Raw genomic sequence first — 113,230 nt, forward strand, 5'->3', positions numbered from 1 at the left:
CGGCGGCCTGACCGGCGCGCTTGGCGGCCTCGGTGGCGGCAGCGGCGATGGCGGCCTCGGCGGTTCGCTCGGCGGCGTCGTCGGCGGCCTGACCGGCGCGCTCGGCGGTCTCGGCGGGGCGGTCGGTGGCATTGGTGGTGGAGCCGGCGGCCTCGGCGGCTCGCTCGGTGGCATCGTCGGTGGTGTGACCGGCGCGCTTGGCGGTCTCGGTGGCGGCAGCGGCGATGGCGGCCTCGGCGGCTCGCTCGGTGGCGTCGTCGGTGGTGTGACCGGCGCGCTCGGCGGTCTCGGTGGCGGCGACGGCGATGGCGGCCTCGGCGGCTCGCTCGGTGGCGTGGTCGGTGGTGTGACCGGCGCGCTTGGCGGTCTCGGTGGCGGCGATGGCGATGGCGGCCTCGGCGGTTCGCTCGGCGGCGTCGTCGGCGGCCTGACCGGCGCGCTCGGCGGTCTCGGTGGCGGCAGCGGTGATGGCGGCCTCGGCGGCTCGCTCGGTGGCGTCGTCGGTGGTGTGACCGGCGCGCTCGGCGGTCTCGGTGGCGGCAGCGGCGACGGCGGCCTCGGCGGCTCGCTCGGTGGCGTCGTCGGCGGCCTGACCGGCACGCTTGGCGGTCTCGGTGGCGGCAGCGGCGATGGCGGCCTCGGCGGTTCGCTCGGCGGCGTCGTCGGCGGCCTGACCGGCGCGCTTGGCGGTCTCGGTGGCGGCGATGGCGACGGCGGCCTCGGCGGAGCGCTCGGCGGCCTCGGTGGCGTGGTTGGCAGTCTGGCAGGTGCAGTAGGTGGCATAGTCGACGGCCTGACCGGCGCGATCGGTAGCATCGGCGGTGGAAACACCGGTGGTGGCAACACTGGTGGCGATAACAATGGCGGCGGTGGCGGCAACACCGGTGGCGGTAACACTGGCGGCGGTGGCAACACCGGTGGCGGTAACAATGGCGGTGGCGGCAACACCGGTGGCGGCAATACCGGTGGCGGTAACAATGCCGGCGGTGGCAACACTGGTGGCGGTAACAATGCCGGCGGTGGCAACACTGGTGGCGGCAATGCCGGCGGTGGCAACACCGGTGGCGGCAACACTGGTGGCGGCAACACCGGTGGCGGTAACACCGGTGGCGGTAACAATACCGGCGGTGGCAACACTGGTGGCGGCAATGCCGGCGGTGGCATAGCTATCACGGACGGTTCAGCCGTCGATGGTATCGACTGCAACGTAGCTGGCGATAGCTGCGGCGGCTCGCTTGACCGTTTGATTATCCCGGCGAACTGGATACCAGGATCTGGTGGGCTTTCCGCTAACACGGTCGCAGCTAATGCGGCAGACGATGTTCCTAACGGCACGACCGGTGGTAACGGTGCAGGCTTGAATGACCTGGCCGCCAATATGGTCGGCAACCCGGTCAATGGTGCTCCGAACGGCGCCGTCGGTAGCAGCAACGCTGGATCGGCTGGTTTGCCTGCCAACCTGGTCGGAAATCCGGCTGGCAGCGTTCCCAGCAGCATGGCCGGTGGCAACGGTTCAAACGGGCTGCTCCCTGACACGTCCGGTGGCGTTCCTGATGGGACGGCCGGCGTATCGGAAAGCCGTCTGAGTGGCCTGCTTGCCTATCTGAACGGCATGCAGGCTGGAGATGATCCCAACTGGGCTGCTAACACCGCGAATCCGACCGCTGGTGTTTCTAACGGGACGGCTGCTGGTAACGGCGCGAGCCCGAATAGCTTGCCCGCCAACCAGACTGGCAACTCGGTCGGTATTGCTCCCAACGGCGCTGTCGGTGGCGGCAATGTCGGATCAGGCAGTGCGCCCGCGAGCGTGGCCGGGAATCCGGCCGGCATCGCCTCCAGCGGCACGGCCGATGGCAACGGTTCGAACGGGCAGCCAGCCCGCACGGCCGGTAATGTCCCTAATGGGACGAACGGCAGCAGTGACGTCGGCGGAAACGGACTGTCCGCCGGCATGACGGGCAGCCCGGTCGACGGTGCTCAGAACCCCACCGTCGGTGGCGGCAACGCCGGATCAGGCAGTGCGCCCGCGAGCGTGGCCGGGAATCCGGTCGGCATCGCCCCCAGCGGCACGGCCGATGGCAACGGTTCGAACGGGCAGCCCGCCCGCACAGCCGGTAATGTCCCTAATGGGACGAACGGCAGCAGTGACGCCGGCGGAAACGGACTGTCCGCCGGCATGACGGGCAGCCCGGTCGACGGTGCTCAGAACCCCACCGTCGGTGGCGGCAACGCCGGATCAGGCAGTGCGCCCGCGAGCGTGGCCGGGAATCCGGCCGGCATCGCCCCCAGCGGCACGGCCGGTGGCAACGGTTCGAACGGGCAGCCCGCCCGCACGGCCGGTAATGCCCCTAATGGGACGAACGGCAGCAGTGACGTCGGCGGAAACGGACTGTCCGCCGGCATGATGGGCAGCCCGGTCGACGGTGCTCCGAACGGCGCCGTCGGTAGCAGCAACGCCGGATCGGCTGGTATGCCGGCCAATGTGGCCGGGAATCCGGCCGGCATCGCCCCCAACGGGACGGCAGGCGCACCGGAAACCGGCCTGAGTGGCCTGCTTGCCTATCTGAACGGCATGCAAGCTGGTGATGATCCCAACTGGGGTGTTAACACCGCCGTTAATCCGGCCGCCGGTGTCCCTAACGGGACAGCTGCTGGTAACGGCGCGAGTCCGAATAGCTTGCCCGCCAACCAGGCTGGCAACTCGGTCGGTGTTGCTCCCAACGGTGCTGTCAGTAGCGGCGGCGCCGGATCGGCTGGTACGCCTGCCCACGTGGCCGAGAATCCGGCTGACGGCGCGCTCGGCGGCACGGCCGATGGCATCGGTTCGAACGGACTGCCCGCTCGCACGGCCGGTAATGTCCCCAATGGGACAATCAATTACGGCAAAGCTGAATCCGGCACCGCGCCCGCCAACACGGTCGGCGAGGTTCCCAATGGCACGGCCGGTGGCAACGGTGCCGTTTCGGCGGCCCAGCCCGCCGAAACGGCTGGCAATTCGGTCGAAAGTGCCCCCGACGGGCGGGCTAGCGGCAGTAGCTTGAGCCGCTTCTTTTCCTACCTGACCGGCAATAGCGTTGATGATTCTCGCTACGGGGTCGACAGTGACAACGCACAGTCGCGCGATGCACTCGCCAAGAATGCTGCCGATCCGGCTGGTAAGGACCCCAATAGCACGACCGGCAGCAAAGGTGTCAGATCGAATAGCAACACTGCCGACGCGACCGGCAACCCGACTGGCGGTGCCGTCAGCAGGGCAACTGACAGCGGCAACGCCGGATCGGGTGGTGCACCTGTCAACATGGCCGGAAATCCTGGCAGCAACGTCCCCAGCGGCACGGCTGGCGGCACCGGTTCGAACGGGCTGCCGGCCGGCATGACGGGCAACCCGGTCGATGGCGCTCCGAACGGCGCCGTAGGTAGCGGCAACGCCGGATCCGCTGGCGCACCAGCCAACATGGCCGGAAATCCTGGCAGCAACGTCCCCGGCGGCAAGGATGGCGGCACCGGTTCGAACGGGCTGCCGGCCGGCATGACGGGCAACCCGGTCGATGGCGCTCCGAACGGCGCCGTAGGTAGCGGCAACGCCGGATCGGCTGGCGCACCTGTCAACATGGCCGGAAATCCTGGCAGCAACGCCCTCAATGGCACGGCTGGCGGCACCGGCTCGAACGGGCTGTCCGCTGGCACGTCCGGTAACCCGGTTGATGGTGCTGCCAACGGGACATCGGGTCTCGTCGGATCGAGCGGAGTTCTTACCTATCTACCCGCCACTCCCAACGGCAATGTTCCCGGCCGGGCCGCCGGCAATGCCGCCGGTTCGGATAGTGCGCTTACTGGCATGGTTTGCGTTCCTGCTGGCAACGCCAACATCGGCACAACCGGCAGCGGCTCGCTCGCCTACGCAGCCAGCAATGCACATGGCGGTTCCTCCAATAGCGTAGCTCCCAACAATGGTACCAACATGAGCCAGCTGAACGCAGAAGCCATTCCCTCGATCGAGATCAAGGACCTTGCCAAGATCAAGGTGATACGTCCGGTCTACGACGTGTCGGAATCGGAAATCAATGAGCGGGTCAAGCATGTCGCTGAAGCGGCCCGCTCCTATACGCCAAAGGAAGGCAAGGCGGCCGCGGGCGACCGCGTCACCATCGAATATGCCGGTAATATCAGCGAGGCCATTCCCGGCGGCGCTGGCGCCAACCAATCACTGGTGCTCGGCTCCAAGGATTCCATCCCCGGCTTCAATGACCAGTTGATCGGCGTTAAGGCGGGTGATGAGAAGCTGGTCACCTTGACTTTCCCGAAGAACTACCAAGTCGCGCATCTTGCCGGCAAGGAAGCGACCTTCGACGTCACGGTTAAAGAAGTGGCCAAGCCCGGCAAGCTGGTGCTCGACGACAAGACTGCAAAGAGCCTCGGCCTGGACTCAATGGCTCGCCTGCGGGAAGTCGTCCGCAGCCAGATTGAGAACCAGTTCGGTTCGATGACGCGCCAGAAGGAGAAGCGGCAACTGCTCGAGCAACTCGAGGCTTCCTACCAGTTCAAGGTGCCCTCGATCCTGGTAGGGGCTGAGTTCAACAATATCTGGGCGCAGGTCAATCGTGATCTCCAGATAGCAGGCCGCACCTTTGCTGACTTCGGTACAACCGAGGAGAAAGCGCGTGTCGAATATACTCGCTTGGGAGAGCAACGCATACGTCTTGGCTTGATCCTCGTCGAGATCGGAAAGAAGGCCAAAATTTCCGTTTCGGACGAGGAACTGCAGCGCGGCCTGCTCCTGCAGATAGGCCGTTTCCCGGCCAAGCAGCAACAGCGGGTGCTGAGTTTCTACCGGTCCAATCCGCAGGCGCTGAACACGCTCCGCGCGCAGCTGTTCGAGGACAAGGTCGTAGACTATCTTCTCGACCAGGTTTCCGTCACGGAGAAGAAAGTGAGCAAGGAAGAGCTGATGGCGATCGACACGGCGGCCGATGCTACCGCCAGGGTAAAGCCGGCTACAAAGGCGATCGTGAAAAAGAAAGCCAAGTAGCATAGCTTGTTCGACTGTTCGCGAAGGCCGCCTGCGGGCGGCCTTCGTCGTGTGCGATAGCCGCCCTTATAGGGGATACGGCTATGCCGCCTCGCGATCTGTGGCGCTATAGATCCCATAGCCAACCTTAACGAGGAGCCCCTCGTCGCACATGCGAGTCAAATAGTGGCGGGGAATTCCGATCTCAGTTATTCGTGCGCTCGTACTTCACCCTTTTCCCGGGCAAATGCGACAGCGCGCTCTCGGAGGGATGGCTTAGTGCATGTCTCCCGAAAGTGGGAACCGGTTTCGGGATAAAGACATGCGTAAAATCAAAACCTAAAGCGCATGGAGCGAATCTGAAAGATCGCGACGCGCTTTAGGCCGGCAGGCCAATCGGATGCGCTCCGCGCGCTCGCGGTCACGCTTGCGCATCTTGACGGAAGGCTCTGGCGTAGTTTCGAGGGAGATCGGCAGCTCGTAGTTCGCGGTTTCATCCGGCCCGGGGAGCCAACATTTCCAAGACAGAGTTTTCAGGAACGGTCGAAGGATCGGCTGATCTGTGGCATGCCCACACAACTCGACTTCGCCAGGCGTCGATCCGTGGCCACCGCTACCCTACGCCGCCCTCACGCGCACCCTGCTGCCGGCCGGGCCCCTCCCTCGCTAAGAGCAAGTCGTCTCGCGCTTACACCTGGTCGGCGCCCGTTCCTTTGGTGGTTTCAAAGAGCGACCCGCAGTCGATGACGTCATGAAATTCGGCGTCCAGGTCAAGCGCCAGCCAGGCACCAGAGCGAAGTTGCTTCAGCCTGACCATCTTTTCCAACCTTGACCGGCGCTCCTGGTCGCCTCTCGAGAAAGTCGAAGTGTTGGTCACCTCAAGGGGTTGCAATTTCCTACCTCGCGCTTCGCGTGCGCCCCCACTGATGATGTGGTAGTCACAGCTGGCCTGCTTGCCATCATTCATTCGGATGTTCGTCGCCCGGAGGACAAGTGTGATCATTTGGCCGGGAGATGCGTTGCATGGCTTTTGCGGACAGCTACGTCGGACAATTGCGCGCGCTGGTCGGAAATCGCTTGGTGTTGATGCCGGGCGCGCGCATCGTGATCGAGCGCGCCGATGGCCGAATTCTGTTACAGAAGCGAACCGATTTTGGCCTGTGGGCTGTGCCTGGTGGGAACGCCGAGGAAGGCGAGGACCTGGAGACGCTGATAGCAAGAGAGGTCGTTGAGGAAACTGGGTTGATCGTTACAGAGATTGAGCCCTTTGGGTTCGCCTGCAATCCGCAATATGAGACAGTCCAGTTTCAGAACGGCGATCGTTCACAGTATTTTTCGCTGATGTTCTACAGCCGATCCTTCGAAGGCGAGCCGGCGGTAACAGATGAAGAGAGCAGCGCTGTTGGCTGGTTCGCACCGGATGGCTTGCCAGACGTCCTGCCCAACACGGCGCGTAGCGTCAAAGCCTATCTGCGGTTCAAGGCCACAGGGATATTCCAGATGATCTGAGAGGTGGTCGTCATTTTACGGTTACCTACCCGCAACTTTCTGGATCGCTGACTCGTATCCTGAAGGTCGTTCCCCATCCCTTTACGGGAAGCGGCTGGCTCGCCGGGCGGGGCGGCTCGGCGAGCTCTCGTCGCGGCCGGCGGCTTTGCACTCACCACAATAGATGATCTTGAGCAAATCCAGTGCCGGCAGCGCTGATCCGGTCCGGACCGTTTTGGTCAGCGCCGCAGCGTCCGGGACCGCTTTCCGACTGGATGTCATGCGGTCCACGGACAAAGCCTGTGCCGGCGCAAAGCACGGGTAAGGACGTTAGGCCCACGGGAATCGGGCACTCAGTCCAAATTGCCGGTTTTCATCACGCCAAATAATTTCGTGCTGAGGGGAAAGGCAGAGGCACATGGCGGGGAAAAGGGCAATTGCGGTCAACGACTGGTCTTGCGCAATGAGTGAAGAGATTGGACGCGTGGTCTTGGCCATAAACTCGACCGAAGGCGATACGACCTACGTCCTTATGACAATCTTTCAAGCAGCGAAAATGGCGCAGGAACTGCGGTCGCCGAAGATGGTCCCCCGATACGACATGTAGCCAGGCCAGCCGCAAGGTTGCTAACGCATGATTGTTGAATTCGTAGGTCCGGCTGGGTCAGGCAAAACGACATTTGCGCATGCGCTCTATGAGCAATTGCGGGCTCACGGGCACCCTGCGAGGATTGTTCTCACTGACCGGCGAGCTGTGCACCGATCCATGCTGGATCCTGGCGGCATTGTCACGGCGATGGGTCGAGTCGCCCGCGCGGCTGCACGCCCGATTGCCATGGCCTGTCGCCCATCCGCAAATGCCGTCGACTTCAGAATTCGCGCAAACCTGCTTCACACGCTGCCTCCTAGAAACGTGATCTGGCGCATCAGGCTAAGTCAATACGTTCTCCGCCTTGCCCGCGCATGGCGCCAATCTGTCGCCAGCGAGGAAATTCTTATTTTCGACGAAGCCTTCGTTCAGGCGGTTTCGATGCTCGCCTGCTTCAATGGGACAGCAGATGAGACGTGCCTTGCTCACGCGCTAGACTTCATACCCGAGTCGGACGTGGTGGTTAGGATCGACGCCTGTGAGCAGCTTCTCATCGAGCGCCTTGATCGCAGACAGAAGAGCCATACCTTTGCCGAGCGTTTGTTCGAGACCGGCCTGGACATAAGACTTCGGTCGGCCGCTGTAGTGGCGCGCGTGTGCGGCTTGCTGACGGTGCGCGGGCGGTCGATCATTGACGTCGACGCCAACAGTCAACTTCCACTAACGCTGGCGATCGATGAAATCGAAGAGGAAATCCTGGCGAGATACAAACGCAGCGTGCACTGTGTCGCCAAGCCGCCAATGCCATTGCATTGAGGTCAATCGAAATCTTGGCATTCGCAGCGATGGCTTACCCGCATGGGCCAAATTCCCATAGCCATTGTGCCGGCGAATTTTGCTTTGCGGCTTGTTCGCCCTGCCTTAGCCTCGCTGCGAAAACCTGCCGACAAGCCGATAGCCGGACCCTTATGCCGTGCCCCTGAAAGCCACCGCCCATATCAAGGCCATGTCCGCTTTCGCGCTGGCGAATTTCGGCGGTTTTGACCGGCCTACGCTGGCCCAGAACGAGAGCGCTTTCCCGCCCAGCCCCAAGGCGATCGAGGCCGGCCGGGACGCCGTCGAGCGCAGCCACCTTTATCCGGACCCGGACTGGACCTTGCTGCGCAATGCGATCGCAAAAACCCTTGGGGTCGAGCGCGACCTTATCCTGTGCGGTGCGGGCTCGATGGAGCTGATCGCTTGCACCATTGCGGCCTTCGCCGGCCCCGGCGCGGACGTGCTCAGCACGGACTATGCCTATAATTTCGCCGCCTCGGCGGCCGCGCGCGTGGGGGCGACCTATGTCAAGGCCGCGGAGCACGGCTTTGAGGTCTCGATCGACGCGATCCTGGCGGCGCTCACGCCGGCGACGCGCATCGTCTTCGTCTGCAATCCGGGCAATCCGACCGGCACGCGCATCCATAACGCGGAGCTGCTGCGCCTGCGCGCCGCGCTTCCCGGCGACGTTCTCCTGATGATCGACCAGGCCTATGGCGAATTCGACGACCAGGATCCGCAAGCCGTCTTCGCGCTGGCCGGGCGCGGCGACACCATCGTCCTGCGCAGTCTGTCCAAGGCCTACGGGCTGGCCGGCGCGCGCATCGGCTGGGGGTTGTTCGCGCCCCCGATCGCCGCCGAAGTGCGCAAGATGCAGAATTCCAACCAGGTCTCGACCGTGAGCCTCGCCATGGCCGTCGCGGCCATCGAGGACCAGGCCTATACGCGCGCAACGGTGGCGCGCACGTCAGACATTCGCGACCGCTTCGCGCAAGGCTTGAGGGCCGCCGGATACGAGGTTGCCGAGAGCCGGACGAATTTCGTTCTGGTGCGTTTTGCCGACGCGGCGGCAGCGGCCGCCGCCGACAACGCTTTGCGCGGCGCCGACATCATCGTGCGCGGCCTCTCCGGCTACGGCCTCACCGACTGCTTGCGCATCACGGTCGGGCCGCAGGGCGTCATGGACCGCGCGCTGCGCGTTCTGGCCGCCATGCGCGGCCGGCAATCCTGGTAAGAGCTTCATCCAAGGGGATTTCATGACGTCAGACGCGCCCTATCTGCCTGCCCGCGATTTCATCGGCTACGGTGAGAAGCCTCCGCGGGCTGAGTGGCCCGGCGGTGCGAAACTGGCGCTCAACATCGTCGTCAACTACGAGGAAGGTGCTGAATACTCGATCGGCGAAGGCGACGGCGTCTCCGAAGCGATCCTGTCCGACCTTGCCGTGTCGCCCGCCGTGCCCGGTTTGCGCAACCGGAACATGGAATCGCTTTACGAATACGGTTCGCGCGTCGGTGTCTGGCGGCTGCTGTCGCTCTTCAAGGACAAGGGCGTCATCCCGACCTTCTACATCGTCGGACGCGCGCTGGAGCTTAATCCAGCCGCCGGCAAGGCGATCGCAGCAATTGGCAGCGACGTCGTCTGCCACGGCTGGCGCTGGATCGACTATGCGCCACTCAGCGAAGAGGAAGAGCGCCAGCATATCGCCATGACCGTGGACACGGTCCGCAAGATCACCGGCATCGATCCCGCAGGCTGGTATACCGGCCGGCCGAGCCTCAACACGCGCAGGCTGGTAGTCGAACATGGCGGCTTCCTGTTCGACTGCGACGACTACAATGACGACCTGCCCTATTTCGTCGAAGTCGGCGCTAGGCGGCACCTTGTCGTGCCGCACAGCTTCGACAACAACGACAGCCGTTTTTCGCGTGGTTCAGGCCTGGAGACGGGCAGCCAGTTCCTCGAATATGTCAGCGACGGCGTCGACTGGCTGCTGAAGGAAGGCCAGAAGACCCCGCGCATGATGACGGTGTCGCTGCATTGCCGGCTGGCGGCGCGTCCCGGCCGCATGATTGGGCTCGAGCGCTTCCTCGACAAGGTCACGTCCAATCCCGACATCTGGGTCTGCCGACGTTCAGACCTTGCACGTCACTGGCTGGACCGGTTCGGCGGCTGACGCGTTGGCGGCACGATCGCCGCCGAACAATTCTCAACCAAAATAGCGGCCACTACGACCGCAGCCGCTTGCCTTCCGGATCGAACGGCGGGTGCGGGAGCAGCACGGCGTCGTGCGGCCGGCCCAGTATGGCGACGGTCACCTTGTCGCCAGCCTTGGCGGTTCCGGCCTTGACGTAGCCCATCGCCAGCGACTGATCGACGAAATAGCCATAGGCGCCTGACGACACCTGGCCGATCGGCGTGCCGTCCGGCAGGAAGATCGGCTCGCCGCCGGTGGCGTCTGCATCCTTGGCCGAGACGGAAAGCATGATCAGCTCGTCCCGCGCCGGCTTGTCGGCAACGGCGAGATAGGCGTCGCGGTTGAGGAATTCCTTGTCCGTCTTGATCAGCCGGTCGAGCTTGACCTCCTGCGGCCAGTATTCGGGCGAGTACTCGCGGCTCCAGCTGCCATAGCCCTTTTCGACGCGCAGCGACATCAGCGCCCGCGAGCCGACCGGTCCGGCGCCGACTTCCGCGCCTGCCTTGAGCAGCGCGCGGTAGAGCTCGACCTGGTCGGCAGCCTGGCAGTGCAGTTCCCAGCCGAGGTCGCCGGTGAAGGAGACTCTCAGCGCCACGACATCGACGCCGGCGACGGTGATCTGACGCGAGCGCATGAACGGGAAAGCCTCGTTCGACAGATCGTCATTGGTGAGCCGCTGCAGGAGCTCGCGCGATTTCGGCCCGGCGACGTTGAAGCCGCCAAGCTCCTCGGTGCGCGAGCGGAAGGTCGTGCCTGCCGGCAGCGGCACGGATTTGAAGAAGCGCTGATGAAAACGCTCGGCCATGCCCGAGCCGATCACCATGAACTCGTCTTCCGCCAGCCTGGTCACGGTGAAGTCGCCGGCAATGCCGCCGCGCTTGCCGATCAGCGGCGTGAGACAAGAATTGCCGACCTTGGTCGGCATGCGGTTGGCGAAGAGAGCGTTCAGCCAGGCTTCCGCGTCCGGCCCCTTCACCTGGTATTTGGCGAAGTTGGAGATGTCGATGATGCCGGCATTTTCGCGCAGCATGCGGGCTTCGCGGCCGACCGGCCCCCACCAGTTCTGGCGCGTGAAGCCGACCGTCTCCTCGCGCGGTTCGCCTTCCGCGGCGAACCATAGCGGGTGCTCCCAGCCGAAATTGAGACCGAACACGGCGCCCATTTCGTTCTGCATTTGATAGACCGGCCGAGTCCGCACCGGTCGGCCGGCGGCGCGCTCCTCATTCGGGAAATGGATCTTGAAACGGTGGCTGTACTGGTCCTGCACGCGGGCCTTGGTGAAGGCCTTGCCGGCCCAATGGCCGAAGCGCGCCATGTCCCAGCCGAACATATCGAGCGTGGGCTCGCCTTCGATCATCCATTCGGCCGCGAGCTTGCCCATGCCGCCCGACTGCGAGAAGCCTGGAATGATGCCGTTGCAGCAGAAATAATTGCTGAGCTCCGGCGCCGGTCCGAACAGCACGGCGCTGTCCGGCGACCAAATCATCGGGCCGTTGATCACCTTCTTGACGCCGGCGGCGGCGACCGCCGGAACGCGCTGGATGGCGCGCATCATGTTTTCCTCGATGCGGTCGAGATCGTCGGGAAACAGCTCATGGCCGAAATCCATCGGCGTCCCGTCCTCGGCCCAGAACTTCATGTTGCGCTCATAGGCACCGATCAGCAGCCCAAGACCTTCCTGGCGAAGATAATATTCGCCGTCGCGGTCGGCGACCGACGGCAGGCGTCGGCCCATCGAGGCGATTTCGGGAATGGTCTCCGTGACGAAATACTGGTGCTCGGTCGGGATCAGCGGCAGTTGCAGCCCCGCCATCGCGGCGACCTCCCTGCCCCACAGGCCGGCGGTGTTGACCACCCATTGCGTGCGGATGTCGCCCTTCGGCGTGCGCACGATCCAGCTGCCGTCGGCCTGCGCCTCCGTCGCCGTGACCGGGGTGAAGCGGTGGATCTCGGCGCCGCGTTGCCGCGCGCCCGCGGCATAGGCCGCCGTCACGCCCGACGGATCGACATTGCCACCCTCCGGCTCATACATGATGCAGCGTATGCCGTCGAAATCGACCAGCGGATGCAGCCGCTCCGCCTCGTCGCGGCCGACCTCGTAGAAATTCATCTTGTAGCGCCGCGCCTTGGCCTCCTGCAGCCGCAGCTGGTGCTCGCGCGCTTCCGTCTGGGCGAGATAAAGCGAGCCCGGCTGGAAGATGCCGCAGCCCTGGCCGGTCTCGGCCTCCAACTCCTTGTAGAGCGCCATCGTGTAATGCTGCAGCCGGCTGATGTTGGTGGAATCATGCAGGCCGTGGATGTTGGCCGCCGCGTGCCATGTCGAGCCCGAGGTCAGCTCGCTGCGCTCCAGAAGGACGACGTCCGTCCAGCCGAACTTGGCGAGATGATAGAGGATCGAGCAGCCGATCAGACCGCCGCCAATGACAACGGCTTGTGCATGAGTACGCATATCGAGGTTTCTTCCCTTTGTTCGGCGGCTTGTCCGCGCTCTCTGGCAGCGCTTTGGGATTTCATTTAGCTGACTGATCGATCCCAGTCGCCGGTGAATTCAGGGGCGCAATATTGCGCCCCTGAATATTGCTTCGATCCGTCCGGTCTAGGCCTTGTCCAGCCAGACCTTGTCCAGCTGCAGCTCGAATGTCTGGTGCATGCCGAGATTCTTCACATAAGTGGCGTGGTGGCGGTAAAGCGAGCGCCAGAACGCCTGAACGAGAATGCCGGAGTCCTGCAGGGTGAACTCGACGTCCTTCATCAGTTCCTTGCGCTTCTCGGGGTCGGCAATGGCCATCGCCGCGTTGAGTTTCTTGTCGAAATCCGGATTGGCGTAGCCGGACTCGTTCCATGCTTCGCCGCTGCGATAGGCGATCGCCAGCACCTGGACGCCCAGTGGCCGCATGCCCCAGTCGGTGGTCGACCACGGATATTTCGTCCAGTCGTTCCAGAACGACGAGCCCGGGATGATGGTGCGCTTGACCTTGAATCCGGCATCGCGCATCTGCGCGGCGACGACGTCGGCCGGGTCCTTCACATAGTCGGCGTCGTAGGAGATGAGCTCGAACTCGTGGTCGCTCTGGCCGGCCTCGGCCATCAGTGCTTTTGCCTTGGCCAGGTCGCGCGGAACCTTCGGCAGCTCGTAATATTCCGGATGGATCGGGCAGACATGATGGTTTTCGGCGACCTGGCCGAGGCCGCTATAGCCGAGCTTCAGCACGGTCTCATTGTCGACCGCGAGTTGGATGGCGTTGCGCACGCGCTTGTCGTCATAGGGCTTGTTGGTCACGTTGGTGCGCAGCACGATCGTGCCGGCGGTGACCACCTGCTCCTTGACCAGGCCCATGCTGTCATAGAGATCGACCGTGCCGCCAACCGTCTGATAGTTGCAGTCGATCTCGCCGGCCTCGAAAGCGCTGCCGATGGCGGGGTTGGATGCGTCCGAGCCGTAGTCGACCCAGTCGACGCCGTCGAGATAGGGCTCGCCGCCGAACCAGGTGAAATCCTTGCGTCGCCGCACCGAGGCCGACTCCCCGACCTTGTAGGAGATCAGCTCATACGGGCCGGTGCCGGGCGTCTTCAGCATATTGGCGCCGTTCTTGTCGAAGTCGCGATGGACGATGACCGCCGGGTAGTCGGAAAAGCCCGGGATGATGGTGACGTCGGACTGGTTGCACTTCAGCTTCACCGTATGGTCGTCGACCTTGGTGACCGCGCCTTTGGCTGCCTTTTTCGTGGCGGCGTCGATCAGCGAGCCCATGCGCCCGGCCATCGAATTGCCCTCGGCCGCCTTATCGCACCAGCGCTCGATGTTGTAGACGATGTCGTCGGCGTTGAAGTCGTCGCCGTTCGACCATTTCACGCCCTTGCGCAGATGCAGCGTGTATTCGGTGGCGTCGTCGCTCACCTCCCAGCTCTCGACCAGATGGCCCTCGAAGGTGAAGTCGGTGGTGTAGCGGATCATGTAGTCGTTGCACTGGCGCATGACATTGGCGATTTCCGACCAGTCCCAGGCGCGCGGATCCTTCATGTCCTTGATGATCATCTGCATCTTCAGGATGCCGCCCTTCTTGCCCGGCACGGGCGCGGCGGCCTTGGCCGGCTCCATCCCTGCCATCGAATAGGCGAGCGCTGTCGAAGCGCCCATCACGCTCGCCATGGCCAGGAATTCGCGGCGGTCCATCCGGCCGCTTTTGACTTCGGCCGCGTAGCTATCGATGACCGCCGGGACGCGGTCACCGTTGCTCTTGAACATTGTCATCGTTGTTCTCCGGTTCAGGGCTTTCCGCCCGTTACATTCCCCTTGCGGTTGCGCATGTTAGGGGCGATGCAAAAATCCCGGAAGGGCTCAACCCTTCACAAACCGCAGAAAACCGGCCTTAAAGGCCTAAAAAAACAATGCCATTGTCCTGTCAAATTTTTGAGGCTGAAACGAGCACTATGGCCGCGCGGCATCTTCCCTGGCCCTGGACAATATCCATTCCCTGACCGTGCGGGCGATGTTTCCCTTCGAAAGCTGGCTCTCGGTGAGATAGTAATTCCAGGGGCTTGGCGGCCGGACGGGAAACGGCTCGACGAGCAGCCCGCGATGCAAATAGGCATGGGACAGGGAGCGCTGCGTGGCGACCAGACCAGCCCCCATCGCGGCGAGCTCGAGCGCGATGTTGGAGGCGTTGGTCGACAGGCCTTTGTCGTGATCCTCCATGTCTACGCCAAGCGCCTCGGTCACCACCTGCCAGTATTCCTGGCGACCGTGCACGAAGATCCAGTCCACCTTGAGCATGTCCTGCGGCGTCCTCAGCGCATGCTCGCCCTCGAGCATGCCGGGAGCGCAGAGCAGCACCAGCTCGTCATTCCACAGCGGGATCGCCGAAGGCGGCCTGTCGTCGAAGCGCCGCGTAGAGATGGTGATGTCGGCGATCTGCTCGCTCAAGTCCTCCCAGATCGTGCCGTGCAGCACGATCTCGATCTCGGGGTGCTTCTTGCGGAAGGCAGCCATGCAGCCCGCCAGCCAGTTCTCCGCAAGGCTCATCGGACAGGACACGACCACCGTCCGGTTCCGCGAGGAAGCGACGATCGCCTCGGTCGCCTGGTCGATCTGGTCGAGCGCCTGGCGCAAGGTTGGCAGGAACGCCTCCCCCATCTCGGTCAGCTTCAGGCTGCGCGGATAGCGGATGAACAGCTGCCGGCCGATATAGTGCTCGAGCGCACGCACATGCGTGCTGACGGCGGCTTGCGTGTAGCCCAGTTCCTTGGCCGCTGTCGTGAAGCTTAAATGGCGGGCCGAGCTCTCGAACGAGCGGATATAGTTCAAGGGGGGCGGCGGCTTCATCCCGGTCTCCTGCTGCGCTTTCCTACAGCTATCGCATGGGCAATCGTCCATTCAATCGCAGACATGCGACATGGCATCAATATTTTTGGCCAAAGCCGCCAAACTAATCGCGTGCCTGCGCGATGAACCCAATTTATTGATGTTGTGAAGAGACAGGGGAGAGAAACGCGTGGCTGTGCCGTCCTACCGGCGTGAGGGGCCTGTCGTCAGTTCCGATACGTTCACGCGCCTCGCCGATTTCGCGCTGCGGCGCCCCGCTTCCGTCTTCCCCCAGCCGGTGCTGGAACAAGCGCGCTACCTCTTGCTCGACACGCTCGGCATCGCCATCGCCGCCGGGCCGATGGAAGCGGGCCGCATAGCGCGCGATGCCGCCGTCCTGCTCTATGGTTCCAACGATCCGCAATATTCGGCCCGCATGCTGTTCGACGGGCGCCGCGCCAGCATCGCCGGCGCGGCCTATGCCGTCGCTACCCAGACCGACAATCTCGACGGCCATGACGGCTACAGCCCTACAAAAGGCCATATCGGCGTCGCGGTCGTGCCAGCGCTTGCCGCGCTGGCGGAAGCGCGTCCTGACCTTAGCGGGCCGGAGGCGCTGGCGTCCCTGGTGGTCGGCTATGAAGTCGCCGGCCGGGCCGGCATCGCCCTGCACGCGACGGTGAGCGACTATCATACGTCGGGCGCCTGGAACGCCCTCGGCGTGGCGGCGGTGGCCGCGCGCCTGCGGCGGCTCGACGAAACGCAATTGCGCGAGGCGCTCGGCATTGCCGAGTATCACGGCCCGCGCAGCCAGATGATGCGCGAGATCGCCACGCCGACGATGCTGCATGACGGCTCCGGCCTCGGCGCTCTCGTAGGTTTGTCAGCGGCGGTGCTCGCCGAGCGTGGTTTCACCGGCGCGCCGGCGATCACCGTCGAGGCGCCGGACGTGGCTGCGCACTGGCAGGATCTCGGCGTCTTCTGGCAGTCCCTGCATCAATATGTGAAGCCCTACCCGATCTGCCGCTGGGCGCATGCGGCGATCGACGCCGTGCGCCAACTCTGCCTAGCGCGCAATCTCGGCCCGTCCGACATCGCGAACATCCAGGTCAACAGCTTCCATTATGCGGCCACGCTGTTCGGCGGCATGCCGGACACGACCTCGAAGGCGCAGTACAGCCTGCGCTTCGCCGTCGCGACCTTCATCCTTCACGGGCGTATCGGACTGGAGCATATCTCCGGCGCTGGCCTCGCAGACGCCGCGGTCGCCGACATGCTCAACCGCATCACGGTGACCGAAACCGAGCGCCACAGCGCCCGCTTCCCGGCCGGCCGCTGGGCCGATGTGGTCATCACGACGACCGACGGACGCGTGTTGGCATCGGGCGACGTGCATGCCCGCGGCGGCCCGGAAGCGCCGATGTCACAGCAGGATGTCGAGGCCAAATACATGGAGTTCGCCGCGCCCGTGCTCGGTTCCGATCGCGCGGCGGCGATCCGCGACGCGGTGCTCTCGCTCGACGATCGCGACAGCCGCTTCTCCGATTTCTCGACGCTGCTCTACGATCCTCCCAAGGCGTCGAGCTGAGCACACAATGCCCCTCAGGCTTCTGAAATACGGTCTCAGCAGGGACTATCCGGTCAGCGTCGACATTCCCGCCACGCCTGAGCTGAAACCGTCTTACGACGTCGTCATCATCGGCGGCGGCGGGCATGGACTCTCCTGCGCGCATCATCTTGCCAAATACCACGGCATAAAGAGCGTGGCGGTGCTGGAGAAAGGCTACCTCGCCGGCGGCAACACGGCGCGCAACACCACCACCATCCGCTCCAACTACATCACGCCGGAAGGCATCGCCTTCTACAAGGAAGGCGTCGAGCTGTTCGAGCGCCTGTCGCAGGAGCTCGATTTCAACGTCATGTTCTCGCAGCGCGGCCAGCTCACGCTGGCGCACACCGAGGCGACGATGCGCAGCTTCCACATGCGCGCCGAAATGGGCAAGCACATGGGCACGCGCACCGAGGTCGTCGACCAGAAGGGCGTCGAGGAGCTTTGCCCTCTCCTCAACATGGACTATGGCGGCCCGCTCGAAATCCTCGGCGGGCTTTGGCACGCCGACGGCGGAACGGCGCGCCACGATGCCGTCGCCTGGGGCTATGCCGCCCAGGCTTCGCGGCGCGGCGTCGAGATCCACCAGCGCACCGAGGTGCAGGGCTTCGAGGTGGTCGGCGACCGGGTCCAGGCGGTCAAGACGAACCGGGGCCGCGTCGCCTGCGGCCAGGTGCTGATCGCCACCGGCGGCATGAACTACGACGTGGCGCTGATGGCCGGCGTCGAGCTCCCGATCCGCTGCTATCCGCTGCAGGCGATGGTGACCCAGCCCTTGAAACCCTGGCTCGACACGCTGGTCTCGTCGGTGTCGCTGCACACCTATCTCGTGCAGTCCTCGCGCGGCGAGGTCGTCATCGGCGGCGGCTCCGATCCCTATCAGCTCTATTCGACGCGTTCGACGCTCGACATGAAGGAGCACCTTGCCGAAGGCGCTGTCCACCTGTTCCCCTTCCTGCAGGGCGTGCGCCTGCTGAGGCAATGGGCCGGCATCACCGACATGACGCCGGACTACAGCCCGATCATGGGCGCAAGCCCGCTCGCCAACCTCTGGCTCGATTGCGGCTGGGGCACCTGGGGCTTCAAGGCGACGCCCGTCGCGGGCAAGCGCATGGCGCAGACAATAGCCGACGGCCGCGTGCCCGATATCCTGAAACCCTTTGCATTGGAGCGGTTCGAGACCTTCCGGCTGCTCAATGAAATGGGCGCGACCGCCGCGAGCCATTAGACCATGAAACTGCTCACCTGCCCCATGAACGGCCCGCGCAACATCGACGAGTTCCAGTCCTTCGGCCCGGTGCGCGCCAGGCCCGATCCGAACGCGACCGCCGACGCGGAATGGTCGCGGCATCTGTTCCGCGCCGAGAACCGCAAAGGCATCGTCATCGAATGGTGGCGGCACGTGCCGAGCAATTACTTCTTCCTGGCCGAGCGCGATCTCGTCAGCAACGAGATCATCCGCACCTTCGACGCGTCCGAACCGAGGGAGCGCGCATGAACCGGCTGCGCGCACCTTTCGGAAGCCGGATCGATCGAAGCCGCCCTATCCGCTTCACCTTCGAGAGCAGGCCATTCGAAGGCTATGACGGCGACAGCATCGCAAGCGCGCTGGCCGCTTGCGGCCAATGGGTCCTGTCGCGCTCGTTCAAATATCATCGTCCGCGCGGCATCCTGTCGATGACCGGGGCCGACGCCAACGCTCTGGTGCAACTGCCGTCCGAACCGAACGCCGCCGCCGAGCGCACGCCGATCAGCGAAGGGCTGCGGGTCAGCGCCCAGAACGTCAACGGCTCGCTCGAGCGCGACCGCGACGCCATCATGGACAGGTTCGGCCGCTTCCTGCCGGTCGGCTTCTACTACCGCACCTTCATGGGGCCGCGCCGCGACAGCTGGCTGAAATTCTGGGAGCCGATGATCCGCCGCAAGGCGGGCCTGGGCGTGGTCGACACCAAGGCACCGCACCGGCATTTCGACAAGACGCACCAGCATTGCGACGTGCTCGTCGTCGGCGCCGGCCCGGCCGGACTGAACGCCGCGATCGCCGCCGCCGAAGCCGGTGCCGATGTGGTGCTGTGCGACGAGAATCCCGAGATTGGCGGCGCGCTGAGCTATGGCCGCTACGATCCGGCCGTGCTCTCCGGCCTGGCGTCGCGGCTGGAGGCGCTGCCCAATCTCAAGGTACTGACCGGCACCGTCTGCAATGGCTGGTACGAAGACAATTGGCTGCCGCTGATCGAGGGCGACCGCCTCCACCGGACACGCGCCCACGAGGTGATCCTGGCGACCGGCGCAATCGAGCAGCCGGCCGTCTTCCGCAACAACGACCTGCCGGGGATCATGCTGGGCGGTGCAGCCCGGCGCCTGATCCGCCATTACGGCGTGCGGCCCGGTCAGAGTGCCGTGGTGCTCGCCGCCAATGACGAGGGCTATCGGACGGCGCTCGATCTGCTGGATGCAGGCGTATCGGTCGTCGAGCTTGTCGATCCGAGACCGGCCGGCGATGCCGGCCCGTTGGAAGCCGAACTCCGCGGCAAGGGCGTCGCCATCCGCAAAGGTGCGACCGTCGAGGCGGCGGAAGGCACGGCCGGAAATCGCCATCTCGCCCGCGTCCATGTCGGCGGGAGCTGGATTGCTTGCGACCTGCTCGCCGTTTCGATCGGCCAGGCGCCGGCGTGGCAGCTGCCGTGCCAGGCCGGCGGCAAGGTCGGCTACGATGCCACCGCGGAGACGATGGCGATCACGCTCCCGGAGGGCTCTGTCCATCTCGCAGGCGCCGTTGCCGGAGCGGACGAGTTGCAGGACGCCATCGCCAGCGGCCGGCGGGCGGCTGCAACCGCGCTTTCGCGACTCGGTCATGCAGTGGCGGTAGAACCTCCCGTCGCGCCGAAGAACGTTCGGCCGCGCTACGTGCAGCCGATCGTCGCCGCCCCTAAGGGACGCGACTTCGTCGATTTCGACGAGGACCTGCAGGTCAAGGATCTGCAGAACGCGACCAAGGACGGCTATCGCGAGATCGAGCTGGTCAAGCGCTTCACCACCGTCGGGATGGGGCCAAGCCAGGGGCGTCATTCCGCCCTGGCCACCGCCCGGATCGTCGCCGAGGCGACCGGCCGGTCGGTCGGCGAGATCGGCATCACCACGGCGCGGCCTCCGGTCGGGCCGGAAACGCTCGGCGTGCTCGCCGGTCACCACGAGGTGCTGGAGCGCCGCACCGCGTTGCATGCGCGCCACATCGCGCTGAACGCCGCGATGAAGCCGGTCGGCGCATGGTGGCGGCCCTATTACTACGGCCACGCAAGCAGCGCTGAGGAAGCCGTCCGCGAGGAGATCCTTGCCGTGCGCGAAGGCGTCGGCCTGCTCGACGTCTCGACGCTCGGCAAGCTGGAAATCCGGGGGCCTGACGCCGGCGAGTTTCTCGACCGCCTCTACACGATGGCGCATGGCAACCAGCCTGTCGGTCGCGTGCGTTACTGCCTGATGCTCAACGAGATGGGCTCACTGATCGACGACGGCGTCGCCTACCGCATGGCTGAGGATCGGTTCTATGTGACGGCGACCACCGGCGCCGTCGCGCGTGTCTATGCCGACATGCTGTTCTGGAATGCCGAATGGCGCCTGAAGGTGGACGTGCTCAACCTCACCGGCGCGTTCTCGGGCCTCAACGTCACCGGACCCAAGGCGCGCCAGGTGCTCGAGGCGCTGGACAGCGACATCGATTTCAGCCGCGACGCCTTCCCCTATCTCAGCGGCCGCGAAGGCGTGGTTGCGGGTGTCCCGGTGCGGGTGATGCGCATCGGCTTCACGGGCGAGCTCAGCTACGAATTGCATTGCCCATCGAGCCTGGCGCCCAGCCTGTGGGACGCGGTGATGGCGGCGGGCCGGCCGCACGGCCTGCGGCCTTACGGGTTGGAGGCATCGCGCATCTTGCGCCTGGAGAAAGGCCACATCCTGATCGGCCAGGACACGGATGCGATCACCACGCCGGACGAGCTAGGCTTCGGCTGGGCGGTCTCGAAGAAGAAGCCGTTCTTCGTGGGCAAGCGCTCCATCGAGATGCGCGCGAGGCTCGGCCAGACTCGCAAGCTGGTCGGGTTGCAATTCGCCGCCGGCGCCCGCAACATCCCCGGCGAAAGCTGCCTCGTGCTGCGCGGCGGCGCCCCTGTCGGCCAGATCACGTCGGTTGGGTACTCGCCGTCGCTCGGGCATCACATCGCGCTCGCCTATGTCCATGTCGACGACCAGACGGAAGGCAGCCGCGTGACGGTGAAGTGCCGCGACGGTGAACTGGTCGAGGCCCCGGTCGTGGCCCACGCCTTCTTCGACCCGACCAACGCGCGGCAGGAGATCTAGATGGCCGCCGGCACCGCTGCCCGCATCTATCCCTTCATGCCCGGCGGCGCAGCCGACGGCACGAAGCTGGTTTCCGGCACGGTCGTGCTAAACGACCTTACGGACAAGCCGCGTTTCGGCCTGAAAGGCGGCGGCAGCGCCGCTTGGCTTGCCGCGCAGGGCGTCAAGCTGCCCGCCGTCAACCGCATCGGCAACCACCGCGGCATGCGGGTCCTGCGCCTCGGCAACGAGGACATCCTGCTTCTCGCGGAGGGCGCGGAGGCGACTCTCACCGAAATCAAGAACGCCTGGCTGACCGCAGTGGCGCCGAAAGGCTACTCGTCATGGCGCGAGGAAGGTTGGGCATGGATGCGGCTTTCCGGTCCCCGCCTTGCCGAAGCGATGAGCAGTCTTTGCGCGCTGGACCTGAGACCCCAAAAATTCGCCACCGACGACATCGCGCAGACGCGCGTCGGCCATACCGAAGCCGTGACGTTTCGTTCGCCGACGGGTTTCGACATACTCTTCGACATCACCGCTTCGGCCTACTTCGCCCGCGCCGTCGCGGCGGTGGCCGGCCACACAGACCAGCACAGAGGACATTCATGACCCGCCCGCAAGGAACCATCGCCCCCATCCTGACGCCGTTCGAAGACGACGGCCGCATCGCGCGCGACCTCTGGATTTCCCATGCCAAATGGGTGCTCGGCCAGGGCGCGCATTTCCTCTCGCCCTTCGGCACGACGGGCGAAGCGCTGTCGGTGTCCCTGCGCGAGCGCATGCAGGCGCTGGAGTGGCTGGTCGAGGCCGGCATCGCGCCGGACCGGCTGATGCCCGGCACTGGCGTCACCGCCCTGCCTGAAACGGTCGAGTTGTCGGCGCGTGCCGTCGGCCTCGGCTGCGCCGCGGTCATGGTGCTGCCGTCCTTCTTCTACACCGGCGTCGGCGACAACGGTCAGGCGCGCTATTACAGCGAGCTGATCGAGAAGGTGGCAAGGCCTTCGATGCGTGTGATCCTCTACCACATCCCGCAGAACTCGGGCGTGCCGGTTAGCCCTGCCCTGACGGCGCGGTTGAGCAAGGCGTTTCCGGACACCGTCGTCGCCTACAAGGACAGCGCCAGCGACTGGAACAACACCGCCGCCGTCATCGCCGCTGCGCCCGGTATCTCCGTCTTCCCAAGCTCGGAGGCGCAGCTCACCAAGGGTCTGGCGAGCGGAGCGGCAGGCTGCATTTCGGCAACCGTCAATCTGAACGCCGCCGCCATCCGCCGCCTCTACGACGCGGCCCGCAAGGGCGAGGACGTCACCGAGGCGGATGCAGCCATCAAGGCGTTCCGGAAGGTGATCCAGGATGCCGGGCTGATCCCGGCGATGAAGGCGGTGCTTGCCGTCAAGTCCGGCGACCGGCGCTGGCTGAACCTGCGCGCGCCGCATGAGAATGCGACGCTGGAAAACGGCCGGACGCTGCTTGCCGCTCTCGGCAGCGCCGCTGATCATATCGGCCGTAGCTGAGGTCGCGATGTCGGCGCGCCCAACAATCATCCTGCACACCGACAAGCCAGCGGGCGCGCTTGCCGTGCTCGCGGAGACGCATCCAGACCTCGATGTCCATGCCTGCGACACCTATGCCGGACTCCCCGCTTTGATCGAAAGGACCGCCGCGGAAGTGGTCTATTCGATCCGCTTCGACGGCACGCCGCGCTATCCGCGCCAGGCTCTGGTCGAGAGCCCGACGGTGAAATGGGTGTCGATCGGCGGCTCCGGCACCGACCATCTCGGGCGCTGGGATCCCGCGCATGTCACGGTGACGAACTCGGCCGGCGTCGCCGCCGGCATGCTGGCCGAATATGCGCTCGGCGCCATGCTCTCCTTCTCGCTCGATCTGCGCGGCTTCGAACGCCAGCAGCAGGCGCGCCAATGGGGCGGTGGCCGCGTCGAGCCGATCGAGGGCAAGACCGTCCTCATCCTCGGCCTCGGCAAGACCGGCGAGGCCGTGGCCCGCCGCGCGCAGGCGATGGGCATGCGCACGCTCGGCATACGCGCGCGCCCGAAAGCGATGCCGTCGCTCGACGAAGTGCACGGCCCCGACGCGCTGCTGACGTTGATCGAGCGCGCCGACTTCATCGTCTGCTGCGTGCCTTTGCTGCCCACCACGCGCGGCCTGCTTGGCGAGGCCGCCTTCGCCGCCATGAAGCCGACCGCCGTGCTGATCGACATTTCGCGCGGCGGTGTCGTCGAGGAGGCCCCGCTGCTCAGCGCGCTCGACAGCGGGCGGATCAAGGGCGCAGCGCTCGACGTCTTCGCGACCGAGCCGCTGCCGGCCGAGCATCCGCTCTGGAGCTACGACAACGTCGCCGTCACGCCGCATTGCGCGGCGGTCTATGACGGCTGGGACATCAAGTCGGTGCGCATGTTCGCCGACAATCTGGCGCGCTATCGCAAAGGCGAGCCGCTGGAGAATGTGGTCAATCCGGAACGCGGCTATTGAAGGCCGGGAGGGAGTAGTCCGATGTCACAGGACAGGCGCGGCGGCGGCCGCAGATCGAAGCTCGGACGCAGCGGCGGCGGCATCGCGCAACTGCCGTGGCAGAGCGTCAGGAAGCCCTACCCGCCCATGCAATTGCTCGATGAAGAGCGCATGGAGCAGTTGCACAAGACGTCGATGCGCATCCTGTCGGAGCTCGGCATCCGCGTCATGAGCGAGAAGGTCATGGACCTCTTCGCCAAGGCCGGGGCTCTCGTCGACCGCGAAGAGCGGACCATCCGCATCGACGAGAGCATCGTCACCGAGGCCCTGTGCAACGTGCCGTCGTCCTTCACGCTGACCAGCCGCAATCCGGACAAGCAGGTTGAGTTCGGCGGCAATTCGCTGGTCTTCGGGCTGGTCGCCGGCCCGCCCAACGTGCATGACCGCATCAATGGCCGCAGGCCGGGCAATCTCCCCGACTACCAGAACTTCATCCGGCTGGCGCACCACTTCAACGCCATCCACATCATCGGCAACCAGGTGGTGGCGCCGATCGAATTGCCGGCCAATTCGCGCCATCTCGACACCTACCACGCCAATCTGACGCTGAGCGACCTTTCCTTCCATTGCACCGCCATCGGCCGCGCCAGGGCGATGGACGGCATCAACATGATGGCGATCGCGCGCGGCATCAGCGTCGAGGAGATGCGGGCTTCGCCCGGCGTGACGACGATCATCTCGATCAACTCGCCGCGCCTGTTCGACGACGCGATGGCGGAAGGCCTGATCGCCATGGCAGAGCACGGCCAGCCGGTGACCGTCACACCCTTCACGCTGATGGGCGCAATGACGCCGGTGACGCTCGCCGCCGCGCTCTGCCAGCAGAATGCCGAGGCGCTGTTCGGCATCGTGCTGACGCAGCTCGTCAATCCCGGCACGCCGGTGATGTACGGCGCCTTCACCTCCAATGTCGACATGAAGTCGGGCGCGCCCGCCTTCGGCACGCCGGAAAACGCCAAGGCCAACATTATCGCCGGGCAATTGGCGCGGCGCTACAACCTGCCCTACCGCACCTCCAACGCGAATGCCTCCAATGTGGTCGACCTGCAGGCCGCCTATGAGACGGAGATGGCGACATGGGGCGCTGTGCTCGGCGGCGCGAACCTGATCTATCACGCCGCCGGCTGGCTGGAGGGCGGGCTGACGGCGTCCTATGAAAAACTCGTCCTCGACGTCGAGATCCTGCAGAACATGATGGAGTTCCTGCGGCCGCTGCCGTTCCAGGAGGACGACCTCGGCTTCGAGGCGATCAAGTCGGTGCCGGCCGGCGGCCATTTCTTCGGCGCCGAACACACCATGTCGCGCTACACCACCGCCTTCTATCAGCCGATGCTTTCCAACTGGCAGAACTATGGCGCCTGGCAGGAAGCCGGCGGCAAGGACGCCTTGGAGCGGGCGACCGAGCTCTGGCAGCAGGCGCTGCACGATTACGAGGAGCCGGTGATGGATCCCGCGATCCGCGAGGAGCTCGACGCCTATGTCGCGCGCCGCCGCCAGGAGATCGCCGCCAATCCGGAAGCTTAGAGCATGATCCCGAAAAGTGGGAACCGGTTTTCGGAAAAGATCATACTCTATCAAAAGAGTTGGAAAGCCGCCTGATGCCCTATGATCTCCTCATCCGTCACGCGACGCTGATTTCCGGAGACGGTTCTGACCGATTCGAGGCCGACATTGCCGTCACGATGGGCCGGATCGCCGCCATCGGCCAGTTGGACGATGCGTGGGGCATCGAGGAGATCGATGCAAAGGGCAAGGTGGTCGCGCCAGGCTTCATCGACGTGCATACCCATGACGACGGCGCGCTGCTTTCACCGCGCGGCATGGACCCGAAGATCAGCCAGGGCGTGACGACGGTGATCGCCGGCAATTGCGGCGTCAGCCTCGCGCCGCTGCTGCTCGACAAAACCCCTCCACCGCCCTTCACGCTGGTCGGCGGCCGCGAGAATTTCCGCTTCGACCGCTTTGCCGACTATGTCGCCGAGCTGAAGCGGCGCGGCATCGCCACGAATGCGGCCCTGCTCGTCGGCCACACCACCTTGCGCCAGCGCTGCATGCCGGTGACCGACCGTCCAGCCAATGAAGCGGAAACGGCGGCGATGCAGGAAGCGGTCGCCGAGGCCATGGCCGAAGGCGCGTTCGGCCTTAGCACCGGGCTCGACTATCCGCCGGCCGTCAACTCATCGACGGAAGAGGTCAAGGCGCTGGCCGCCACCGCTGCGCAACTCGGCGGTCCTTATGTGACCCATACGCGCAACTATTTCGAGACGATGGACGAGGCGATCGAGGAAGCGATCGACATTGCCGACCATGCCGGTGGCAAACTGTTCATCTCGCACCACCAGTGCACCGGCCGCGCCAATTTCGGCAAGAGCCGGCCCTCGCTGCAAAGGATCGACCGGGCGCGCGAGACGATGGACATCGGCATGGACGTCTACCCCTATGCCGCAAGCTCCACGGTGCTCCGCCTGGAACGCTGCGACACCGGGCTGAAGATCCTCATCACCTGGTCCGATCCGCATCCGGAGATGGCCAGGCGCGAGATCGCCGACATCGCCCGCGAATGGAACTGCACCGAGCGCGAGGCCGGTGAGCGGCTGTTGCCGGCGGGCGCGGTCTATTTCCAGCTCGATGAGGACGACGTCCGCAACATCATCGCGCATCCCCAAACCATGATCGGCTCTGACGGCCTGCCGCACGACATCCACCCGCATCCACGCCTCTGGGGCACCTTTCCACGCGTGCTCGGGCATTACGCGCGTGATGTCGGGTTATTCAGCCTGGAGGAAGCCGTGTTCCGCATGACCGGGCTGCCCGCGCGCGAGTTCGGCATCCAGGAGCGCGGCATTCTGGCCGAAGGCAATCTCGCCGATCTCGTCGTCTTCGATCCCAAGACGATCATCGACACCGCCACCTTCGAGGAGCCGCGCCGCCCCGCCGCCGGCATCGACCATGTCTTTGTCAACGGCGTCTCGGTCTGGCGCGGCGGCAGGGCGACCGGAGCGCTGCCCGGCGCGGTTCTCAAGCCTTCGGCTTCAAAGACGGTATCCAGGGGCGCATGCAACTGCGGCGCCGATCACAGCGCCTCGTAAATCCGGTCGACGCTCTCCAGCGTATAAGCGAACTCCACCGGCCGTGTGCAGCGCCAGCCGTCGAAGGGCTGGCCGGCAAGCGCTTTCAATGCCTGGGGCAGACGCAATATGCCGCCGCCATAGAGCCGGTTCGCCATGTCGAGCATGCCGGTGCGATGCATGGCTTCCGTCATGCTGCCGCACGCTTCCTTGACCAGCCAGACGCGAAAGCCCTGATAGACCGCATCGAACACGCTCTCCGTCACGCAGCTGTCGGTCAGCACGCCGGTGACGATCAGGTTCTCGATGCCGAGCGCGGCGAGCCGTTGTGACAGATCGGTGCGGCGGAAGGCGCTCGGCCAGTGTTTGTGGATGACGATGTCACCGGGTGTCGCTGCCACCTCGGCACAGATATCCGCGCCTTCGCTGCCTGCGACAGCGGAGCGGAATTCCTCGGAGAGGATTTCCTCCTGCCGCGCATAGCCATCGCGTTCCTCCGGCTTGACCCAGGCCTGCGCGTGGATGACCGGCACACCCGCCTTGCGGGCGGCCTCGATCAGCGCGGCTGCATTGGCGAGCACGTCGTCATAGCTGACGACCGGCCATGCCGCGCCCGGGCGGTATTCATTCTGCAGATCGATGACGAGCAAGGCAGTCTTGGCGAGGTTCATGTCTGGTCCCGGGAATTGTCGAAATCGGTGACGAAACGCAGGAGCAGCCGGATCGCCTGATCGAGGTCGGCGATCTCCATCGCTTCATGCGGATTGTGGCTGCCGTTCTCGTTGCGCACGAAGAGCATCGCGGTCGGAATGCCGGCGCCGGCGAATGTGGCTGCATCGTGCCCCGCCCCGCTCGGCACATGCGGCGCCCGCATTTGCAGCTCGGTGGCGGCGTGGTCGAGCCTGCCGATCAGGGCAGCCGACATCGTCGCCGGCTCCCAGGTGAAGCGCGGCCCAAGCTCGAAGGTGACGCTGCGTTTGGTACCGACTTCGGCAAGAATCTCCTGAAGTCGATTTTCGATGCGGTCTAGGATAGCAGCTTCGGCGCTGCGCACATCGAGCGTGAAACCGAGCTCGCCCAGAACCCGGCTGCCGCCATGCTGCGTCGGATCGGACTGCACGCGGCCGAAAGTGATGGTCGCTTCATGTCCTTCGCGTTCGAGCGCGTCCCATTCAGCCTCGAGGCCCGCGATCAGGTCGGCAAAGCCAAGCACGCTGTCATGCCGGGCGAAGCGCGGCTCGGCGCCGGAATGGGCATAGGCGCCGAAGCACTTGGCATCGACATAGCGGAAGCCGCCGGCGATTCCGGTGACGATGCCGACCGGCGCTTCGGCGGCGACCAGACGCGGTCCTTGCTCGATATGGGCTTCGACGAAGGCCGCAATCCGGCCGGCATCGATACCCGGCACGCCGCGCCGCACGGCATCGGGGTCAAAGCCTTCCTCGCGCATGTGCTCGGCCAGCGTGCGGCCGCTGTCGGAGCGCCTGGCTTCGAGCGCCTGCGGCTCCAGCAAACCGAGTGCAGCCTGGCTGCCAGGGTAAGATAGCGGAAACCAGACCGCTTCCTCGGCGCGTGTCGCCAGCACGACGAGGTCGCGCTTCAGCTGGATACCCTCCCCGACCAGTTCGGCCATGACCGCCAGACCCGCCACGACGCCGGCGGCACCGTCGAAATTGCCGCCATGCGCCACGCTGTCGAGATGCGAGCCGATGACGATCGCAGGCAGGTCAGGATTGCTGCCGCTGAGCGTCAGATAGAGATTGCCGGCCGCATCGACGCGTGCGCCCGCGCCGAGTTTTTCCCCCTCATTGCGCACGAGATCATGGGCGAAGCGCTCGCCGGGGCCGTAAGCGACGCGCGTGATGCCCGGCGCGTCCGTCGTAGCTTCGGCGAGGGCGTCGAGGATGCGTTCCGCAAGTCTGCCACCGGCTGTCAGTGAGTTCACGACGCGACCTGCCGAGCTTCGCCGTCTGAGCGCAGCCGGTGCGGCGTCAGATCGTCCAAGGAAACGCCTTGCCTTGCGACATCGTCCGGCAGGCCGCCCCCGGCGATCAGGCTGGCGCAGACCCGCGACAACGCCGGCGACGTCTTGATGCCGTAGCCGCCCTGCCCGACCAGCCAGACGAAATCCGGAAATTCGTCATCCGGCCCGACCACCGGCGACCCGTCCGCGACGAAGGTCCGCAAGCCAGCCCAGGAACGCGACACGCGTTGCACTTCGATCGTCGTCGCCCGTTCGAGACGCTCGGCGCCGATCGCGACATCGATGTCTTCGGCAAAGGCGTCCATCGGCGCCGATGGCGTCGCATCTGCCGGCGAGACGAAGAGCTGCCCGGCATCCGGCTTGAAATAGAATTCCGCTCCGACATCGTCGACGAGCGGCCAGTCGGTGACGTCGAATCCGGCCGGCGCTGGTATGTTGAAAGCGGTGCGGCGCTTGGGCTGCAGCCCGACCGGACGCACGCCCGCCATCAGCGCGATCTCGTCACCCCAGGCGCCGGCCGCGTTGACGACCAGCGGGGCAAGGAATGCTCCCGCTTCCGTCTCGACCCTCCATTGGCCGCCCTGCCTGCCGATGGCTCTCACCCCCGCATTGGTGACGATGCGCGCGCCGCGCGAACGCGCCCCGCGCAAATAGCCCTGATGCAGGCCGTTGACGTCGATGTCCATCGAATGCGGTTCGAAATAGGCGCCGGCGAGATAATCCTGGCGCAGCACCGGCACGCGCGCGATCGCCTCGGCCGGCGTCATCGCGACGATCGAGGGCACCAGCGCCCGCGCGGCCTGCAAGCTCTCCCGCAAGAGGTCGAGCTGGTCCGCGCGCCCCACGGTGATCATGCCGCGCTTGCTGAGCAGCGGATAATCCGAAAAACCCGTCGGCGGCTCGGTCAGAAACATCCGGCTTGCCAGCACGATCCTGCGGATGACCCCGTTGCCGTAGTTTTCGGTGAAACTTGCCGCCGAGCGGCCGGTGGTGTGATAGCCGCAATGGCTCTCCCGCTCGAGCAGCACGACCTTCTTGTCGCGCGAAATCTCGAAGGCAGCGCCGGCGCCCGCCATGCCACCGCCGATGATGATGATTTCGGTCTGCTCGCTCATGGATCCCTCAAAACTGTTCCGCGCGGCGCGGCAGGCGGCTCGCCCAGGCGGCCGCGGCGCGCGCGGTCGCGAGCGCCGCGCGCTTCAGCCAGATTCTCGGCCGGCGAGTTCTGCAAGGCGCAGCCCCGCAGTGCGAGGTCGGTGACAAAAGGCACCGGCTTGCCGGCGATTGCCATGCCTGTCAGCCGCGCCCAGACGGCGCGCCGCTTGCGCACCTGATGCGACTGCAATTCGCCGATCTCGGCGATCCCGCTCTCCCGCGTGATCCGCAGCACGCCGGCCTCGACGGCCGCGTCGAACAGCTCCAGCCCACGCTTTGTCCTCACGATGATGCCGTTGAGCGCTTCGTCCTCGACGGCCGGCCCGCCATTCAGCCAGGAATCCGACACCGCGATATCCGCCACCTGCCCGATCGCGTCGGGACAGATCTTGCAGCGCGGCTGGATCATCCATTTGTCCTCGTCTTCCCAGAGCTGCCGATAGCTGATCTCGAAGGTGCGGCCGTCTTTGGTTTCGATCCGGTTAAGGCCGGGGTTGCCGTATCCCCGGTAGCGGAAAAGAGACAACTCGTCCTCGCTGAGGCCAAAACGCTGCAAAACCTGTTCCGACTTGGTCAGGTCCGAGGCGCCGCCGCAGACGAAGGCAAGCGCATAGCGCATGTGCTGGTCGACGCGCGGATCGAGCCGCGCCAGATTGCGCACGGCGGTGATGTCGCAAGGCTTGGCGATCAGCGCGAACGGCTCGCCGCGATCGAGGATGTCGTTGAAATCCACCAGGGTCGCCCCCGGGCCGTAGCGCGAGCCGGCGCCTTCCAGCACCGAGGCGGCGTCGAAGCTCAGCCGGCGTTCCGTGCGCATCGGCATGGAACGCGAGGCTGCGACATGCAGCACGAACTTGACCCGCCCGGAGTCCAGCAGGAACTGGCCGAGCGCCGTCAGCGTCCCGCCCCCGGAACCGACAAACCGGACGGTGGGATCTCCAGCGGAGCCGAGCACGAGCCGTTCGACCGGTCCCCAGACTGTGTCCGCCAACGCGGCTTCGTCCATCAGGGCGGCTGGCGGACCGGCGATGCGCGTTCCCGGGCAGACGGCGTTGATCTTCGCCAGTGTCGGCTTGTCCAATGCGCGCCTCGCCACCGGCCGCTCTCGCCCTTCCGGCGTCATCACCATGTCGATGCTGCCGGGACCGGCGATTGAGCGGCAGAGACCGCAGCCGATGCAAAGGCCATTCTCGACGATCTCGCCGAGCGTCAGCGGATCGGCCGAGCGTAGCGGTATGCCTTGGCTCTGGCTGGTTTCGATCATGCCCATCGCGATCTCAGACCGGTTCGGAGATGCGCTGGTACTGGTCGGGGCGGCGGTAGAGCGCGAAGTTGAAATTCACTTTACGGCAGACCTCGATCAGATCGAGGTCGGCGCGGTGCACGATCATCTCGTCGTCGAGCGACATCGCCTGCGCGGCGATCTCGCCGGTCGGCGCGATGATGCAGGAACCGCCGATCAGCGCCTGCCCGTCTTCCAGCCCGGCCTTGGCGGCGGCGGCGACCCAGAGCGTGTTCTGGTAGGCGCCGGCCTGCATCGGCAGATGGTTGTGGAACATCCTCAGATGCGCCAGCGCTGGCGCTTCGTCGAGCAGCAGCGGCGTGTTGTAGCCGAGCAGCGCCACCTCGGCGCCGTTGAGGCAGAGCATTCGATAGGTTTCCGGCCAGCGGCGGTCGTTGCAGATCGCGAGCCCGACGCGAACGCCGCGATAGTCGAAAACCGGGAAGCCGAGATTGCCGGGTTCGAAGTAACGGCGCTCTAGATGCGTTGTCGTGCCGGCCTCCGGCTCGCTCGACCCCGGCACATGCATCTTGCGGTAGCGGCCGATGAAAGCGCCATCCGGCCCAATCAGGTCCATCGTGTTGAAATGGCGCGTGCGACCGTCTTCCTGCGCAAGCTCGCAATAGCCCAGCGCGAAGCCGACCTTTAGCCGCGTGGCGGCATCGTAGAGCCGTTGCGTCTCAGGTCCAGGCATCGAGGCTTCGAAGAAGGTGTCGATCTCGGCCTGGTCGTCGATGCGCCAGCGCGGGAAGAAAGTGGTGAGCGCCATCTCCGGGAACACCGCGATCTCGGCGCCGGAAGCCGCAGCTTTCTCGAGCAGATGCACCAGCCGCCCGACCGTCTCGGTGCGCGTGGCGCTGCGCTGGATCGGCCCGGTCTGGCAAACGGCGATCGTCAGGCATCGAGCCATGGTGTCCAATCCTCGACTGGTTTTTTGGAAAGCGCCGGATCGGCCGCGGCGCGCGCCACAAATTGCCCGAAGCCCGGTTCGGCGTGCAGCTTGCCGTCGGCTACGACAGGCACGCCGCGCACCAGGACGGTGGTCGGCCGGCCTGTGACAACCCTGCCCTCATAGGGCGTGAAATCGACACGCGAATGCAGCGCCTTGTGCCCGAGTGTCCAGCGCGCCGTCGGATCCCACAGCGCCAGGTCCGCGTCGAGCCCGACGGCGATGCTGCCCTTGCGATCGGCAAAGCCATAGACCGAGGCGGCATTGCGCGCGGTGAGGTCGAGATAGCGCTCGAGCGTCAGGCGGCCGGTGAGCAGCCCTTCCGAGAACAGCAGCGGCAGGCGCGTCTCGATACCGGGAATGCCGCTCAGCGTCGTAGTGAAACCGGGCGTCTCGGAGTGCCCTATCTTGTCCGCGAAATAATATGGCGAATGGTCCGACGACCAGAGATCGATGCCGCCATTGATCAGTTCCTGCCACAGATGATCATGGCTGCGCGGCGAGCGCGGCGGCGGCGAAAAGACGAACCGTGCCGCATCGATTGCCGAGCGGTCGAGATCTGCGGCGCCCAGGAAGAGGTATTGCGGACAGGTTTCCGCGACAGCGTCGACGCCGCGCGTCTTCGCCCGCGCCACTTCTTCCGCCGATTGCCAGGACGAGACATGCACGATGGTCATCCGCGCGCCGGTCATCTCGGCGAAGGCCAAAGCGCGATGCGTCGCCTCGCGCTCCATCGTCTCGCTATGGGCGACGACATGGTAGCGGATATCGGTGCGGCCGAGATCGATGAGCCGCTGCCGCGTGCGCCGGATCGCGGCGTCGTTCTCGGCATGGACCATGACGATCCAGCCCAGATGCCTTGCCGTATCGAGGACCTTGAAGAACAGGTCGTCGTCGACGGCAAAACCCTGATAGGTCATGAACAATTTGACCGAGGCGATGCCGCGCTGGGCGAGCTGGTTGAGCTGGGCCTCGACATCGGCGCCGGTGCCCATGGTGACCACGGCATGCAGCCCGTAATCGATGACCGCGCGTCCCGCCGCGCGCTCCAGCGCGCGGTCGACGGCGCCGACGGTCGTCATGTCCTGCCCAGGCATGCCGAACGGGACGATGCAGGTCGTGCCGCCAAACGCTGCTGAGACTGTGCCGGACTCGAAATCGTCAGCATTGCCCGCCCCGCCCCAGACCGGCTGGTCAAGATGGCAATGCGCGTCGATGCCGCCGGGCATCACCCAGCGGCCGCCGGCATCGATCACCTTCTCGCCGGTGAGATCCTTGCCGATGGCGGCGATCCGGCCGTCGTCGATGCCGATGTCGCACTCGGCCCAGCCGTCGTCGAGCGCCACGCGCCCGCCTTTGATCACCAGCTCATGCATTGGCGTACCCCCGTCGGCCGGCTCAGCCGACCGCCGCCGTCACCATGATCTCGACGCGATACTGGTCGCCGGCAAGCCGCGCTTCCACGGTGGCGCGCACCGGCATGGCGCTCCTGTCGATCCAGGCGTCCCAGGCCGAGTTCATCATCTCGAAATCGGCGATGTCGCGGAGCCAGATCTGCGCGCTGAGCAGCTTCGACTTGTCGCTGCCAGCCTTGGCGAGAAGCGCGTCGATCTTGGCCAGGATCTGCCTGGTCTGGCTGGTGGTGTCGCCGGAAAGATCATCCGCGGTCAGGCCGGCCACATAGACGGTGCCGTTGTAGCGGAGCACCCGGCAGAAACGCTGGCCGTTTTCGAGGCGTTCGATCGTCATGATGTTCCCTTCCGCTGGTTTCCAGATCTGGTTTTTGCCTATGGTAAGGAGGGTGCAAAACCGCTGTAAAGCCCACGACGCGCCGAGATGCAGCTTTCCTTTGCCGGCATGGCCAAAAAAATTTAAGCCATAGCCGCGTCAATCTTCGTTTGTGGCAGTCACCATAAAGTGTAGCTTCTGCTCGGGCTGCCGTCGGTCAACGGTGCCGCCAGGGAGCCGCTGCAGCCGCATTCATGAGGTCGATCGCTCAATCCGCGATGAGGCTTTGGCACAATGCAGAGCGCTCCCGCGCCATGCTGCCGATCATGGTCGGCATCTGCCTCGCTTGCATCGGCAGCGCCATGCTGACCACCGCCGTGTCGCTGCATCTCGGCGAGCCCGGCATTTCTCCCCAAGTCGTGCAGATCGTGCTGACCGCCTATCCTGTCGGCTTCCTCGTCGGATGCCTGGTCACGCGCCCGGCGGTCGCCCAATACGGCCACGAGCGCACCTTCGTGGCGGTGCTGGCGCTGGCGCTGCTGGCCGCTTCAGGCTTCGTCTTCACCGACTTCCTGCCGAGCTGGATCTGCTTCCGCCTGCTCGGCGGCCTGGCGATGGCATCGCTGTTCGTCGTCTGCGAAAGCTGGATCAACCTCTATGCCGGGCACCACAATCGTGGCGCGCTGTTTTCGATCTACATGCTGACGACGGCAATCGCGGTGCTGCTCGGGCAGCTCCTTGTCGGCCTGGTCGGCCCGCAATCGCCGCACCTGTTTCCGGTTGCAGCCGCGACCGTGCTGCTGGCGCTGATCTCGAAATTCGCCGGTGGACGCTGGCCGGCGCTGCCTGCCGTCGATCCGGAGCACGCGAGTCCGGCAAGGCCAGTCAAGCGTCTTGGCCCGCTGGCGCTCTTTCGCCTGGCGCCTGTGACCGTCGTCGCCATCTTCCAGGGCGGCATCACCAACATGAACATCTTCGTGCTGACACCGATCTACGGCACCCAGATCGGCCTGTCGGCGGCAACGACGGTCGGGCTGGTCACGACAATCAGCATCGCCGGCATGCTGGCGCAGACGCCCGTCGGCTGGCTGTCGGACAGGTTTGAGCGGCGCATCATCCTGCTCGTCCAGGGCGTCCTGTCCGTCACACTCTGCGCCGCGATCGCCTGGCTCGGCAATTTTTCGGTGCCGCTGCTCTTCGTGCTGTTCTTCCTCTATGGCTGCACGGCGCTCACCGTCTATCCGGTCGCGATGGCGTTCGGCGCCTCGCAATTGCACAGCCGGCACATGGTCGGCGCCTCCGGCACGCTGCTCCTGCTTTATTCGATCGGCAATGTCGCGACGCCCGGTATCTCGGCCGGCCTGATGGAGCATATGGGCGCGCCGGCCATGTTCCTGCTGCTTGGCGGCGGCGCCGTGCTGGTAACGATAGCTGCCTGCTACAACCTACTGCGCCGGCCTGTCGGCGCCACGCCCATGCAGGCGATCGAGGAGCAGGTCTGATGACGGATGCCGCAATGAACCGCCTGAAGGGTAGCGTCATCCTGATCGCCGGCGCGGCCAGCGGCATCGGCGCGGCGATCGCCCGCCGCTGTATTGCCGAAGGCGCAACCATCGTCTGCGCGGATTACGATCTCGAGCCCGCGACGAAGCTTGCCGAAGCGCTCGGGCCTGCCGCCGCCGCTTGCCAGTGCGACGTGACGAACATCGAGTCCGCCAAGGCGACCGTCGCGTTCGCCCGGCAGAAATTCGGTCGGCTCGACGGACTGGTGCACAATGCGGCCGCGCCCTCGACCAGCGCCACCGTCGTCGATCTCGACGAGAGCGCATGGCGACACGAGATCGATGTCGGCCTGACCGGCGCTTTCCTGATGAGCAAATTCGCTGTGCCGCTTATCGCTGCGAGTGGCGGCGGTTCGGTCGTCTTCATCGGCTCGCAATTCGGGCGCGTCGCCACGACCAGGGCCGTTGCCTATTGCGCTGCCAAGGCCGGCCTGATCCACCTCGCGAAGGCGATGGCGGTCGATCACGCCGCCGAAAAAATCCGCGTCAACAGCCTCTCCCCCGGCGCCGTGGCGACGACGCGCCTGCTGCGTCGGTTCGCCGATTTCGAGGCAGCCAATGCCGGCCTCGGGCCTGCCCATCTGCTCGGCCGCATCGCCGAGCCCGACGAGATCGCCGCGGCGGCGGCCTTCCTGCTTTCCTCCGACGCGTCCTTCGTCACCGGAACCGACATGCTCGTGGACGGCGGCTATGCGACGCGCTGAGCCCGCAACCCCTTCAAAGGAGTTTCCATGACCCTCCTCGTCACCGGCGGCACCGGCTTTGTCATGAGCGTGGTCGCACGCGCATGGCTGGACCGCGACCCTCTGGCCCGGGCCGTGATCCTCGACCGCTCCGGCCTCGACGCGGCAGCCGAAAAGCATTTCGCGCCGGTGCGCGACCGGCTGACGGTGATTTCCGCCGACATTCTCGACCCGAAGGCCTGGTCCGAAACGCTCGACAAGCAAGGCATCACGGCAATCGTCCACGGCGCGACGATCACGCCGATCTCGCGCGGCAGCGCCTCGGAGGCAAAACGCCAGCCGGAGGCCGAAGACCCGGCCCGCATCGTCGACGTCAATCTGATGGGCACCGTGCGCATGCTGGACTGGGCGCGCGCGAGACCCGGCCTCAAGCGCTTCATCTATGTCAGTTCCGGCTCCGTCTACCGTCACAATGGGCCTGACTGGAGCGGTGAGCCGCTGCCGGAAGACGGCTATGTCGCGCCGCTGACGCTCTATGGCATTTCGAAATTCGCCTCCGAAATGGTCACCAACCGCTATGCCGACCTGTTTAACCTGTCGGCGGCCTCGGTGCGGCTTGCTTCGGTCTATGGTCCGATGGACCGCGCGACCGAGAGCCGCAACTTCCGCCATGTCCCGAACCGCGTCGCGCATATGGCCTTGGCCGGCGAGACGATCAGGCCGAACAGCCTGGAACCCGTTGGTGATTATGTCGCTTCCACCGACGTCGCCGCCGCCATTCTCGCGCTGATCGACGCGCCGCGCCTCAACTACCGCCACTACAATATCGGCTCGGGGTCGAGCCAGACCATCGGCGAGATCATCGGCTGGGCAAAAGAACGCGTGCCGGGACTGAAGGCCGTGGTGACGCCGGGCGAAGACGCCAATATCGTCCAGGATGTGGCGCTGAAAGGCGGCATGTGGGGCGCCTATGACATCGCCCGCATTATGCGCGACACCGCATGGCGGCCGCGCCCGGGCAAGGAAGCCTTCCACGCCTACATGGACTGGATTGCCGCCAACGAGAATTGAGCCGACGAGATCAAAGGAGACCAGCCGATGCCGACCGATCCGCAGCAAGCGCAGCAGCCGCGTGACTTTGTCGGCTATGGCCCGCATCCGCCCTTCGTCACCTGGCCGGGCGGCGTCAAGCTCGCCGTCAACCTCGTGCTCAACTACGAGGAAGGGTCGGAATACAACTGGCTGGAAGACGGCCGCAACGACAATTGGGGCGAGTATAATCTCACCTCCAGCCCGCCGGTGCGCGATCTCGGCACCGAGACGCATTTCGAATATGGCAGCCGCGCCGGCGTCTGGCGCCTTGCCCGGCTGTTCGACCGCTACGACATTCCGGTCACCTTTTCCGCCTGCGCCGTGGCGCTCGAACGCAACCCGCCCTTGGTCGAGTGGATGAAGAGCCGCCGGCACGACCTGATGGGCCATGGCCTGCGCTGGATCGACTACACGGTGATGGAGCGCGGCGAGGAAGAACGCCATCTGCATGAAGCGATCGCGCTTTACGAGAAGCTACTCGGCAAGCGGCCGCTAGGCTGGAACTGCCGTTCGCTGCCCAGCGTCAACACGCGCGACCTTCTGGTCGAGGAAGGCGGCTTCCTCTACCACTCCGATCCCTGCAGTGACGACCTGCCCTATTTCCTCGATCACCGGGGCACGGAGATCCTCGTCGTCCCCTACTCCAAGACGCTGAACGACAGCCGCTATCTGGTGGCACCCGGCTACGGCAATCCGCGCGACTTCGCCGAGGACTGCCGTACGGCCGTCGACTATATGCTCTCCGAAGCCGACGAGACCGGCGGCCGCATGCTGACCATCGGCATCCACGCCCGCTGGACGGGCCAGCCCAACCGGGCCTCGGGCCTGCGCGAAGTGATCGAGCATGTCCAGCAAAGCGACGGCGCCGCCTTCATGCGCCGCGAGGACATCGCCCGCTTCTGGCATGCCAACCATGCCCGCTTCGAGCAGCGCGGCTGAGCGATGTTCGACACGCTGATCCGTGGTGGAACGCTGGTGAACGCCGACGGCCTAAGCCGGGGCGATATCGGCATTGCCGCGGGCAAGGTCGCCGCACTCATAGCGCCTGGCGAAGCCGCCGAAGCCGGAGCGGTCGTCGACGCCTCCGGCAGATTCATTCTGCCCGGCCTCGTCGATGCGCATGCACATCTGCGCGACCCCGGCCTGACCCATAGGGAGGATTTTTCCTCCGGCACCCATGCGGCAGCGCTCGGCGGCGTGACGACGGTGCTCGACATGCCGACCGACGAACCTTGGACCGCGACGGCTGAGCAGCTCGCCGACAAGATGGCCTTGGCCGAAGGCCGCATTCATGTCGATGTCGGGCTCCAGGCCGTTGTCAGCCGCGACCTGTCGCCCATCTCTCGCCTGCTCGACCGCGCGCCGGTTTCGTTCGAATTGTTCACCGCGGACGTGCCGGATGCCTTCTTGTTCGACACGCTCGACGCGGTCGCAGAAGCGCTGAAGGCATTCGCTGGCGCCGATACGCTGATCGGCGTCTCACCAGGTGACCAGTCGATCCTGGCCGGCAGCATGGCGCGCGATCGCACCGGCACCATCGCCGCCTTCCAGAACAGCCGGCCGCCGCTGGCGGAAGCCAATGGCATTGCCCGCGCGCTGGTCGCCGCCGCGTCGGCCGAGGCGAGGATCCATGTGCGCCAGATCAATTCCGAATTGGGGGTCGAGACCTGGAGCCGGCTGCGCGGCATCGCCGACGCCAGCGTCGAGACGACGCCGCAGAACCTGTTCTTCACGGCGCAGGATTACGAAGCGCAAGGCGCCAACCTGAAAGCCTCGCCGCCGTTGCGGTCGCCGCACGACGTTGACGCGCTGCGCGCCGCGCTCGGCGCGGGACTGATCGACATCGTCGCGACTGACCACGCTCCGCACACGCCGGCCGAGAAGGCGGCGACCTATACGGCCTTTGCCGACATCCCGGGCGGCATGCCGGGATTGCAGACGCTGCTTCCCACCATGCTGAGGCTGGTCGATGAAGGGCTCATCGCCCTGCCCGATCTGGTGCGCATGTGCTCTAAGAACCCGGCCGAGCGCTTCGGCCTCGGCCGGCGCAAAGGCCGCATTGCCGCCGGTTACGATGCCGATCTGCTGATCCTCGACCCGCGCCAATCCAGCACCATAGCCAGCGCCGATCAGGTGTCGCGAGCGGGCTATACGCCCTTTGACGGCTGGACCGTGAAATCGCGGCTGACCAGCGTCTTCCTGCGCGGCCGCGAGATCGTGCGCAACGGGCGGCTGGTCGGCTCGGCGCAGGGAAAGATCGTCACCCGGGAGAGCTGAACACCATGGCCATGCTCGCCAACAAGACCGCCATCGTCACCGGAGCAAGCTCGGGCATCGGCCGCGCCATCGCACTGAAATTCGCAGCCGAAGGCGCCAGCATCGTCGTCGCCGACATGGTCGAGCGGCCAATCGAGGGCGGCCAAGGCACGGTCGACATGATCCGCGCGGCCGGCGGTACCGCCATCTATGTCAGAACCGACATCTCCGACTGGAATGCCGTCGACGCGCTTGTCGGCACGACGATCGCGCAATTCGGACGGCTCGACGTGATGGTGAACAATGCCGCGATCTACACCAGCACCAATCTGATCGAGACGACGCCGGAACAATGGAACCGCGTCATCGGCGTCAATTTGACGGGCTTCTTCTATTGCAACAAACGCGCCGTCACGCAGATGCTGACCCAGGCGCCTGTCAATGACGTGCGCGGACGCATCATCAACATCTCCTCGCAGCATGGCATGGTCGCCTGCCCGGGCGATTTTCCCTATTCGGTGAGCAAGGGCGGCATCGTGCAGATGACGCGCCAGATCGCGGTCGACCATGCCGACGACCTGATCGTCTGCAACGCCATCGCGCCTGGCAAGATCATCACCGGCAAGCCGGGAGTCGCCAACGACCCTGATGCGCTCGACTATTCGCGCCGCCGCACGCCCTGGCCGCGGCTCGGGCAGCCGAACGACGTGGCGGGCGCGGCGCTCTTTCTCGCCAGCGACATGGCGAGCTACGTCACCGGCATAAACCTGATGGTGGATGGCGGCTGGATGGCAGGCTGACAGCCGCCAGCCGGGCCGCCGCACGGCATTCGGGGACAGGAACCTTTGCGGAAACCACCCGTTGACCCTGCTGCGAGGGGGTCGGCGATTCTGGGATCCGTTTGCCTTGGACGCAAAAACTGACAGAAAAGAGCGCGAAACCGCTCCCGCCGAGGAAACGCGGGCTCGGCCCCGGTCCGATCGGCAGCGACGGCCGCCGGACGACAAAAAGCGCGTGGAAAACGAGCGCGACGACAAGCAAGCGCAAGACACGCAGCCGAATGACAGCGCTCCCGACGGCAACAAGCCGGGCCTCATCAGGCGCCATCCCTATATAGCGGCGATCATCGCGATCCTCATCCTGCTGATCATAGCGGCCGTGGTCATCTGGTGGGTCAACGCACGGCAGTATGAGTGGACCGACGACGCCTTCATCGACGCCCGCACCGTGACGATCGGCGCGGAAATTGCCGGGCGCATCACCGATGTCGCCGTCACCGACAACCAACCGGTCGAGGCCGGCGCCGTGCTTTTGCGCATCGACGACAGCGATTATCAGGCCTCGCTCAAGCAGGCGGAAGCCGGCGTGGTGGCGGCGCAAGCCGATATTGCCAATGTGCAGGCCCAGACCCAGGCGCAGAACGCCAAGATCGATGCCGCCGAAAAGCAGGTGGCGCAGGCGCAGGCGGCGCTCGAATTCGCCAAATCCGAGGACCAGCGCAACCGTGAGCTCCTGGCCAAGGGCACGGCGACGCAACAGCAGGCGCAGCAGGCTGCTTCGACCCTGCGCCAGGATCAGGCGGCGCTGGACACGGCCAACGCCAATGCCGAGGCGGCGAAAAGTCAGGTGGCCGTTCTGCAGGCTCAAGGCAAGAGCGCCGAAGCCAAGCTTCGCCAGGCCGAGGCCACCGAGAACCAGGCCAGGATCACCCTCACCCGCACGACCATCACGGCGCCCGTCGCCGGCCATGCCACCAACATCACGGCGGCAAAAGGCACCTATGCGCAACCCGGCCAGGTGCTGATGATGTTCGTGCCCGACAATGTCTGGGTGAAAGCCAATTTCAAGGAAACGCAGCTCGACCTGATGCGACCGGGCCAGCCCGTCGACATCGCCATCGACGCCTATCCGGAAAAGACCTTCCACGGCCGTGTCGATAGCGTCCAGGCCGGCAGCGGCACGGCGTTCAGCCTGCTCCCGGCGGAGAACGCCACGGGCAATTTCGTCAAGGTGGTGCAGCGCGTGCCGGTCAAGATCGTGTTCGACCAACCGCCCGGCGTCTATCTCGGCCCCGGCATGTCGGTGGTGCCGACGGTCAAGGTACGATGAGCGATGCCGCGACAGCCCAGGGCAGCGAAAGCCGATCGGCGGCCGGTGGGCGCAATCCCTGGCTGATCGCGATCGTCGTCTCGATCGCGACCTTCATGCTGGTGCTCGACACCTCGATCGCCAATGTCGCGCTGCGCAACATCGCCGGCAGCCTGGCCGCCGGCATGGACGAGAGCACATGGGTGATCACCACCTATCTCGTCGCCAACTCCGTCATCATCCCGGTCAGCGGCTGGCTGACCAGCGTCATCGGCCGCAAGCGCTATTACATGATCTGTGTGGCGACCTTCACGCTGGCGTCGCTGCTGTGCGGGCTGGCGCCCAATCTGCCGATGCTGATTGCCTTCCGCATCCTGCAGGGGCTCGGCGGCGGCGGCATGGCGCCGAGCGAGCAGTCGATCCTCGCCGACACTTTTCCGCCTGAGAAACGCTCCCAGGCCTTTGCGCTTTACGGCATTGCCGTGATCGTCGCGCCGACGGTGGGGCCGACCGTCGGCGGCTGGCTGACCGACAATTTCTCCTGGCACTGGATCTTCTTCATCAATGTGCCGTTCGGCATCATGTCGTTGGCGCTCGTGCAATGGCTGGTGATCGAGCCCGGCATTCTCGAACGCGAGCGTCGCGAGCGGTTGAGCAAGGGGCTGAAGGTCGACTGGATCGGCTTCATCCTGGTGGCGATGGCGCTCGGCTGCCTCGAGGTCTTCCTCGACGAGGGCCAGCGCAACGACTGGTTCGCCTCGACCTTCATCACCACTTTCGCTGTCATCTCGGCGGTGTCGTTCCTGCTGCTTGTCCCCTGGGAGTGGACGAGGCGCGATCCGATCGTCGACATCCGCCTGCTTTTCAGCCGGCAGTTCGGCATGTCGTTCCTCGTCATGATGGCGGTGGGCGCCGCGCTCTTCAGCACCACGCAGCTTATGCCGCAGTTGCAGCAAACGACCTTCGACTACACCGCCACCCTTTCCGGCCTGTCGATGATGCCGGGCGGCATCGTCATGCTCTTGCTGATGCCGGTATCGGGCTTTGCCGCCGGTGTCGTTCAGCCGCGCTATCTCATCATGATGGGCATGTCGGTGGTCGCGGTCGCGCTCTGGCACATGACCTCGCTGACGCCCGACGCGAGCTTCAGTTTCTTCGCCTATGCGCGCATCTTCATGATGATCGGCCTGCCGTTCCTGTTCATCCCGATCTCGACCGCGGCCTATGTCGGCCTGCCGCCGCAGAAGACCGATCAGGCATCCTCACTGATCAATGTCGCCCGCAACCTCGGCGGCAGCATCGGCGTGTCGCTGTCCAACACGGTGATTGCCCAGAACACCCAGTTCCACCAGTCGGTGCTGGTCGGCCACACCGCGCAATCGAGCGACACCTATCAGCAGACGCTTCGCCAAGTGACGGATCATTTCGTCGCCGAGGGCTCACCGCTGGTCGAAGCCAGGCAGCAGGCCGTCGGCTGGATCGGCCAAGAGATTGGCCGCCAGGCCTCGCTGCTCGCCTATGTCGATGTCTTCTTCTATTGCGCGATAGCCACGGCGGCGCTGGTGCCGCTCGCCCTGCTGCTCAGGTCGCCGAAGCCCGGGCCTGCCAAAGGGCGGGACAGCCCCGCCGTGTAGCCGAACAGCTTGGCTTTCACTGCAACACGATGGCGTCCGAATCCATGATCACATCCCGGTAACGACAAAGTGTCCACCCCGCGATGCGGCCCGGCACGGTGGAGCCCCAGTCCGATGCTAGCCCCCGTTGGGGGGGAAACTCGAAACAACAATGGAGATCGCAATGAAAATCGCAGCACGTCTTCTTGCCTCTTTCGCTCTCGCCGGTTTTGTTGCCACCGGAGCCATGGCGGCGACGTCGACCACGACAACCGCGCCCGCGGCCACCACGACAACGACCACGGCGCCCACGACGAAGAAGCCGAAATCGACCATGACGCCTGAAAAGACCGCGATCTCGAAGCAATGCTCGGCCCTGGCGGACCAGAAGGGTCTCCATGGCAAGGATCGCGAGAAGTTCCGCTCGGCCTGCAAGAAGAACGGCGGCAAGGCGCCGAGCTGATCCGTCCGATCACCTTGTCGGCACAACCCTGATTTCCATCGCACAGCGAAACAGCCGGCCGATCGGCTGAGGCGATGATAGAGTGCTCAGGCCCCGGCATGTCCGGGGCCTTTCACGTCTTCCCGAGCAGCTTAGACCGCATCGTCCGAAAAATCCGACGCATGCAAAAGGATGCTTGCGCGTCAATTTTCGACGGGCGATGGTGCGGCAAACTTGGAGGGGACCATGCGCAACATCACGATATCGGCACTGCTGGCGATAGCCACCGTCTATGCGACCGCGGCCAACGCGTTGGACAGCAGCAATACGCCGGTCGTGGTGACGCCGCTGGCCTCGAAGACGACCACCGCGTCCGGCCAGCCGATCACGCTGCCGCAAAAGAACGTCGAGGTTCAAGTCTCGTCCTACCAGATCGCGCCGGGCGCGACCTTGCCGGTGCACAAGCACCCCTTCCCGCGCTATGCCTTTGTCGAGCAAGGCACGCTCAAGGTCACCAATGTCGAGACCGGCGCCGCCAACACCTATAAGACCGGCGACTTCATCATCGAGATGATCGGCCAATGGCACCAGGCCACCAATATAGGCGCCGATCCGGTGAAGCTTTTGGTGATCGACCAAGTCGAGCAAGGGGCCAAGAACACGATCCTGAAACAGTAGCCGGCAACGCGCCCGCTTCGAAGCGGGCCTCTCGACTCACCCCCAGGCGCCCACCGGTTGCCTGGTCGTGGCGTTCAGGCGGTTGAAGGCGTTGATCAGCGCGATCTGGATCACCAAAGCGGCGAGCGCCTTGTCATCATAGTGGCGTGCGGCCTCGTCCCAAACGTCGTCCGGCACGGCGTCGGAGCGGTCGGCCAAGCGGGTCGCGGCTTCGGTAAGCGCGAGAGCAGCGCGCTCTGCGTCGTTGAAGTAAGGCGTTTCGCGCCATGCGGACACGGCGAAGATCCGCTCGTCCTTCTCGCCGGCCTTCTTCAGCTCACGCGCATGCATGTCGACGCAGACGGCGCAGGCGTTGATCTGGCTGGCGCGCAGGTGAACGAGCTTGCGCGTCACATAGGGCACGTCGCCGGCTTCGGTCGACTTGTCGAGCGCGAGCAGCGCCTGCAGCGCGCCGGGAATGAGCATCACCGGGTTCTTCAATCTTGCTTCCATCATCCGTCTCCTCGGCTTCGCGCGGCCGATAAGGTTCGCGCCAATCAATAACTTTTCAGTTATGAATTATCCATAACTTTGCAGTTATGTGTTGTCAAGCGCCTTCCAGGCTGGACCGATCGTTGCGGCTTTCGCGGTGGCGCGCCCGGTGCTAGGGCTGCCCCATCTTCTCGAAATCATGGATGGGACCGGTGGCGGACACGCAAAGACCCCTGATCGAAATCTGCGTCGAAGGTATTGACGGGCTGCTTGCCGCGCAGGCCGCAGGCGCCGACCGGGTCGAGCTGTGCGCCAGCCTGGTCGAGGGCGGCATCACACCGAGCATGGGCACGGTGCGCGCCGCGCTCGAAAGCGCGACCATTCCTTTCCATGTCATCGTGCGCCCGCGCGGCGGCGACTTCCTCTACAGCCAGGCCGAGTACCGCTCGATGCTCGCCGACGTCGAAGCGCTCCGCGAGCTCGGCGTCGCCGGCGTGGTTGTCGGCTGCCTGACCGCCGACGGCGCCATCGACGAAGCGCGCATGAGCGCGCTGGTCGAGGCCGCCGGACCGCTCAACGTCACCTGCCACCGCGCCTTCGACATGACCCGCGATCCGGCCGAGGCGCTCGAAGCCCTGATCCGCTGCAAGGTTGGCCGCGTGCTGACCAGCGGCCAGCGCGACACGGCGGTCGAAGGCATCGAGCTTCTGGCGCAGCTCGTTCGCCAGGCGGGCAAGCGCATCGTCATCCTCGGCTGCGGCGCGCTCGCGCCCGACACGATCGGCGAGGTGCGCAGGCGGACCGGATTGACCGAGATGCATTTCGCAGCGCTCGCGGACGTGCCGAGCGCCATGCGTTACCGCAACCCGAATGTCGGCATGGGTGGCACCGACCTCGATCGCGAATACCGCAACACGGTGACCGACCAAGCCCTCGTAGCGGCGACGATCGCGGCCGCGAGAGGCTGATGGCCAAGACGATGACCAAGGAAACGCTGCCGATCGAACGCATTTCGCCCGCCGACGAGGCCGCCATCCTCGCGCTCAACAACGAGCATGCGGCCGAGCTGTCCTGGCTGGAGCCGGATCGGTTGTCCTACCTGCTCGGCCAGGCTTTCTACACGCGCCGTATCGGCGCGCTCGAAGCCTTCATCATGACCTTCGACCAGGATGCGCGCTACGACAGCCCGAACTTCCTCTGGTTCCGCCAGCGCTACCCGCGCTTCGTCTATGTCGACCGTGTGGTGGTCGCCGCCGAAGCGCGCGGCCGCGGCCATGCCCGCCGGCTTTATGAGGATCTGTTCGAGCAGGCGCGGCGCGCCGGCCACACGATCGTGACTTGCGAGGTGAATGCCGATCCGCCCAACCCGGCCTCCGATGCCTTCCACGCCGCGCTTGGCTTCACCGAGGTCGGCGATGCGGTGATCCACGGCGGCAAGAAGTCGGTGCGCTATTGGGCAAAGCCCATCACCGCTTGAGCGACCCAGCGACGCTGGCCAGGAAAACAAGCCGCAGCTAATATGGCTGCTCCGCTGGCTGGGGCGACATCATGGCGAGCAATGTCTTCCGCTTCGACGAGAGCTGGGACATCCCTGAAGGCACACCGCAGGACGTGTGGGACGTGCTGTCGGACGCTGAGCTTCTGCCGCTCTGGTGGGGCGATGCCTACAAGGAGGTCGAGCCGCTCGACAAGAAGGGCAAGGGCGTCGTCGGCGCCCGTGCCAGGGCGAGAGCGCGCGGCGCCCTGCCCTATGAGCTGAACTTCATCATCGAGGCCGCCGAGCTCGACCCCGGCCGGTTGGTGGTGGTGAAGACCTTCGGCGATTTCGACGGGCTGTGGCGGGCCGAGCTGTCGCCGTCCGGAGGAGGTACCCATGTCGATCTGGTCTGGCGGCTCACGGTCGAGCGGCCGATCCTCAAGCTTCTGGCGCCGCTGCTGAGGCCAGCCTTCGCCTGGAACCACCGCTGGACCACGCCGCGCGGAGAAGCCGGGCTTCGTCGCTATCTCGCCGCGCGGAAGGCTGGCCGAACCGGCCTCCCCGGTTGATGCCCCAATCTACTGGAACAGATTTACCGGAACAACGGGACGGCGCTGACCACCGTAGTCCAGAAGCCCCAGACCAGCGGTATGCCGACCAGCAGCCAGGCGAGCGTAAGCTTGATGGTATTGTCGTTGTCCTGTGCCATCTCGATCTCCTTATACCGTCGCCGCTTCCGGCTTCATGTGGAAGCGCTCGGCCACGGGCCGCATCATCAGGTTGAGCAGGAAGCCGACGACGAGCAGGCCGGCCATGATGTACATGGTCACCGTATAGGCGTCTGCTTTCGCCACTCCACTGTCGATCTGGTACTGGCGGATGTAGTTGACCAGGACCGGGCCAAGCACGCCGGCAACCGACCAGGCCGTCAGCAACCGGCCATGAATGGCGCCGACATAGCGCACGCCGAAGACATCGCGCAGATAGGCCGGAACGGTGGAGAAACCGCCGCCATACATGCTGAGGATGATGCCGTAGAACAGCACGAACAGGAACACGTTGCCGGATTTGCCCGTCCATGGCACGGCTGCATACAAGAGCACGCCCAGCACGAAAAAGACCGCGTAGGTCATCTTGCGCCCGATATAATCGCTGGCCGAGGCCCAGAAGAAGCGGCCAAGCATGTTGAAGATCGAAAGCAGGCCGACAAAGCCCGCGGCCGCCGCCGCCGTGATGCGCCCCGGAAACATCTCCTGGCTCATCGCCGAAGCCTGGCCGAGCACACCGATGCCGGCCGTCACGTTGAGGCAAAGCACACCCCATAGCAGCCAGAACTGCGGCGTCTTCAGCGCATCGTCAAGATGGACGTTGCCGCTGGTGACCATCGCGGCTTGCGTTGCGGGCGGCGTCCATCCGGCGGGTCGCCAGCCTTCCGGAGGCACTCTTACGATGATGGCGCCGATCATCATGAAGATGAAATAGACGATGCCGAGCACGATGAAGGTTTCGGCGACGCCGATATGCTCGGGCGTCGAGAACAGGTTCATCAGATAGACCGATAGCGGCGAGGCAATGAAGGCGCCGCCGCCGAAGCCCATGATCGCCATGCCGGTGGCCATCCCTGGCCGATCTGGAAACCAGGTGATCAGCGTCTTCACCGGCGAAATATAACCGAGGCCGAGGCCGATGCCGCCAAGCACGCCATAACCGAGATAGATGATCCAGAGCTGGTGCAGGTAGACGCCGAGCGCCGAGATGATGAAGCCGCCGCCGAAACAGCAGGCGGCGGCCACCATCGCCTTGCGCGGCCCGACACGGTCGAGCCAACCGCCGCCGAAAGCGGCGGCAATGCCAAGGAACAGAATTGCGATCGAGAATATCCAGCCCAGTCCTGTCAGCTTCCAGTCGTCAGGCGCCGACTCGGTTATGCCGATCAGCTTCGACATCGGCAGGTTGAACACGCTGAACGCGTAAGCCTGACCGATGCACAGATGAATGCAAAGCGCCGCCGGCGGCACCATCCATCGGCTGAACCCCCGCTCGGCGATCGTGTGAGAGCGATCGAGCCAACCGCCCGCTCCTTCGACAGTGGTCGTTGTCATTTCTTCCTCCCGTTATCCTGTCTGGAAACCTAGAAGGAGAAACGAGAGCGGCAATAAAGAATTCCTGCCCTAGTACCATTGTATAATGGCCATCGTCGCAGCGATCGCCAAGCAGATATGGGCGTTTTCTCAAATTAAATTACAGATAGCTAATTTATATATATCTTAAACATGTGAAACCCGACCGGCACGATCAGAGCCGATACTCACCAATTGCGGTTGAGCCAGCCACGAGCCGGTTTCTCGATCACGTAATAACTGCAGAGCGCGCAGGCGAACACGGCCGCCAGCATCGGGATCGGCGCGCTGCCGCGCTCATCGACGAATTTGTAGAAAGGCTGCTGCCACAGATAAAGCGAATAGGACCACAGCCCGAGCATCACCATGGGCCGCGAGGACAACGGCCCTTTCAGAGCGCTGCCGGCGAAGTCGAGCGTGTTGACCGCCAGCGCCAACAGCGGCACGGCGAGGGTGTAATGCAGAGGCGTCGGCACCGGGTCGCTGAACAGCAGAACGCCAGTGGCCGCAGCCACCAGCGCCACATGTTGGCTCTTCAGGAAAGCCGGCAGGCGCCCATCGGCTTTGAGCAGGCAGATTGCGGCGGACAGCAGGATCGAGGCGATGTGCACGTCGGTGCGCCAGTAGGTGGTCTCGTAGCCCATGCCGAGAACCCCGTACGAAATGGCGCCGTTGGCCATTGCCAGCAGCGCCAGCACGACCAGCAGCCGCACGACGTTCGTTCTCCCGGTAACCATCACGCTGATCAGCGCCAAAAGGATATAGGAGTGCTCCTCGACGCAGAGCGACCAGATGTGGTCGAGCGCGCCGGCGCGATTGATGAAGATTCCCGCGTAATTGTAGGTGAAGGTCAGCGCTGTCAGCGCCGCCTTCCACTTGAACGCGATGTAGGTGCCGGCAAGGCCGACCATCGCGGCGATCACGAACACAAGCAGCGCGGGATAGATGCGCGAGAAGCGCCGCTTGAAGAATTTCTTCAGCGGAAAACGCTCGATGAACAGGATCTCGCCCATCAGCCGGCCGCTCAGCACGAAGAAGAACTCGACGCCGAGGACGCCGAGATTGATTCCCGGGACCGGAAAGAAATGGCCGATCAGCACCAGGGCGATCGACAGGCCGCGCCAGCCGTCGAGATAGGCAAGTCTTGCCCTGGCTTCCTTGTCGGCTGCGGCCCGCGGCAGAACAACGGACGCTGCGGAGATGTCGGTCATACCTTGCCTTCGCAACTCGAGGTCCGCATGCGAAGCGTTGCCCGCGTCTCGAACCGTCTGGTATTCCCGCCAGTTTCATTTTGCAGTGCGGGATAACTTTGTGCAAGTGCGAAGCGGCAATTTGGCCGGCGTTTCCGGTCAACCCTTTGTTATGGCAAAGAAAAAGGGGCCGTGGCGGCCCCTTCTTTGATCCGCGGCGTCGCTGTTCAGGCGTTGGCTGCGGCCACCGCGCGCTTGGCCATCACGGCGATCAGATTGGCGCGGTAGTCGGCGGAGGCATGGATATCGCTCATCAGCCCCTTTGCCGGCACCTTGAGGCCGCCGAGCGCCGCGGCATCGAAATTCTTCGCCAGCGCTGCCTCGATTTCCTTGGAGCGGAAAACGCCGTCCTCGCCGGCGCCGGTCACCGCCGCCCTCACCCCGTCCTTGCCCTTGGTCACGAACACGCCGACGATGGCATAGCGCGAAGCCGGGTTGCGGAATTTCTGGTAGGCCGCCTTGGCCGGAGCGGTGAAGCTCACCGCGGTGACGATCTCGCCTTCCTTCAGCGCCGTCTCGAACAGGCCCTTGAAGAATTTGTCCGCCGCGATCTCGCGCTTGTTGGTGATGATCGTCGCACCCAGCGCCAGCAATGCCGCCGGATAGTCGGCCGCCGGATCGTTGTTGGCGATCGAGCCACCGATCGTGCCCTTGTGGCGCACCGCCGGGTCGCCGATCAGCGATGCCATATGCGCAAGCGCCGGGCAGGCCTTCTTCAGCTTCTCGTCTGTGGAGACGTCGTAATGCGTTGTCGCGGCACCGATGGTGACCGTCTTGCCGGACACCTTGACGCCCTGCAGGTCCTTCAATCGCGAGACATCGACGAGGTCCGAAGGTGACGCAAGCCGCGTCTTCATGGCGGGGATCAGCGTCATGCCGCCGGAGAGCAGCTTGGCGTCGCCGTTCTTCAGCAGCTTGGCGGCGTCGGCGACGGAGGAAGCGCGATGGTAATTGACCGAATACATGCTCGTTCCTCCTCAGTGCTTCGTCGCGCGGATGGTTGCCCACACCGTGGCGGGCGACGCCGGCATGGCGATGTCGACGACGCCGAGCGCATCGGTGATGGCGTTGATGACCGCCGGCGGCGAACCGATGGCGCCGGCCTCGCCGCAGCCTTTGACGCCGAGCGGATTGCCCGGGCATGGCGTGTTCGAGGTCGAGACCTTGAAGGACGGCAGGTCGCCCGCGCGCGGCATGGTGTAATCCATGTAGCTCGCCGTCAAAAGCTGGCCACTGGCGTCATAATGCGCGCCTTCCAGCAACGCCTGCCCCACGCCTTGGGCGATGCCGCCATGCACCTGGCCTTCGACGATCATCGGATTGATGATGTTGCCGAAATCGTCGGCCGCGACGAACTGGATGATCTCCGTCAGGCCGGTCTCCGGGTCGATCTCGACCTCGCAGATGTAGCAGCCGGCCGGGAAGGTGAAGTTGGACGGATCGTAGAAGGCCGTCTCCTTCAGCCCGGGCTCCATGCCCGCCGGCAAATTGTGCGCGGTGTAGGAGGCAAGCGCCACCTGGAACCAGGGCAGGCTCTTGTCGGTGCCCGCGACCTTGACCTCGCCATTCTCGATGACGATGTCGCCCTCGTCCGCTTCCAAAAGGTGCGCGGCGATCTTCTTGGCCTTGGCCTCGACCTTGTCGAGGGCCTTGACGATGGCCGACATGCCGACGGCGCCGGAACGCGAGCCGTAAGTGCCCATGCCCATCTGCACCTTGTCGGTGTCGCCATGCACGATCGAGACGGAGTCGATCGGCACGCCGAAGCGCTGGGTGACCAGCTGCGCGAACGTCGTTTCATGGCCCTGGCCATGGCTGTGCGAGCCGGTGAGCACCTCGATCGTGCCGACGGCATTGACGCGCACCTCGGCTGATTCCCACAGGCCGACGCCGGCGCCGAGCGAGCCGACCGCCGATGACGGCGCCAGGCCGCAGGCCTCGATGTAGCAGCTCATGCCGATGCCGCGCAGCTTGCCCTGCTTGGCGGCGTCGGCGCGGCGCTTGGTGAAGCCGGCATAGTCGGCGGCCTTCATCGCCGCATCGAGCGATGCGTTATAGTCGCCCGCGTCATAGGCCATGATCACCGGCGTCTGGTGCGGGAAGGACGTGATGAAGTTCCGGCGTCTGAGCTCGGCCGGCGACACGCCAAGCTCGCGCGCCGCGGTTTCCATCATCCGCTCGAGCACGTAGGTGGCCTCCGGCCGCCCTGCCCCGCGATAGGCATCGACCGGCGCGGTATTGGTATAGACGGTGCGCACATTGGCGTGGATCGCCGGGATATTGTACTGGCCGGACAAGAGCGTGGCGTAGAGGTAGGTCGGCACGCAGGACGAGAACAGCGACATGTAGGCGCCAAGATTGGCTATCGTGTCGACCTTGAGCCCGGTGATCCGGTTGTCCTTGTCGAAGGCCATCTCCACCGTCGAGACATGGTCGCGGCCATGCGCGTCCGACAGGAAGCTCTCGGTGCGGTCGGCGACCCATTTGACGGGAACGCCGGTATTCTTCGATGCCCAAAGGCAGACGATCTCTTCCGGATAGATGTAGATCTTGGAGCCGAAGCCGCCGCCGACATCGGGCGCGATCACGCGCAGCTTGTTTTCCGGCGCGACATTGTAGAACGCGCTCATCACCAGTCGCGCGACATGCGGGTTCTGCGACGTCGTCCAGCAGGTATAGTGGTCCTCAGCCTTGTCGTAGTGCCCGAGAGCCGCGCGCGGCTCCATTGCATTCGGCACCAGCCGGTTGTTGACGATCTTCATGCGCGTGACATGGGCCGCCGACTTGAGCGCCGCGTCGGTCGCCTTGCCGTCGCCGAGCTCCCAGTCGAAGATCAGATTGTTCTCTGCCTCGGCATGGATCTGCGGCGCGCCGGGTTGGATGGCCTTCGTGGCATCGACCACGGCCTTCAGTTCCTTGTAGGTGATCTCGACCGCCTCTGCCGCGTCGCGCGCCTGGCCCTTGGTATCGGCGACGACGACGACGACCGCATCGCCGACATAGCGCACCTTGTCGACCGCGAGCGGCGACCACGCGCCCATCTTCATCGGCGTGCCGTCCTTGGAGTGGATCATCCAGCCGCAGATCAGATTGCCAATCCCGTCTGCCTTGAGCTCCTTGCCGGTCAAGACACCAACGACACCCGGCATCGCTTGCGCCTTTTTCACATCGATCTTCTTGATCTGCGCATGCGCGTGCGGGCTGCGCACGAACACGGCATGCTTCATGCCGGGGACCACCATGTCGTCGACATAGCGACCGCCGCCGGTGATGAACCTCTTGTCTTCCTTACGCGCCACGCGGGCGCCGACGCCTTCGATACCCATTGCGGAAATTTCCTCCCGAAAATAGTGAGTAGGAAAGTAGTGAGTAGTGATATGGGCCGCCCCTTCAGGCCGACTACTCACTACTGACTACTCACTCGTCCCTTAGGCTGCCTGTTTCGCCTTGCCCTTGGCGCCCTTCGCGATCGTCTCCGATGCGGCGAGGATCGCCTTCACGATGTTGTGGTAGCCCGTGCAGCGGCAGATGTTGCCTTCGAGCTCGACGCGCACCGTCGCCTCGTCCAGGCCTTCAGGATGGCGCGCGATCATGTCGGTCGCCGTCATGATCATGCCCGGCGTGCAGAAGCCGCATTGCAGCCCGTGATGCTCCTTGAACGCAGCCTGCACCGGATGCAGCTCTGCACCGTCCGCCAGTCCCTCGATGGTGACGATGGTCGAGCCGGACGCCTGCGCCGCGAGCATCGTGCAGGACTTCACCGCCTTGCCGTCGACATGCACGACGCAGGCGCCGCATTGCGATGTATCGCAACCGACATGCGTTCCGGTGAGGCCCAGGTGCTCTCGCAGGAAATGCACCAGCAACGTTCGGTCCTCGGCGCTCCCGCTGACCCGTTTCCCGTTCACAGTCAACGACACGTCCGACATACAGCCCCTCCCTGGGTATTAACCTTGGTCCTTGCCTTGCCGATGCCGCGCTTGTGCTTCGGCAATACGTTATTCGTGCAGCGTACAACGGCCAAAACAGCGCTGCCAGCGCCGGCCCCATTGTACTTTCGATCATGGCAAAAGCTATGTGCAGCGCAGCAACCGCCCATTGCCAAAACCGAGATTGAAGGCAAAGATGCCATCGACGCGAAGCGTGGCCGATACGCACAAGAAAAGACACGCATAAATCGGCGTTGGAGGAAATTGCGGAGGAGCAACTGGCCAGTTCGAGCACCCGCTATGCATCGGGCCTTTCGGCGCTCACCACGGATGAGCCCGACCCGGACGCCTTTGCCCGGGCCATCGCGGCCGAAGCGGCGATCGTCGATGCCGGCTTCGCGCTTCTGTTCTTCTCCCGAAGCCTGGTCGACGCGACGGCGCTCGCGCAGGCGTTGAATATCCATGCGCCGTCGCTTGCCTATGCCGGCTGCTCGACCGCCGGCGAAATAACGCCGCAGGGGCTGGAGGAAGGGCATGCCCTTGCCCTGCTTTTGCCGTCGGCGTCGTTCTCGACCGTCAGCACCACGGTCGAGAACCTCTCTTCCTCCAGCATGGACGGGATCACCGGCGAGGTCGTGGAACTGCGCCGCCTGCTGCACTGCCGCGCCGGCCGGGAGCCGGCGAAGAGCGTCTTTGCCCTCTGCTTCATCGACGGGCTTTCCTATGCCGAGGAAGCGGTGACCTCGGCCATCCACTGGGGGCTGGATGACATCCCGCTGATCGGCGGCTCGGCGGGCGACGACCTGAAATTCGAGACGACCTGCCTGATCTCGGACGGCAAGGTCACCTCCGACAGCGCCATCATCGTGCTGGTCGCGACCGAGATCCCTTTCCACGTCTTCAAGACCGATAATTTCATTCCGACCGACGAGAAGCTGGTGGTTACGTCGTCCGACCCCGATCATCGCATCGTCCACGAATTCAACGCCACCAACGCGGCCGAGGAATATGCGGCCTCCGTCGGCACGGTGGCCCAGGCGCTGACGCCGCTAAGCTTCGCCTCCCATCCCGTCGTGGTGAAGGTGGCCGGCGAGTATTACTGCCGTTCTATCCAGCGCATGCATGTCGACGGCTCGCTGTCGTTCTTCTGCGCCATCGACGACGGTGTCGTCCTGTCCATAGCCCAGCCGATGAACATGGTGGAAGCGACGCGCGCCGCGTTGCAGGACGCAGAACGCAAGCTCGGCGGCGTCGACATGATCCTGGGCTTCGACTGCGTGCTGCGCCGGCTCGATGCGCGCAACCGCCAGGTCTACCGCGAGATTTCGGAACTCTACCGGACCAAGAAGGTCATCGGCTTCGGCACCTATGGCGAGCAGTATCGCTCGATGCACCTCAACCAGACCTTTACCGGCATTGCCTTCGGCGAGCGCCGGGCAGCCGAGTGAGCGAGATGCCACTTCGCGACATCAACGACCTCGAAAGGCTGAAGAAGATCAACGCGGCCCTTCTCAGCCGGGTCGAGCGTTCGATGGACCAGCAGGGCAACGCTTTTTCGCTGTTCCAGACCGCCATCTCGCTGGAAAACCGGGTGCGCAACCGCACCGAGGAACTGCACGCCACGCTGCGCAGGCTCGAGCAGTCGAACGTCGACCTCGTCGCCGCCAAGGAAACGGCCGAACTCGCGAACCTTTCCAAGACCAGGTTCCTCGCCGCCGCCAGCCACGACGTGCTGCAGCCGCTCAACGCCGCCCATCTGTCGGTCTCGGCGCTGGCCGAGGTTCAGACCAGCGAAGAAGGCCGCAAGCTGGTGCGCCAGGTCGAGCGCTCGCTGGAGACGATGGAAGACCTCTTGCGCACCCTGCTCGACATCTCCAAGCTCGACGCCGGTGTGGTGCAACCGGAAATCGTCGACATCAGCCTGGAGACGCTGTTTTCCTCGCTGCGCTCCGACTTTCTGCCTGAGGCGGAAAAGAAAGGCCTGTCGCTGAAATTCCGCCCGGTCAATGTCGTCGTGCGGACCGACCGCACGCTGCTCAGGCGCATCCTGCAGAACATTCTCTCCAACGCCCTGCGCTACACCCGCTCCGGCGGTGTGCTGGTCGGCACCAGGCATCGCGGCGATACCATCCGTATCGACGTCGCCGACACCGGCTGCGGTATTGCCGAGGACCAGCGCGAAGCGGTGTTCGAGGAGTTCCACCGCGGCACCGCGACGCTTGCCGATGCCGGGCTCGCCGGCGGGCTTGGCCTCGGCCTCGCCATCGTGCGCCGCATGGCCGCCGCGCTCGGCCATCCCGTGACTTTTTCCTCGAAGGTCGGGCGCGGCACCATCTTCCACATCGACGTGCCGGTCGGCATGGCAGCCGAACCGGTGGCGGCCATCACCGACATGGACCGCCCGCGCGGCTACGGCCTGTTCGGCACCAAGGTGCTTTTGGTCGAAAACGACGTCGACGTGCTCTCAGCCATGACCTCGCTGCTGGAGCGCTGGCAATGCCAGGTGCGCGCCGCCACCTCGACCGACGATGCGCTCGACCTGCTCGGCGACACCGCCTGGGTGCCCGACATCGTCATCGCCGACCAGCATCTCGACGGCGGTGATCTCGGCACCGCGACGATCGCCGACGTGCGCGACTATCTCGGCCGCCCCGTGCCGGCGCTGATCGTCACCGCCGACGGCTCCGAGCTCGTCGCCAAGGCCGCCCGCTCGGCCGGCATCGAGCTGATGCGCAAGCCGCTGAAGCCGGCGCAATTGCGCGCGCTGCTGGCGCATCTTCTGGCTTAGAAATACCGCCTCAAAATCCCGCCTGATCGCGGAACAACTCGGCATTGTCGAGCTTCGACACTTCGATCACCGCTTGCGTGCGGCTGTAGACGTTGAGCTTGCGCAATATCTCCGAGACATGCGCTTTCACGGTGGTCTCGCCCACCTGCAGCTCATAGGCGATCTGCTTGTTGAGCATGCCCTGGCGCAGCATCTGCAGGACCCTGAGCTGCTGCGGCGTCAGCCTCGCCAGGCGCTGCACCATGTCGGCGCGGTCGGTGCTGTCGGGGTCCGGCGGCTGGCCCTCGTAGTTTTCCGGTACATAGACCGCGCCGTCCATCACCGAGCGGATGGCGGCTGCGAGGTCGCTCTTCCTGGCCGATTTCGGGATGAAGCCGGCCGCGCCGTAGGACAGCGCCTCGGAGATGATCTTCGGCTCCTCATAGCCCGACACGATCACCACCGGCAGCCGCGGGTAGCGGGTCCTCAGCTGCAACAGCCCTTCGAAGCCATGCACGTCAGGCATGCTCAGATCGAGCAGCGCGAGGTCGAACGGCTTGGCATCGGCGAGAAGCTCGATCGCCTCGGCGATCGAGCGCGCCTCGACCGTGTCGACGTCAGGATAGGCCATCTGCACGGCGCTGTGCAGCGCCTCGCGGAACAGCGGGTGGTCGTCGATGATCAGGAAGCGGGCGCGATCGCTGGCGGGGGTCATTGCACGGGTTCAGGTATCGGTTCGGTTTCAGCGGGCACAGGATAGTCCCGTGACCATGACCAGATTATTGGCAAATAGTATACGCCCAATGGTAGAGCACATTGTCACTGAAACGACAGGCCGATGTGCCGGGACGTCGAGTCTTGCTCGTCCGGCAAAATCGGCGGAAGGTGGGCAAGATTCACCTCAACACAGAGAAAAACCATGCCAGAATTCGTCCTTCCGCCGCCGGCGATTGCTTCGGTTGCCGTCGCAGGCTCGGCGGAGCGGTTTGCCGTGCGCCGTATCTTCTGCGTCGGCCGCAATTACGCGGCGCATGCGCGCGAGCTCGGCAATGACGAGCGCGACCCGCCCTTTTTCTTCACCAAGCCCGCCGACGCGGTTGTCGACAACGGCGCCGAAATCCCCTACCCGCCTTTGACCTCGAACCTGCACCACGAGATCGAGCTGGTCGTCGCTATCGGCAAGGGAGGCTTTCAGGTTCCCCGCGCGGATGCGCTCGCCCATGTCTGGGGCTATGGCGTCGGCGTCGACCTGACCCGCCGCGACCTGCAGGATCAAGCCAAGAAAGCGGCGCGTCCGTGGGATTGGTCGAAGGCCTTCGACCAATCCGCGCCTTGCGGCGCCCTGGTCCCGGCCACGAAATCAGGTCATCCGGAGAAAGGCCGCATCTGGCTTGCCGTCAACGGCGCGGTGAAGCAGGACGGCGACCTCGCCGAGCTGATCTGGCCGATCGCCGACATCGTCTCGATCTGCAGCGAGGCGGTGGAACTCAAGCCTGGCGACCTGATCTTCACCGGCACGCCGGCCGGCGTCGGCGCGGTCCAGGCGGGCGACAGGATCACCGGCGGCGTCGACGGCATCGGCACGGTCGAGGTGACCATCGGGCAGCCGAGGCGATGAGCGATCTCGTCCTCCACAATTACCACCGCTCCTCCACCTCCTACCGGGTGCGGATCGCTCTGGCGATGAAGGGTCTGGATTACACCTATGTGCCGCATCATCTGCGCCACGGCGAACATCTCGAGCCCGCCTATCTCGCGGTCAATCCGCAAGGCCTGGTGCCGGCGCTGGTTCTCGAAAACGGCGGGCTTCTGACCCAGTCGCTGGCGATCATCGAATATCTCGATGAGATCCAGCCCGAGCCGCCGCTGCTGCCGAAGGATGCGCTGGGGCGTGCCCGCGTCAGAATGCTGGCGCAGATGATCGCCTGCGACATCCATCCCGTGAACAATCTGCGCGTGCTGACCTCGCTGCGCACTTTGTTCGGCGCCGGCGACGAGGATGTCGTCAACTGGTTCAGGCATTGGGTGAACGAAGGTTTCCAGCCGCTTGAGAAGATTCTGGCTTCGTCGCCCGAGACCGGCACGTTCTGCCACGGCGACACGCCCGGCATTGCCGACATCTGCCTTGCCGCCCAGGTCACCAACAACGCCCGTTTCGGCGTCGACATGGCGCCCTACCCGGTGATCGCGCGCATCAATGCCGCCTGCATGGCGCTGCCGGCGTTCCAGAAGGCTGCGCCGCAGAACCAGATCGATGCCGAATAGCCCGGCTTAACACCCTACCCGCGCCGTCGCGGCCCAGAACGCCAGCGCCGCCAGGCCGATGCCGGCGCCAAGCAGGCACACGCCAGTCCAACCCCAGGCGCCATAGATCATGGTCGAGGCGATCGAGCCCAGCGCGCTGCCCAGCGAATAGAAGATCATATAACCGCCGACCAGCCGGCTGCGGGCGTCCGGCCGTCGGGCGAAGATCAGGCTTTGATTGGTGACGTGCACCGACTGGATGGCGAGATCGAGCATGACGATGCCCAGCACCAGCAGCCACAACGATGTGCCCATGAAGGCGATCGGCAGCCAGGCCGCGGCCATCAGCGCGAGGCTTAGACCGGTGACCAGTTGGCCCTGTCCGCGATCGACCAACACTCCGGTCCAGCGGGCGCCAAGCGCGCCGGCGACGCCCACCAGGCCGAACAGGCCGATCTCGGTATGCGACAGCGAAAAGGGCGGCGCTGCGAGCGGCAGCACCAGCGGCGCCCACAGCGCGTTGAAGCTGGCGAAAATCAGCATGGCGAGCACCGCGCGCACGCGCAGCAGCGGCTCCTCGACGAACAGGCGCAGCACCGAGCCGAGAAGCCGTATGTAGGACGTGCGCGGCCGCACGGCCTCCTGGCGAGGCAGGACGCGGAACAGGATCGCCGCCATCGCGAGCGTGAGGACGGCCGAAACGAGATAGACCGAGCGCCAGCCGGCGAAATCGGCGACCAGCCCCGAAACGAAGCGCGCGAGCAAAATGCCGAGGATGACCCCACTGGTGACAGTGCCCACCGCCCTGCCCCGCTCCGCGGGTGCCGCGAGGTCGGCGGCATAGGCGACCAGGACTTGGACGACGACGGCCAGCAAGCCGACTGCGGCAAGGCTCGCGAGCAGGACCGCAGCACTTGGCGACAGGCCGACAAGGACAAGCGCCAGAGCCGAAAGCACGGCCTGGCTGGCAACCAGCTTGCGGCGGTCGAAAAGATCGCCGAGCGGCACGATGAAGAACAGGCCGAGTGCGTAGCCGATCTGCGTCACCGTCACCACGATGCCGACCGAGGCGGGGTCGATCGAAAAGTCGCGCGCGATGGCGTCGAGCAGTGGGTGCGCGAAATAGACATTGGCGACGCTCAAGCCGCAGGCGGCCGCAAAGATCAGCGCGGTGAGGCGCGGCAATCCCGCCTTGCCCTTCGCCGCCCTGCTTTCTTCGACCTGCCGCAGATCGGCGCCTTGCAGTTGCAGGTTCATCGTTCCGGCTCCATTCGGTTTCAATTTGAAACCATTGCCGGATAAAGAAGAAGGTTTTAACTTGCAACCACAAATCGGAGATCTGGACGAATTGCATGGTTAAACGGACGAGCCATCAAAGCGCCGACTGCCTTATCGCCCGGCCGCTCGACGCGATCGGCGACTGGTGGTCACTGCTCATCGTGCGCGACGCTTTCGACGGCATGCGGCGCTTCGGCGAGTTCCAGAAAAGCCTGGGCGTGGCAAAGAACATCCTGTCGGCGCGCCTGCGCAATCTGGTCGCGCATGGCATCCTCGAAATCGTTCCGGCGTCGGACGGCGGCGCGCATCATGAATATGTGCTGACCGAAAAAGGCCGAGGGCTGTTCTATGTGCTCGTAGCGCTGCGCCAGTGGGGCGAGACCTATTTCTCCGGGCCGGGCGAGCCCTACACTTTCATGGTCGACACCCGGACCGGCAGGCCGATCCGGCGCTTGGAAGTGCATGCGGAAGACGGGCGCCTGCTCACGCCCGGCGAAACGCGGCTGGCCGATTTCCGCCGGGCGCCGGAATAAGGATCGGTCCGCCAGTCCGCGCGCTGGCAGAATCGATTTCCGGTCGGCCGGCAGCGGAATCGGCTATCGTCACTTCAAATACGCAACGTGGGAGTTTGCCGATGAAAGCGGTCGTGTTCGAGAAATTCGGTGAGGCGCCGACAATCCAGACCGTTCCCGATCCGAAACCGGCGGCCGACGGCGTGGTCATCAAGGTCGAGGCTACGGGCCTTTGCCGCAGCGACTGGCATGGCTGGATGGGCCATGACGACGGCATCACGTTGCCGCATGTTCCTGGACATGAGTTGGCCGGCGTCGTCGTCGCGGCCGGAAAGCAGGTCAGCCGCTGGAAGGCCAGCGACCGCGTCACCGTGCCCTTCGCGGTCGGCTGCGGCCGCTGCTTCGAATGCACTTCCGGCAACCATCAGGTCTGCGAGCACCAGACACAGCCTGGCTTCACCGGCTGGGGCTCCTTCGCCGAATATGTCGGCATCGAGCATGCCGACACCAATCTCGTGCGCCTGCCCGAAGAGATGGAATTCGCCACCGCCGCCAGCCTCGGCTGCCGCTTCGTCACCTCCTTCCGCGCCATCGTCGACCAGGGCCGGGTTACGCCCGGCGAGTGGGTGGCGGTGCATGGCTGCGGCGGCGTCGGCCTGTCGGCGATCATGATCGCCAGCGCCATGGGCGCCAATGTCATTGCCATCGACCTCACCGACGAGAAGCTGGAGTTTGCCAGGAAGATCGGCGCGGTGGCGACGATCAACGCTTCGACGACGCCGAATGTGGTGAAGGCCGTCAAGCAGATCACCAATGGCGGCGCGCATATGTCGATGGACGCGCTCGGACACCCCACCACCTCGTTCAACTCGATCGCCAACCTGCGCCGGCGCGGCCGCCACGTTCAGGTCGGGCTGATGCTGGGCGAGCATGCGCGACCGCAGGTGCCGATGGACAAGGTCATCGCCTTCGAGCTCGAAATCCTCGGCAGCCACGGCATGCAGGCCTACCGCTATACCGCGATGATGGACATGATCCGCACCGGCAAGCTGAAGCCCGAATTGCTGGTGGGCAAGAAGATCAGTCTCGAGGAGGCACCCGCGGCCCTTATGGCTATGGGCGGTTTCGAGGGGATCGGGATCGGGGTGGTGACGAAGTTTCAGTAGGCGCTGCTACCGCGCAAACTTCTTCGCCCCGAAAACACACGCCACCACGCCTAGCGTGACGACCACCATCATCGGGCTGACCTTTTCATGCAGCAGGCTCGCCGCCAGCGCCAGACCGAAGAAGGGCTGCAGCAATTGCAGTTGTCCGACGGCGGCGATGCCGCCTTGCGCCAGGCCGCGATACCAGAAGATGAAGCCGATCAGCATGCTGAACAGCGAGACATAGGCAAGCCCGATCCATGCGCTGGAGGCGATGCCGGCGAAGGACGGCGGCAGCGTCAAAAAGCTCAGCGCCAGCATGACCGGGAGCGACAGCGCCAGCGCCCAGCAGATCACCTGCCAGCCGCCGAGCTTGCGCGATAGCTTGGCCCCTTCGGCGTAGCCCAGCCCGCAGACGATGATGGCGCCGAGCATCAGGCCGTCGCCGACCGGCGAGGCGGTCACGCCTTGCGCCAGGGCAAAGCCGGCGACCAAAGCGCTCCCCAGACACGAGAACAGCCAGAAAGCCGGGCGCGGACGGTCGCCGCCGCGCAGCACGCCGAAGATCGCGGTCGCCAGCGGCAACAGGCCGACGAAGATGATGGAATGCGCCGAGGTGACATGCTTCAGCGCCAGCGCCGTCAGCAACGGGAAGCCGACCACGACACCCAGCGCAACGACGACGAGCGAGATCAGGTCGCTGCGCTCTGGACGCTTTTCGCGGAACAGCAGCAGCATCGCAATCCCGAGCAGACCGGCGATCGCCGCCCTGGCCGCCGTCAGGAAGGTCGGGTCGAAATCCATCACCGCCACCCGTGTCGCCGGCAGCGAGCCGCTGAAGATCAGCACGCCGATGAAGCCGCTGAGCCAGCCGTCAAAACTCTTTTCCATCATCTGCTCCGTTTGCACTTCCGTACCGGCGCGGGCCATGGTGTTACCAGATACAATAAGGTACAATTCTACAAAACTGTAATGGTCCGCAGGGAAGTACAGATGGACGTATCAGGCCCAAATGCCAGTGGCGCCACCCTCGTCGAAACAGTCATGGCGGCAATCCGCCAGCGGATCGCGGCGCGCACGCTGACGCCCGGAGCCCGCCTGCCGTCGATCCGGGCCATGGCCAAATCCATGCAGGTTTCGAAATCAACCGTGGTCGAGGCCTATGAGCGGCTCGCGGCGGAAGGCACGATCCGCTCGCGCCCGGGCTCGGGTTTCTACGCCGCCGGCCAGCTTGCGCCACTGTCGCTGGCCGAAATCGGCCCTCGGCTTGACCGCGCCGTCGACCCGCTCTGGGTCTCGCGGCAATCGCTCGAAGCGGGCGAGGACATACTGAAGCCCGGCTGCGGCTGGCTGCCGGCGTCCTGGATGCCGCAGGCCGCCTTGCGGCGGGCGCTGCGCACCGCTGCCCGTGCCGACGACGTGGCGCTGGCCGATTACGGCACGCCGCTTGGCCTGCCGCCGCTGCGCCAATTGCTGGCAAGGCGCATGGCCGAGCACGGTGTCGAGGTCTCGCCCGACCAGATCATGCTGACCGATTGCGGCACTCAGGCCATCGACCTTTTGTGCCGCTTCCTGATCGAGCCCGGCGACGCGGTACTGGTCGACGACCCCTGCTATTTCAATTTTCACGCGCTGCTGCGCGCCCATCAGGCCAAGGTGGTCGGTGTCCCTTACACGCCTTCAGGGCCGGATATCGAGCTCTTTGCCGAGGCGCTCGCCGAGCACCGGCCGCGCCTCTACATCACCAATTCCGGCATCCACAACCCGACCGGCGCGATCCTGTCGCCGGTCACCGCGCACCGGCTGCTGAAGCTCGCCGACCAGGCGGACCTCACCATCGTCGAGGACGATATCTTCGCCGACTTCGAGCACAGCCCTGCCCCGAGGCTAGCGGCCTTCGACGGGCTGCAGCGCGTCATCCAGATCGGCTCCTTCTCCAAGACGCTGTCGGCGTCCATGCGCTGCGGCTTCATCGCGGCACCAGCCGACTGGATGGAAGGCCTGACCGACCTCAAGATCGCCACCACATTCGGCGGCGCCCGGCTGTCCGCCGAACTGGTGCTGACCCTGCTGAAGGACGGCAGCTATCGCAAACATGTCGAGCAGTTGCGCACGCGCCTGTCGCGCGCCATGGCCGAGACCGCCGGCAGGCTGAAGGCGATGGGCATCGTGCCCTGGATCGACCAGCCGGCCGGCATGTTCCTCTGGTGCCGCCTGCCCGACGGCATCGACGCCGCCGATATCGCCCGCCACGCGCTTTCGGACAATGTTGTCCTTGCGCCCGGCAACGCCTTCAGCCTGTCGCATACCGCCGCCCGCTTCATGCGCTTCAACGTGGCCCAGTGCGGCGACGAACGTATCTTCGCTGTCGTGGAAAAAGCGCTCACGGCCTCTCGCCGCAAGGCGGCGTAGGTTCGACCAGCGGTTGCCCAAGCGGTCTTTGACTGCTAGTTGAACCGCGAACAGGCATGCTGGCGGGCATGCGCATCGTCACCGGGACCGACAGCCATGGGATCCAGCAAGTCAGCAGACAAGTAAGCCGCAACAGCGCTTCGTTGTTGCGGCAGTCTGTCCCGTTTCTCCCAGAGCATTCCGAGTTTGAAGCGGCCGGGCGCGGCACCCTCGCCGTAGCCTTTCCGCCTGGAATTGCGTCAAGAGAGCCAGCCTGAGGCAGGTCGCCGCCAAATCTCACCATTTGAGCGGATTTTTCCTCATGTCTTCTCCGAACCAGCCGACATGGACCTTGTCCATGCCCGCGGCCTTGCTGCTGATGTCTCCCTTCGACGTTCTGGCCTCCCTCGCCATGGATATCTACTTGCCCGTCGTGCCGATCATGCCGGGCGCGCTCGCGACGTCGCCAGCCGCGATCCAACTGACGCTCAGCCTTTACATGATCTGTCTGGGGCTCGGGCAACTTGCCTTCGGACCGATCTCTGACAGGATTGGCCGCCGCCCGGTGCTGGTCGGCGGCGCGCTGGCGTTCATGGCGGCCTCCTTCGTGCTCGCCGCCACGTCGCTTGCACCCGTCTTCCTTGCGCTTCGTGTCGTGCAGGCCCTGGGCGCTTCGGCCATGCTCATTGCCGTCTTCGCCACCGTCCGCGACGTCTATGCACAAAGGCCGGAAGGCGCCGTCATCTACGCCATGCTCGGCTCGCTGCTGTCCTTCGTGCCGGCGCTGGGGCCGATCGCAGGCGCTTTGATCGCCAATAGCTTCGGCTGGCGGGCGATCTTCGTCGCGCTCGGCATCCTTGCCGTTGTCGCCACGCTCAACGCGTGGCCCCGATGGCGCGAAACGCGCCCGCTGACCCATGGCCGTGCCCGGGGTGGTTTCGGGCCGATCCTGCGCAGCTTCGTCTTCTGGACCTACACGCTGGCCTTCGCCACCGCCATGGGCTCGTTCTTCGTGTTCTTTTCGACGGCGCCCAGGGTGCTGATCGGCAAGGCCGGCTTCTCGCTGCTAGGCTTCAGCCTGGCCTTTGCCAGCGCGGCCCTGGTGATGATCCTCACCACGCGCTTCGCCAAGAGCTTCGTCGCGCGCTGGGGCATCGCAGGCAGCGTCAGGCGCGGCATGGCGATGCTGCTCCTGGGCGCAGGATTGCTTGCCATGGGCCAGTCATTGGCCGAGCCGTCCTTCGTGAGCTTCGTCATACCGATGTGGGTCATCGCCATCGGCATCGTCTTCACGGCTTCGGTGACCGCCAATGGCGCGCTGGCGCCGTTCGGCGAGACGGCGGGCACGGCCGTCGCGCTCTATTTCTGCCTGCAGAGCGTGATCGTTTCGGCAGCCGGCACGCTGTTCATCTTCTTGCTGGATGGCGATACGGCATGGCCGCTGGCCGGTTTTGCCGCGAGCTTCGCTATCGTGACAATCTGGGCTCTAGGGCGACTGAGAACCGAGGATTCTAAGCTCTAGCGCCAGAGATTGAGCGGGGCGACGCCGAAAGTCTGTCGAGATTCAGGTCAGGCCGAGTCGAAAATCATGGGTTCCGAGAACCGGCCTTCGCCGGCCGTAGCCGTCATAGAGCGTAGACACGTACGAGGGCTTCTGCCGGCGAAGGCCGGAGCGGAGCGTACTATTCGTAGGTGAGCACCGGAAGCGCAGGAAGCCACCATTTGCAGGCCGGCCTCACCTGAATATCGGCGGACCTAACTGGCCCGCTTGCGGCGCTCGTACATCATCACCAGCGTCTCGGCCGTCAGCGCCGGCTTCTGCTCGCCTTCGATCTCGACGGTATTGGCGGCCTTCATCAGATACTGGCCGGGACCGCGATCCTCCATGGAAAGCAGCGTCGTGCGCAGCCGGATGCGCGCGCCGGCCTTGACCGGCGCAAGGAAGCGCACCTTGTCAAAGCCGTAGTTGAAGGCGGCCTGCGTGTTTTCCGGCACGATGCCCATCTCCAGCGCCAGCGCGCCGATGATCGACAAGGTCAGATAGCCATGCGCGATCGTGGTGCGGAACGGGCTCTGGCGTTTTGCCCTTTCGGGATCGACATGGATCCACTGATGGTCGCCTGTGCACTCGGCGAACTGGTCGATGCGCTGCTGGTCGACCGTCGTCCAGTCGGACACGCCGAGCTCCTGCCCGGACATCATGCGCAACTGTTCGAAGGTCGGCGGCGTTCTCGGCCGTGTTTCCGTCATTCCGGCTTTCCCATCATTCTTGCCTGTCTCCCGACCATGAAGCGGCGGCTTCTGTCAATTCGCCGCCCCGCAATTTTCGCCGGTAGAGTTGATGCTTTTACGGCAAGCCGAAAACGTTCAGGCGCCTGCGCCGGTTGCATCGCTTGCCGGTCTGTGATGGGGCCGAAACCGCCGGATAGTCTATTTCTTTTCGTAGCCGGCGCGGATCTCCGCCATCGCATCCCTGATCCGGTCGCGCAGGATCTCGACCGATTCGGTGCTGGATTTCCGCACAAGGTCAGCCACTTCGCTGGCATTCTTCAGCGTCGTCTCGAACGACCTGCGGGCAAATTCCGCCTGTTTGCTCATCAGTTCCTGCGGATTGCCGGGCGTCTGGTAGTTCTGCGCCATCCGTGTGATCTCATGCATGGCATTCTGCACCATCTCATGCTGCCTCGCCAGCACCGAGGATGCGCTGGCAGCGCTTGCCCTCGCCGATTTTTCCAAGGCTTCGAGGTTCTTGCGGTGGTGATCGAGGATCGCCTGGACATCGACATTCGGCAGCTTGAGGTCGCGGCCGAACCTGCTGAACATATCGAGGAAAGAGTCGGATTCCGGTTGTTTTGCCATGCCCTGCCTCCCGTTTGCCACGCTCTGAGGAGAATAGTGCGCGCCGGGCCGGCGTCAATTGACGAGAAACAGCCGCTCCGCCGTATAGAGCGCCAGGCCGGCAAGCCCGCCGATGATCATGCCGTTGAAGCGGATATATTGCAGGTCCCTGCCGATATTCGTCTCGATCAGCCGCGTGAGCTGCGCGAGGTCCCAGCGCTTGACCTGGTCGGCGATGAATGTCGACACGCCGCTCTTCTGGCTTTCCACGAACGAAGACAGCGCGACGACAAAGCCCTGGTTCATGTCGGCCCTGATCTGCGCATCGTCGGCCAGATGCCTGCCGACCTCGACGAACATGTTGGCGAGGTGCTCGCGGATCGTCGAATTCGGCGCATTGGCGTCGTGCTCGATGAACATGCGCAGGCTCGTCCAGGCGTCGCCGGCCAGAGCCCTCACCTCCGGGCGGCCGAGAAAATCGCGCTTCAGCTTCTCGGCGCGCCTTGCATATTGCTTCGAGGTCCTGAGCCGCTCGATGAAGCCGAGCGCAAAGCGGTCGAATTCGGCGCGCATCGGGTGGTCGGGATCGGCCCTCACCTCATCGAGCAGCGAGCCGGCCGAAGCGACGATCTTCTTCAAGAGATAGGCATCGGCACGAAACAGGTTGAACAGCGACGGCAATTCCTCGCGGATCTTTTCGCGCATCGCCGCCAGCGCCTGCTCGTCATTGAGGAAGCGCCCGACGACCCTGGTGAACTCGTCGAACAGCTTTTGATGGCGGCGGTCGTCGGTCAGCGCCGACAAAAGATCCGCTGCCAGCGGCGCCAGCGGCACCTTTTCGATCTGCTCCAGCATGCGGCTGGTGACGAAATCGCGCAAGCCGGACTGCTCCACTGCCGTCAAGGCCTGCGGCACCAAGCGCGCGACGAATCGCGACAGGCCGGCGGCGCGCTCGGCATCGGCCAACCAGTCGGCAACCAGGGCGGCGAAGTCGACCTCTGCGAGCTTCTCGCGCACCGGCTCCGGCGCCAGGAAATTGGCCTCGATGACGCGGCCGAGATTGTCGGCGATGCGGTGCTGGTTCTCCGGAATGATGGCCGTGTGCGGGATCGGCAGCCCAAGCGGGCGCCTGAACAGCGCCACCACGGCATACCAGTCGGCGATGCCGCCAATGGTCGCCGCCTCGGCGAAAGCCGCGACGAAACCGAGCCATGGGTAGCTGCCCTCGAAAGACTTGGCGAGCGCAAAGACGAGGATGCAGAGCGCGAGCGCCGCGGCGGCGATGAACTTGGTCCGCCGCAAGGCCGAGAGTTTCGCCTTCGCATCGGCATCGAATCGAACCGGCGTGAGAACCGGAGCTGACTGTGACATGGAAAGGCCGTTTCCTGTTTGCACCCGCATCTATCTAGTGGCTGCGCCGGCAAAACGCTCGCTCGAAGCGCAGGAGCCATATCGGGCCGCTATCCGCGCCGGCATGCACAAAAAGCTGACACGATTATTCAGCTATGTACCGGTCCAGTCTGGAATTGTTCCAAACTATGGGCCATATTCGGCCCAAGCTAATATTTCGCGAGGATACCATGCGGCTCACGCGCCAGACCAACTATGCGATGCGCATCCTGATGTATTGCGCCGCAAATACCGACAGGCTGAGTCGCATCCCCGAGATCGCCGCCGCCTATTCGGTGTCGGAGCTGTTCCTGTTCAAGATCCTGCAGCCGCTGGTCGAGGCCGGTCTGGTCGAAACCGTGCGCGGCCGCAATGGCGGCGTGCGTCTCGGCCGTCCGGCCGAGCAGATCAATCTGTTCGATGTTGTGCGCGTCACCGAAGAGAGCTTCGCCATGGCCGAGTGCTTCGAGAACGACGCCGCGGAATGCCCGCTGGTCGACAGCTGCGCCCTGAATTCGGCGCTGCGCGAGGCGCTCAACGCGTTCTTCGCCGTGCTTTCCCGCTATACGATCGCCGATCTGATCGCGGCGCGCCCGAATGTGCGAAGCCTGCTCGGCATCGACCTTCTGGAGCAGCGCGCGCCGGCGGCCTAGGCGGCAGACTGCGGCAACACGAACGGCACGCTACCCGTTGGCAGGACCCCGACCCTCAGCCGACAGTCGAACACCTTCTCGATCAGCTCATCCTTCAGCACATCCGTTGGCGCCCCGGCGGCGGCCAATTGGCCGCGAGAGAGCACAAAAATCCGGTCGGCATACATGGCCGTCAGATTGAGGTCGTGCAGGATCGCCACCACACCGCCGCCACGCCGGGCGAAATCGCGCGCGATGTTCATGATGATGAGCTGGTGCTTGACGTCGAGGCTGGAGACAGGTTCGTCGAGGAACAGGTAGCGCGGCCGTCCTTCGAGCACCGGCGCCCACACCTGGCAAAGCACGCGGGCAAGCTGCACGCGCTGTTGCTCGCCGCCGGAAAGCTCCTGGTAGAATCGCCCCGCGAAGCCATCGAGATCGACGCGCGCCAGCGCCCGTTCGGGCAAACGCGCATCCTCGCCGGACAGCGCGCCGGAGCGCCCGCCGACCAGGCCGAGGCGCACGATCTCGCGCACGGTGAACGGGAAGGACAGCGCCGTCGATTGCGGCAGCACCGCGCGCAGCGTGGCCGCCTCCACCGGCTTCATCGCCGACAGGTCGCGGCCATTGAGCGTGACAGTGCCGGTATAGGAAAGCTCGCCCGTCAATGCCTTGAGCAAAGTCGTCTTGCCGGATCCGTTCGGTCCGACGATGGTCGAGACCTCGCCCGGCCGGGCCGTGAAGTCGACATGCGAGACGATGCGCTTGCCGCCGATCGCCACCGAAATGTCGCGCGCTTCGATCATGGCGAACTCACAGATCAACGACGCCGCGCTTGCGCAGCAGGATCCACAGGAAGAACGGCGCGCCGGCGACCGCGGTGACGATGCCGATCGGCAGTTCGGCCGGCGCGACGATGGTGCGGGTGACCGCGTCGGCGATGAGAAGCAGCGAGGCGCCGAGCAGGGCCGAGGCCGGCAGCAGATAGCGGTTGTCCGGGCCGATCGCCAGCCGCAGCACATGCGGTACCACGACGCCGATGAAGCCGATGCCGCCGCTGACCGCGACCGAAGCGCCGACCGCCGCCGACACGCCGACGATGGCCGTGTATTTCAGCCGCTGCACCGGAATGCCGAGATGGCCTGCGGTCGCCTCGCCCAGCGCCAGCGCGTTGAGGCCGCGCGACAGGAACGGCATCGCCGTCAGCGCCAGCACGATCACCGGCCCCACGGTGCCGATCTTCGGCCATGTCGCGCCGGCAAGCGAGCCGAGCTGCCAGAAAGTCAGGTCGCGCAGCTGCCGGTCGTCGGCCATGAAGATGAGGACGCCCGTGAGCGCCATGGCCAGCGCGCTGATGGCGATGCCGGCAAGCAGCATCGTGGCGACCGACGTCCGCCCTTGGCGCGTGGCGATGGCATAAAGCAGCAACGTCACCGCGAGCCCGCCGAGGAATGCCGCGAGCGGCAAGGCGAGCGTACCGAGCGCAAGCGTGACGGGCGCCAGCCATGTGGTGCCGAGCACGATGATCGCCACCGCGCCGAGGCTCGAGCCGGCGGAAACGCCGATCAGGCCGGGATCGGCAAGCGGATTGCGGAACAGCCCCTGCATCACCGCGCCGCAGACGGCGAGCGCGGCGCCGATCAGCACGCCGAGCAGCACGCGCGGCATGCGGATGTCATAGACGATCAGCTGGTCGCGCGCCGCGAGCGCGCCATCGGCCGGCACGGCGCCGGTGAACCAGTCACGGATGACGCGGACGGCCGATGCGTCGGAAGCGCCGGCCGTCAGCGACAGGAATATGGAAAGGGCCAGCGCCAGGCACAAAAGCGCGATGACGAACCTTGCGCGCGCCGAGCGGTCGCCATCGGCAGCCATCGCCCGGCCCGGCGCGCCTGCTATAGACTGTTCGGCCATCGCCACTCAGTCCGCGACCTGGTTGCCATAGAGCTCGACCGCAAGATCATGGATGGCCTCGGCGGTGCGCGGCCCGAAGCCGAGCAGATAGCCGCCCCACATGCTGATCATCTTGCGGTTCTTGCCCGCCGGGGTCGAAGCGACGGCCGGGTTGGCAAACAACTCCTCTTCCGAGATCGGCGGTCCGCCGCCCTTCATCGTCAGGATCACATCCGGCTTGGCGCTGACGATCGCCTCGTCGGTCATCCTTTTGTAGCCGGAAAAACCCTCGACCGCGTTGACCGCGCCCGCAAGCTTGATGATGCCGTCGGCGGCGGTGTCGCTGCCCGCGGCAAGGATCTTGCCGCCCTGCGTCGACAGCACGAACAGCACGCGCTTGCGCTGCTTGATCGACGCCGTCTGCCTCTCGGCCGCCGTCAGCTTCGCGTCCGTCTCCACGGCGAGCTTCTCGGCCTTGGCCTCGACCCCCAGCGCCTTGCCGACGATGCGGATCTTCTCGAGGATGCCCTGATGATTGTAGCGGTCCGGCACCTCGATGAAAGACACGCTCGACTTCTTCAGCACGTCGACCGCTTCTTTCGGACCGCTGCCCTGCAGCGCCAAGATCCCGGTCGGATTGACCGACAGGACGCCTTCGGGCGAGAGCGCGCGCATGTAGCCGACATCCGGCAGCTTCGCCGCCGCCTCGGGATAGTTGCTGGTCGAGTCGCGGGCCACGAGACGGCCTTCCTCGCCGAGCGCATAGACGATCTCGGTGATCGAGCCGCCTATGGAGGCGATCCGCGAGGTATCGGCAAAGACAGACTTGCCTTCTTCCGCTTTGGCTGGCTGCATGGCGACGGCAAGCAGGACGCCGAGCATCGGCGCAAGCGCCGCGCGGAAACTCAGAACAAAGCGCATTGGGTGCTACCTCATGCAGCGGTCGGATTGGCAATGCGCGGCAGGTTCTCGGCAAGAAAACGCCAGTCTTCCCGCTCGCCTTCGCCTTCATGGCGCTTGCCGAAGAACTGGATGATCATGTCGCCATTGGCGTCATAGGCCTCCAGCGAGGTGACATGACCGTCCTTGGTGGGCTTCCGCACCGCCCAGACCTCGTGGATGTGGTCGGTCCTCAGATGCAGGTGGAAGGTCTCGTCGAGCACGTTGATCCACGGCCCCATCGGCTTGACCGACTTGATCGGGCCGGAATGGATCTGGATGCAGCCGCGGTTGCCCACGAAGCACATGATGGGCATCTCGCCTGCCGCCGCGTGGTGGAACATGGCGCTCACCGCATCATTGTCGAGCAGCCAGGCATAGTCCTGGCCGACCATGCGCGTCGCCTCGCGACGGCTGAGCTTCAGCGTCTTCAGCATGCCGAAGAACTGGTGCACGTCGGTGAGCCTGCTCCAGCGGTCGCGCAGATCGTCGATCGACGCGACCGAGCCCTGCCCATCACCCTCTCCTTCCGCGGCGCTTGGGAGGATCGCGACGGTCGGTTCCTGGTTCGACGATTCGAGGCTCGCCACCAGTTTCTGGTAGGCATAGAGGTTGGAAGCCGGCTTCAGATGCACCTTGTGCACCGCCTCGCCCGCTGCGTCGAAGAACTGCAGGCTGCGGCGGATTTCGCCGCCGTCGCGCTTCTTGACCGCGAAGCCATGCGCCCAGACTTTCGGAAAGATGCGCAGGTCGATGTTCTCGCCAAGCACCATCGCGTTGTGGTTGCCGGTCACGACCTTGTCGTAGACGCCGATCTTCTCGTGCACGGCGCTTTCGTTGCGCGTCAGCGCCATCACCTCGCCGACCGCCTCGAGGCCGGTCAGCACATCGTTGACGCGCGGCTCGACGCGGACGGTGTCGAAACCGCAATGCGCCGCGACCAGTTCCGCTTCCGAAATGCCCAGTTGCGCCGAGAGTTCGCGCTCCCGCAGTTTCGGATTGTCCTGCCTTGCCCGCCGGATTTCCTCCGGCGACGGCTTAACGCGCTGATCCATATCGTTCACCTGTATTGCCCGATGTTCGTCTATCGCCCGCCGATTGCGGTCACTTGTTGAGGATCAGCTTGCCCTGGCGGGTGATCTTCAGGCGGTAGAGCGCGCCGTGATGCTCGATGCCGATCTCGTGCTCACCCTGGAAGAGTGTGTTGCTGGAGAGCGTCCTCACCGCCAACGGCACCCGTTCGTAACGCATCTGCGTGTCCTCCGGACGGCGAACGCGATAGCGGAAATCGTTGGGATTGTGCGTGTTCATCGGGTCGGTCCCTTTCCTCTGACGGCTACCTTGGCCGCAGCCTCATAAAATGCCGATTCAATTCTTGACTAGAATAATCATGTTTACTAGTCAGTGCATTACCGGACTAAATGAGTCAACATTTAAGACGCCGGACGTGATCAAAAATGCGAGCGAGCCACTGGCCAGCCAGCTACGAGCCTGAAAATTTGGAGTTGGGGCATGGGGTTGGTGACTTGGGGACGAACGGGCCTGGCTGTCGATAGCGCGGGACCGGGCTTCCGATCGATTACAAAGGCAATCGCCGCATTGATGGCCGGAGCGGCGGCGATCGCGCTCGGCGCGCCCGCCGCGCAAGCGCAGCAAGCCGCGCAGCAGGCGGCCAACCAGCAGCAGGCCGATCAGAAAAAGAAGGCTGACGAGAAGGCCACCGCTGAAGGAACCCTGCTCGACAAGATCCTCGTCATCAGCCGCACCGGTGAAACCGCGATCCAGTCGCTGGCCTCGGCCAGCCATGTCGACCAGGAGCAGCTCGACCGCCGCATGGCGACGACGCCGAACGAGATGCTGCTCGGCGTGCCCGGCGTCACCGTGCAAGCCGACGCACGCCGCGTCTCTTCGAGCATCAACATCCGCGGCCTGCAGGATTTTGGCCGCGTGGCGGTGATCATCGACGGCGCAAGGCAGGATTTCCAGCGTTCGGACCACGGCACGCAGTCGACCTTCTATGTCGATCCCGAGCTCATCAAATCCGTCGACGTCATCCGCGGCCCGACCGCCAACACCTATGGCTCCGGCGCCATCGGCGGCGTCGTCTTCTTCGACACCAAGGACGCAGCCGATTTCCTCAAGCCGGAGGAGACATGGGCCGGCTCGCTGACCGGACGCTATGAGAGCAACGGCAAGGGTTGGACCACCAGCGCCACCGGCGCCTACAAGATCAACGACAACTGGGATGTTCTCGGCAACATCGTCTACCGCGACTACGGTGACTACAAGAACGGCGGCGGCGACACCGTTGCCGGCACCGGTTTCGACGTGCTGAGCGGCCTGCTCAAGACCACGATCCGCCCGACCGAGAACAGCGAATTGAAGCTCGGCTGGGTCGGCTCGAAGGACGGCTGGACCGAGACCAGCGGCAGCGTGCCGGCCAACGACGTCGATCTCAAGTCGAACACTTTCACAGCCCGCTACGACATCACCGACGATGCCAGAAGCTGGCTCGACCTCCACATCAACGCCTCCTACAACAAGACCCTTCTCGACCTGACCACGCTCACCGCGCAGAACCGCTTCGATCCGACCACCGGCCTGCCCGTGCTGCTGCCGGCCGGCTCGCTGTCCACCTTCGATGTCGGTACGACCGGCATCGACATCTGGAACACGTCGCGCTTCGAGACGGCAAGCGTCGCCCACGAACTGACCTATGGCGGCGACTGGGTCGGCGATAATGTCGATACCGGCGGCAGCGCCGGCGGCGACAGCTTCTATACGCCCGGCGGCAAGCGCAACGTCTCCGGCGCCTACATCCAGGACAAGCTGACCTGGGAGTGGCTCGAGGTCATTGGCGGCCTGCGCTACGACAATTACAGCCTGAAGGACGACGCGAATGGGACCTCAGGCGACCGCGTGTCGCCGCGCATCACCGTCGGTATTTCGCCTTTCGAAAGCGCCGGCCTGGCCGGCCTGCAATTCTACGGCACCTACGCGGAAGGCTACCGCTCGCCCTCGCTGACCGAGACGCTGATCAGCGGCAATCATCCGGCCGGCGTCAGTTTCCCGTTCCTGCCCAACCCGAACCTGAAGCCCGAAACCGGCAAGACCGTCGAGTTCGGCGTCAACTACAAGCAGAACGACATCATCGAGGGCGGCGACGCGCTACGGCTCAAGGCTGCCTACTTCAACAACAATGTCGACGACTACATCGACGGCGTGACGCTTTCGCCCTTCGACCCGACCAGCGGCTGCCCGTTCGGCCCGGGCATTCCGATCTGCTTCCAGTACCAGAACTTCGCCAAGGCCAAGATCAACGGCTTCGAGCTGGAAAGCGTCTACGACGCCGGCTGGGGCTATGCCGGGCTGTCGGCCTCGATCGTCAACGGTCACACCATCTCGTATGAGGGCGAGCGCGCGGACCTCGCCACCGTCCCCTCCTCGCAGGTGACGGCCCAGCTCGGCCTGCGCTTCTTCGAGGACAAGCTGACCGTCGGCGGCGAGGTGCAGTACAACGGCAAGCCGAAGGGCAACCCGGTGGCCAAGGACTTCACGCTGGTCAACGCCTTCGCCAGCTACCAGGCGACGGACAATCTCAAGCTCGACTTCCGCGCCGACAATCTGTTCGACGTCAAATACACCAACCCGCTCAACGGAAGCACGACCGCCGTCCTCTACGAACCCGGCGTGACGCTGAAGCTCGCGGCAACCATGCGCTTCGGAGGCTGAAATAGACATGAAACGCTTGATGACATCTCTTCGTCCGCTGACCTCGACGTTTGCGATGTCGCTTGCGATGGTGCCGGCGTGGGCCCAGTCCGCGCCGGCTCCGGCCCTCAGTCTCGAGCTCAACGCGGCGCAACCCTCCGACAGGGGCTGCCGGCTGACCTTCGTCGTCAACAACGCGCTCGGCGCCGATTTGTCGAAGGCGGCTTTCGAGATCGCGCTGTTCAACGAGGCAGGCGTCGTCGACCGCCTCACCGTGCTCGATTTCAAGGACCTGCCGGCCGGCAAGACCAAGGTCACGCGCTTCGACCTTGCCGGCGCCGACTGCGGCAAGCTCAGCCGCGTGCTGATCAACAGCGCGACCGAATGCGCCGGCACCGGCGTCGAGCCGGCGGCCTGCATGCGCGGGTTGAAGATCTCGACCAAGACCGCCATCGCTTTCGGGGTCTAGAGGTGGGATTGCATCCAGCCTTCCCGCGAGACGCCATGGCGTGGCCTGCCCCCGGCCCGCCGCCATGGCCGGCAACCGATCTTGATTTGACAAATCCCCACCGCGCGCGGCAGGTCTCGCCGCCAGATATGCAAGACATCAATCACCCCTTCGACGCGGTCACGGAACCGTCGATCACGCCGGCCGAGCCGCTCATGCAGCCGCGGCAGCCGGCAGAAGGCCGCCGATGGCCGGTGGCGATCATCGCGTCCGGCCTGCTCCATGGCGCCGCGGCCGCGGCGTTTCTGATCTCACCCGCAGGGACATTCGACTCCTTGGACGCGATACGGGCCGAGGGCGCCGACCAGTCCGGCGCCAACGTCATCGGCAGCGCCCTGGACGACCAGTCGTCCGGCGCGGTGGAGGTCACCCTGGTGCCTGATCCGCAGCCGGTGAGACGCCAGGCCGCGCAACCGGCTCCGCCAGTCGAGGCGCGGCAACCGGCAAGCGAGCCACCGACGCCTCAGCCTCCGCCGCAAGTCATCAAGGAAGCCGCTGCCGCGCCGGATATCCTGGCGGCCGCCAGCCCGCGCCAGGATGACCAGAGTGTCCCGGCCGAAAGCAAACCTGTGCCCGCGATCGAACCGCAAAGTGCCCAAGCGCCGCCTGCCGAGCCTGAACGGCCACCAGTCCCCAGTGCGACATCGAGCGCCCCCGCCGCATCGGCAGGGCCAAGCCAAGCCATTGAAACCGGCGGCACGGCGGATGGCGATACGCGCGACGCGCCTGCCGTCGCCAGCAAGGGCAAGAAACAGGCCGCAGGCAATGCGCTGGAATCCCGCTACAGCGGTGAAATCCAGAAGAAGCTTGCGCGCGCCAATCGTCGCGTTTCGAAATCGGTCCAGGCCAAGGCCCGCAACAATGCCAGGGTGGTTTTCGTCGTCGCGGCCGACGGCAGCATCAGCGACCTGCAGCTCGCCGAAAGTTCTGGGTCCGCCGAGCTCGATCAATTCGCTTTGACGCTGGTGCGCAAGCAGGCGCCGTTCCCGCCCATTCCACCCGAGACCGGACGGTCAAGTTGGGTGTTCAAAGCGCGAATCGGCCCGTTTTGAACCTCAGCTATGAATCCCGGAATTCGTTCATTTCGAAAGGAAACCAATGTACATCGCCATGAACCGCTTCAAGGTCCAGAACGGCTCCGAGGAAGCCTTCGAAAATGTCTGGAAGAACCGCGATTCCAGCCTCTCCGAAATGCAGGGTTTCAAGGACTTCCACCTGTTGCGCGGCTCGGTCAATGAGACCGAGGGCTATACTCTGTTTGCCTCACACACCGTCTGGGCAAGCCAGCAGGATTTCGTCGCCTGGACGAAATCGGAAAACTTCCGCGCCGCCCATCGCAATGCCGGCGGGTCGAAAGTGCACTATCTCGGCCACCCGCAGTTCGAGGGCTTTTCGGTCGTCGAAGGCGCCTGAAACGCGCCTCCGCCAAGCTTATGCCGCAGCGAGCAGGCTGGCGTTCCCGCCCGCCGCCGTCGTGTCGACGCAGACCGCGCGCTCATGCGCGTAAGCCACAGGGTTCAGCACTTCGCTGACCAGCGGCACGATCGGCCCTGTGCGCTCGGCAATCACCTTGCGCACGATGCGCGCCGCCTCCGGCGTGCCGGAGAAGGCGACCACGTCGACGCGCAGCGACCGCGCCTCGACCGGGTCGGGCCGGCCATCGATGGCTGCCAGCGGCAGACCCTTGCCGGTCAGCGCCGAAAGCGCGGCCGGCGCGCCCGGCGCCACCGCCAGCACGGCGTTGCCGGCCGCGAGCGCCTGGATCGTCTGGGCAAGCAGCGTCTCGGCATCGGGGCCGAGGCACAGCACCCGGCCGCGCGGCGACAGCGACAGCGTGTTGGCCTCGCCGGTCGGTCCTGGAAGGTCGACCTGGCCGAAATCGAGGCTTGCCGCAGCGGCGATCGCCACCGCGCCCTTGCCGCGCAGATGCTTGCGCAGAATTGCGACGCGGTCCGGCCGCGTCGACCAGCCGCCGAGTGTCGGATCCGGCAGATTGTCGGCAAGCTCGGTCGCCGTCACCTTGTGGCCTTCGCCTACTTCGGTGCCCGCCTCCGGCCCCTTGCGGAACCGGCGCAGATAATGCGGTCCGCCGGCCTTCGGCCCGGTGCCCGACAGCCCCTCGCCACCAAAGGGCTGCGAGCCGACAACGGCGCCGATCTGGTTGCGGTTGACATAGATGTTGCCGGCATGGATGCCGTCGACGAAGTGCTGCACGCGGCCTTCGATGCGGGTGTGCAGGCCGAAGGTCAGGCCGTAGCCCTTGCGGTTGATGGCGGCGATCACGGCGTCGATCTCATCGGCATCGAAGGTCGCGACATGCAGCACCGGGCCAAACACCTCGCGCTCCATCTCCTCGATGCCCTTGACGCGGAAGACATGCGGCGCGACGAAACGCCCGGTGGCCGGCGCCTCCAATTTCGCGATCAGCCGTCCTTCCAGCCCCTTCTTCTTGCAGTATTCGCTGATCGAAGCCTGCGCCTCGTCGTCGATGACCGGACCGACATCGGTCGAGATCGCCCAGGGATTGCCGACTTTGAGCGCTTCCATCGCGCCCTTCAGCATCTCCAGCATCTTCTTCTCGACGTCCTTCTGGACATAGAGCACGCGCAGGGCCGAGCAGCGCTGGCCGGCGCTCTGGAAGGCGGAAGCGAGGATATCGCGCACCGCCTGTTCCGGCAGCGCGGTGGAATCGACGATCATCGCGTTCAAGCCGCCGGTCTCGGCGATCAGCATCGCATCGGGCGCTGCCGTCTCGGCCAGTTGCTTCTCGATCAGCTTAGCGACCTCGGTCGAGCCGGTGAAGCAGACACCGGCAATGCGCGGGTCGGCGGTGAGCGGCGCGCCGACCGACGGCCCATCGCCCGGCAAAAGCTGGATGACATCTTCCGGCACACCGGCCTCGCGCAGCATCTCGACGGCGCGGAAGGCGATCAGCGGCGTCTGCTCCGCCGGCTTGGCGATGACCGAATTGCCGGTGACCAAAGCCGCGGCGATCTGGCCGGTGAAGATGGCCAGCGGGAAATTCCACGGCGAGATGCAGACGATCGCGCCGCGCGCCTCGGTGCCGGCCTCGGCATTGGCCGCCTCAGCCGCGTAGTAACGCAGGAAGTCGACCGCTTCGCGCACCTCGGCCACTCCGTCGGCCAGCGACTTGCCGGCCTCGCGGGTGGCGAGAGCGAAGAACTCAGCGGCATTGGCCTCGTAGAGATCGGCGGCGCGGTTGAGGATCGCAGCACGCTCGGCCACGGGGCGCTTCGCCCAGGCGGGTTGCGCGTCGACGGCGATGCGCACGGCGGTCGCCACCTGCTTGGCCGCGGCCTCATGCAGGGTGCCGACGATCTCGTCGGGCTTGGCCGGATTGACGATCTGGCGCTGCTTGCCGTAGCCGGCGGCGCGCGTGACCGGCTTGGCATGCCAGCGGTCCGCTCCGACGAATTCCGCCCTCGCCTTGTCGATTGCCGCGAGCGTCACGGTGTCGGTGATGTCGAAGCCTCTGGAATTGCGGCGTCCGGCGCCGAAGATCGCGGCGGGGCGCGCGATCGCCGGATTGGCGGCGGGACCCTGCATCTCAACGGCCGTGAGCGGATCGCGGGCGATCTCCTCCGGCTCGACCTCCTCGTCGGTCAACTGGTGGACGAAGGAGGAGTTGGCGCCGTTCTCCAGGAGACGCCGCACCAGATAGGCGAGCAGGTCGGAATGCGCGCCGACCGGCGCATAGATGCGGCAGCGCGTGCCTTCCGACTTACGCACCGTCTCGTGCAGGGATTCGCCCATGCCGTGCAGGCGCTGGAACTCGAAGGAATCGCGATCCTTCGCCATCGACAAAATCGCCGCCACGGTGTGCGCGTTATGCGTGGCGAACTGCGGATAGATGCGGTCGGTCATCGACAAAAGCTTCTTCGCGCAGGCCAGATAAGAAACGTCGGTGTTGGCCTTGCGGGTGAAGACCGGATAGCCGGACAGGCCAAGTGTCTGCGCCCGCTTGATCTCGGTGTCCCAATAGGCGCCCTTCACCAGCCGCACCATGATCCGGCGATCGTATTTCTTCGCCAGCGCATAGAGCCAGTCGATGGCGAAGGCCGCGCGCGGGCCGTAAGCCTGGACGACGACGCCGAAACCGTCCCAGCCGGCGAGCTCCGGCTCGGCCAGCACGCGCTCGATGACGTCGAGCGACAGGTCGAGGCGATCGGCCTCCTCGGCGTCGATGTTGAGGCCCATGCGCGAATGCCGGGCGGCAAGCGCCAACGACAGGAGCCGTTCGGCCATCACCGGCAGCATGGTCTCGCGCTGCGCCACCTCGTAGCGCGGATGCAACGCGGAAAGCTTGACCGAAATGCCGTGGTTGTAGCGGATATCGGGGCCGTTCGCCCCGGAATCGAGCGATGAGATCGCATCCGCATAGGCACGGTGGTAGCGCAGCGCGTCGGCTTCGGTGCGGGCCGCCTCGCCCAACATGTCGAAGGAATAGAGATAGCCCTTCTGCGTCATCGGTCTGCCGCGCTTGACGGCCTCGGCAATGGTGCGTCCGAGCACGAACTGCTCGCCCATCTCGCGCATCGCCGCAGCCACCGCCTTGCGGATCACCGGCTCGCCCAGCCTTCGCACCATGGCGCGCAGCGTGCCTTCGATGCCGCCCTCGCCTTCATCAAGCACGCGGCCGGTGAGCATCAGCGCCCAGGTCGAGGCGTTGACGAAAATGGAGCTGGAACCACCCGAATGCGCCGACCAGTCATGCGGCGCGATCTTGTCGGCGATCAAATCGTCCATCGTCTCGGTGTCGGGCACGCGCAGCAGCGCTTCGGTCAGGCACATCAGCGCCACGCCTTCCTTGGTCGACAGGCCGTAGGCCGAGAGAAAGACCTCCATCAGCCTGGGGTCGGTCGAGCCGCGCACAGCCCGCACCAGCTCGGCGGCGCGGGCCGAGATCGCCTTGCGCTCCTCCGACGAAAGTCCCGCCGCCGCCGACAGGCGCTTCACCGCCTCGTCTTCGTCGGGCAAATAATTGGCGCGGATCTGCTGGCGGATGGCGTCGAGCGGCATGGCGGGTCCATGAAAGCGAGCGTGAGCGAACGGTCCGGCGGTCGCCGGACCGAATGGCGCAAGCTAGCACAGGTGCGAACTTCGATCGGTCCGAAGAAATCGACAGAACAGTCCATTTGAACTATCATATAGTTAGGATTTCCATCATTTTGACCATCAGAGCGATGACCGAAGATCAATTGGACCGCATAGACCGCAACATCCTGTCCGCGCTCGGCCGCGACGGCAGGCTTTCGATGTCTGAGCTCGCAAGCAAGGTCGGCCTGTCGAAGACGCCGGTGCAGGCGCGGGTGAAGCGGCTGGAGAAGGATGGCTACATCAGAGGCTACCGCGCCGTGATCGACCGCGAACGCATGGGCGAAGGCCATGTCGCCTTCGTCCAGGTGAAGCTGTCGGACACGCGCTCGGCAGCGCTCGACGCCTTCAACCGCGCCGTTCAGGGCGTGCCGGAAATCGAGCAATGCCACATGATGGCGTCAAGCTTCGATTATCTGTTGAAGGTCCGCACCACCGACATCGCCGCCTATCGCCGGGTGCTTGGCGAGCGCATCTCAGCGCTCCCTCACGTCGCGCAGACGTCGACCTTCGTGGCGATGGAGACGGTGAAGGACCGCTAGTCCGACAGCGTCTTCAGGAAAGCCACCAGCGCCGCGCGCTCACGCTCGGACAGATCGAGCGGATGCACTTCGGAAACGCCTTCGACGGCGAGCGGTGCCTTCGAATAATGCGCCACCACCTCGTCGAGCGTCGAGAACTGCCCGGCATGCATGTAGGGCGGCCGATCCGCCGCGCCCCTGAGCGACGGCGTCTTGTAGGCGCGCATGATTTGCGGACCGTCCTTGACCATGAAGCGCAGCTCGCGGCAGGCGCTTTCGTCGCCGTCGCGGAATTTGCCGGGGCAGTTGAAAGGATCGGCCTCAACTTGAGCCACCGCATCGACACGCCCACGGTCCGGCGGCAACCCTTGGACCGGCGGCACGCCGGTGTTGTGGAAGGAGTTGTCGGTGAAACGCGGGCCATTGTGGCAGGTCACGCAATTGGCCTTGCCGATGAACAGCTTCAGCCCAAGGATCTCTTCCGGCAAGAACGCCGCATCCCCTTCCGGCTTGGCACCGGTTGCCAGATCGATAGCGAAGCGGTCGAAACGCGTCTGCTCAGGCTCGATCGAGCGCTCGAAGGCGGCAATCGCCTTGCCGATATTGGCATAGACGCGGTTGACGTCGTCTTGCTGGCTGGCAGGCATGGCGTTCCAGGCCGCCTTCTCGGCATCCGTGCCGAGCGGGCTGGCATTGGCCGGCACGGTGGAGAGGTCTGGCAGCGGTCCGAAGATGCGCTCATAGCGCTCGCCGAACCGCCTCTTGATGTAATGCGCGAACGCGGCCCGGTTGCCGGCCTGCTCCAGCGGATTTTCAAGCGGCGTCAGGGCCTGCGCCCACAGGCTGTCGCGCCTGCCGTCCCAGAAGAACCACGGATTGCGCGCCACACCGGCCAACGGCATGGTGCGGCGATTGGTATGGCTGACGCCGACTGCCTGCGGCAGGTCGTCCTGGAACTGGCGGTCGATCTTGTGGCAGGTCGAGCAGGACACCGTGCCGTCGCGGCTCATGCCGGTATCGAAGAACAGCGTCGAGCCAAGCGCGGCGGCCGCCGGCACATCCGCATACTGGTTCGTGGTATCGGGCTTCAATGACGGCAGCGTGTTCAAAGCCAGCGACGCCACGGTCTTCTTCTCGGCGTCGCTGAACTGCGGCTCGCCGCAGCCGCCCAGCAGGGCGAGAGCGGCCAAAACCGAAAGGCTTGCGACGCTGGCCAGACGCCTCATCGCCCGCTCACAACACGACATTGAAGACGACGGAATCGGATCCGGCCGCCGCCGAAATACCGAAGTGCAGCTGCCACCAGCCGCTCATCGTGAATTTCACGCCATCGATGCGGTAGCGGCCATCGCCCAGATAATCGGTCGCCTGCGGGCTGGTCGGCAGGCCGTGATCGTGCTGCGGCATCCCGCCGGAGACGGTGATGGCCGCCCCCTCCACCGGCGCGCCGGCGGCTGTCTTCAGCGTCAGCAGCCAGGATTGCAGCTCGCCCTGCCGCACCACGCCGCGCTCCGGCTCGAAGCTCGCGACGAACAGGCCGTTCGCCGTCTTCTTGGAACGCGACAGGTCCGGGCCGGGCGCCGATTGCGGCAGCGTCAGATAGACCGCGGCCACGATGCCGACCAGCAGAGCGGCAAGGCCGAGAGCCGCAAGGATGTAACGCCATATCGATGCCAAACCCGTTCCTCTTCGGCTGCTAACGTCGCGGGTCGCTTGTCGCGTCCCGCCCTGCCTGTGGGAAATCGCTTCTGGCGCAAAATTCGCCGGTCGCCAAGCATGGCGCTGCCGGCCGCAAAAAGCTACAGCAACAACATCTTAGGAAGGGATGTGCGCATGGCCAAGGGTATCGCGTCGATCGGCGAATGCATGCTGGAACTGTCGGGCCGGAGCGGTTCGGACTGGCGCATGGGCTTTGCCGGCGATACCTTCAACACGCTCTGGGCATTGCACGCCTTGAGCCCGGATCGGCCCGCGACCTATGTGACGGCCTTCGGCGACGACCCCTTCTCGCGCGATCAGATCGCCTTCTTTGCCGCGAACGGCATCGGCGTGGGCAACAGTCCGGTCATTCCCGGCGCACGCCCGGGCCTTTACGCCATAACGCTCACCGGAGCCGAACGCGCCTTTACATACTGGCGGAGCGACGCGGCAGCGCGCCAGCTCGCCTCGGACCCGGCTGCGCTGGCAAAAAGCCTTGAAAACCAGGCGCTTGTCTATTTTTCCGGAATCACCCTGGCAATTCTGGACGAGGCCGCGCGGAAAACCTTGCTGACGGCTATAGTTGCGGCCCGCAAGGCCGGCTCGCTCGTCGCCTTCGACCCGAATTACCGCCCGCGCCTGTGGCCGGGCCACGAGACGGCACAGGCCGCGATCATTGAGGCGCTTGCGGTCTGCGACATCGCGCTGCCGACTTTTCCGGACGAGCAGATGCTGTTCGGGGATCCGACGCCGCAGGCGACGGCGGAGCGCCTTGGCAAGCTGACCGGCGAGGTCGTGGTCAAGAATGGCGAGCAGCCGGCGCTGATTGCGCTGAACGGCGCTTCGCAAATCGTTGACGCGGTTCATGTGGCCGCCCCCGTCGACACCACGGGCGCCGGCGATTCCTTCAACGGCGGCTATCTCGCAGCGCGGCTTGCCGGCCATGCCCCGGCCGACGCGACGCGCCGCGCGCACAAAGTCGCCGCCGCGGTCGTGCAGGTACGCGGCGCGCTGGCGCCATTCGACACACTGAGGGCAGCTTTCGACAGCTAGGCCTGTTTAGATTTAGGCGCGGAGCGTACTGCAGTACGCGAACACCGGAAGCGCAGGAGGCCGCCGTTTGCAGACCAGCCTGACCTAAATCTTACGGCAGCCGGAACCGGTATTCCGTCACCTGATGATAGATCTGCCCTGGCCACAGCGTGGCTTGCGGGAAATAAGGCCGGTTGGGCGCATCCGGCCAGGTCTGCGCTTCGAGGCAGAGGCCTGAAAACGCCTTGTAGCGGCGGCCGTCGAGCCCCGGCGATGTCGGCGCGACGAACTGACCGCTATAGAGCTGCAGTCCGGGTTCTGTGGTCCACACTTCCAACTCGACGCCGGAATTGGCGCCTTGCACCCAGGCGGCCTGGTGCAGCGGCCCGCGGCTGGAGGCCAGGCAGTAATTCAGGTCGTAGCGAAGCTGCTCGCCTTCCATTTCCATGCGCAGCGCCCGCGCCTGCCGGAAATCGAAAGGCGTGCCGTCGACCGGCTTCACCACGCCGGTCGGAATCATCTCGTCGTCGACGGGCGTGTAGGCGCCGGCGTTGAGCATCAGCCGGTGGTCGAGGATGTCGCCGGCCCCGCCATCGTCGAGATTGAAATAGGAATGCTGCGCGAGGTTGCACAGCGTCGGCTCCTCGCAGGTCGCGGTCAGTTCCATGCTGAGCGTGCCGGGGATCTTCAGCCGGTAGGTGCAGGTGACGTCGAGCGCGCCCGGGAAGCCCATGGCGCCGTCCGGATCGTGCAGCGTCAGCGTCACGAAATCGCGGCCGTGCAGCGAGACGGTCCATGGCCGGCGGAAAAAGCCTTCCGAGCCACCATGCAGCGTGTGCTTGCCGAGAAAATTCTGCTCGGTCTGGTATCGGTTGCCGGCGATGGTGAAGCGGCCGCCGCCGATGCGGTTGGCGAAGCGGCCAACCACGGCGCCGAAGAAGGCGCGGTCGGTCTCATAGGGTTCGAAGCGGTCGTAGCCCAGCACCAGCGGCGCATCGTGGCCGGTGAGCCTGAGGTCCTGGACGATGGCGCCCAGCCCGATGATGTTGGCGGTCAAGCCGCCTCCTCGGATCGTGAACCGGCGCACGGCCTCGCCCGCCTGCGTCGTGCCGAAGACCTCGCCGTCTTTCATAGCCATGCCCGAAATGCCATTTCCTGATCCGTGGATTTAGGCCGGCCGCGCACCGTCAGGCAAGGGCAGGCTCAAAGCCTGTCCTTGCCTGTGAATTGGCATCAGAGGCCAAGGCCGCCGAAGCAGGCATATTTGGTGTCGAGATAGTCCTCGATGCCCTGATGCCCGCCTTCGCGGCCGAGGCCGGATTCCTTGACGCCGCCGAACGGCGCCTCGGGCGTGGTGATCAGGCCCTCATTGACGCCGACCATGCCGTATTTCAGGCCTTCCATGACCCGGAAGGCGCGACCGAGATCGCCGGTGTAGAAATAGGCGGCGAGACCGAACTCGGTGTCGTTGGCCAAGGCGACCGCTTCTTCCTCGGTCTCGAACTTGAATACGGGCGCGATCGGCCCAAAAATCTCTTCCTTCATGAAGCGCATGTTCGGCGTGGCGCCGGAGATCACCGTCGGCTGGAAGAACGAGCCGCCCAGCGCATGGCGCTTGCCGCCGGCGACGACCTTGCCGCCCTTCGACGTCGCGTCGGTGATGAATTCCTCGACCTTTTCGACCGCCTTCTCGTCGATCAGCGGCCCCTGCTGCACGCCTTCCTCGAGGCCCGAACCGACCTTCAGATTGTTGCTGGCGGCGGCGAGCTTCTCGACGAACTTGTCGTAGATGCCGGCCTGCACCAGGAAGCGGTTGGTGCACACGCAGGTCTGGCCGGAATTGCGGTATTTCGCGGTGATGGCGCCGGCCACCGCGCGATCGACGTCGGCGTCGTCGAAGACCAGGAACGGCGCGTTGCCGCCGAGTTCCATCGACACTTTCTTCACCGTCGAGGCCGACTTCTGGATCAGCAGCTTGCCGACCTCGGTCGAACCGGTGAAGGTGATCTTCTTGACCAACGGATTGGTGCAGAGCTCGTCGCCGATCTCGCCGGCCGAACCGGTGACGACATTGACGACGCCCTTCGGGAAGCCGACTTCCTCGACGAGCGCGCCCCAGGCGAGGCCGGAGTAAGGCGTCTGCGAAGCCGGCTTCACCACCGCAGTGCAGCCCGCCGCCAAGGCCGGGCCGATCTTGCGGGCAAGCATCGAGGACGGGAAATTCCACGGCGTGATGGCGGCGATGACGCCGACCGGCTCCTTGGTCACCAGGATGCGGCGGTCGCCCCATGGCGAGGGCACGATGTCGCCATAGACGCGGCGACCTTCCTCGGCGAACCACAGGATGTAGCTTGCTGCTGAACCGATCTCGCCCTTGGATTCGGTGAGCGACTTGCCCTGCTCGATGGTGAGCAGCTCGGCCAGCACGTCCTGATTGTCCATCATCGCGTCATGCAGCTTGCGCAGCAGCTTCGAGCGCTCGAGCGCGGTGGTCTTGCGCCAGCTCTTGAAGGCTGCCTCGGCGGCCTCGATGGCGCGGCGGGTCTCGGCTTTGCCGGCCTTCGGCACGGTGCCGATCTTGAGGCCCGTCGCCGGATTGTTGACGTCGATGGTCTGGCCGCTGTCGGCCTGCACCCATTCGCCATTGATGAGATTGGCCTGGCGCATGAAATGGCTGGTTTTCTGAAGCATGGTCTGGCCTCCGTTCGGCGCGCTGATCGGGCCGTTTTTTGTGGATATCCGTTGAGGCGTGCTCGAGAGCCGCACGCCGGCGCATTGCTCTTACCTAGGGAAAGGCGGGCAAGCAATCATAAGATGGCATATAGGGGTTGGGCCAGCAAAGGCGAGCCGCGTCACCATTTGCAGGCCTGCCTCACTTGGATAACAACATCCCTTATCCGAAGACATGGATGACCACCGTCAGCCAGAACGACGTGGTCACCACCGCGCTTGCGGTTGCAAGCGTCATCTGGTTCGAGGCCAGCGCCTGGCCGGTGTTGAACTGGACGGCGATCAGGTAGGAATTGATGCCCGAAGGGAGTGCCGCGACCACAACCGCGACCTTGGCCGTGAGCGGCGGCAGGCCGAGCACCCACACGAACGCCAGCACCAGCGCCGGCATCAGGAACAGCTTCAACCCCGACAGCGCCAGCGCCGGCCGGATGTTGCCGGAGATGCCGAAGCGGCGCAGACTGAGCCCCATGGCGAACAACGCCACCGGGCCGGCGGTGTCGGCGAGCGTGTCGACCAGCCGCTCGACCAGGTCGGGCAGCGGCGCTCCGGTGAAGCGCCAGGCAAGCCCCGCCAGGATGCCGATGATCAGCGGATTGATGAACAGCCGCCTGAGGAAGCTTTTGACGACGCGCAGCGGATGCACCGTCTCGCCGCTGCCGCGACCGAACATCTCGAACAGCACGATCGAGGCCATCATCATGACCGGCAGGTGGATCGAAACCAGCAGCGACAGCACCTCGAAACCGCTGGCGCCGAATATGCCGAGGATGAAGGGCGCGCCGAGCAGCACGACATTGGAATAGGCCGAGGACACGCCGCCGACGATGCCGGCGCGGGCGTCCCGGCCGAAGACGCGCGTCATCACCAGGTGGCCCCCGGCCCAGGTGATCGCCACCGCCGCGAAATAGGCGCCCCACAGCGACCATGGCGTGACGCCGTGGAAATCCGATTTGACCATGGTCTGGAAGAGCAGCAGCGGCATCGCCACGTTGACGGCGAATTCGGAAATACCCTCCCCGCTCGCCGGCCTCAGATAGCCGGTAAACCCGGCCAGATAGCCGAGCGCCACAAGGCTGAAGACGAAGAGGACGGTTTCGGTGAGCGGAGTCATTTTGCGGGCGGAGGCATTTTTCCCGTGATAGGCGAGCCCCGACCGCGGTGCAATTGGCGCGGCGCGCCGATCTCAGGCGCCTCCGCTTGTTTTCCGGACGGCTTTGCGGTCCCTATATGCCAATCACGGCCTTGGTCCCGCCCGGGCCGCCATAGGACTTCCGATGCTGCGACTTGTTCTGGCGCTTTTTCTCCTGGCTGTTCCGAGCCTTGCCCACGCGACCGACGCCGGCTGGGCGCTGCTGCGCGACGGCGGCCACGTCGTGCTGCTTCGCCACGCCTTCGTCACCGGAGCGACCGACCCGGCGAATTTCGACATCGGCAATTGCGCCACGCAGCTCAATCTCTCCGAGCGCGGCAAGCAGCAGGCAAGCCGCATCGGCGCGCTGTTCGCGGCGCGCGCGGCGCCGATCGACCACGTGCTCTCCAGCCGCTACTGCCGTTGCCTCGACACAGCCCGCATCGCTTTCGAATCCGAACCGCAACCCTTCGCGCCGCTCGACCTGCTCAAGACCGACCCGGCCGAAAAGACCGCGCAAATGGAAGCGGTGATGAAGGAGATCCGCAGCTATTCCGGTTCGGACAATCTGGTGCTGGTCACGCATCTGGAAAACATCGAGGCGCTCACCGGCGTCGCGCCGCGCGAAGGCGAAGCCGTGGTGGTGGCGCCGGAAGGCGATAACCTCAAAGTGCTCGGCCGCGTCACCTTCTAGGCCACTGTTGCTAAAATATCACAGCCGAAAGAAGCCGCGAAGCCGCCGCGACAATGCCGCTTGCGACAACCCGTCGCAGGGTCTATAGGCGCGCTCCCGGTCACGAAAACCGAAGCGAGCACAACGGTTGGAGCTTTCGTCTCCGCCCGCGCAGCCGGCTCTGCCACGCTGTGTACGGCGCCGTTTCGGGGGTTGGGATCGCCGATGTAGCTCAGAGGTGAGAGCGCCGGATTTTGGGTCCGGAGGTCAGGGGTTCGAGTCCCTTCATCAGCACCACGGATAGCTCAGTTGGGTAGAGCATCAGACTCATAATCTGACGGTCGAAGGTTCGAATCCTTCTGCATTGGCCTTCCAAGCCAAGCCACCCTGTCACGGTGTTATCTGGAAAATCGGTCCGGGGACCGGAATGCGAGGACTTCATGGACGGCAAGGCTTCGGCCTCGCCGGCCCGCGACGTCCTGCGCCATCGGCGCGCGGCCAGGCCCGCGGTGACGATCAAGGCGCGGTGTCGCCGGCAAACGAAGCTTCGGCTTCCGGCGCCCGCTTCGCCGTCCCGCGATCCGCTCCCGAAGGTCCGCTTCGCGCGGATGCCACCGGTCCCCGGATCATTCATGCTGGGACGTGAAGTACGACACGACGTGAAACGAGAAACGAAAAGGAAGATCGACGCATGACGTGACGCCTCGCATGGGGCCATGCCCGACAGGAGTAAGACAATGACGACTATTCTCGACAAGGTTCTTGGGCGCAAGCGCGTCCTCGTAAAGGAAAACGAACGTGCCGTCGCCCTTTATAAGGGCGAGATCCAGACGATCCTGATGCCGGGCGAACATTGGCTCGCCAACCGGCGCGGAAGCCTCGAGGTCTCCAGGCACGATCTGAAGAATCCGGAATTCGTTTCGGCATATGAGAAGGCGTTGTTCGACAAGCTCCCGGACGTGGCCGCGCGTCACTTCACCGTCGTTCGCACCGGGCGCACGGACGTCGCCGTCATCGAGCGTGACGGCAGCCTCCATGCCGTGCTGGCGCCGGACCGCAAGCTCGTGCTCTGGACGGATACCGGCCCGTGGAAGGTGACGACGATCGACACTTTGGCCGATCTCGCCATCGATCCGGCGGTCATGCGCCGGCTTGGCCAGGCCAGGAAGGCGGAGCTGATGTCCGTCTATCCGGTCATGGACGGTCAGGTCGGGCTGCTCTTCGTGGACGGCGTCTTCGCCCGCACGCTTGAAGCGGGCGTGCACGCCTTCTGGAATGTCGGCCGCATGGTCCAGGTGAAGGTCGTCGACATCAAGCGCCAGTCGCTCGATGTCGCCGGGCAGGAAATGCTGACCAGGGATCGTGTGACGATCCGCGTCAACATCGCCGCCGAATACCGGGTCGTCGATCCGGCCAAGGCGGTGAGCACGGTGAAGGACTTTTCCGAAGCCCTCTACCGCGCCCTGCAGTATGCCTTCCGCAAGACGCTCGGCGCGCTCACGCTCGACCAGATCCTCGACAAGAAGGTGATGGTCGACGAGGACGCGGCGGCCAAGGTGCGCGAAGACATGGCCGCGATCGGCGTCGAGGTCAGCGATATCGCCCTCAAGGATGTGATCCTGCCGGGCGATATGCGCGAGATCCTCAACCAGGTGGTCGCGGCCGAGAAGCAGGCCGAGGCTAACGTCATCCGGCGCCGCGAGGAGACGAACGCCACGCGTTCGCTGCTCAACACGGCCAAGGTGATGGCCGAGAACCCGGTGATGCTGCGGCTGAAGGAGCTCGAGGCTCTCGAAGCCATCGCCGGCAAGGTCGAACGGCTCACCGTCCACAACGGGACGGGTGGGCTGCTCAACGACCTCGTCAAGCTCCGTGACTGATGCATGTCGCCCAAAAGTGGGTTTCCGGTTTTTGGGACAACGACATGCATCGAAATGGAAAGCTTATGTGACGTCAAACGGGAAGGGCCTCCGGTTCGACCGGCGGCCCTTCTTGCGTTTCCCCGGCCCCCTACCCATCTGCCCCCGGCGCATCAGGCCTTTTCCTGCCGGGAAAAACCGATTAGACAGCGCCCAAAGCAAGATGCGGACAGATTCCGCCCGCAACCCGAAGGAAGAGCCCTTGTCCACCACGTTCGAGAAAGTCGCCAAGATCATTGCCGACACCAGCGAGATCGATATCGACACCATCACGCCCGAGAGCCACACGATCGACGATCTCGGCATCGACAGCCTCGATTTCCTCGACATCGTCTTTGCCATCGATAAGGAATTCGGCATCAAGGTGCCGCTGGAGAAGTGGACGCAGGAAGTCAATGACGGCAAGGCTTCGACCGACGACTACTTCGTCATGAAGAACCTCTGCGCCAAGATCGACGCGCTGGTCGCGGCCAAGAACGCCTGAAGCGGCTTGGGCGCGGTCTTGACGCGCCCTGCCAGCTGACCCACAACAGCCGCCCATGAGTTCTCACGACGTCGTCATCACCGGCATCGGCCTTGTCTCTTCATTGGGAGAAGGCCCCGACGCGCATTGGCAGAAGCTGACGCAGCCTGGTTTCCAGCCGGTGCTCGATGCGGCGCGCTTCGCGCCTTACACCATCCATCCCCTGCCGGAGATCGACTGGAACCTGCAGATCGCCAAGCGCGGCGACCAGCGCCAGATGGAAACCTGGCAGCGGCTCGGCACCTATGCCGCCGGCCTGGCGCTGGACGACGCCGGCATCAAGGGCAATGACGAGCTTTGCACCACGATGGACATGGTGGTGGCGGCCGGTGGCGGCGAGCGCGACGAAGCCGTCGACGCCGCCATCCTTGCGGCCTCCGAGAACCGCAACGACCGCGACGTGCTGCTCAACGAGAAGCTGACCACGGAACTGCGGCCGACCTTGTTCCTCGCCCAGCTCTCCAACCTGCTCGCCGGCAACATTTCGATCGTCCACAAGGTCACCGGTTCGTCGCGCACCTTCATGGGCGAGGAAGGCGCCGGGGTCTCGGCCGTCGAGACGGCGGCCGCGCGCATCCGCTCGGGACAGTCGACCCATGTTCTGGTCGGCGGCGCCTTCCAGACCGAGCATTCCGACATGCTGCTCGGCTATGAGCTCGCCGGTTACCTGCATCGCGGCCCATGGAAGCCGGTCTGGCAACGCCAGGGCGCCGAAGGCGGCGGCGTGGTGACGGGTTCAGGCGGCGCCTTCCTGGTGCTGGAACAGCGCGAGCACGCAGAAAAACGCGGCCGCAAGATCTACGCCGAGCTTGGCCCCGTCGTCTCCGGCCGCGCCAGGCGCCGGCAAGGCGAGCTGAATTCAGAGATTGCCGCGCTGTTGAAGCAGGCCCACCTTCCCGATGGCGACCTGCTTACGATTTCCGCCGCCTCCGGCGCCCACGCCGCCACCGCGGCCGAAAAAGCGGCGCTCGACGCCAACCCAGCTTTGGCCGTGCGTGCCTTTTCGACGCTGACCGGCCATATGAAGGAAGCGCAATTCCCCTTTGCGGTTGCGCTCGCGGCGATGGCCGTCGACCGCAAGGCCGGCTACCCTGTCTTCGATGCCACAGTGGAGCGCCCATTCGAAGGCGCGCCGAATTCCGTCCTTGCAACCGCGATCGGCTATCACCAATTCGAGGGCTTGGGGCTGGTTAAAGCCGCTTAGATCGGTTTTCCGCAGTTCCGGGCGGAAACCGCTACACACTTTTCGTGGAATTGCTCGATAACGAGGCAGACAAAGCATGGCCAATCTTCGCGATCACATGGGTCGGCCGATCGTCGCCGTGACCGGCATCGGCGTGGTGACCTCGCTCGGCGTCGGCAAAAAAGACAATTGGTCGGCGCTGACCTCGGGCAAATCCGGCATCCATCCGATCACCCGTTTTCCGGTCGATCACCTCAACACGCGCATTTCCGGCATGGTCGACTTCCTGCCCTCGAGCTCGAAGGGCGCCAGCCACCTGACCTACGAACTGGCCGAGACGGCCGCCCAGGAGGCGGTCTCGGAAGCGGGCCTCGATTCCGGCGATTTCGGCGGCCCGCTGTTCCTGGCCTCGCCGCCGGTCGAGCTCGACTGGGCCGACCGCTTCTCGCTCTATAATTCCGACAAGAATGACGGCGGCGCCGAAAGGCTGCTGCGAGTCGCGCGCGGACTGAAGGAGCTCGACATCTTCGAAACCACGCAGTTCGGCTCGATCGCCGACCGGCTGGCCGACCGCTTCGGCACGGGCGGGTTGCCGATCACTTTGTCCACCGCTTGCGCCTCGGGCGCCACCGCCATCCAGCTCGGCGTCGAGGCGATCCGGCGTGGCGAGTGCGACAAGGCGCTGTCGATCGGCGCCGACGGCTCGGCGACCGCCGAGGCGCTGATCCGGTTCTCGCTGCTTTCGGCGCTCTCCACCCACAACGACATTCCCGAGAAGGCCTCAAAGCCCTTCTCCAAGGACCGCGACGGCTTCGTGCTGGCCGAAGGTTCCGGCGCGCTGGTGCTGGAATCGCTTGAGGCGGCCCTTGCGCGCGGCGCCACGATCCTCGGCATCATGCGCGGCTGCGGCGAGCGCGCGGACGACTTCCACCGCACCCGCTCCAAGCCCGATGCTTCGCCGGCGATCGCCACGGTGCGCGCCGCCCTTGCCGATGCGGGCCTCGGCGAAGACGAGATCGACTACGTCAACGCGCACGGCACCTCGACGCCGGAAAACGACAAGATGGAGCACCTCTCGCTGTCGACGGTGTTCGGCGAGCGGGTCGGCTCGATGCCGATCTCGTCGAACAAGTCGATGATAGGCCACACATTGTCCGCCGCCGGCGCGGTGGAGGCCGCCTTCTCGCTGATGACCATGCGCGAAAGCGTCATCCCGCCGACCATCAATTACGACAATCCCGATCCGGCCATCGTGCTCGATGTCGTGCCGAACAAGAAGCGCAACGCCGAAGTCGGCACGGTTTTGTCGAATTCCTTCGGCTTCGGCGGCCAGAACACCTGCCTTGTCATGGCGCGGGAACCGGTCTAAGCGGACCTTTCCGCTCGACAGAACCCGACAGGCCAAATGCGCGCATTGCAACTTATCGAGGACCGCCGCCTTGAAACGGTGGACCTGCCGCCTCCACCGCCGCCTTCGCTGGGCGAAGTGACGCTCCGCATCAAGGCGGTGGCGCTCAACCATATCGACGTCTGGGGCTGGCGCGGCATGGCCTTTGCCAAGCGCAAGCTGCCGCTGGTCGTCGGCGCCGAGGCCGCCGGCGAGGTCGAAACGGTCGGACCGGGCGTCTCCAACCTGCTGCCCGGACAGTTGGTCTCGATCTATGGCGCGCGCACCTGCGGGCTGTGCCGGGCCTGCCGCGAAGGCCGCGACAATCTCTGCGAGCATGTTTCTGGGGTCCACGGCTTCCATCTCGACGGCTTCGCCCAGGAAAAGATCAACCTGCCGGCGCGCCTCCTGGTGCCCGCGCCGCCCGGCGTCACCGAGATCGGCGCCGCGGTCGCTCCGGTTACCTTCGGTACGGTCGAGCACATGCTGTTCGACAATGCCAGGCTGGAACCCGGCGAAACCATCCTCGTCCATGCCGGCGGTTCCGGCATCGGTTCCGCCGCCATCCAGCTGGCGAAGCGGATGGGCTGCATGGTGATCACCACGGTCGGCTCGAACGACAAGGTCGACAAGGCCAGGGCGCTTGGCGCCGATCACGTCATCAACTACCGCGAGGACCGCTTCGAAGGCGTCGTGCGCAAGCTGACGAAGAAGAAAGGCGTCGACGTCGTGTTCGAGCATGTCGGCGCCGACACCTTCGCCGGCTCGATGCTGTGCCTGAAGCGCGGCGGCCGCCTCGTCACCTGCGGCTCGACCTCCGGCGTGTCGACGCAGGTCAACCTGATGCAGCTCTTCCAGCAGCAGCTGAAGCTGCTTGGCTCCTTCGGCTGCCGCATGGAAAACATGGCCAATGCCATGCAGAAGATGGCGGCGGGGCTCGTTGCCCCGGTCATCGACACCGAGGTCGGCTTCGACGACATCGATGCCGCGCTGAAGCGCATGGAAGGCCGTGACGTCTTCGGCAAGATCATCCTGCGCGTTTCCTAAGGCAGTTCCAGGAAAGGCGGATGGTCGGCAACGCTTTCAGGAAAGCCCGCCGGGACTTCATGTTCCGCTACGGCCTGCGGCTGCGCCAGATGGAGCACTGGCTGGTCGCCAGGCTTGCCATCGTGCTGCTCTCGCTGCTGCGCCTGCTGCCGCCGGACAGCGCGCTCAATTTCGCCGACCGCGTCACCCGCCGCATCGGCCCGCTGGTCGGACGCCACCGCGTCGCGGTCAACAACCTGCGCCTTGCCTATCCTGAAAAGAGCGACGCCGAGATCGAAGCCATTGCCCGGGACATGTGGGGTAACATGGCCCGCCTTGCCGCCGAATACATCTTCCTCGACGCGCTGTTCGACTTCGATCCGGACGCCTCGAAGCCGGGGCGGGTCGAAGTGCGCGGCGTCGAACATTTCGTCGAGATCGCCGGCGAGAAGAAGCCGCACATCCTGTTCACCGGCCATCTCGGCAACTTCGAGCTGCTGCCGGTGGCGGCCGCCACGTTCGGCATGAACATAACGGCGCTATTCCGCCCGCCGAACAACCCCTATCTCGCCGACTACATCCACTCGACGCGCCGCTCTTCGATGGGCGCCCTGCTGCCCTCCTCCACCGGCGCGTCCTTCGCCCTTGCCGGCATCCTGGAAAAGGGCGGCAATATCGGCGTGCTGGTCGATCAGAAATTCTCGGGCGGCGTGGACACGACCTTCTTCGGCCGCCCGTGCCAGAGCAACCCGATGCTCGGCATGCTGGCCCGCCACTACGACTGCGATGTCTACCCCGCCCGCTGCGTCAGGCTGCCAGGCAACCGATTCCGTCTGGAAATCGAGGACAAGCTGGTCTTGCCGCGCACCGAAGGCGGCAGCGTCGACGTCAGCGCCACAACCCAGCTGCTGACCGATGTGGTCGAGCGCTGGGTACGTGAGGACCCCGGCCAGTGGATGTGGTTCCACAAGCGCTGGGAAATCAGCGGCCGCCGCCGCAAGCGCGGACAGTCGAAGGCGACAGCCGGCCTTTAGAGCAATTCCAGGAAAAGTGTGAGCGGTTAGGCTCGGCGACTTCGCCGTAGCCTTCCGTCCGGAATTGCGTAAAAACAAAGAGATAGGGCGTTTCGCCGTTTCCGTGAAACGGGTGAAATGCACCAGGTCAGTTGGTCACGAGGATCCGCGTGTTGCCGAAGCCGGCTTCCTTGACCATCGCGTAGAAGGTCGCGGCATTGGCCGTGTGCAGACGCACGCAGCCATGCGAGGCCGGCCGGCCAAGATACCTTACCGCGCCCGTCCCGTGAATGGCATAGCCGCCATGGAAGAACACCGAATAGGGCATCGGCGAGTTGTCGTACTTGCGCGAATACCACATCCGGGCTGTCCATTGCGGCCGGTAGCTGCCGCGCGGCGTGAAGTAGCCCTTGCGCGCGGTCGACACGCTCCAGCGGTACATCACCTGGCCGTATTTGCTGACGGTCATGGTCTGTGTCGAGACGTCGATATTGGCGACAAGCGTGGCCGCCCGGCTTGCGATAGACATGCCGAACAACGCGGTTGCCAGCACGGTTGCCATGAGAACGAACTTTTTCATGCGATCAAACCCCTTTGATTGCCCCCTGCCATCCACGCGGTTTTCCATTTTTTTGCCGGCAGGTGCGTTAAGTACCACACACTCCTTGACGAATCCGCCAATCCAATGCGGCGAATTTGAACGATTTCCCGGTATAGTTGCCGCTGCGACACGCACCCTCTGGAGTTTAGGCGGGGCGTTGGGCCATGCGCAGATCGTCGTGTGGCAATGAGCGACTGGTTGCTTGCAAAAGTGCTGCGTTCCTTCTTCAATCCGCCGCATGAATGAACGACTTCTCAAGGCGGTCGAGGACCGGACCGGCGACCTCGTTTCGCTGACCACGGAGCTGATCCGCTTCCCGACCGTCAATCCGCCGGGCGAAGCCTACCGGCCATGCGCCGAGTTCCTTGGCGCGCGCCTCAGGAAACTGGGCTTCGAAACCGAGTTCATCCGGGCCGAAGGCGCGCCCGGCGACAGCGACCGCTACCCGCGCGTCAACATCGTCGCCCGCTTCGACGGCCGCTCGCCCGGCCCTTGCGTGCACTTCAACTCGCATATCGACGTGGTCGAGGCCGGCGACGGCTGGACCGTCGATCCCTTTGCTGGCGTGGTGAAGGACGGCAGGGTCTATGGCCGCGGCGCCTGCGACATGAAGGGCGGCCTGGCAGCCTCGGTCATCGCCGTCGAGGCCTTCATGCAAGTCTATCCGGATTTCCCCGGCGCCATCGAGATATCGGGCACGGCGGACGAGGAATCGGGCGGTTTCGGCGGTGTCGCCCATCTGGCCAGGCTGGGCTATTTCTCGAAGCCGAAGGTCGATCACGTCATCATCCCCGAGCCGCTGAACAAGGATCGCATCTGCCTTGGCCATCGCGGCGTGTGGTGGGCCGAGATCGAGACCAAGGGCGAGATCGCGCATGGCTCGATGCCGTTCCTCGGCGACAATGCGGTGCGCCACATGGGCGCCGTGCTGCAGGCCTTCGAGGACGAGCTGTTCCCGGCCCTCGACCGCAAGATGACGCGCATGCCGGTGGTGCCGGAAGGCGCCAGGCGCTCGACCATGAACATCAATTCCATCCATGGCGGCCAGACCGAGGATTTCCGGCCGGGGCTTCCCTCGCCCAACGTGCCGGATTCCTGCCGGCTCACCATCGACCGGCGCTTCCTGCTCGAGGAGGACATCGCCACCGTCAAGGGCGAGGTCACCGGCATCCTCGAACGGCTGAAGCGTGAGCGGAAGAAATTCGACTACGAGATCCGCGACCTGATGGAGGTGCTGCCGCTGATGACCGAGCGCGACGCACCGGTGGTGAAGGCGGTCGCCAAAGGCATCATGGAGGTGTTCGACCGCGAGCCCGACTACGTGATCTCTCCCGGCACCTACGACCAGAAGCACGTCGCGCGCATCGGCCACCTCTACGACTGCATCGCCTACGGCCCGGGCATTCTCGACCTTGCGCATAGGCCGGACGAATGGGTGGGCATCGCCGACATGGTGGAATCGGCCAAGGTGATGGCGATCGGACTCAATATCTTGCTGAGAGGTACCGCGGACTGATCGGGGCCGATGTTGGGAAAAACATTTCCCGCGACGGGACACGGCAGCACGAAACGCAATTTACTCGCACGCGAAATCACGCTTCTATCCGCCGGCTTGAGCAGGTTTGAGCAATGGGAGTTCAGCGATGAAACTGTGGAAGACCATCCTGGCCGCGGCTGTGCTGTCGCTTGCCGCCGCCACCTCGGCCTTTGCCGCGCGCACCGATCTGGTCATCGGCATTCCGCTCGAACCCCCGCATCTCGACCCGACGGCCGGCGCCGCCGCGGCGATCAGGGAAGTTACCTACGCCAACGTCTTCGAGGGCCTGACCCGCATCGGTCCGAACAGCGAGGTGCTGCCCGATCTCGCCGAAAGCTGGACCATTTCGGATGACGGCAAGGTCTATACGTTCAAGCTGCACACCGGCGTGAAATTCCATGACGGCGCGGATTTCAGCGCCGATGACGTGAAATTCTCGCTCGACCGCGCCCGCGCAAAAGATTCAGTCAACGCGCAAAAGCAGCTTTTCGCCGCCATCGACAAGGTCGAGGTGGTCGACCCTGCGACCGTGAAGGTCACGCTGACCCATCCGCAAGGTTCCTTCCTCTACAATATGGGCTGGGGCGACGCGGTGATCGTGTCGCCGAAGTCGGCCGACACCAACAAGGAAAAGCCGATCGGCACCGGCCCCTTCAAGTTCCAGAACTGGGCCAAGGGCTCGTCGATCACCCTAGTGAAATCGGACGGCTATTGGGGCGCTCCGGTGTTCCTCGACAAGGTCGAGTTCCGCATCGTGCCGGACGCCGCGGCTGCCGTGCCGGCACTGCTTTCCGGCGATATCCAGGCCTTCCCCTTCTTCGATCCGGACAGCGTCTCCCAGGTCAAGGACGACCCGCGCTTCAAGGTCGTGGTCGGTTCGACCGAAGGCGAAACGATCCTTTCAATCAACAACAAGAAGCCGCCTTTCGATAAATTGCAGGTGCGCCGGGCGATCTCCTACGCGCTTGACCGCAAGGCGATCATCGACGGCGCGTCGGCCGGCCTCGGCCTGCCGATCGGCTCGCATATGTCGCCGACCAACAAATACTATGTCGACCTCACCGGCCGTTACCCGCACGATGTGGCCAAGGCCAAGGAGCTGCTGAAGGAGGCGGGCCTCGAGAACGGCTTCAAGGCGACGCTGAAACTGCCGCCGCCGTCCTATGCCCGGCTCGGCGGCGAGATCATCGCATCGCAGCTGCGCGACGTCGGCATAAATCTCGAGATCATCCCGGTCGAGTGGGCGCAATGGCTGGACCAGGTCTTCACCAAGAAGGACTACGACCTCACCATCGTCTCGCACACGGAGCCGAACGACATCGATATCTATTCGCGCAAGGACTATTACTTCAACTACGACAATCCGACCTTCGACAAGGTGATCGCCGATCTGGAGCTGACGTCGGACGAGGCCAAGCGCAAGGAATTGTATGCTCAGGCACAGAAGATCCTCGCCGACGACGCCGTGGTAGGCTTCCTCTACGAATTGCCGAAGGTTGGTGTCTGGGACGCCAAGCTGCAAGGCCTGTGGGAGAACGCGCCGATCCCGGCCAACGATCTGACCAAGGTGAAGTGGACGGATTGAGGCTCGCCAGCCAAGGGCGAAACTTGCGCTCCGTCACACCCCCCTCTGTCCTGCCGGACATCTCCCCCACAAGAGGGGAGATTGAGCTTTCATTCGCGCTTTCGCCAATCGCCGACGTTGCGGGAAGAGCCCCGTGGGCGAAGCTGCAAATCTCCCCCCTTGCGGGGGAGATGCCCGGCAGGGCAGAGGGGGGTTGGCGGGAACTCGGCTTTGATCCAGCCGCCTTCACACGCGGACACGCGATCTTCGGCCTCCCATGACCGCCTACCTCCTCAAACGCCTCATCATCGCGGCCCTCACCCTGGTGCTGGCCTCGATCGTGGTGTTCGCGGTCATGGAAATCCTGCCCGGCGACCCGGCGCGCCTGATGCTTGGCATGAATGCCAGCGCCGACCAGGTCGAAGTGCTGCGCGATCAGATGGGGCTGAACGCGCCGCTGGTGCTGCGCTACCTGCACTGGGCGGCCGGCTTGCTCAGCCTCGACTTCGGCCGCTCCTACACCTATTCGGTGCCTGTCATCGACCTGGTGCGCGAACGCGTCGGCGTCTCCTTGCCGCTGGCGCTGATCGCGCTGACGCTTTCGACCATCATCGCTATTCCCGTCGGCGTGTTCTCCGCCAGCCGCCAAGGTCGCGCGGGCGACACGCTTGCCATGGGCGCCGCCCAGCTCGGCGTCGCCGTGCCGAATTTCTGGTTCGCGCTGATGCTGATCTACCTCTTCGCCGTCTGGCTGCATCTGGTGCCCGCCGGCGGTTTCCCCGGTTGGAGCGCCGGCATCTGGACGGCGCTGAAATCCCTGCTGTTGCCGGCCGTAGCACTTGCGCTGCCGCAGGCGGCGATCCTGGCGCGCGTCGCCCGCTCGGCGCTGATCGAGGTGCTCAACGAAGACTATATCCGCACCGCGCGCGCCAAGGGCCTGCCCTATCGCGCCGTGCTGTGGCGCCACGCGCTGCGCAACGCGATGATCCCGGTGCTTACCATTCTCGGCTTGCAATTCGCCTTCCTGCTTGCCGGCACCATCATCATCGAGAATGTCTTCTACCTGCCTGGCCTCGGGCGGCTGATCTTCCAGGCCATCACCCAGCGCGACCTGATCGTGGTCGAGAGCATCGTCATGCTGCTGGTCGCCGCCGTGATCCTCATCAACCTCCTCGTCGATTTCTCCTACGCCATCGTCGACCCGCGCCTCAGAGGCCGGCAATGACCATGCGCGTCGACCTGCCCGAGGAAACCCTTGCCGGCGTGCTGGCCAAGGCTTTCGGCAACCGCTCTTTCCTGATCGGATTGGTCATCACGCTGCTGGTCGTGGCGGTCGCGCTTCTCTCCTTCATCTGGACGCCCGACGACGTCACAAAGCTGGTGATCGCCGATAAGACGCAGGCGCCCTCCTGGGCGCACTGGTTCGGCACCGACCATTTCGGCCGCGACATCCTGTCGATGATCATGGTCGGCGCCCGCAATTCGATCGCCGTGGCGCTGGTCGCGGTCGGCATCGGCATGGGCATCGGCGTGCCGCTCGGCGCCTTCGCGGCGGCGCGCGGCGGAATAGCCGACGAGGCGCTGATGCGCGTTAACGATCTCGTCTTCGCCTTCCCGGCCTTGCTTTCGGCGATCATGATCACCGCGATCTTCGGCCCGGGCGCCGTCAACGCCATCATTGCCATCGGCATCTTCAACATCCCGGTCTTCGCCCGTGTGGCGCGGGCCGGCGCTTTAGCCATCTGGCCGCGCGAATTCATCCTCGCCGCGCGCGCCGCCGGCAAGGGCATGACGCGCATCAGCATCGAGCACATATTGCCCAACATCGCGACGCTGCTGTTGGTCCAGGGCACGATCCAGTTCGCGCTGGGCATCCTCGCCGAGGCCGGGCTTTCCTATGTCGGCCTCGGCGCCCAGCCGCCGATGCCGAGCTGGGGCCGCATGCTGTTCGACGCGCAGACACGCGTGGTGACCGCGCCCTGGATGGCGATCTTTCCTGGCATGGCCATCGTCATCACCGTGCTCGGGTTGAACCTGCTCGGCGATGGCCTCGCCGACATCCTCGATCCGAAATCGCGGCGGCGCCGATGAGCCTGCTCGAGATCGAGAACCTGTCGCTGGCCATCGGCGCCACGCCGATCCTGAAAGGCGTCGAGCTGACGATCGCGCCGGGCGAGGTCGTCGGCCTGGTCGGCGAATCCGGCTCCGGCAAGTCGATGACGGCATTGACGGTCATGCGGCTTCTGCCGCATCTGGCGCGCACCGAAGGCCGCGTCGCCTTTAACGGCATCGACATCCTCGGCGCGACCGAGGATCAGATGTGCGCCTTGCGCGGCGACGATGTCGGCATGGTCTTCCAGGAGCCGATGACCGCGCTCAACCCGGTCAAGACCATCGGCGAGCAGGTCGCCGAAGGCATCCGCTGGCACACCAAGGCCGGCCGCGCCGAGGCAGAGGAGCGCGCCCGAAAAATCCTCGACCGCGTCGGATTGCCGGAGGCCAAATTCCCACTGTCGCGCTACCCGCATGAGCTCTCCGGCGGCCAGCGCCAGCGCGTCGTCATCGCCATCGCCTGCGCGCTGAAGCCGAAGCTGTTGATCGCCGACGAGCCGACGACAGCGCTCGACGTGGTGCTGCAGGCCCAGATCCTGGACTTGTTGCGTGATCTCGTGCGCGAAAACCGCATGGGCCTGCTGCTCATCTCGCACGACCTCGCCGTGGTGACCGAGATGGCCGATCGCCTGACCATCCTGCGCCGTGGCGAGGTAACCGATGCCGGCGACACCGCCCGCACGCTGTCGGAGCAACAGCATCCCTACACGCGCGAGCTGGCGCTGGCCTCCATGCATGTGCCGGCACGCCCGAAACCGCACCTTGCCGGCTCGGCAAAACCCTTGCTCGAAGTCGAGAACGTCGGCCGGGACTATCCTGGGCGACGCAAATCCCTGTTCCGGCCGGCGCAGCCGATACGAGCCGTCGACGATGTCTCGCTCGCCATCGAGCCCGCCCAATCGGTGGCGCTGGTCGGCCGCTCGGGCTGCGGCAAGTCCACGCTTGCCCGCATGATCCTGGCCTTGGACAAGCCGACGGCCGGCACGATCCGCTTTCGCGGCGAGGCCATCACGGGCAGACCGGAGTCCGCGCTGAAGCCGGCCCGGCGCGACATGCAGGTGGTGTTCCAGGATCCTTACGGCTCTTTTGACCCGCGCCAGAAGGTGGAGAAGCTGGTGGCCGAGCCGCTGCATCTTCTCGAAAAGCAGCCGGCAAAGGCCGAGCGCCGCGAGATGGTCGCGCATGCGCTGCATGAGGTCGGGCTCGGACCGCGCGACATGGACAAATACCCGCATGAATTCTCGGGCGGCCAGCGCCAGCGCCTGTCGATCGCACGCGCCATCATTACCCGCCCGAAGCTGGTCGTCGCCGACGAGCCGGTCTCGGCGCTGGACGTCTCGATCCGCGCCCAGATCCTCGACCTTTTCGCCGAGCTCAACCAGAAGCTCGGCATCGCCTATCTCTTCATCACCCATGACCTGACGGTCGCCCGCGCCATGGCGGACGAGGTGCTGGTCATGCATGAAGGCAAGATCGTCGAGCGCGGCCGCGCCACCGACGTGCTCGACCATCCGCGCTCGGAGGCGGCGCAAGCGCTGATCGCGGCCGCGCCCGACCTTCACCGCGCCATCGCGCGCAAAATGCAGGAACAGGGGTAGTTCAGCTCTCCGGCTTGACCAAATCGACGGGGCTGATGTCGAGAAGGTCGAGCGTGCGGCGCAGCAGCTTCACCTCGCTCTCCGCCAGCTTGGCATCGGCCTTGGCGATCTCGGCCATATGGCGCGCAAGCAGTTTCCGGCGCTCGACATCGAGGTCGCGAAACAGCGCAATCGCCTGCGAGCCGTTGGTCTCGTAGCCAAAATCGTTGAGATATTCGATGACGCTATCGATGCTGCTTTCCGGAATGCCGAACGCTTCCTTGCAGATGCGCCGGAAGACGACCATCTCGCTCTCCGAGACCGAGCCGTCGGCCAGGATCATGCGGAACAGCATGAGCAATTCCGCCGACAGCACCGGATCGTCCGCCACCTTGCGCACCCCCGGGTCACCGTCGAAGATCGAACGTATCTGGTCGAGCAGCGCCATCGCCATCAAGCTCCCCTTTGCGATTCCGTCGAGATTGTTAGCGTGGAATCGCTCTTGCGCAAACTGGTGGAGCGTGATGGAAGCTGCGGCTTCCTTCCAGGCATCCCTCCCCGATGATCGACCTTACCCTGCAGACCGTCCTCATTCTCATCGCCGCCGCTTTTGCCGCCGGTTTCGTCGACTCGATCGCCGGCGGTGGTGGGCTGATCACGATCCCGGCGCTGCTGCTCGCCGGCTTCTCGCCGGTCGCAGCGCTCGGCACGAACAAATTGCAGGGCATGTTCGGTTCCGGCTCGGCCACCATCCACTATGCCGCCAACGGCCAGGTCGACCTGCGCCGCCAGCTGCCGTCGGCGCTGCTGGCGCTTGTCGGCGGCGCGGTCGGGGCGCTTTTGGCGACGGTCGTTCCCGGCGACTTCCTGCGCGCGCTGCTGCCGCTGCTTCTGATCGCCATCGCGCTCTATTTCGCGCTGAAGCCGAACATGGGCGACGTCGACCGCGCCGAGCGGCTGTCGCCTTTCCTGTTCGGACTGATCATCCCGCCGCTGGTCGGCTTTTATGACGGCGTCTTCGGTCCTGGTGCCGGCTCCTTCTACATGCTCGCCTTCGTCACGCTCGCCGGCTATGGCGTGCTCAAGGCGACGGCGCACACTAAGCTGCTCAATTTCACTTCCAACATCGGCGGCTTCATCGTCTTCGCCGCCGTCGGCGTCATCGACTGGAAGATCGGCCTCATGATGGGCGTGGCGCAGTTCATCGGCGCCCGCGTCGGCGCGAGTCTTGCCATCCGCATCGGCGCGAAGCTGATCAGGCCGCTGCTGGTGGTGGTCTGCCTGGCGCTGGCGATCAAGCTATTAGCCGACCCCGCCAATCCCTTGCGCCAGCTAATTGGTGTGTAAGGCTACTGCTGGTAGAATTCCCGCGTTGCGAATCATGTTGGAGGGACCAGACATGAATCTCAGTGCACCCACTCAGCTTGTGTTCATTATTTCGTTGGTCATCGCCATCATCGGCCTTCTCGCTGCTCTTGGCCTGCTCGCATTCATTCCCCTTGCGTCCGTTTGGATCATGCTCATCGCCTATATCGTGCTCGCCGCCGGCTGTTTGATGCGCGGCGCCTAAAGCAATTCCAGGAAAAGTGTGCAGCGGTTTTCCGTCCGGAATTGCGTAAACCGCTAACAGCATTCTCGGGCAACTCGGAGCGCCCGGCCCCGCCGGGCGCTTTTGATTTGAGGACGCGGTCTGTTAGGCTCGGGCCATGTCCGACGAGACAGAGCGCCATCGACAGGATAATCGCTCTCCCGCCCTCCATTTCGAGATGGTGCGGCGCAAGCCCGCAGCCTCGCTCGCAGGCATCGTCACGGATATTTGCGGCTACAGCGAAATTTGGCCCGGCCATTTTCGCATCGTCGAGTACGCCTCGCTGACCGTGCCGCTGGTGATCAGCTTTGCCGAAGCCTTTGCCATCGGGCTTGGCCACAGCCCCGGCGACAATGACCGCTACGCCAGTTTCGCCGCCGGCCTCTATGCCGGGCCGGTCATGATCGAATCCTTCGGCGGCGCCTGCTGCGTCCAGGTCAATTTCACGCCGCTCGGCGCCAGGCAATTCTTCGGCCTGCCGATGAGCGAGCTGCGGGATCGCATGGTCGGGTTGGATGACGCGCTGGGCTTTGACGGCATCGCGCTGCGCGAACAACTCGGCGAGGCATCGGATTGGTACAAGCGCTTCGACATTACCGAAGGCTTTATCGCCGGCCGCCTCGCGGAAGCGAATGGGCTTCCGCCCGAAATCGCCTGGGCCTACAGGACGGTCGTCACGTCGGGCGGTCGCACCCGCATTTCGACGCTCGCCGGTGAGATCGGCTGGAGCCGCAAGCATCTGGCGGCAAAGTTCACCGACGCGATCGGCATGGGCCCGAAGACCTTGTCCCGCATCGTGCGCTTCAATCGCGCGCTTTCCCTGTCGAAGCAGCAGGACGATGACTGGGCCGGTATCGCCGCCGACTGCGGCTATGCCGATCAGGCGCATCTGGTGCGCGAGTTCCACCAGCTTGCCGGCGAAACGCCGACGGCGCTCGCGGCGTCGATGTAAGACCCAGACGAGGTAACATTTCTTCAAGACGCGGTAGCCGCCTTCGCACAGACTGGCATTCATCAACCGACACAGGGAGATTGTCATGCCGACAGCAAACGAAGCACCCCGCCTCTATCCGGCTCTTCGCTACAGAAACGCCGCCAAGATGATCGACTGGCTCAGCGAGGCCTTCGGCTTCGAGGTCCGCGCCCGCTATGGCGAGGGCGATATCGTCCACCACGCCGAGCTCACTTTCGGGTCCTCGATGATCATGCTGGGTACTGCACGCGATGACGATTACGGCAAGATGGTGGGCGAGCCCGGCGGAGGCGGCGGCAAGTCGATCTACATCGCCATCGATGACGCCGACGCCGCCTATGCCAAGGCCAAGAAGGCCGGCGCGAAAATCATCCAGGAACTGGTCGACCGGGACTATGGCAGCCGCGAGTTCATCTGCCTCGACCCGGAAGGCAATGTCTGGTCCTTCGGCACCTATTGGCCGAAGGCGGGCGAGAAGGCGTAGTCAGCGCGCCAGTCCGAAAATCGCATCGCAGTCGAGATGGGCTTCCAGCTCGGCCGCGACCTCGTCCAGCGCCTTCTCGACGTCCGCGCGATAGTCGAGGCCGCCTCCCCTGACACCAAGGCTCTCAAGGTAGGCGGCGCGAAAGGCGTCGGCGGAAAACAGCCCGTGCAGATAGGTGCCGATCACCTTGCCGTCGGCGGAGACGGCGCCATCCTCGGCGCCGTTGAGGATCGTCGACGGACGCGCCGTGTCCGGGCCGGTGGTGCGGCCGAGATGGATCTCGTAGCCTTCGAGCGGCAGGCCGAACTGCAGCGACTGCGCGCTGGAATTGCGCACGGTCTTTTCCGGCTCCATCACCGTTTCGATGTCGAGCAGGCCAAGGCCCTCGGCCTCGGTCACGCTGCCTTCGATGCCATCCGGATCGCGCACCATGCGGCCGAGCATCTGGTAGCCGCCGCAGATGCCGACGACATGGCCGCCGCGCTTACGATGCGCGAGAAGATCGCGATCCCAACCATTCTCGCGGAATTTTAGGAGATCGCCGATCGTCGATTTCGAACCGGGGATAACGACCAGCCCGGCATCCTCCGGCAGTTTCTTGCCCGGCGGCACGAACACCACCTCGACCTGCGGCTCCGCCTTCAGCGGATCGAGATCGTCGAAATTGGCGATGCGCGCCAGCATCGGCACCGCCACCTTCAGCGCCCGCTTCTCGCCGGAAGCGAGGCGCTCGAGCACGACCGAATCCTCCGAAGGCAACCGGCCGGCCGCCTTCAGCCACGGCACCACGCCGAAGAAGCGCCAGCCTGTGAACTTTTCGATTGCGCTAATTCCGTCGTCGAACAACGAAACATCGCCGCGGAACTTGTTGATCAGATAGCCGGCGATCATGCGCCGGTCTTCCTCCGGCAGGATGAGATGCGTGCCGGCGACGGAGGCAATGACGCCGCCGCGGTCGATATCGCCGACCAGGATCACCGGCACATTGGCGCGCGTGGCAAAACCCATATTGGCGATGTCGCGGCTCCTGAGGTTGATCTCGGCGGGCGAGCCTGCACCCTCGACGATGATCAGGTCAGCGCCCTCGCCCACCTTCGCCCAGGAATCGAGCACCGCATCCATCAGCCCGGCCTTCATCGCCTGGTAGTCGCGCGCCCGCGCCTCGCCATAAACCTTGCCCTGCACCACCACCTGCGAGCCGATATCGCTCTGCGGCTTGAGCAGCACCGGGTTCATATGCACCGTCGGCCTCACCCCACAGGCCAGCGCCTGCAGCCATTGCCCGCGGCCGATCTCGCCTTCGCCGGCGCTGTTGTCGCCGGGGATATCGGCGACAGCGGCATTGTTCGACATGTTCTGCGGCTTGAACGGCCGGACCTTCAGCCCACGATTTTTCGCGGCGCGGCAAAGTCCCGCCACCAGCACCGTCTTGCCGACATCGGAACCGGTGCCTTGCAGCATGATCGCTTTTGCCATCAGCCCCTGCCTCTCAAGTCGATCATCGGGCCGATCGTCGATTTCTGCGCCAGCGGTCCGCCGCGCCAGAGATAGAGCGCCATCAGCGGCTCCTTGCCGGTGCGCATGGCGTGGCTGACATTCGACGCGTGGTGAATGACCTCGCCAGCATCGCGCGTATGAAAGCTCCGCTCGCCCATCCGCCATTCCGCGCCGCCGGTCAGCGGGATGTAGATCTCCTCGGCGATGTGGTGATGGTCGGGATAAACGATGTTGGGCCCGAGGATCAGCAGGCCGGCGGCGACCTCTTCATTGACGAAATGCCCGCGCGTGCCGAACAGTTCCAGCCAGCCGTAGTTGTCGATGAAGCTCTGCCCGAAATCGACGGCGGTATAGGTCTGCCCCCAGCGCAGCGCGCCCCAATGGTCGGCAACGAACCGCGTCAGCGGCCTGGCGTCGGCCGGCGCAAGCTCGGCGATGCGATCGAGATAGCCGAGGCAGTCAAGCGGGCGAGGTTCGAGCGCGCGAGCCGACATGTTCCAGCCGATTCGCGCGACTTCGCCCGCGACCAGATCGCTGTCGACGCCGGCGAGATAGGCATGGAACCGCTCCAGCAAATCATCGAAAATTGTCGGCACGCAAGAGCTCCGTTCGTCATTCCATGCACAGCCGGTTCTCAACGGCCCGGGTTGCGCGGCGGCATCATTGGTCTAGATTGAACGGCGCGCAAAGCCAAAAACGACAGGCCAGAAGGCCTGAAGCGACAGGGAGCACGTCATGGACGCGGCAGTCGATGCGGGCACTGGCCAATTCGAACTCAACGAGGAACAGCGCGCCATCCAGGAGATGGCCCAGGCCTTCGCGGCGGACCGCGTCGCGCCCAATGCGCTCGATTGGGACAAGGCAAAGCACTTTCCTGCCGACGTGATCCGCGAGACGGGGCCGCTCGGCCTTGGCGGCATCTATGTGCGCGACGATGTCGGCGGCTCGGCGCTCGGGCGGCTGGATGCGGTGCTGATCTTCGAGGCGCTCGCCCATGCCGATCCGGCCTTTTCGTCCTTCATTTCCATCCACAACATGGCGGCCTCGATGATCGACCGCTTCGGCAGCGACGAGCAGCGCCATCGCTTCCTGCCGAAGCTGACCTCGATGGAGTGGCTGGCAAGCTATTGCCTGACCGAGCCTGGCTCCGGATCGGATGCCGCGGCCCTGAAGACGCGTGCGGTGAAGAGTGGAGGCGACTATGTCTTGAACGGCGCCAAGCAGTTCATTTCCGGCGCCGGCGACAGCGATCTCTATGTCGTGATGGCGCGCACCGGCGGCGACGGCCCGAAAGGTATCTCGACCTTCGTCGTGCCGAAGGATGCGCCGGGCCTCTCCTTCGGTGCCAACGAGCACAAGATGGGCTGGCACATGCAGTCGACCCGTCAGGTCATCTTCGAGGATTGCAAGGTGCCGGCCGAGAACCTGCTTGCCACGGAAGGCGCCGGCTTCGGCATCGCCATGGCCGGGCTCGACGGCGGCCGGTTGAACATTGCCGCCTGTTCGCTCGGCGGCGCGCAGTCGGCGCTCGACAAGGCGCTTGCCTATACGGCCGAGCGCAAGGCCTTCGGCTCCAAGATCAACCAGTTCCAGGCACTGCAGTTCAGGCTGGCCGACATGGAGACGGAACTGCAGGCGGCCCGCATCTTCTTGTATGCCGCCGCTTCCAAGCTCGACCGCAAGGCGCCCGATGCCGGCAAATGGTCGGCCATGGCCAAGCGCTTCGTCACCGATATCGGCTTCGACATCGCCAACCAGGCGCTGCAGCTGCATGGCGGCTACGGCTATCTGCACGATTACGGCATCGAGAAGCTGGTGCGCGACCTGCGCGTCCACCAGATCCTCGAAGGCACCAACGAGATCATGCGCGTCATCATCGCACGCACGCTGATCGGCCGCTGAACAGACTTTTGGGAGAGAGACAATGAGCACCATCGCCTTCATCGGCTTGGGCAACATGGGTAATCCGATGGCCGCCAATCTGGTAAAGGCCGGCCATGCGGTGTTGGGTTTCGACCTTGTGCCCGACAACCTGACCGTCGCGAAGGAGCACGGCATTGCCGTCATGGCGAACGCCGTCGCGGCGGTGAAGGACGCCGACGTCGTCATCACCATGTTGCCTGCCGGCAAGCATGTGCTGTCGGTCTATGAGGACATCGCGCCCAAAGCAAAGAAAGGCGCGCTGTTCATCGATTCCTCCACCATCGATGTCGAATCGGCGCGCAAGGCGCATGCGATTGCCGCGAAGCATGGCCTTCCATCGATCGATGCCCCCGTCTCCGGCGGTACGGGCGGCGCCACGGCCGGCACCCTCACCTTCATGGCCGGCGGCTCGAACGAGGCCTTCGCCGCCGCCGAACCGATCCTGAAGCCGATGGCAGGGCGCGTCGTCCATTGCGGCGGCGACGGCGCCGGCCAGGCTGCCAAGATCTGCAACAACATGATCCTCGGCATCTCGATGATCGGCGTCGCCGAGGCCTTTGTGCTGGCAGAAAAGCTCGGCCTGTCGCACCAGGCGTTGTACGATGTCGCCTCGACTTCGTCGGGCCAATGCTGGTCGCTGACCACCTATTGCCCGGTGCCCGGCCCCGTCCCGGCATCGCCAGCCAACCGCGACTACAAGCCGGGCTTCGCCGCCGCGCTCATGCTGAAAGACCTGAAATTGTCGCAGGAAGCAGCGCAGAGCGCCGGCGCCGTGACCCCGCTCGGCGCAGAAGCCACGCAGCTCTATGCCTTGTTCAACGCGCAGGGGCATGCCGGCGTCGATTTTTCCGGCATTATTAATTTCCTGCGGGGCGATAAAAGCTAAGCGGCTGCTTTCGAACGGTTATTAGCGCATTTTCTCGACACAAAGCCGGCAAATTTAGATTTGCTTAAGGTCTCGATAACTCACCGGTAACGATGTGCCTTTAAAACGGATTGCGAGGCGGACATCGCGTCCGCCCGGCGCTCCGGATCAGGTCTCGCGTACCGGAGCCCGTAAGTTTCGCAAGTACTCTTGTCGCGAAACGCCATGCGTATCTGGCAGAGCCGCGTTCCCGCCGGGACGCGGTTTTTGCTTTTACAGGATAGCACGCGAGATATGCAGGAATGGACCGGGCGCCCAACCAGGGAGCGCCCGGAGAATATTCGCTCAGCGCTTGCGCAAGTCCGCGTCAGCGAGATCGAGCGCCTTGGCGATACGTTCGCAGGCCATGTCGATCGTATCGCGCGTCCAGATCAGCGGCGGCGAGAGAATCATCGTGTCGCCGGTGGCTCGCAGCATCATGCCGTTCGCGATCGCATGGTCGCGCACCACGACCGCGGCACTTCCCGACGGCAGATAGCGTTCCTTGGTCGCCTTGTCCTTGACGATCTCGATCGCGCCCATCAGGCCGATCGAGCGCACCTCGCCGACCAGCCTGTGGCCTGCGATCCGCTCCTGCAGCGCCTGCGCGAAATAGGGACCGGTGTCGTTCCTGACGCGCTCGACCAGCCCCTCCTTCTCGATGATCTCGAGGTTCTTCAGCGCCACAGCGCAGGCCACCGGATGACCGGAATAGGTGTAGCCGTGATAGAATTCGCTGCCCTTCTCGACCAGCGTCTTGGCCACACGGTCGCCGACCAGCAGCGCCGACAGCGGCTGGTAGCCCGAGGTCAGCGCCTTGGCGGTGGTGACGGTGTCGGGCTCGACCCCAAAAGTCTGGGCCGCGAACCACTCGCCGGTGCGGCCATAGCCGGTGATGACCTCGTCCAGCATCAACAGCACGTCGTATTTGCGGCAGATGCGCTCCACTTCCGGCCAGTAGCTCATCGGCGGGATCTTCACCCCGCCGGCGCCCATCACCGGCTCGCCGATGAAGGCGGCGACCTTGTCGGCGCCGGCCTCGAGGATCGCGTCCTCGACCGCCTTCGCCGCGCGGATGCCGAAATCATGGTCGCTTTCGCCGGGCAGCGCCAGCTCATAGGCATAAGGCATCATCACATGGACGATGTTGGGCACGGCGCCGCCAAGCTGCTTGTGCATCGGCTCCATGCCGCCGAGCGAGGTGCCGGCGATCGTCGAGCCGTGATAGGCCGACTTGCGCGAGATGATGCGGTTCTTCTCGGGCTTGCCTTCGAGCGCCCAATAATGACGGACGAGCCTGAGCGCCGTATCGTTGGCCTCCGAACCGGACGAGCCGTAGAAGACCTGGCTGACATGCTTCGGCGCCAGCTCCGCCAGCTTCTTCGACAACAGCACCGGTGTCGGCGTCGAGCATTTGAAGAAGGAGTTGTAGTAAGGCAGCTCCTTCATCTGCGCGTAAGCCGCCTCGGCCAGCTCGTCGCGGCCATAGCCGACATTGACGCACCACAGGCCGGCCATGCCGTCGAGGATTTCGGTGCCGTCGGCATCGTAGATGAACGGGCCGTTGGCATGGGTGATGATGCGGGAACCCGTCTCACGCAGTTCCTTGTGGTCGGTGAACGGGTGAAGATGGTGCGCGGCGTCGATCTGCTGAAGCTGCTTCAGCGAATAGTTCTGATAAGTCATGGATTTGATCTTTCCTCTTGAATCAATCCGGCGACAGCCGGGGGCGGATTCGTCAGAGGAAGGCAGGCGGCGAATAGCCGATGCGGGCGCACAGCCGCAAAAGCTCGGCGCGCAGCGTGCGCGGTGACGGCGTCACCGCGACCCCGAAGGCGCCTGATGTGCTGAAGCGGATCATGGCGGCAGCTTATGCCGCCCGAGCCCTAAAATTCAAGCCGTCAGGCGACGCCGCCAAGCGCACGCTGCAGGAACATATAGCGCATCGCCGTCTGCGCCGCTTGCGGCCGGCGGTCGCCGCGTCCGCCATGGCCGCCTTCGGTTTCCTCGAAGAACAGCGTCCGGTCGTGACCTGTCTCCTGCAGCCGCGCCGCCATCTTGCGGGCATGCCCGGGATGGACGCGGTCGTCGGCGGTCGAGGTCATCAGCAGCACGGGCGGATAGGCGGTGTCGGCCGCGACATGCTGGTACGGCGAATAGGCGCCGAGCCAGGCCGCCTCCTCCGGCTTCGACGGGTCGCCATATTCGGCGATCCAGGAAGCGCCGGGCGGCAGTTCGGTGTAGCGCAGCATGTCGAGCAGCGGCACGTCGATGATGACGGCGCCGAACAGCTCCGGCCGCTGCGTCAGCGACGTGCCGGTGAGCAGGCCGCCATTCGAGCCGCCCTGGATGCCGAGCTGCGCCGCCGTGGTGATGCCGCGCTTGACCACATCCTCGGCCACCGCCGCGAAATCGTCGAAGGCGTTCTGGCGCTTGCCCTTGAGCGCCGCCTGGTGCCAGGCCGGACCGAACTCGCCACCGCCACGGATGTTGGCTTGGATATAGGCGTTACCCCTGTCCAGCCAGAGCTTGCCGCGAATGCCGGCATAGCCCGGCAGCAGCGGCACTTCAAAGCCGCC

General features: G+C 64.9%; 102 protein-coding genes, 2 tRNA genes and 1 pseudogene (1 of these 105 cut by a window edge). 62 read left to right on the forward strand and 43 right to left on the reverse strand.

The genetic code is table 11. The annotated features are described in order from the left end of the window. Positions 1-3,967 precede the first annotated feature (3,967 nt). Positions 3,968-5,017: pseudogene (gene tig, locus RFM41_RS15925) on the forward strand (trigger factor); the annotation flags it as partial. Positions 5,018-5,110: 93 nt separating this feature from the next. Here the strand turns inward: tig and RFM41_RS34135 are convergent. Next, positions 5,111-5,182 (reverse strand): hypothetical protein, encoded by a 72-nt coding sequence (locus tag RFM41_RS34135; RefSeq protein ID WP_347344040.1) that lies wholly within the window; start codon positions 5,180-5,182, stop codon positions 5,111-5,113. Positions 5,183-5,696: 514 nt separating this feature from the next. Next, positions 5,697-5,975, reverse strand: coding sequence for a hypothetical protein (locus tag RFM41_RS15930; RefSeq protein WP_320248564.1), 279 nt, complete (start codon positions 5,973-5,975; stop codon positions 5,697-5,699). Between the two features lie 56 nt (positions 5,976-6,031). Here RFM41_RS15930 and RFM41_RS15935 point away from each other — a divergent pair, with 56 nt between their 5' ends. From RFM41_RS15935 to RFM41_RS15950, 4 genes are all read left to right on the forward strand, one after another. Continuing rightward, on the forward strand, positions 6,032-6,517 hold the full coding sequence (locus RFM41_RS15935) for an NUDIX domain-containing protein (protein WP_320248562.1): 486 nt from the start codon (positions 6,032-6,034) through the stop codon (positions 6,515-6,517). A 745-nt stretch (positions 6,518-7,262) separates the two neighbouring features. After that, positions 7,263-7,901 carry a hypothetical protein gene (locus RFM41_RS15940; RefSeq protein ID WP_320248560.1) on the forward strand — a complete coding sequence of 213 codons (639 nt, stop codon included), beginning with the start codon at positions 7,263-7,265 and terminating at the stop codon, positions 7,899-7,901. Between the two features lie 157 nt (positions 7,902-8,058). Next, the gene (locus tag RFM41_RS15945) at positions 8,059-9,135 is read left to right on the forward strand and encodes a pyridoxal phosphate-dependent aminotransferase (protein WP_320248559.1); all 1,077 of its coding nucleotides are present in this window, start codon (positions 8,059-8,061) and stop codon (positions 9,133-9,135) included. 22 nt (positions 9,136-9,157) lie between these two features. Next, complete coding sequence (locus tag RFM41_RS15950) at positions 9,158-10,075, forward strand: polysaccharide deacetylase family protein (RefSeq protein WP_320248558.1); 918 nt, start codon at positions 9,158-9,160, stop codon at positions 10,073-10,075. Between the two features lie 52 nt (positions 10,076-10,127). Here the strand turns inward: RFM41_RS15950 and RFM41_RS15955 are convergent, their stop codons facing one another. The 3 genes from RFM41_RS15955 to RFM41_RS15965 all read right to left on the reverse strand — a co-directional run bounded on the left by RFM41_RS15955 (position 10,128) and on the right by RFM41_RS15965 (position 15,419). Continuing rightward, positions 10,128-12,545 (reverse strand): GcvT family protein, encoded by a 2,418-nt coding sequence (locus tag RFM41_RS15955; protein ID WP_320248557.1) that lies wholly within the window; start codon positions 12,543-12,545, stop codon positions 10,128-10,130. Positions 12,546-12,692: 147 nt separating this feature from the next. After that, positions 12,693-14,348, reverse strand: coding sequence for an ABC transporter substrate-binding protein (locus RFM41_RS15960; RefSeq protein ID WP_320248556.1), 1,656 nt, complete (start codon positions 14,346-14,348; stop codon positions 12,693-12,695). A 177-nt stretch (positions 14,349-14,525) separates the two neighbouring features. After that, positions 14,526-15,419 carry a LysR substrate-binding domain-containing protein gene (locus RFM41_RS15965; protein ID WP_320248555.1) on the reverse strand — a complete coding sequence of 298 codons (894 nt, stop codon included), beginning with the start codon at positions 15,417-15,419 and terminating at the stop codon, positions 14,526-14,528. A 169-nt stretch (positions 15,420-15,588) separates the two neighbouring features. Between RFM41_RS15965 and RFM41_RS15970 the strand changes: the two genes are divergently transcribed. The 9 genes from RFM41_RS15970 to RFM41_RS16010 all read left to right on the forward strand — a co-directional run bounded on the left by RFM41_RS15970 (position 15,589) and on the right by RFM41_RS16010 (position 26,954). After that, positions 15,589-16,986 (forward strand): MmgE/PrpD family protein, encoded by a 1,398-nt coding sequence (locus RFM41_RS15970; protein WP_320248554.1) that lies wholly within the window; start codon positions 15,589-15,591, stop codon positions 16,984-16,986. Positions 16,987-16,993: 7 nt separating this feature from the next. Next, positions 16,994-18,235, forward strand: coding sequence for an FAD-dependent oxidoreductase (locus tag RFM41_RS15975; protein WP_320248553.1), 1,242 nt, complete (start codon positions 16,994-16,996; stop codon positions 18,233-18,235). A gap of 3 nt (positions 18,236-18,238) precedes the next feature. Then, positions 18,239-18,505 carry a sarcosine oxidase subunit delta gene (locus RFM41_RS15980; RefSeq protein WP_320248552.1) on the forward strand — a complete coding sequence of 89 codons (267 nt, stop codon included), beginning with the start codon at positions 18,239-18,241 and terminating at the stop codon, positions 18,503-18,505. Further along, positions 18,502-21,357 carry a 2Fe-2S iron-sulfur cluster-binding protein gene (locus tag RFM41_RS15985; protein WP_320248551.1) on the forward strand — a complete coding sequence of 952 codons (2,856 nt, stop codon included), beginning with the start codon at positions 18,502-18,504 and terminating at the stop codon, positions 21,355-21,357. Before RFM41_RS15980 ends, RFM41_RS15985 begins: the two co-directional genes overlap by 4 nt. After that, positions 21,358-21,945, forward strand: a complete 588-nt coding sequence (locus RFM41_RS15990) for a hypothetical protein (protein ID WP_320248550.1) — start codon at positions 21,358-21,360, stop codon at positions 21,943-21,945. Beyond that, complete coding sequence (locus tag RFM41_RS15995; protein WP_320248545.1) at positions 21,942-22,850, forward strand: dihydrodipicolinate synthase family protein; 909 nt, start codon at positions 21,942-21,944, stop codon at positions 22,848-22,850. Before RFM41_RS15990 ends, RFM41_RS15995 begins: the two co-directional genes overlap by 4 nt. Before the next feature lie 7 nt (positions 22,851-22,857). Next, entirely contained in the window at positions 22,858-23,826 is a 969-nt protein-coding gene (locus tag RFM41_RS16000; RefSeq protein ID WP_320248544.1) for a D-2-hydroxyacid dehydrogenase, read from the forward strand. Between the two features lie 21 nt (positions 23,827-23,847). Next, positions 23,848-25,389, forward strand: coding sequence for a trimethylamine methyltransferase family protein (locus RFM41_RS16005; RefSeq protein WP_320248542.1), 1,542 nt, complete (start codon positions 23,848-23,850; stop codon positions 25,387-25,389). A gap of 74 nt (positions 25,390-25,463) precedes the next feature. Beyond that, positions 25,464-26,954, forward strand: a complete 1,491-nt coding sequence (locus RFM41_RS16010) for an N-acyl-D-amino-acid deacylase family protein (protein ID WP_320248540.1) — start codon at positions 25,464-25,466, stop codon at positions 26,952-26,954. On the opposite strand, the gene RFM41_RS16015 is transcribed toward RFM41_RS16010, so the two are convergent. From RFM41_RS16015 to RFM41_RS16045, 7 genes are read right to left on the reverse strand one after another with little or no spacing between them, the layout of a single operon-like run. After that, on the reverse strand, positions 26,939-27,604 hold the full coding sequence (locus tag RFM41_RS16015) for a cysteine hydrolase family protein (protein ID WP_320248538.1): 666 nt from the start codon (positions 27,602-27,604) through the stop codon (positions 26,939-26,941). The two genes, RFM41_RS16010 and RFM41_RS16015, sit on opposite strands and share 16 nt — an antisense overlap. Next, positions 27,601-28,878, reverse strand: coding sequence for a Zn-dependent hydrolase (locus RFM41_RS16020; protein WP_320248537.1), 1,278 nt, complete (start codon positions 28,876-28,878; stop codon positions 27,601-27,603). The genes RFM41_RS16015 and RFM41_RS16020 overlap by 4 nt, the downstream gene beginning before the upstream one ends. Continuing rightward, entirely contained in the window at positions 28,875-30,032 is a 1,158-nt protein-coding gene (locus RFM41_RS16025; RefSeq protein WP_320248535.1) for an NAD(P)/FAD-dependent oxidoreductase, read from the reverse strand. Before RFM41_RS16025 ends, RFM41_RS16020 begins: the two co-directional genes overlap by 4 nt. Beyond that, complete coding sequence (locus RFM41_RS16030; RefSeq protein WP_320248533.1) at positions 30,029-31,342, reverse strand: Coenzyme F420 hydrogenase/dehydrogenase, beta subunit C-terminal domain; 1,314 nt, start codon at positions 31,340-31,342, stop codon at positions 30,029-30,031. Before RFM41_RS16030 ends, RFM41_RS16025 begins: the two co-directional genes overlap by 4 nt. 7 nt (positions 31,343-31,349) lie before the next feature. Further along, positions 31,350-32,264 (reverse strand): nitrilase-related carbon-nitrogen hydrolase, encoded by a 915-nt coding sequence (locus RFM41_RS16035; RefSeq protein ID WP_320248532.1) that lies wholly within the window; start codon positions 32,262-32,264, stop codon positions 31,350-31,352. Then, positions 32,249-33,679: a dihydropyrimidinase gene (gene hydA, locus RFM41_RS16040; protein ID WP_320248530.1), complete on the reverse strand. Its 1,431-nt coding sequence runs from the start codon at positions 33,677-33,679 to the stop codon at positions 32,249-32,251. Before hydA ends, RFM41_RS16035 begins: the two co-directional genes overlap by 16 nt. Before the next feature lie 22 nt (positions 33,680-33,701). Next, positions 33,702-34,052: a RidA family protein gene (locus tag RFM41_RS16045; protein ID WP_320248529.1), complete on the reverse strand. Its 351-nt coding sequence runs from the start codon at positions 34,050-34,052 to the stop codon at positions 33,702-33,704. A 233-nt stretch (positions 34,053-34,285) separates the two neighbouring features. Between RFM41_RS16045 and RFM41_RS16050 the strand changes: the two genes are divergently transcribed. The 10 genes from RFM41_RS16050 (at position 34,286) to RFM41_RS16095 (ending at position 44,445) form a co-directional block, all read left to right on the forward strand. After that, positions 34,286-35,533 carry an MFS transporter gene (locus RFM41_RS16050; protein ID WP_320248528.1) on the forward strand — a complete coding sequence of 416 codons (1,248 nt, stop codon included), beginning with the start codon at positions 34,286-34,288 and terminating at the stop codon, positions 35,531-35,533. Next, entirely contained in the window at positions 35,533-36,297 is a 765-nt protein-coding gene (locus RFM41_RS16055) for an SDR family NAD(P)-dependent oxidoreductase (RefSeq protein WP_320248526.1), read from the forward strand. Before RFM41_RS16050 ends, RFM41_RS16055 begins: the two co-directional genes overlap by 1 nt. A gap of 27 nt (positions 36,298-36,324) precedes the next feature. After that, positions 36,325-37,347, forward strand: a complete 1,023-nt coding sequence (locus tag RFM41_RS16060) for an NAD-dependent epimerase/dehydratase family protein (protein ID WP_320248525.1) — start codon at positions 36,325-36,327, stop codon at positions 37,345-37,347. Positions 37,348-37,374: 27 nt separating this feature from the next. Further along, positions 37,375-38,307, forward strand: coding sequence for a polysaccharide deacetylase family protein (locus tag RFM41_RS16065; RefSeq protein ID WP_320248523.1), 933 nt, complete (start codon positions 37,375-37,377; stop codon positions 38,305-38,307). Positions 38,308-38,310: 3 nt separating this feature from the next. Continuing rightward, complete coding sequence (locus RFM41_RS16070) at positions 38,311-39,645, forward strand: dihydroorotase (RefSeq protein ID WP_320248521.1); 1,335 nt, start codon at positions 38,311-38,313, stop codon at positions 39,643-39,645. 5 nt (positions 39,646-39,650) lie between these two features. Then, positions 39,651-40,424 (forward strand): SDR family NAD(P)-dependent oxidoreductase, encoded by a 774-nt coding sequence (locus RFM41_RS16075; RefSeq protein ID WP_320248519.1) that lies wholly within the window; start codon positions 39,651-39,653, stop codon positions 40,422-40,424. A gap of 214 nt (positions 40,425-40,638) precedes the next feature. Then, entirely contained in the window at positions 40,639-41,733 is a 1,095-nt protein-coding gene (locus RFM41_RS16080; protein WP_320248517.1) for an HlyD family secretion protein, read from the forward strand. Continuing rightward, positions 41,730-43,346, forward strand: coding sequence for a DHA2 family efflux MFS transporter permease subunit (locus RFM41_RS16085; protein ID WP_320248515.1), 1,617 nt, complete (start codon positions 41,730-41,732; stop codon positions 43,344-43,346). The genes RFM41_RS16080 and RFM41_RS16085 overlap by 4 nt, the downstream gene beginning before the upstream one ends. 163 nt (positions 43,347-43,509) lie before the next feature. Then, entirely contained in the window at positions 43,510-43,788 is a 279-nt protein-coding gene (locus tag RFM41_RS16090) for a hypothetical protein (protein WP_320248513.1), read from the forward strand. 225 nt (positions 43,789-44,013) lie between these two features. Continuing rightward, complete coding sequence (locus tag RFM41_RS16095; RefSeq protein ID WP_320248511.1) at positions 44,014-44,445, forward strand: cupin domain-containing protein; 432 nt, start codon at positions 44,014-44,016, stop codon at positions 44,443-44,445. Positions 44,446-44,481: 36 nt separating this feature from the next. Here RFM41_RS16095 and RFM41_RS16100 read toward each other — a convergent pair whose 3' ends face one another. Further along, complete coding sequence (locus RFM41_RS16100) at positions 44,482-44,937, reverse strand: carboxymuconolactone decarboxylase family protein (RefSeq protein WP_320248509.1); 456 nt, start codon at positions 44,935-44,937, stop codon at positions 44,482-44,484. A 191-nt stretch (positions 44,938-45,128) separates the two neighbouring features. On the opposite strand from RFM41_RS16100, the gene RFM41_RS16105 reads away from it, so the two are divergent. The 3 genes from RFM41_RS16105 (at position 45,129) to RFM41_RS16115 (ending at position 46,962) form a co-directional block, all read left to right on the forward strand. Next, positions 45,129-45,884, forward strand: a complete 756-nt coding sequence (locus RFM41_RS16105; protein WP_430691528.1) for a copper homeostasis protein CutC — start codon at positions 45,129-45,131, stop codon at positions 45,882-45,884. Then, entirely contained in the window at positions 45,884-46,393 is a 510-nt protein-coding gene (locus tag RFM41_RS16110) for a GNAT family N-acetyltransferase (RefSeq protein ID WP_320248506.1), read from the forward strand. Before RFM41_RS16105 ends, RFM41_RS16110 begins: the two co-directional genes overlap by 1 nt. 71 nt (positions 46,394-46,464) lie before the next feature. Continuing rightward, positions 46,465-46,962, forward strand: a complete 498-nt coding sequence (locus RFM41_RS16115) for an SRPBCC family protein (RefSeq protein ID WP_320248504.1) — start codon at positions 46,465-46,467, stop codon at positions 46,960-46,962. Between the two features lie 23 nt (positions 46,963-46,985). Here RFM41_RS16115 and RFM41_RS34180 read toward each other — a convergent pair whose 3' ends face one another. The 6 genes from RFM41_RS34180 to RFM41_RS16140 form a co-directional block, all read right to left on the reverse strand. Next, a complete protein-coding gene (locus RFM41_RS34180; protein WP_430691527.1) occupies positions 46,986-47,102 on the reverse strand; it encodes an MFS transporter small subunit in 117 nt (38 codons plus the stop codon). A 10-nt stretch (positions 47,103-47,112) separates the two neighbouring features. Beyond that, positions 47,113-48,495 carry an L-lactate MFS transporter gene (locus RFM41_RS16120; RefSeq protein ID WP_320248502.1) on the reverse strand — a complete coding sequence of 461 codons (1,383 nt, stop codon included), beginning with the start codon at positions 48,493-48,495 and terminating at the stop codon, positions 47,113-47,115. A gap of 206 nt (positions 48,496-48,701) precedes the next feature. Beyond that, the gene (locus RFM41_RS16125) at positions 48,702-49,724 is read right to left on the reverse strand and encodes an acyltransferase family protein (protein ID WP_320248500.1); all 1,023 of its coding nucleotides are present in this window, start codon (positions 49,722-49,724) and stop codon (positions 48,702-48,704) included. Positions 49,725-49,930: 206 nt separating this feature from the next. Continuing rightward, positions 49,931-50,728: an FAD binding domain-containing protein gene (locus RFM41_RS16130; protein ID WP_320248498.1), complete on the reverse strand. Its 798-nt coding sequence runs from the start codon at positions 50,726-50,728 to the stop codon at positions 49,931-49,933. Positions 50,729-50,740: 12 nt separating this feature from the next. Next, complete coding sequence (locus tag RFM41_RS16135) at positions 50,741-53,089, reverse strand: xanthine dehydrogenase family protein molybdopterin-binding subunit (RefSeq protein ID WP_320248496.1); 2,349 nt, start codon at positions 53,087-53,089, stop codon at positions 50,741-50,743. Between the two features lie 102 nt (positions 53,090-53,191). Then, complete coding sequence (locus tag RFM41_RS16140; protein WP_320248494.1) at positions 53,192-53,692, reverse strand: (2Fe-2S)-binding protein; 501 nt, start codon at positions 53,690-53,692, stop codon at positions 53,192-53,194. A gap of 263 nt (positions 53,693-53,955) precedes the next feature. On the opposite strand from RFM41_RS16140, the gene RFM41_RS16145 reads away from it, so the two are divergent. Continuing rightward, positions 53,956-55,140: an FIST N-terminal domain-containing protein gene (locus tag RFM41_RS16145; protein WP_320248785.1), complete on the forward strand. Its 1,185-nt coding sequence runs from the start codon at positions 53,956-53,958 to the stop codon at positions 55,138-55,140. Between the two features lie 5 nt (positions 55,141-55,145). Next, the gene (locus RFM41_RS16150; RefSeq protein WP_320248784.1) at positions 55,146-56,480 is read left to right on the forward strand and encodes an ATP-binding response regulator; all 1,335 of its coding nucleotides are present in this window, start codon (positions 55,146-55,148) and stop codon (positions 56,478-56,480) included. Positions 56,481-56,490: 10 nt separating this feature from the next. Here the strand turns inward: RFM41_RS16150 and RFM41_RS16155 are convergent, their stop codons facing one another. Continuing rightward, complete coding sequence (locus RFM41_RS16155; RefSeq protein WP_320248492.1) at positions 56,491-57,174, reverse strand: response regulator; 684 nt, start codon at positions 57,172-57,174, stop codon at positions 56,491-56,493. A 204-nt stretch (positions 57,175-57,378) separates the two neighbouring features. On the opposite strand from RFM41_RS16155, the gene RFM41_RS16160 reads away from it, so the two are divergent. Both RFM41_RS16160 and maiA read left to right on the forward strand, forming a co-directional pair. Beyond that, positions 57,379-58,077 carry a fumarylacetoacetate hydrolase family protein gene (locus RFM41_RS16160; RefSeq protein WP_320248491.1) on the forward strand — a complete coding sequence of 233 codons (699 nt, stop codon included), beginning with the start codon at positions 57,379-57,381 and terminating at the stop codon, positions 58,075-58,077. Further along, the gene (gene maiA / locus RFM41_RS16165) at positions 58,074-58,724 is read left to right on the forward strand and encodes a maleylacetoacetate isomerase (RefSeq protein WP_320248489.1); all 651 of its coding nucleotides are present in this window, start codon (positions 58,074-58,076) and stop codon (positions 58,722-58,724) included. The genes RFM41_RS16160 and maiA overlap by 4 nt, the downstream gene beginning before the upstream one ends. A 6-nt stretch (positions 58,725-58,730) precedes the next feature. On the opposite strand, the gene RFM41_RS16170 is transcribed toward maiA, so the two are convergent. Beyond that, the gene (locus RFM41_RS16170) at positions 58,731-59,960 is read right to left on the reverse strand and encodes an MFS transporter (RefSeq protein ID WP_320248488.1); all 1,230 of its coding nucleotides are present in this window, start codon (positions 59,958-59,960) and stop codon (positions 58,731-58,733) included. Positions 59,961-60,055: 95 nt separating this feature from the next. Here RFM41_RS16170 and RFM41_RS16175 point away from each other — a divergent pair, with 95 nt between their 5' ends. Both RFM41_RS16175 and RFM41_RS16180 read left to right on the forward strand, forming a co-directional pair. Then, positions 60,056-60,514 (forward strand): winged helix-turn-helix transcriptional regulator, encoded by a 459-nt coding sequence (locus RFM41_RS16175; protein WP_320248486.1) that lies wholly within the window; start codon positions 60,056-60,058, stop codon positions 60,512-60,514. Positions 60,515-60,615: 101 nt separating this feature from the next. Continuing rightward, positions 60,616-61,659: a zinc-dependent alcohol dehydrogenase family protein gene (locus tag RFM41_RS16180; protein ID WP_320248485.1), complete on the forward strand. Its 1,044-nt coding sequence runs from the start codon at positions 60,616-60,618 to the stop codon at positions 61,657-61,659. 6 nt (positions 61,660-61,665) lie between these two features. Here RFM41_RS16180 and RFM41_RS16185 read toward each other — a convergent pair whose 3' ends face one another. Next, positions 61,666-62,529, reverse strand: coding sequence for a DMT family transporter (locus RFM41_RS16185; RefSeq protein WP_320248484.1), 864 nt, complete (start codon positions 62,527-62,529; stop codon positions 61,666-61,668). 102 nt (positions 62,530-62,631) lie between these two features. Between RFM41_RS16185 and RFM41_RS16190 the strand changes: the two genes are divergently transcribed. Together RFM41_RS16190 and cml are read left to right on the forward strand one after the other, a co-directional pair. Beyond that, the gene (locus tag RFM41_RS16190; protein WP_320248482.1) at positions 62,632-64,050 is read left to right on the forward strand and encodes an aminotransferase-like domain-containing protein; all 1,419 of its coding nucleotides are present in this window, start codon (positions 62,632-62,634) and stop codon (positions 64,048-64,050) included. A gap of 301 nt (positions 64,051-64,351) precedes the next feature. Then, complete coding sequence (cml, locus tag RFM41_RS16195; protein WP_320248480.1) at positions 64,352-65,551, forward strand: CmlA/FloR family chloramphenicol efflux MFS transporter; 1,200 nt, start codon at positions 64,352-64,354, stop codon at positions 65,549-65,551. 233 nt (positions 65,552-65,784) lie between these two features. Here cml and RFM41_RS16200 read toward each other — a convergent pair whose 3' ends face one another. From RFM41_RS16200 to RFM41_RS16210, 3 genes are all read right to left on the reverse strand, one after another. Next, entirely contained in the window at positions 65,785-66,279 is a 495-nt protein-coding gene (locus tag RFM41_RS16200) for a MaoC family dehydratase (RefSeq protein ID WP_320248478.1), read from the reverse strand. Between the two features lie 180 nt (positions 66,280-66,459). Next, positions 66,460-66,888, reverse strand: coding sequence for a phasin family protein (locus tag RFM41_RS16205; RefSeq protein WP_320248477.1), 429 nt, complete (start codon positions 66,886-66,888; stop codon positions 66,460-66,462). A gap of 54 nt (positions 66,889-66,942) precedes the next feature. Next, on the reverse strand, positions 66,943-68,238 hold the full coding sequence (locus tag RFM41_RS16210) for a DUF445 domain-containing protein (RefSeq protein ID WP_320248475.1): 1,296 nt from the start codon (positions 68,236-68,238) through the stop codon (positions 66,943-66,945). Positions 68,239-68,447: 209 nt separating this feature from the next. On the opposite strand from RFM41_RS16210, the gene rirA reads away from it, so the two are divergent. Further along, positions 68,448-68,909: an iron-responsive transcriptional regulator RirA gene (gene rirA / locus RFM41_RS16215; protein ID WP_320248473.1), complete on the forward strand. Its 462-nt coding sequence runs from the start codon at positions 68,448-68,450 to the stop codon at positions 68,907-68,909. Here rirA and RFM41_RS16220 read toward each other — a convergent pair. From RFM41_RS16220 to hemP, 5 genes are read right to left on the reverse strand one after another with little or no spacing between them, the layout of a single operon-like run. Then, entirely contained in the window at positions 68,906-69,694 is a 789-nt protein-coding gene (locus tag RFM41_RS16220) for a heme ABC transporter ATP-binding protein (RefSeq protein WP_320248472.1), read from the reverse strand. The two genes, rirA and RFM41_RS16220, sit on opposite strands and share 4 nt — an antisense overlap. 7 nt (positions 69,695-69,701) lie before the next feature. After that, positions 69,702-70,802 carry a FecCD family ABC transporter permease gene (locus tag RFM41_RS16225; RefSeq protein WP_320248470.1) on the reverse strand — a complete coding sequence of 367 codons (1,101 nt, stop codon included), beginning with the start codon at positions 70,800-70,802 and terminating at the stop codon, positions 69,702-69,704. 6 nt (positions 70,803-70,808) lie between these two features. Next, on the reverse strand, positions 70,809-71,702 hold the full coding sequence (locus RFM41_RS16230) for a heme/hemin ABC transporter substrate-binding protein (protein ID WP_320248468.1): 894 nt from the start codon (positions 71,700-71,702) through the stop codon (positions 70,809-70,811). An 11-nt stretch (positions 71,703-71,713) separates the two neighbouring features. After that, positions 71,714-72,775, reverse strand: coding sequence for a hemin-degrading factor (locus tag RFM41_RS16235; RefSeq protein WP_320248467.1), 1,062 nt, complete (start codon positions 72,773-72,775; stop codon positions 71,714-71,716). Positions 72,776-72,824: 49 nt separating this feature from the next. Further along, positions 72,825-73,031: a hemin uptake protein HemP gene (hemP, locus tag RFM41_RS16240; protein ID WP_040981784.1), complete on the reverse strand. Its 207-nt coding sequence runs from the start codon at positions 73,029-73,031 to the stop codon at positions 72,825-72,827. A 201-nt stretch (positions 73,032-73,232) separates the two neighbouring features. Between hemP and RFM41_RS16245 the strand changes: the two genes are divergently transcribed. From RFM41_RS16245 to hmuQ, 4 genes are read left to right on the forward strand one after another with little or no spacing between them, the layout of a single operon-like run. Continuing rightward, the gene (locus RFM41_RS16245) at positions 73,233-75,452 is read left to right on the forward strand and encodes a TonB-dependent hemoglobin/transferrin/lactoferrin family receptor (RefSeq protein ID WP_320248464.1); all 2,220 of its coding nucleotides are present in this window, start codon (positions 73,233-73,235) and stop codon (positions 75,450-75,452) included. 7 nt (positions 75,453-75,459) lie between these two features. Continuing rightward, a complete protein-coding gene (locus RFM41_RS16250) occupies positions 75,460-75,900 on the forward strand; it encodes a hypothetical protein (protein WP_430691526.1) in 441 nt (146 codons plus the stop codon). Positions 75,901-75,902: 2 nt separating this feature from the next. Beyond that, a complete protein-coding gene (locus tag RFM41_RS16255; RefSeq protein ID WP_320248783.1) occupies positions 75,903-76,991 on the forward strand; it encodes an energy transducer TonB family protein in 1,089 nt (362 codons plus the stop codon). A 46-nt stretch (positions 76,992-77,037) separates the two neighbouring features. Beyond that, positions 77,038-77,352 (forward strand): heme-degrading protein HmuQ, encoded by a 315-nt coding sequence (hmuQ, locus tag RFM41_RS16260; RefSeq protein ID WP_320248461.1) that lies wholly within the window; start codon positions 77,038-77,040, stop codon positions 77,350-77,352. An 18-nt stretch (positions 77,353-77,370) separates the two neighbouring features. Here hmuQ and putA read toward each other — a convergent pair whose 3' ends face one another. Next, positions 77,371-80,979 (reverse strand): bifunctional proline dehydrogenase/L-glutamate gamma-semialdehyde dehydrogenase PutA, encoded by a 3,609-nt coding sequence (gene putA / locus RFM41_RS16265; protein ID WP_320248459.1) that lies wholly within the window; start codon positions 80,977-80,979, stop codon positions 77,371-77,373. A 164-nt stretch (positions 80,980-81,143) separates the two neighbouring features. Between putA and RFM41_RS16270 the strand changes: the two genes are divergently transcribed. Continuing rightward, on the forward strand, positions 81,144-81,596 hold the full coding sequence (locus RFM41_RS16270; protein WP_112099113.1) for an Lrp/AsnC family transcriptional regulator: 453 nt from the start codon (positions 81,144-81,146) through the stop codon (positions 81,594-81,596). Here the strand turns inward: RFM41_RS16270 and RFM41_RS16275 are convergent. Together RFM41_RS16275 and RFM41_RS16280 are read right to left on the reverse strand one after the other, a co-directional pair. After that, positions 81,593-82,801 carry a cytochrome-c peroxidase gene (locus tag RFM41_RS16275; RefSeq protein ID WP_320248457.1) on the reverse strand — a complete coding sequence of 403 codons (1,209 nt, stop codon included), beginning with the start codon at positions 82,799-82,801 and terminating at the stop codon, positions 81,593-81,595. The two genes, RFM41_RS16270 and RFM41_RS16275, sit on opposite strands and share 4 nt — an antisense overlap. Positions 82,802-82,808: 7 nt before the next feature. Continuing rightward, positions 82,809-83,252 carry a FixH family protein gene (locus tag RFM41_RS16280; RefSeq protein WP_320248455.1) on the reverse strand — a complete coding sequence of 148 codons (444 nt, stop codon included), beginning with the start codon at positions 83,250-83,252 and terminating at the stop codon, positions 82,809-82,811. 156 nt (positions 83,253-83,408) lie between these two features. Here RFM41_RS16280 and RFM41_RS16285 point away from each other — a divergent pair, with 156 nt between their 5' ends. Next, a complete protein-coding gene (locus RFM41_RS16285) occupies positions 83,409-84,326 on the forward strand; it encodes a sugar kinase (RefSeq protein WP_320248454.1) in 918 nt (305 codons plus the stop codon). Between the two features lie 91 nt (positions 84,327-84,417). On the opposite strand, the gene RFM41_RS16290 is transcribed toward RFM41_RS16285, so the two are convergent. The 3 genes from RFM41_RS16290 to RFM41_RS16300 all read right to left on the reverse strand — a co-directional run bounded on the left by RFM41_RS16290 (position 84,418) and on the right by RFM41_RS16300 (position 88,149). Further along, positions 84,418-85,443, reverse strand: a complete 1,026-nt coding sequence (locus RFM41_RS16290) for an aldose epimerase family protein (protein WP_320248452.1) — start codon at positions 85,441-85,443, stop codon at positions 84,418-84,420. Between the two features lie 95 nt (positions 85,444-85,538). Beyond that, entirely contained in the window at positions 85,539-86,996 is a 1,458-nt protein-coding gene (locus RFM41_RS16295) for an NAD-dependent succinate-semialdehyde dehydrogenase (RefSeq protein ID WP_320248450.1), read from the reverse strand. A 202-nt stretch (positions 86,997-87,198) separates the two neighbouring features. After that, complete coding sequence (locus tag RFM41_RS16300) at positions 87,199-88,149, reverse strand: AEC family transporter (RefSeq protein ID WP_320248448.1); 951 nt, start codon at positions 88,147-88,149, stop codon at positions 87,199-87,201. Between the two features lie 163 nt (positions 88,150-88,312). On the opposite strand from RFM41_RS16300, the gene RFM41_RS16305 reads away from it, so the two are divergent. The 9 genes from RFM41_RS16305 to RFM41_RS16345 all read left to right on the forward strand — a co-directional run bounded on the left by RFM41_RS16305 (position 88,313) and on the right by RFM41_RS16345 (position 95,912). Then, positions 88,313-88,861, forward strand: coding sequence for a histidine phosphatase family protein (locus tag RFM41_RS16305; protein WP_320248446.1), 549 nt, complete (start codon positions 88,313-88,315; stop codon positions 88,859-88,861). 200 nt (positions 88,862-89,061) lie between these two features. Beyond that, positions 89,062-89,137, forward strand: a tRNA-Gln gene (locus RFM41_RS16310). Further along, positions 89,138-89,215: transfer RNA gene (locus tag RFM41_RS16315), tRNA-Met, on the forward strand. Positions 89,216-89,577: 362 nt separating this feature from the next. Next, positions 89,578-90,720 (forward strand): slipin family protein, encoded by a 1,143-nt coding sequence (locus RFM41_RS16320; RefSeq protein WP_320248444.1) that lies wholly within the window; start codon positions 89,578-89,580, stop codon positions 90,718-90,720. Between the two features lie 241 nt (positions 90,721-90,961). Further along, a complete protein-coding gene (locus RFM41_RS16325; RefSeq protein WP_040981809.1) occupies positions 90,962-91,243 on the forward strand; it encodes an acyl carrier protein in 282 nt (93 codons plus the stop codon). A 55-nt stretch (positions 91,244-91,298) separates the two neighbouring features. After that, positions 91,299-92,486, forward strand: a complete 1,188-nt coding sequence (locus tag RFM41_RS16330) for a beta-ketoacyl-ACP synthase (protein ID WP_320248440.1) — start codon at positions 91,299-91,301, stop codon at positions 92,484-92,486. A gap of 76 nt (positions 92,487-92,562) precedes the next feature. Further along, entirely contained in the window at positions 92,563-93,834 is a 1,272-nt protein-coding gene (locus RFM41_RS16335; protein WP_320248439.1) for a beta-ketoacyl-ACP synthase, read from the forward strand. A gap of 36 nt (positions 93,835-93,870) precedes the next feature. Beyond that, a complete protein-coding gene (locus tag RFM41_RS16340) occupies positions 93,871-94,899 on the forward strand; it encodes a zinc-binding dehydrogenase (RefSeq protein ID WP_320248438.1) in 1,029 nt (342 codons plus the stop codon). 20 nt (positions 94,900-94,919) lie between these two features. Further along, the gene (locus RFM41_RS16345) at positions 94,920-95,912 is read left to right on the forward strand and encodes a lipid A biosynthesis lauroyl acyltransferase (RefSeq protein WP_320248436.1); all 993 of its coding nucleotides are present in this window, start codon (positions 94,920-94,922) and stop codon (positions 95,910-95,912) included. 127 nt (positions 95,913-96,039) lie between these two features. Here RFM41_RS16345 and RFM41_RS16350 read toward each other — a convergent pair whose 3' ends face one another. Further along, on the reverse strand, positions 96,040-96,471 hold the full coding sequence (locus RFM41_RS16350) for a L,D-transpeptidase (RefSeq protein ID WP_320248434.1): 432 nt from the start codon (positions 96,469-96,471) through the stop codon (positions 96,040-96,042). 259 nt (positions 96,472-96,730) lie between these two features. Between RFM41_RS16350 and RFM41_RS16355 the strand changes: the two genes are divergently transcribed. The 5 genes from RFM41_RS16355 (at position 96,731) to RFM41_RS16375 (ending at position 103,303) form a co-directional block, all read left to right on the forward strand. Then, on the forward strand, positions 96,731-98,008 hold the full coding sequence (locus RFM41_RS16355; protein WP_320248432.1) for an acetylornithine deacetylase/succinyl-diaminopimelate desuccinylase family protein: 1,278 nt from the start codon (positions 96,731-96,733) through the stop codon (positions 98,006-98,008). 127 nt (positions 98,009-98,135) lie between these two features. Continuing rightward, positions 98,136-99,614: an ABC transporter substrate-binding protein gene (locus RFM41_RS16360; protein ID WP_320248430.1), complete on the forward strand. Its 1,479-nt coding sequence runs from the start codon at positions 98,136-98,138 to the stop codon at positions 99,612-99,614. Between the two features lie 256 nt (positions 99,615-99,870). Then, positions 99,871-100,818, forward strand: coding sequence for an ABC transporter permease (locus tag RFM41_RS16365; protein ID WP_320248428.1), 948 nt, complete (start codon positions 99,871-99,873; stop codon positions 100,816-100,818). After that, positions 100,815-101,684 carry an ABC transporter permease gene (locus RFM41_RS16370; protein WP_320248427.1) on the forward strand — a complete coding sequence of 290 codons (870 nt, stop codon included), beginning with the start codon at positions 100,815-100,817 and terminating at the stop codon, positions 101,682-101,684. Before RFM41_RS16365 ends, RFM41_RS16370 begins: the two co-directional genes overlap by 4 nt. After that, positions 101,681-103,303, forward strand: coding sequence for an ABC transporter ATP-binding protein (locus RFM41_RS16375; protein ID WP_320248425.1), 1,623 nt, complete (start codon positions 101,681-101,683; stop codon positions 103,301-103,303). Before RFM41_RS16370 ends, RFM41_RS16375 begins: the two co-directional genes overlap by 4 nt. Position 103,304: 1 nt before the next feature. Here the strand turns inward: RFM41_RS16375 and RFM41_RS16380 are convergent, their stop codons facing one another. Next, entirely contained in the window at positions 103,305-103,736 is a 432-nt protein-coding gene (locus RFM41_RS16380) for a TerB family tellurite resistance protein (protein ID WP_320248424.1), read from the reverse strand. A 107-nt stretch (positions 103,737-103,843) separates the two neighbouring features. On the opposite strand from RFM41_RS16380, the gene RFM41_RS16385 reads away from it, so the two are divergent. The 4 genes from RFM41_RS16385 (at position 103,844) to RFM41_RS16400 (ending at position 106,327) form a co-directional block, all read left to right on the forward strand. Beyond that, the gene (locus RFM41_RS16385; protein ID WP_320248422.1) at positions 103,844-104,629 is read left to right on the forward strand and encodes a TSUP family transporter; all 786 of its coding nucleotides are present in this window, start codon (positions 103,844-103,846) and stop codon (positions 104,627-104,629) included. A gap of 52 nt (positions 104,630-104,681) precedes the next feature. Beyond that, the gene (locus RFM41_RS16390; protein ID WP_140678069.1) at positions 104,682-104,852 is read left to right on the forward strand and encodes a hypothetical protein; all 171 of its coding nucleotides are present in this window, start codon (positions 104,682-104,684) and stop codon (positions 104,850-104,852) included. Positions 104,853-104,988: 136 nt separating this feature from the next. After that, positions 104,989-105,822 (forward strand): helix-turn-helix domain-containing protein, encoded by an 834-nt coding sequence (locus RFM41_RS16395; protein WP_320248419.1) that lies wholly within the window; start codon positions 104,989-104,991, stop codon positions 105,820-105,822. Between the two features lie 85 nt (positions 105,823-105,907). After that, complete coding sequence (locus RFM41_RS16400; protein ID WP_320248418.1) at positions 105,908-106,327, forward strand: VOC family protein; 420 nt, start codon at positions 105,908-105,910, stop codon at positions 106,325-106,327. On the opposite strand, the gene RFM41_RS16405 is transcribed toward RFM41_RS16400, so the two are convergent. Then, positions 106,328-107,803 carry a cobyric acid synthase gene (locus tag RFM41_RS16405; protein WP_320319279.1) on the reverse strand — a complete coding sequence of 492 codons (1,476 nt, stop codon included), beginning with the start codon at positions 107,801-107,803 and terminating at the stop codon, positions 106,328-106,330. Beyond that, positions 107,803-108,420, reverse strand: a complete 618-nt coding sequence (locus RFM41_RS16410) for a dimethylsulfonioproprionate lyase family protein (RefSeq protein ID WP_320248414.1) — start codon at positions 108,418-108,420, stop codon at positions 107,803-107,805. Before RFM41_RS16410 ends, RFM41_RS16405 begins: the two co-directional genes overlap by 1 nt. 139 nt (positions 108,421-108,559) lie before the next feature. On the opposite strand from RFM41_RS16410, the gene RFM41_RS16415 reads away from it, so the two are divergent. Further along, the gene (locus tag RFM41_RS16415; protein WP_320248412.1) at positions 108,560-109,726 is read left to right on the forward strand and encodes an isobutyryl-CoA dehydrogenase; all 1,167 of its coding nucleotides are present in this window, start codon (positions 108,560-108,562) and stop codon (positions 109,724-109,726) included. 22 nt (positions 109,727-109,748) lie between these two features. Next, positions 109,749-110,633 (forward strand): 3-hydroxyisobutyrate dehydrogenase, encoded by an 885-nt coding sequence (gene mmsB / locus RFM41_RS16420; protein WP_320248410.1) that lies wholly within the window; start codon positions 109,749-109,751, stop codon positions 110,631-110,633. Positions 110,634-110,957: 324 nt separating this feature from the next. On the opposite strand, the gene RFM41_RS16425 is transcribed toward mmsB, so the two are convergent. The 3 genes in view from RFM41_RS16425 to RFM41_RS16435 are tightly spaced (at most 52 nt apart) and all read right to left on the reverse strand, a layout consistent with a single transcriptional unit that may run on beyond the window. Next, complete coding sequence (locus RFM41_RS16425; protein WP_320248408.1) at positions 110,958-112,337, reverse strand: aspartate aminotransferase family protein; 1,380 nt, start codon at positions 112,335-112,337, stop codon at positions 110,958-110,960. 52 nt (positions 112,338-112,389) lie between these two features. Beyond that, a complete protein-coding gene (locus tag RFM41_RS16430) occupies positions 112,390-112,512 on the reverse strand; it encodes a hypothetical protein (RefSeq protein ID WP_041003987.1) in 123 nt (40 codons plus the stop codon). A 40-nt stretch (positions 112,513-112,552) separates the two neighbouring features. Further along, positions 112,553-113,230, reverse strand: the 3' end of a protein-coding gene (locus RFM41_RS16435) for a prolyl oligopeptidase family serine peptidase (protein WP_320248407.1). The gene runs 1,392 nt beyond the window's last position; only the last 678 of its 2,070 coding nucleotides appear in the window; its start codon lies off the right edge, out of view; the stop codon is at positions 112,553-112,555.

This window comes from Mesorhizobium vachelliae (assembly GCF_033977325.1).
In the GTDB taxonomy this organism is placed as follows: domain Bacteria; phylum Pseudomonadota; class Alphaproteobacteria; order Rhizobiales; family Rhizobiaceae; genus Mesorhizobium; species Mesorhizobium vachelliae.

Excerpts from the sequence above, each read along its gene's own strand:
- RFM41_RS15930 (WP_320248564.1), bottom strand. The coding sequence starts at position 5,975 with ATGAATGATGGCAAGCAGGCCAGCTGTGACTACCACATCATCAGTGGG.
- RFM41_RS15935 (WP_320248562.1), top strand. The coding sequence starts at position 6,032 with ATGGCTTTTGCGGACAGCTACGTCGGACAATTGCGCGCGCTGGTCGGA.
- RFM41_RS15940 (WP_320248560.1), top strand. The coding sequence starts at position 7,263 with ATGCTGGATCCTGGCGGCATTGTCACGGCGATGGGTCGAGTCGCCCGC.
- RFM41_RS15950 (WP_320248558.1), top strand. The coding sequence starts at position 9,158 with ATGACGTCAGACGCGCCCTATCTGCCTGCCCGCGATTTCATCGGCTAC.
- RFM41_RS15955 (WP_320248557.1), bottom strand. The coding sequence starts at position 12,545 with ATGCGTACTCATGCACAAGCCGTTGTCATTGGCGGCGGTCTGATCGGC.
- RFM41_RS15960 (WP_320248556.1), bottom strand. The coding sequence starts at position 14,348 with ATGACAATGTTCAAGAGCAACGGTGACCGCGTCCCGGCGGTCATCGAT.
- RFM41_RS15965 (WP_320248555.1), bottom strand. The coding sequence starts at position 15,419 with ATGAAGCCGCCGCCCCCCTTGAACTATATCCGCTCGTTCGAGAGCTCG.
- RFM41_RS15975 (WP_320248553.1), top strand. The coding sequence starts at position 16,994 with ATGCCCCTCAGGCTTCTGAAATACGGTCTCAGCAGGGACTATCCGGTC.
- RFM41_RS15980 (WP_320248552.1), top strand. The coding sequence starts at position 18,239 with ATGAAACTGCTCACCTGCCCCATGAACGGCCCGCGCAACATCGACGAG.
- RFM41_RS15985 (WP_320248551.1), top strand. The coding sequence starts at position 18,502 with ATGAACCGGCTGCGCGCACCTTTCGGAAGCCGGATCGATCGAAGCCGC.
- RFM41_RS15990 (WP_320248550.1), top strand. The coding sequence starts at position 21,358 with ATGGCCGCCGGCACCGCTGCCCGCATCTATCCCTTCATGCCCGGCGGC.
- RFM41_RS15995 (WP_320248545.1), top strand. The coding sequence starts at position 21,942 with ATGACCCGCCCGCAAGGAACCATCGCCCCCATCCTGACGCCGTTCGAA.
- RFM41_RS16000 (WP_320248544.1), top strand. The coding sequence starts at position 22,858 with ATGTCGGCGCGCCCAACAATCATCCTGCACACCGACAAGCCAGCGGGC.
- RFM41_RS16005 (WP_320248542.1), top strand. The coding sequence starts at position 23,848 with ATGTCACAGGACAGGCGCGGCGGCGGCCGCAGATCGAAGCTCGGACGC.
- RFM41_RS16010 (WP_320248540.1), top strand. The coding sequence starts at position 25,464 with ATGCCCTATGATCTCCTCATCCGTCACGCGACGCTGATTTCCGGAGAC.
- RFM41_RS16015 (WP_320248538.1), bottom strand. The coding sequence starts at position 27,604 with ATGAACCTCGCCAAGACTGCCTTGCTCGTCATCGATCTGCAGAATGAA.
- RFM41_RS16025 (WP_320248535.1), bottom strand. The coding sequence starts at position 30,032 with ATGAGCGAGCAGACCGAAATCATCATCATCGGCGGTGGCATGGCGGGC.
- RFM41_RS16030 (WP_320248533.1), bottom strand. The coding sequence starts at position 31,342 with ATGGGCATGATCGAAACCAGCCAGAGCCAAGGCATACCGCTACGCTCG.
- RFM41_RS16035 (WP_320248532.1), bottom strand. The coding sequence starts at position 32,264 with ATGGCTCGATGCCTGACGATCGCCGTTTGCCAGACCGGGCCGATCCAG.
- hydA (WP_320248530.1), bottom strand. The coding sequence starts at position 33,679 with ATGCATGAGCTGGTGATCAAAGGCGGGCGCGTGGCGCTCGACGACGGC.
- RFM41_RS16045 (WP_320248529.1), bottom strand. The coding sequence starts at position 34,052 with ATGACGATCGAACGCCTCGAAAACGGCCAGCGTTTCTGCCGGGTGCTC.
- RFM41_RS16050 (WP_320248528.1), top strand. The coding sequence starts at position 34,286 with ATGAGGTCGATCGCTCAATCCGCGATGAGGCTTTGGCACAATGCAGAG.
- RFM41_RS16055 (WP_320248526.1), top strand. The coding sequence starts at position 35,533 with ATGACGGATGCCGCAATGAACCGCCTGAAGGGTAGCGTCATCCTGATC.
- RFM41_RS16060 (WP_320248525.1), top strand. The coding sequence starts at position 36,325 with ATGACCCTCCTCGTCACCGGCGGCACCGGCTTTGTCATGAGCGTGGTC.
- RFM41_RS16065 (WP_320248523.1), top strand. The coding sequence starts at position 37,375 with ATGCCGACCGATCCGCAGCAAGCGCAGCAGCCGCGTGACTTTGTCGGC.
- RFM41_RS16070 (WP_320248521.1), top strand. The coding sequence starts at position 38,311 with ATGTTCGACACGCTGATCCGTGGTGGAACGCTGGTGAACGCCGACGGC.
- RFM41_RS16075 (WP_320248519.1), top strand. The coding sequence starts at position 39,651 with ATGGCCATGCTCGCCAACAAGACCGCCATCGTCACCGGAGCAAGCTCG.
- RFM41_RS16085 (WP_320248515.1), top strand. The coding sequence starts at position 41,730 with ATGAGCGATGCCGCGACAGCCCAGGGCAGCGAAAGCCGATCGGCGGCC.
- RFM41_RS16090 (WP_320248513.1), top strand. The coding sequence starts at position 43,510 with ATGAAAATCGCAGCACGTCTTCTTGCCTCTTTCGCTCTCGCCGGTTTT.
- RFM41_RS16095 (WP_320248511.1), top strand. The coding sequence starts at position 44,014 with ATGCGCAACATCACGATATCGGCACTGCTGGCGATAGCCACCGTCTAT.
- RFM41_RS16100 (WP_320248509.1), bottom strand. The coding sequence starts at position 44,937 with ATGGAAGCAAGATTGAAGAACCCGGTGATGCTCATTCCCGGCGCGCTG.
- RFM41_RS16110 (WP_320248506.1), top strand. The coding sequence starts at position 45,884 with ATGGCCAAGACGATGACCAAGGAAACGCTGCCGATCGAACGCATTTCG.
- RFM41_RS16115 (WP_320248504.1), top strand. The coding sequence starts at position 46,465 with ATGGCGAGCAATGTCTTCCGCTTCGACGAGAGCTGGGACATCCCTGAA.
- RFM41_RS34180 (WP_430691527.1), bottom strand. The coding sequence starts at position 47,102 with ATGGCACAGGACAACGACAATACCATCAAGCTTACGCTCGCCTGGCTG.
- RFM41_RS16120 (WP_320248502.1), bottom strand. The coding sequence starts at position 48,495 with ATGACAACGACCACTGTCGAAGGAGCGGGCGGTTGGCTCGATCGCTCT.
- RFM41_RS16125 (WP_320248500.1), bottom strand. The coding sequence starts at position 49,724 with ATGACCGACATCTCCGCAGCGTCCGTTGTTCTGCCGCGGGCCGCAGCC.
- RFM41_RS16130 (WP_320248498.1), bottom strand. The coding sequence starts at position 50,728 with ATGTATTCGGTCAATTACCATCGCGCTTCCTCCGTCGCCGACGCCGCC.
- RFM41_RS16135 (WP_320248496.1), bottom strand. The coding sequence starts at position 53,089 with ATGGGTATCGAAGGCGTCGGCGCCCGCGTGGCGCGTAAGGAAGACAAG.
- RFM41_RS16140 (WP_320248494.1), bottom strand. The coding sequence starts at position 53,692 with ATGTCGGACGTGTCGTTGACTGTGAACGGGAAACGGGTCAGCGGGAGC.
- RFM41_RS16150 (WP_320248784.1), top strand. The coding sequence starts at position 55,146 with ATGCCACTTCGCGACATCAACGACCTCGAAAGGCTGAAGAAGATCAAC.
- RFM41_RS16155 (WP_320248492.1), bottom strand. The coding sequence starts at position 57,174 with ATGACCCCCGCCAGCGATCGCGCCCGCTTCCTGATCATCGACGACCAC.
- RFM41_RS16160 (WP_320248491.1), top strand. The coding sequence starts at position 57,379 with ATGCCAGAATTCGTCCTTCCGCCGCCGGCGATTGCTTCGGTTGCCGTC.
- maiA (WP_320248489.1), top strand. The coding sequence starts at position 58,074 with ATGAGCGATCTCGTCCTCCACAATTACCACCGCTCCTCCACCTCCTAC.
- RFM41_RS16170 (WP_320248488.1), bottom strand. The coding sequence starts at position 59,960 with ATGAACCTGCAACTGCAAGGCGCCGATCTGCGGCAGGTCGAAGAAAGC.
- RFM41_RS16175 (WP_320248486.1), top strand. The coding sequence starts at position 60,056 with ATGGTTAAACGGACGAGCCATCAAAGCGCCGACTGCCTTATCGCCCGG.
- RFM41_RS16180 (WP_320248485.1), top strand. The coding sequence starts at position 60,616 with ATGAAAGCGGTCGTGTTCGAGAAATTCGGTGAGGCGCCGACAATCCAG.
- RFM41_RS16185 (WP_320248484.1), bottom strand. The coding sequence starts at position 62,529 with ATGGAAAAGAGTTTTGACGGCTGGCTCAGCGGCTTCATCGGCGTGCTG.
- RFM41_RS16190 (WP_320248482.1), top strand. The coding sequence starts at position 62,632 with ATGGACGTATCAGGCCCAAATGCCAGTGGCGCCACCCTCGTCGAAACA.
- cml (WP_320248480.1), top strand. The coding sequence starts at position 64,352 with ATGTCTTCTCCGAACCAGCCGACATGGACCTTGTCCATGCCCGCGGCC.
- RFM41_RS16200 (WP_320248478.1), bottom strand. The coding sequence starts at position 66,279 with ATGACGGAAACACGGCCGAGAACGCCGCCGACCTTCGAACAGTTGCGC.
- RFM41_RS16205 (WP_320248477.1), bottom strand. The coding sequence starts at position 66,888 with ATGGCAAAACAACCGGAATCCGACTCTTTCCTCGATATGTTCAGCAGG.
- RFM41_RS16210 (WP_320248475.1), bottom strand. The coding sequence starts at position 68,238 with ATGTCACAGTCAGCTCCGGTTCTCACGCCGGTTCGATTCGATGCCGAT.
- rirA (WP_320248473.1), top strand. The coding sequence starts at position 68,448 with ATGCGGCTCACGCGCCAGACCAACTATGCGATGCGCATCCTGATGTAT.
- RFM41_RS16220 (WP_320248472.1), bottom strand. The coding sequence starts at position 69,694 with ATGATCGAAGCGCGCGACATTTCGGTGGCGATCGGCGGCAAGCGCATC.
- RFM41_RS16225 (WP_320248470.1), bottom strand. The coding sequence starts at position 70,802 with ATGGCCGAACAGTCTATAGCAGGCGCGCCGGGCCGGGCGATGGCTGCC.
- RFM41_RS16230 (WP_320248468.1), bottom strand. The coding sequence starts at position 71,702 with ATGCGCTTTGTTCTGAGTTTCCGCGCGGCGCTTGCGCCGATGCTCGGC.
- RFM41_RS16235 (WP_320248467.1), bottom strand. The coding sequence starts at position 72,775 with ATGGATCAGCGCGTTAAGCCGTCGCCGGAGGAAATCCGGCGGGCAAGG.
- hemP (WP_040981784.1), bottom strand. The coding sequence starts at position 73,031 with ATGAACACGCACAATCCCAACGATTTCCGCTATCGCGTTCGCCGTCCG.
- RFM41_RS16245 (WP_320248464.1), top strand. The coding sequence starts at position 73,233 with ATGGGGTTGGTGACTTGGGGACGAACGGGCCTGGCTGTCGATAGCGCG.
- RFM41_RS16250 (WP_430691526.1), top strand. The coding sequence starts at position 75,460 with ATGAAACGCTTGATGACATCTCTTCGTCCGCTGACCTCGACGTTTGCG.
- hmuQ (WP_320248461.1), top strand. The coding sequence starts at position 77,038 with ATGTACATCGCCATGAACCGCTTCAAGGTCCAGAACGGCTCCGAGGAA.
- putA (WP_320248459.1), bottom strand. The coding sequence starts at position 80,979 with ATGCCGCTCGACGCCATCCGCCAGCAGATCCGCGCCAATTATTTGCCC.
- RFM41_RS16270 (WP_112099113.1), top strand. The coding sequence starts at position 81,144 with ATGACCGAAGATCAATTGGACCGCATAGACCGCAACATCCTGTCCGCG.
- RFM41_RS16275 (WP_320248457.1), bottom strand. The coding sequence starts at position 82,801 with ATGAGGCGTCTGGCCAGCGTCGCAAGCCTTTCGGTTTTGGCCGCTCTC.
- RFM41_RS16285 (WP_320248454.1), top strand. The coding sequence starts at position 83,409 with ATGGCCAAGGGTATCGCGTCGATCGGCGAATGCATGCTGGAACTGTCG.
- RFM41_RS16290 (WP_320248452.1), bottom strand. The coding sequence starts at position 85,443 with ATGGCTATGAAAGACGGCGAGGTCTTCGGCACGACGCAGGCGGGCGAG.
- RFM41_RS16295 (WP_320248450.1), bottom strand. The coding sequence starts at position 86,996 with ATGCTTCAGAAAACCAGCCATTTCATGCGCCAGGCCAATCTCATCAAT.
- RFM41_RS16300 (WP_320248448.1), bottom strand. The coding sequence starts at position 88,149 with ATGACTCCGCTCACCGAAACCGTCCTCTTCGTCTTCAGCCTTGTGGCG.
- RFM41_RS16305 (WP_320248446.1), top strand. The coding sequence starts at position 88,313 with ATGCTGCGACTTGTTCTGGCGCTTTTTCTCCTGGCTGTTCCGAGCCTT.
- RFM41_RS16320 (WP_320248444.1), top strand. The coding sequence starts at position 89,578 with ATGACGACTATTCTCGACAAGGTTCTTGGGCGCAAGCGCGTCCTCGTA.
- RFM41_RS16330 (WP_320248440.1), top strand. The coding sequence starts at position 91,299 with ATGAGTTCTCACGACGTCGTCATCACCGGCATCGGCCTTGTCTCTTCA.
- RFM41_RS16335 (WP_320248439.1), top strand. The coding sequence starts at position 92,563 with ATGGCCAATCTTCGCGATCACATGGGTCGGCCGATCGTCGCCGTGACC.
- RFM41_RS16340 (WP_320248438.1), top strand. The coding sequence starts at position 93,871 with ATGCGCGCATTGCAACTTATCGAGGACCGCCGCCTTGAAACGGTGGAC.
- RFM41_RS16345 (WP_320248436.1), top strand. The coding sequence starts at position 94,920 with ATGGTCGGCAACGCTTTCAGGAAAGCCCGCCGGGACTTCATGTTCCGC.
- RFM41_RS16350 (WP_320248434.1), bottom strand. The coding sequence starts at position 96,471 with ATGAAAAAGTTCGTTCTCATGGCAACCGTGCTGGCAACCGCGTTGTTC.
- RFM41_RS16355 (WP_320248432.1), top strand. The coding sequence starts at position 96,731 with ATGAATGAACGACTTCTCAAGGCGGTCGAGGACCGGACCGGCGACCTC.
- RFM41_RS16360 (WP_320248430.1), top strand. The coding sequence starts at position 98,136 with ATGAAACTGTGGAAGACCATCCTGGCCGCGGCTGTGCTGTCGCTTGCC.
- RFM41_RS16365 (WP_320248428.1), top strand. The coding sequence starts at position 99,871 with ATGACCGCCTACCTCCTCAAACGCCTCATCATCGCGGCCCTCACCCTG.
- RFM41_RS16370 (WP_320248427.1), top strand. The coding sequence starts at position 100,815 with ATGACCATGCGCGTCGACCTGCCCGAGGAAACCCTTGCCGGCGTGCTG.
- RFM41_RS16375 (WP_320248425.1), top strand. The coding sequence starts at position 101,681 with ATGAGCCTGCTCGAGATCGAGAACCTGTCGCTGGCCATCGGCGCCACG.
- RFM41_RS16380 (WP_320248424.1), bottom strand. The coding sequence starts at position 103,736 with ATGGCGATGGCGCTGCTCGACCAGATACGTTCGATCTTCGACGGTGAC.
- RFM41_RS16385 (WP_320248422.1), top strand. The coding sequence starts at position 103,844 with ATGATCGACCTTACCCTGCAGACCGTCCTCATTCTCATCGCCGCCGCT.
- RFM41_RS16390 (WP_140678069.1), top strand. The coding sequence starts at position 104,682 with ATGAATCTCAGTGCACCCACTCAGCTTGTGTTCATTATTTCGTTGGTC.
- RFM41_RS16395 (WP_320248419.1), top strand. The coding sequence starts at position 104,989 with ATGTCCGACGAGACAGAGCGCCATCGACAGGATAATCGCTCTCCCGCC.
- RFM41_RS16400 (WP_320248418.1), top strand. The coding sequence starts at position 105,908 with ATGCCGACAGCAAACGAAGCACCCCGCCTCTATCCGGCTCTTCGCTAC.
- RFM41_RS16405 (WP_320319279.1), bottom strand. The coding sequence starts at position 107,803 with ATGGCAAAAGCGATCATGCTGCAAGGCACCGGTTCCGATGTCGGCAAG.
- RFM41_RS16415 (WP_320248412.1), top strand. The coding sequence starts at position 108,560 with ATGGACGCGGCAGTCGATGCGGGCACTGGCCAATTCGAACTCAACGAG.
- mmsB (WP_320248410.1), top strand. The coding sequence starts at position 109,749 with ATGAGCACCATCGCCTTCATCGGCTTGGGCAACATGGGTAATCCGATG.
- RFM41_RS16425 (WP_320248408.1), bottom strand. The coding sequence starts at position 112,337 with ATGACTTATCAGAACTATTCGCTGAAGCAGCTTCAGCAGATCGACGCC.
- RFM41_RS16430 (WP_041003987.1), bottom strand. The coding sequence starts at position 112,512 with ATGATCCGCTTCAGCACATCAGGCGCCTTCGGGGTCGCGGTGACGCCG.